This window comes from Hydrogenophaga taeniospiralis CCUG 15921, assembly GCF_001592305.1.
Lineage (GTDB): Bacteria > Pseudomonadota > Gammaproteobacteria > Burkholderiales > Burkholderiaceae_C > Hydrogenophaga > Hydrogenophaga taeniospiralis.
On sequence record NZ_BCWR01000018.1, the window covers coordinates 1 to 110,943 of the forward strand.

The following is a 110,943-nucleotide window of genomic DNA, read 5'->3' on the forward strand; positions in this document are numbered from 1 at the left end:
TAGGCGATTCGATCCAACCCCCTGCACCCACAGCCCGAATGGCTTCTGAAAAACGTGTCGTTTTCCGCTCCAGCTGGCTCCCCTGGGCGCTGCTGGCGCCCCAGGTGATCGTCATTCTGGTGTTCTTCTTCTGGCCGGCAGCGCAGGCGCTGCTGCAATCGTTCCAGCAGTCCGATGCCTTCGGCATCTCGACCGAATGGGTGGGGCTGCAGAACTTCGAGAACCTGCTCAAGGACGACACCTACCTGGCCTCGTTCCAGACCACCGCGGTGTTCTCGGTGCTGGTGGCGGGGCTGGGCATCGGCATCTCCCTGGTGCTGGCCGTGTTCGCCGACCGTGTGGTCAAGGCCACGTTGATCTACCGCACGCTGCTGATCTGGCCCTACGCGGTGGCCCCGGCGGTCGCCGGCGTGTTGTGGCTGTTCATGCTCGCGCCCTCCATTGGCGTCGTGTCCCACGCACTGCGCGCCCTCGGCATCGAGTGGAACAGCCTGCTCAACAGCAACCATGCCATGACCCTGATCGTGCTGGCCTCGGTCTGGAAGCAGATTTCCTACAACTTCCTGTTTTTCCTGGCCGGCCTGCAGAGCATTCCAAAGTCGCTGATCGAGGCCGCGGCCATCGACGGTGCGCACCCCTGGCGACGCTTCTGGACCATCCAGTTCCCACTGCTCTCGCCCACCACCTTCTTCCTGTTCGTGATCAACGTGGTCTACGCCTTCTTCGACACCTTCGCCATCGTGGACGCGGCCACCCAGGGCGGACCGGGCAAGGACACCGCGATCTTGGTCTACAAGGTCTACTACGACGGTTTCAAGGCGCTGGACCTCGGCGGTTCGGCAGCCCAGTCGGTGGTGTTGATGGTGATCGTCATTGCGCTCACGGTGGTGCAGTTCCGCTTCGTCGAAAAGAAGGTTCAATACTGATGATCGAACGCCGCCCCGGCCTGACCCTGCTGTCCCACGCCGTGTTGATCCTCGGCGTGCTGGTGGTCGGCTTCCCGCTTTACCTGACCTTCGTGGCCTCCACCCAGACCGCCGAAGCCATCGTGCAGGCGCCGATGTCGCTGCTGCCGGGCAACCAACTGATCGAGAACTACACCGCCGCCTTGCAGGGCACCGGCATGGGCGCGGCGTCGAACGCCCCGGTGGGCCGGATGATGATGGTCAGCCTGATCACCGCGTTGGTGATCGCTGTCGGCAAGATCGCGATTTCGTTGCTCTCGGCCTTTGCCATCGTCTACTTCCGCTTCCCGTTCCGCATGCTGTTCTTCTGGGCGATCTTCGTCACCCTGATGCTGCCGGTGGAAGTGCGCATCGGGCCGACCTACGCGGTGGTGGCCAGCCTGGGGCTGCTCAACACCTACGCCGGCCTCACCGTGCCGCTGATCGCCTCGGCCACCGCCACCTTCCTGTTCCGCCAGTTCTTCCTGACCGTGCCCGACGAGCTGGTGGAGGCCGCGCGCATGGACGGTGCGGGCCCGATGCGCTTCTTCAAGGACGTGCTGCTGCCGCTGTCCACCACCTCGATCGCCGCGTTGTTCGTGATCCAGTTCATCTACGGCTGGAACCAGTACCTCTGGCCGCTGCTGGTGACGACCGAGGAGAGCATGTACCCGGTGGTGATCGGTATCAAACGCATGATCAGCGGCGGCGACGCGGCCACCGACTGGAACATCGTGATGGCCACCGCCGTGCTGGCCATGATCCCGCCCGCCCTGGTCGTCATGCTGATGCAGCGCTGGTTCGTCAAGGGCCTGGTCGATACCGAGAAATAAGCCCCCCCCGCTTCAACGAACAACAACAGAGATCTCCATGGCTTCCATTTCCCTGCGCAACGTCGTCAAGCGCTACCGCACCGGCAAGACCGAGCTGCAAGTCATCCACGGCGTGAACGCCGAGATCGCCGACCGCGAGTTCATCGTCATCGTCGGGCCCTCGGGCTGCGGCAAGTCCACGCTGCTGCGCATGGTGGCCGGCCTGGAAGACATCAGCGGCGGCGACATCTGCATTGGCGAGCGCGTGGTCAACACGCTGGAGCCGGCCGAGCGCGACATCGCCATGGTGTTCCAGAACTACGCGCTCTACCCGCACATGACGGTGTTCGACAACATGGCCTATGGCCTGAAGATCAAGAAGCTGCCCATCGCCGAGATCAAACAGCGCGTGGACAAGGCCGCCGGCATCCTGGAGCTGGGCCATCTGCTGACGCGCAAGCCGCGCGAGCTCTCGGGTGGGCAGCGCCAGCGCGTGGCCATGGGCCGCGCCATCGTGCGCCAGCCCCAGGTCTTCCTGTTCGACGAACCGCTGTCCAACCTCGACGCCAAGCTGCGCGCCCAGACCCGGCTGGAGATCCAGAAACTGCACCGCGAACTCGGCATCACCTCGCTCTTCGTCACGCACGACCAGGTCGAAGCCATGACGCTGGCGCAACGCATGATCGTGATGAACGCCGGCAGGATGGAACAGTTTGGCACCCCCGAAGAGGTCTACACCCGCCCGGCCACCACCTTCGTGGCCAGCTTCATCGGGTCCCCGCCCATGAACCTGCTCCAGCACGCGCCGGGCGGGCGCCCGGGCAGCCTGCTCGGTATCCGCCCCGAACACATCGACATCGGCGACAGCGGCTGGGCGCTCCAGGTGGAAACGGTGGAACTGCTGGGGGCCGAGCGCCTGGTGCACGCGCGCCTGGGCGACGAGATACTCATCATCCGCACCCACGAAGACCAGGGTGCGCCGGCCATCGGCAGCACCATCCACGCCCGGCCGCGCGAAGACCGCATGCACTGGTTCGACGCGCAGACCGGCCAGCGACAATCCGAGGCATGACGACGCCCCACACACCGCCTCCCGACGAGAGCCGCCCGCCGGCACAGTCGCCCTGGCCCTACCCACGCTGGATCGCCCACCGTGGCGCGGGCAAACACGCCCCCGAAAACACGCTCGCCGCGTTTCGCCTCGGTGCCTCCCACGGCTACCGCATGTTCGAATGCGACGCCAAGCTCAGCGCCGACGGCGTGGTGTTCCTGCTGCACGACGACACGCTGGACCGCACCACCAACGGCCACGGAATCGGTGGCGAGTTGCACTGGGCCACCCTCAGCCAGCTCGATGCCGGCGGCTGGCATTCGCGCCAGTTCGCGGGCGAGCCACTGGCGACACTCGAAGCGGTGGCGCGCTATTGCCAGGCCAACCACGCCTTGCTGAACATTGAGATCAAGCCCACCACCGGCCTGGAGTTCGAGACCGGCCGCGCGGTGGCCCTGACGGCGGCGCGGCTCTGGGGCTGGCCAGCGGATGGCGCCACCGCTGCGCTACCGCCCGGCGCCGTGCCACCGCTGCTCACCTCGTTCCAGCCCGAGTCGCTCAAGGCGGCCCTGGAGGCCACGCCGGCGTTGCCACGAGGCCTGTTGCTGGAAACGCTGTGGAGCGGGTGGCTGGAGGCCGCGCTCGCGCTGCGCTGCGAAGCCATCGTCTGCGACCAGGATCTGTGGGACACCACCAGCGTGGCGCAGGCGCGCCGCGAGGGCCTGCGCACCCTGGCCTACACGGTCAACGACGAATCTTCGGTTCAGCGCCTGCTGGCGCTGGGCATCGACGGCATCATCACCGACCGGATCGATCTGTTTTCACCCGCGGCCTGAGCCGTCGGACGGCCGCTGGCTCAGCGACGGCGCAGCCACCAGGCCATGGAGCCCTGCGCCAGCACCAGCGCGGTGTAGGTGGCCATCTTGCCGTCGCGACCGAAGTACAGCAGCCCGGCCAGCAGCACCAGCGCGCCCGCCCCCATCAGCATCCACAGGCCCGCCTTGGCACCCCTGCCCGAAGCGCGCGCACCTCGCCGGAGCGTCAAAACCCAGAGCATCACGGCCACGGCGATGGCCGGCGCCAGCAGGCCGGCAATGTGCCCCAGCAGAGCGAAAAATGTCATGGAATGTCCGATGGGCCGTCAATAAGGGAGCAATTTTATAATCGGACCATGTCTGTCTGGACGCTCGGCATCAACCACCACACGGCTCCGCTCGATTTGCGGGGCCGCTTTGCGTTCGCCCTCGACCAGATCCAGCCCGCGCTGCACGGCTACCGCCAAAGCCTGGCGCGCCAACCCGAAGCCACCCTGCTCTCCACCTGCAACCGCACCGAGCTCTACGGCGCGGGCGATCAGGCCGCGGTGGAGCCCACCCTGGAGTGGTTGGCCCACACCGGCGGCGTGAGCACCGAGGTGCTGCGCGACCACGCCTACGTGCTGCGTGAAGACCAGGCGGCGCGCCACGCGTTTCGCGTGGCCAGCGGACTCGACAGCATGGTGCTGGGCGAGCCCCAGATCCTCGGCCAGATGAAAGACGCGGTGCGCGCCGCCAACGACGCCGGCGCCCTGGGCACCACGCTGCACCAGCTGTTCCAGCGCTCGTTCGCGGTCGCCAAGCAGGTGCGCACCTCCACCGAGATCGGTGCGCATTCCATCAGCATGACCGCCGCCGCCGTGCGGCTGGCCTCCCAGCTGTTCGAAGACATCAAGGACATCCGTGTGCTGTTTGTCGGCGCCGGCGAAATGATCGAACTGGCGGCCACCCACTTCGCCGCCAAGACCCCGCGCAGCATGTCCATCGCCAACCGCACGCTGGAGCGCGGTGAGAAACTCGCCGGCCGCTTCGGTGCCGAGGTGATGCGCCTGGCCGAGGTGCCCGAGCGCCTGCACGAGTTCGACGCCGTCATCAGCTGCACCGCCAGCACCCTGCCCATCATCGGTCTGGGCGCTGTCGAGCGGGCGCTCAAGAAACGCAAGCACCGCCCCATGTTCATGGTCGACCTGGCCGTGCCGCGCGACATCGAAATCGAGGTCAAGGCCCTGGACGACGTCTACCTCTACACGGTGGACGACCTCGCCGCCGTGGTGCAGACCGGCAAGGACAACCGCCAGGCGGCCGTGGCCCAGGCCGAGGCCATCATCGACGCGGGCGTGTTGAGTTTCATGCACTGGATGGAGCAGCGCGACCCCGCCGGTGGCATGGTGCCCCTGATCCAGCAGATCCACGCCCAGGCCGATCAATGGCGCAGCGCCGAAATGGCGCGCGCGCGCAAACTCCTGGCCCGGGGCGAGCCGGTTGAAGCCGTGCTCGAAGCCCTCTCGCGGGGTCTGACACAGAAGATGCTGCACGGCACCCTGGCCGAACTGCGTTCGGGGGACGCCCACACGCGCGCGGCCACCGCGCAGACCGTCTCGCGCCTGTTCCTGCGCGAGGAAGCGCCCAAACCCACCCGGGATTCCTAGGGCCGCTGGCCCGCCTGCCGCGGTCGCGCCCCTGCCAGCCGCTGCCCCCCCTTCCGCTGTCCGCGCCGGCAGCCCGCCCCGTTCCCCCCGCTCTCCTTATCGCATGAAACCCTTTGTCCGCGACACCCTGATGCGACAGCGCGCCCGGCTGCACGAGCTCGACGCGCTGCTGGCCGCACCCGACGTGGTGGACAACATGGAGCGCTTTCGCGCCCTGAGCCGTGAACACGCCGAGGTGGGCGCCATCGTGGCGGTGTTCAACCGCTACCTGCAGCGCGAGGCCGATCGCGCTGCGGCCGAAGACCTGCTGCGCGACCCCGAGATGGTCGAGATGGCCGAGGATGAAATCGCCAGCGCCCGGACCGAACTGGAGCAACTCGACGCCGAACTGCAGCAGTTGCTGGTGCCCAAGGACCCGGACGACGAACGCAACGCCTTTGTCGAAATCCGCGCAGGCACCGGTGGCGACGAGTCGGCCCTATTCGCGAGCGATCTGGCGCGCCTGTACACGCGCTACGCCGACACCCAGGGCTGGAAGACCGAGATCGTGAGCGAATCTCCGAGCGAACTGGGGGGCTACAAGGAAGTGGTGCTGCGCATCGCCGGGCACGGTGTCTACGGGCAACTGCGCTTCGAATCGGGTGGCCACCGCGTGCAGCGCGTGCCGGTGACCGAGACCCAGGGCCGCATCCACACCAGCGCCGCCACCGTGGCCGTGATGCCCGAACCCGACGAGACCGAGGCCATCAAACTCAACCCCAGTGAGCTGCGCATCGACACCTACCGTGCCAGCGGCGCGGGTGGACAGCACATCAACAAGACCGACTCGGCCGTGCGCGTGACCCACCTGCCCACCGGCATCACCGCCGAATGCCAGGACGGTCGCAGCCAGCACAGCAACAAGGCCAAGGCCCTGCAGGTGCTGACCGCGCGCCTGCAGGAAAAGGACCGCAGCGAACGCGCCGCCAAAGAGGCCGCCACGCGCAAGGGGCTGGTGGGCACGGGGGATCGCAGCGACCGCATCCGCACCTACAACTTCCCACAGGGCCGCCTCACGGACCACCGCATCAACCTCACGCTCTACAAGCTGCTGCAGGTGATGGAAGGCGACCTGGGCGATGTGATCCACGCCCTGCAGGTCGCGCGCGGCACCGAGCTGTTGGCCGAATTAGAGCAGCGCAACAGCCTGTGAACACCCCGTTGAACCTACGGTTGGCCCTGACGCAAGCCCAGCAGCGGGGCCTGGACCGGCTGGACACCCAGATGTTGCTGCTGCTGGCGCTGGGCCGCGACATGAACGACCGCGCCTGGCTGCTGGCACACGACACCGACCCCCTGCCCGCCGATGCGGCCGACCGCTGCGCCGACCTGGTGCGCCGCCGCCTGGCCGGCGAGCCGGTCGCCTACCTGGCGGGCACCAAGGCATTTTTTGGTCTCGACCTGCAGGTGGACCCGCGCGTGCTCGTGCCCCGGCCCGACACCGAAACCCTGGTGCAGTGGGCGCTGGATGTGCTGGCGCCACCCCCCGCCCAGGCCCGCTTCCTAGACCTGGGCACCGGCAGCGGCGCCATCGCGCTGGCGGTGAAGGCACAGCGGCCCGACGTGGCCGTGACCGCCACCGACGCCAGTGCTGATGCCCTGTCCGTGGCCCAGGCCAATGCCGAACGCCTGGAGTTGGCGGTGGATTTTCACCTGGGTTCCTGGCTGGACGCCGTACCTGGGCAACGCTTCGACGTGATCGCGAGCAACCCGCCGTATATCGCCGAAGGTGACCCGCACCTGCGCGCCCTGGAACACGAGCCGATCAACGCCCTGACCGCCGGCGCCGACGGGCTCGACGACCTGCGCACCATCATCGCGTGCGCGCACCACGCCCTGCACCCCGGCGGCTGGCTGCTGCTGGAACACGGCCACGACCAGGCCTCTGCCGTGCGGGGCCTGCTGAGCCAGCACGGTTTTGAAGCGGTGGGCAGCCGCACCGACCTTGCGGGCATTGAGCGCTGCAGCGGCGCGCGCTGGCCACAGCAGCGATAATCGACGCTGTTTCCGGGTCGCTGCGACCCGTCCAGATCAGGAGTTTTTGCCATGAGCGACGCCCAGACCCGTATCGACCAACTGGTCAAGTCCAACGACATCGTGCTGTTCATGAAGGGCAACGCGAGCTTCCCCATGTGCGGCTTTTCCGGCCGTGCGATCCAGATCCTCAAGGCCTGCGGTGTCGACCCCAAAACGGTGAAAACCGTCAACGTGCTGGAAGACGATGGCATCCGCCAGGGCATCAAGGAATACAGCAACTGGCCCACCATCCCGCAGCTGTACGTCAAGGGTGAGTTCATCGGTGGCTCCGACATCATGATGGAGATGTACGAGTCGGGCGAACTGCAGCAAACCATCAACGGCCAGGCCTGAAGCCTCCCGTACCCCACCCAAGCCGCCTGCGGGCGGCTTTGTCTTTTCCGGTACGCGGGTCCCTTGCTGGTGCGTCTTTTCGCACACCCCTCTGCCATTGCGTGCAACTGAGGGCGTTTTGTCGGGCTTTTCGGCATTGAGATCGGGCACGTCTTGTGCTTGAATGAAAACGTCGCTGAACCCCCACAAGGAGAATCGCATGAGCTCTCGCAGCCTGGTCGCTTCACCCTCCCTCGGACTGCCCATCGCCCGGATGCGCAGCGTGTTCAGCGCCGACGATGTCGAACGCAAGCTGACCCAGTTGCAGGCCAGCGGCAGCGAGCGCGAATACGAAACCCTGCGCAACACCTACCAACGCATGCTGGAGCGCGGCCCACAGCGCTTCGCCGTCAAACCCTCGGGCGTGCCCGACATGGCTCCGCTGTACGACCTGCTGCCCAATTTTGGTGAGGTGCTGGACGATGTGAAGCGTCACGTGGCGCTCAGCCAGGACAGCCACGACAGCCTGGAGGTGACCCCGATCCTGCTGCTCGGGCCGCCCGGCGTGGGCAAGACCCATTTCGCCAAACAGATCGCCGACCTGCTGGGCACCAGCATGAGCCTGGTCCCGATGAGTTCGATGACGGCTGGCTGGCTGCTTTCGGGCTCCTCGTCGCAGTGGAAGGGCGCCAAACCCGGCAAGGTGTTTGAAGCGCTGGTGGATGGCCAGTACGCCAACCCGGTGATCGTGGTCGACGAGATCGACAAGGCCAGCGCCGACGCGCAGTACGACCCACTGGGTGCGCTCTACAGCCTGTTGGAGCACGACACGGCGCAGAACTTCGTGGACGAGTTCGCCGAAGTGCCGATCGACGCCAGCCAGGTGATCTGGATCACCACCGCCAACGACGAACGCGCGATTCCCGAGCCCATCCTCAATCGCATGAACGTGTTCGAGATTGCAACGCCCTCACCCGAGGCGGCCCGCCGGATCGCCCACCACCTGTACCAGTCGATCCGGGGCGAACACGATTGGGGTCAGCGCTTCGACCCCGAACCCGCCGACGATGTGCTGGACGCGCTGGCGACCCTGGCGCCGCGCGAAATGCGCCGCGCGCTCGTCACGGCGTTCGGCAACGCGCGGCTGGACAACCGCTACCGCGTGGAGGCGGACGACCTGCCGAAGACCGTTGGCGGCAAGGCGCGCATCGGGTTCCTGCAATAACTGGGCGTTAAGCGTCGGGGTGAACCCAGTTGCGGGCCGCAGCGTAGACCGCATTGGGGTATTCGGGCCGCCCCCGACTGCCGTTGTACCGGCCCAGAGCCATGTAGGTGTTGCCGCGCTCGCGGTCCAGATAGTGGCGCAGGATCACGCAGCCAAAGCGCAAGTTGGTCTGCATGTTGAACAGGCGTGAGGCATCGCCATCGCCGATCAGCCGCGCCCAGAACGGCATGATCTGCATGTAGCCACGCGCGCCCACACGCGAAATGGCGAACTTGCGGAACGCGCTCTCAACCTGGATCAGGCCGAGCACCAGGGTGGTGTCCAGTCCGGCACGGCGCGTTTCGTACCAGACGGTCTGCAGGAACTCGATGCGGGTCTGAAAATCGGGTTTTCGCTTCTTCAAGCGCTCACTCATCACGCCGAGCCAGCGAAGGTGGGCCAGGCGCTTTTCAATGTCGGAAAACTCGGGCACCGGCGGCGCACTGCTGGCGATGGCGGCGCTGAGCACCGAACGCACGGAATCGGCCAGGGGTTCTTCGGCCTGGCGACCTGCCCATGCGCTGCCCGGCCCCGCCAACAGGCCCAGGCTACCCAGCCCCAGCGCGCCGGCGCTGGTCAACCAGTCGCGGCGGCGCAAGGCATCGGGGTCGAACCTGTTCACCGGACGGCCCTCCCCACGGTCATGCGCCGATCCGGCCCTTCAGGAACCCCAGGATCTCGGCCACAGCCACCTTGGTCGCCGCGGCGTCGCGGCGGTGCTGGTACTCGACCTGAGCTTCCTTGATGCCACGGTCGCCAATCGTCACGCGGTGCGGCACCCCAATGAGCTCCCAGTCGGCAAACATGGCCCCCGGGCGCTCGCCCCGGTCGTCCAACAGCACGTCCACGCCGGCGGCCACCAATTGCTCATGCAGTTGCTCGGCAGCCGCTTTCACCTCGGGGCTGCGGTCCATGCCGATGGGGCAGATCACCACCGTGAACGGCGCAATCGCGTCGGGCCAGATGATGCCGCGCTCGTCGTGGTTCTGTTCAATGGCGGCGGCCGGCAAGCGGGTGATGCCGATGCCGTAACAGCCCATCTCGAAGTGTGCGGGTTTGCCGTCTTCGCCCAGGAAGGTGGCGTTCATGGCCTGGCTGTATTTGGTGCCGAGGTAGAACACATGGCCCACCTCGATGCCGCGTTCAATCGCCAACGCACCCTGGCCGTCGGGTGAGGCATCGCCTTCCACCACATTGCGCAGGTCGGCCACCTGATCGGGTTCGGGCAGGTCGCGACCCCAGTTCACGCCGGTCATGTGGAAATCGGGCTCATTGGCGCCGCAGATCCAGTCGGCCATTACCACCACCTCGCGGTCCACCACCAGCTTCACCGGCAGCTTCAGACCGATGGGCCCAAGGTAACCCGGCTTGCAGCCGAAGTGGGCTTCGATCTCGGACACCGTGGCAAAGCGGAAACCGGCGTTCAACCCGGGTACCTTGCTCACCTTGACTTCGTTCATGTCGTGGTCGCCACGCAGCAGCAGCAACCACACCTGGCTCTTCACGATCTCGCCCGATTCATTGAGCGTGTCGGTCGCCAGCACCAGCGACTTCACGGTCGTGGCCAGCGGCACGCCCAACAGCTCGGCCACGTCGGCACAGGTGCTCTTGCCCGGCGTGGATGTCTTGGCCATGGCGTTGGCCGCCGCCGGGCGCGGGCCCGCAGGCGCCAGCGCTTCGGCTTTTTCCATGTTGGCCGCGTAGTCGCTGCCCGGGCAGTAGACGATGGCGTCTTCCCCGGTGGCCGCAATCACCTGAAACTCTTCGCTCAGGTCGCCACCGATGGCACCGCTATCGGCCGCCACCGCGCGGTAGCGCAAGCCAAAGCGGTCAAAAATGCGGCGGTAGGCTGCGGCCATGACTTGGTAGCTCACCTTGGCGGCAGCTTCGTCGCGGTCGAAGCTGTAGGCGTCCTTCATGATGAACTCGCGCCCTCGCATCAAGCCAAAACGCGGCCGACGCTCGTCGCGGAACTTGGTCTGGATCTGGTAGAAATTCTTCGGCAATTGCTTGTAGCTGCGCAGCTCCTGGCGAGCGATGTCGGTCACCACCTCTTCGCTGGTGGGCTGCACCACGAAGTCGCGGTCGTGCCGGTCCTTGATGCGCAGCAGCTCGGGCCCCATCTTTTCGAATCGCCCGGTTTCCTGCCAGAGCTCGGCCGGCTGTACCACCGGCATGGTCAGCTCCACCGCACCGGCGCGGTTCATTTCCTCGCGCACGATGGCTTCCACCTTATGGATCACCCGCAGGCCCATGGGCATGTAGCTGTAGATGCCGGCGCCCAGCTTCTTGATCATGCCGGCGCGCGTCATGAGCTGGTGGCTGACCACCTCGGCATCGGCCGGGGCTTCCTTGAGGGTGGAGATGAAGAACTGGGAGGCTTTCATGGAAACGGCTGCCTGAGGCAGGAAGGGTCGTGTCAAAAATGGGAATCGGCTGAACGTCCGGTCGATGCCAAGCTGCGCCCCGGCATCGGGATTTACCCCTCCCTGCGCGTCAACAGGTGGGCAATCACTTCGCAAGCCGCAGAGGGCGATGCATAATCCAGACAGTTCAAAAAATTGGGGTTGATTATGCTTGACAGAGAAGGCTTCAGGCCCAATGTCGGCATCATTCTGCTCAACCAGAGAAACCAGGTGTTTTGGGGCAAGCGGATCCGCTCGCACTCCTGGCAGTTTCCGCAAGGTGGCATCGACCGGGGCGAAACGCCCGAACAGGCGATGTACCGCGAGCTGCATGAGGAAGTGGGGCTCCAGCCCGAACACGTGTGCATTGTTGCCCGGACACGGGACTGGTTGCGCTACGAGGTGCCGGACCGTTTCATTCGCCGCGACGCGCGCGGTCACTACAAGGGTCAGAAGCAGATCTGGTACCTGCTGCGTCTGGTGGCACAGGACTGGCATCTGAACCTTCGCGCCACCAGCCATCCCGAGTTTGACGCCTGGCGCTGGCACGACTACTGGGTGCCGCTGGACGTCGTGGTGGAGTTCAAGCGGGGCGTGTATGAAATGGCACTGACCGAACTGGCCCGCTACCTGCCCAGAAATGACAACCGCAATCGCTATTTGCGGGGTGGCGTGCGTCACCACCATACCGAAGAGGCGTCCGCGTCGATGCCGTTCCCTGGCGTACCCGCCGGGCTGGAGCTGCCCCCTGGCGCATGCTTCGACCCCGACCCACAGACCGACATGCGCCCACAGGGCGTTCCACTCAAATGAATCCGCTACAAAAGCGAGCGCGCCCTGGCGCGCTGGGTCTTGCTTGCGCCTGTTGCATGGCGCTGGCTATCTCAGGTGGCCCGGCCATGGCACAAGACCGGGACGCAGTTGCCCCGCCGGCCTTGGCGGTCAAGCCGCCATCGTTCGACACACAGCACCTGCAGACTTTTGAGGTTTCACCCAGCTCTGCCCTGGTCTACGGCATAGACCCCGCCACCCTCGCAGTGGACGGTCAGGGTGTGGTGCGGTATGTGTTGGTGGCGCGCAGTGCGAGCGGCGCGCTCAACGTCTTGTATGAGGGCATCCGGTGCCAAACCGCCGAGTTGATCACCTACGCACGCTGGGACAACCGCTCGGCCTGGAACATTGACGAAGCCGCCGAGTGGCGCCCCCTGTCTTCCTCCGGCTCAACCCGTCATGCCATGCGCCTGGCGCGAACCGCGGTTTGTGACGGCCCCACCCCCAACGGCGACGCAACCAACATGCTGCGAACGTTGAAGCGCGGCGGTATGGTGGAACGCTGAGACGCCGCGGAGCGAGATCAGCCGCGCGCAAGCACCAGGTTGTCCCGGTGGATCATCTCCGGTTCGGCGACATAGCCGAGCAAGCGCTCGAAATCGCTGGACGACTTGCGGCACAGGAGCCGGGCCTCTGAACTGGCGTAGTTCGCCAGCCCGCGGGCGATCTCCAACCCGGCCGGATCACGCACAGCGATCACATCCCCGCGTGAAAATTCCCCCTCCACGGCGGTCATGCCGATCGGCAGCAGGCTCTTGCCTTCCCCCACGATTTTGCCCGCTGCCCCCGCGTCAACCATGACAGCGCCGCGCAGTTGCAGGTGGTCGGCCATCCAGCGCTTTCGCGCCTGGTTCTTCGGTGTCTGGGCCAGCAGGCAGGTGCCGATGGCCTCACCTTCGCACAGACGCTGCAGGACCTGGGGCTCACGGCCCCAGGCAATGACGGTGGAAGCGCCCGAACCGGCCGCCCGTTTGGCGGCCAGTATCTTGGTGATCATGCCGCCCTTGCCAATGCCCGAACCCGCGCCGCCGGCCATGGCCTCAAGCTGGGCATCCCCCGCACGCGCAACGTGCACGAACGTCGCGCTCGGATCACGACGCGGATCGGCCGTGTACAGCCCGCGCTGATCGGTCAGAATCACCAACACGTCGGCCTCCACCAGATTGGCCACCAGTGCGCCCAGCGTGTCGTTGTCACCGAACTTGATTTCGTCGTTGACGACCGTGTCGTTTTCGTTGATCACCGGGACCACACCCAACTGCAACAGCGTGAGCAGGGTCGAGCGGGCATTGAGGTAGCGCTCGCGGTCGGCCAGGTCGGCATGGGTGAGCAGAACCTGAGCGCTGCCCACGCCGCAGCCACGCAACTTGGTTTCGTACATCTGAACCAGACCCATCTGGCCCACGGCTGCGGCTGCCTGCAGCTCGTTGATCTCCTTGGGCCGCGCGGTCCAGCCCAGGCGCTTCATGCCCTCGGCCACCGCGCCGCTGCTGACCATGATCAGCTCGCGCCCCTGCTGGACCAGCGAGGCGAGTTGTTCGCACCAGTGCCCGATCGCCTCTTCGTCCAGACCCCTGCCCTCGTTGGTCACCAGGCTCGACCCGACCTTGACCACAATGCGGCGCGCGGTTCTCAGCACACTGGCCTGATCCACCACGCCATTCGGATTCGTCACCACATCGCCCATGGAATTGTTCGTCTTATGCGGATTGTTTCTGGCCAGAGCCATCAGACGCCACGCGGATCGTCCACGAAACGTGGGTCCACATCCACCGGCTGCTGATGCGACTGGAACTCCTTGGACAGATACTCATAAACCGACTGCACCAGCCGCTCACAGCCTTCGCGCGTCAGGGCAGAGATTTCGAACACCGGCCCCTTGTACTTCAGCCGCTTGACGATGTCCTTGACACGGGCTTCACGCTCCTCGGCGCTCACCATGTCGAGCTTGTTGAGCACCAGCCAGCGCGGTTTGTCGTACAGCTTCTGATCAAACTTCTTGAGCTCCGCCACGATGGCCTTGGCTTGCACCACGGGGTCCACGCCTTCGTCGAACGGCGCCACATCGAGCATGTGCAACAGCAGCCGGGTGCGCTGCAAATGACGCAGGAACTGGTGCCCCAACCCCGCGCCCTCCGACGCACCTTCGATCAAACCCGGCACATCGGCCACCACAAAACTTTTTTCCGGCGCCACCCGCACCACACCGAGATTCGGATACAGCGTGGTGAACGGATAGTCGGCAATTTTCGGCCGGGCATTGGATATGGCGGCGATCAGCGTGGACTTGCCCGCGTTGGGCATCCCCAACAAGCCGACATCGGCCAACACCTTGAGCTCCAGCTTGAGCGTGCGCTTTTCCCCGGCCCACCCTGGCGTTTTCTGACGCGGCGCACGGTTGGTCGAGCTTTTGTAATGCATGTTGCCGAAGCCGCCATCACCCCCCTTGGCGATGGTGATCTGCTCGCCCGGCTGCAGCAACTCGTGCAGCACTTCGCCGGTCTCGGCATCCGCAATGATGGTCCCTACCGGCATCTTCAACACGATGTCGTCGCCCTTGACACCGAACATGTCCGAACCCTTACCGTGCTCGCCACGGTGGGCCTCGAAACGCCGCGTGTAGCGGAAATCCACCAAAGTGTTCAGGCTGGCATCCGCCACAGCGTATACGTGACCGCCACGGCCGCCGTCTCCACCATCTGGGCCACCAAACTCTTTGTATTTCTCATGCCTGAACGAGGCGCAGCCATTGCCGCCATCGCCCGCTGCGACTTCGATCGTGGCTTCGTCTACAAATTTCATGACACGTATTCTCGGAAAAAACCAACACAAAAGGCCCGCATAGGCGGGCCTTTTGTAATCAAGACATCACCAGTGCCACGGTTGCTGCTCCGATTCAAAGAATCCGGCAGCGGCACAGCGCCCCGTCTCAGACGGGTGTGATGCTCACCACGTGGCGGTTCAACTCGCCTTTGACGGCGAAGGTGACATGCCCGTCAGCCGTGGCAAACAGGGTGTGGTCCTTGCCCAGACCCACATTCACGCCAGGGTGGAACTTGGTGCCCCGTTGGCGAACGATGATCGAGCCTGCGCTGACCAGCTCACCACCAAACGCTTTCACGCCGAGCATCTTGGGCTTCGAATCGCGCCCGTTTCGCGTAGAGCCGCCGCCTTTTTTCTGTGCCATGTTGACTTACTCCTCAGGCTGCGATCGACGAAATCTGCAGTTCGGTGAAATTCTGACGGTGACCTTGACGCTTCTGGTAGTGCTTGCGACGGCGCATCTTGAAGATGCTGACCTTGTCGTGCCTGCCATGTGCCAACACCGTGACCGTGACCGTTGCGCCGGAAACCAAGGGAGTGCCAACCTTGATCTCGGTGCCGTTGCCGACAGCCAGAACCTGGTCAAACACGATCTCTTGGCCCACATCCGCAGCAATCTGTTCTACTTTAATTTTTTCGCCAGCAGCAACACGATACTGTTTGCCGCCGGTTTTTATGACCGCGTACATATGAACCTCTTGTAAAAAATCCACGCATGGATACCCAGCGGACCAAATTCCACTGAACCATCTATTTTAGCACGGCCTGGAGTCAGCATCAAGTCACAGAGCCCATCGTGCACTCCAAGAGCAAGCGAGCTGACTCATGGAGCCCGCCCGCACCGGCTTTCTATAATCGCGGCCTGCACCCCAGACACCCTCCTCAGATCGCCCGCATCTTGACCTCAACCTCACTCCCCACATCCACCCCTCTGGATCTGATCCATCTGGACATGCAACGGGTTGATCAGGTGATCAGCGAACGGCTGACCACCGAGGTTCCGCTGGTCCGCGAAGTGGCCCAATACATCATCTCGGCGGGTGGCAAACGCCTGCGCCCCGCCTTGCTTTTGCTTGTCAGTGGAGCCCTGGGCAGCCAAAACCCCCATCGCCACGCCCTGGCCGCAGTGGTGGAGTTCATTCACACCGCCACCCTGCTGCACGATGATGTGGTCGACGAGTCGACCTTGCGTCGGGGCAGGGAAACGGCCAACGAACGGTTCGGGAATGCCGCCAGTGTGCTGGTGGGCGATTTTCTGTACTCGCGAGCCTTTCAAATGATGGTGGATGTCAATGACATGCGGGTCATGCAGGTACTGTCCGATGCCACCAATGTGATCGCGGAGGGCGAGGTGCTGCAACTCATGAACATGCACGACACCACACTGGATGAGGCAGCCTACCTGCGCGTGATTCGCTCCAAAACAGCCAAGCTGTTTGAGGCAAGCGCTCGGCTGGCTCCGATACTGGCAGGGGCCAACCCACAGATCGAAGCCCTCTGCGCCACCTACGGCCAGGCATTGGGGACAGCCTTCCAAGTGATCGACGACGTACTGGACTACGAAGGCAGCGCTGGTGAACTGGGCAAAAACCTGGGGGATGACCTGCGCGAAGGCAAGGTCACCCTGCCGATCATCTGTGCGCTGCGAACCGCCTCTGATACCGAGCAAAGCCTGATTCGCCAGGCTATTCAGCATGGGGACCTCACCCATCTGGACGACATCCTCTCCATCATCGTACAAACCGGGGCCCTCACATCGGCCCGCAACAGCGCCATGACCGAAGCACAAAGGGCCATTGACGCGGTCCGTCAGCTTCCCTCCAATGCCTACACCACAGCTTTGCTACAATTGGCGGCTGGACTGCTGGAGCGACGCTCCTAAAGAGTCTTTGGTGACCATCGCGGTCACCTAATGATTGGCCGCCAAGGCCCATCGGGGTGTAGCTTAGCCTGGTAGAGCGCTACGTTCGGGACGTAGAGGCCGGAGGTTCGAATCCTCTCACCCCGACCAGATTCCCATCACTTTGCAAACCCAAAGACTCGGTGTGCCCCAGTCTGGCACGAGGTTCTCCCGTTTCGCTACCTCCATACAACGCCAAACGCGCGCGGAGGCGCATTTTCGACACAAATCGCCTGAATAGTGGCGGCCAAGTCATTGATTTACGTTAGATTACGGGTTTATGGCATCTGTCGATACAGTGATCCAAGAGACCCCTTCCATGGCCTTGCCCGGCCTTGGCCGAGCACTGGTGTCTGCGGGAAAGTTGGGGCAAAAAACTGCAGAGGATCTGTACAAAAAGGCGCAAAGCAGTCGCAGCAGTTTCATCGCTGAGCTGATCGGTTCAGGCTCAGTTTCTGCGGCAGACTTGGCGCACACCATGTCCACAGCCTTCGCCGCTCCGCTGTTGGATCTGGATGCCATCGACGTTGGACGGCTGCCCAAAGGTCTGCTGGACTCGCGAATCTGCGCAGACTATCGCATCGTTGTCCTGAGCAAGCGCAACAACCGCCTGATGGTGGCCACGGCCGACCCCGCCGACCAGCAAGCCGCAGAAAAGATCAAGTTCGCGACCCAAATGGGTGTGGACTGGGTGATCGCGGAATACGACAAGCTCAGCAAGCTGGTGGAAGCCCAGACCACCACCGCCAACGAGGCGATGGACAACATCATCGGAGGCAGTGATTTCGAGTTCGACGACATGGCCACTGACCCTGTCGTGGCCGATGCAACCGACAAGGCTGCGGAGGTCGATGACGCGCCGGTCGTCAAGTTTCTGCACAAAATGTTGCTCGACGCGTTCAACATGCGAGCCTCCGATCTGCACTTCGAACCCTACGAACACACCTACCGGGTGCGTTTTCGCGTCGATGGCGAGTTGCGAGAGATTGCCTCTCCTCCGATTGCGATCAAGGACAAGCTGGCCTCCCGCATCAAGGTGATTTCCCGCATGGATATCTCCGAAAAGCGGGTGCCCCAGGATGGCCGCATGAAGCTCAAGGTAGGGCCAGACCGGGTGATCGACTTCCGGGTCAGCACGTTGCCAACGCTGTTCGGCGAGAAGATCGTGATCCGCATCCTGGACCCGAGCAGTGCCAAGGTCGGCATCGACGCCCTGGGTTATGAACCTGAAGAAAAGGAGCGGTTGATGAACGCCATCAGCCGCCCCTATGGCATGGTGCTCGTGACCGGGCCCACGGGCTCGGGCAAAACTGTGTCGCTCTACACCTGTCTGAATATTCTCAACAAGCCCGGCATCAATATCTCGACAGCTGAGGATCCATCCGAAATCAACCTGCCGGGCGTCAATCAGGTCAACGTCAACGAAAAAGCCGGGCTGACCTTCGCGGCGGCCCTCAAGGCCTTTCTGCGCCAGGATCCAGACGTGATCATGGTGGGTGAAATTCGCGATCTGGAGACCGCAGACATCTCCATCAAGGCCGCACAGACCGGCCACATGGTGCTCTCGACCCTTCACACCAACGATGCACCGACCACGCTCACGCGGATGATGAACATGGGTATCCCTACGTTCAACATCGCTTCCAGCGTGATCCTGATCACCGCACAGCGTCTCGCACGCAGGCTGTGCGCCACTTGCAAGGCACCGTTGGACGTTCCTCGCAAAGCGTTGGTCGATGCCGGGTTCAAAAGCGAAGAACTGGATGGCACTTGGACACCCTATAAGCCAGTGGGTTGTTCGGCATGCAACAACGGCTACAAGGGGCGCGTCGGTATCTACCAGGTCATGCCCATTTCGGAGGAGATCCAGCGCATCATTTTGCGTGGCGGCAGCGCGCTGGACATTGCCAAGCAGGCCAGTGTTGAAGGCGTGCGCACTCTGCGCGAATCGGGACTTCTCAAAGTCAGACAAGGCCTGACGTCGCTGGAAGAAGTTCTGAGCGTCACCAACGAATGAGCCCGCGCTAGACACAGGAACCCGAGAACACCATGGCAACTGCTGCATCCAAAAGCATCAAGGACTTCGTCTTCGAATGGGAAGGCAAGGACCGCAACGGCAAGTCGGTTAGAGGCGAAACCCGGGCAGCCGGTGAAAACCAAGTGCTGGCTGCGTTGCGCCGGCAAGGCATCGTGCCAGGCAAGGTGAAGAAGAGACGCATGTCGTCGGGCAAGAGAATCAAGCCCAAGGACATTGCCATTTTCACCCGTCAGCTGGCGACCATGATGAAGGCCGGCGTCCCGCTGCTGCAGGCCTTTGACATCGTTGGCCGTGGCAATCCCAACCCCAGCGTGACCAAGCTGCTCAACGACATTCGCAGCGATGTCGAAACCGGCACATCGCTCAGCGCGGCGTTCCGCAAGAACCCGCTGTACTTCGACAGCCTCTATTGCAACCTGGTGGAAGCGGGTGAAGCGGCCGGTATTCTGGAAGAGTTGCTCGACCGTCTTGCCGTCTACATGGAGAAGACCGAGGCCATCAAGTCCAAAATCAAGTCGGCGCTGATGTACCCCATCTCGGTGATCATCGTGGCCTTTGTCGTGGTGGCGGTGATCATGATTTTCGTGATTCCCTCGTTCAAGCAAGTGTTCACTTCTTTCGGCGCCGATCTGCCCGGTCCCACCTTGTTCGTCATCGCCATGAGCGAGTTTTTCACCGAATACTGGTGGCTGATCTTCGGTGGCCTCGGCGGCGGCTTCTATTTCTTCATGCAGGCGTGGCGCCGCAATGAAAAGGTCCAGATGTTCATGGACCGCCTCATGCTGAGGATGCCGATCTTTGGCGCATTGGTGGAAAAAGCGGTCATTGCACGCTGGACCCGCACGCTCGCGACGATGTTCGCTGCAGGGGTGCCCCTGGTCGAAGCACTGGACTCGGTGGGCGGCGCCTCCGGCAATTCGGTCTATGCCCAGGCGACCGAGAAGATCCAACAGGAAGTCTCCACCGGCACCAGTCTGACCAACGCCATGACCAATGCCAACCTCTTCCCATCCATGGTGCTGCAGATGTGTGCCATCGGGGAAGAGTCCGGCTCCATTGACCATATGTTGGGCAAAGCTGCCGACTTTTACGAAGCCGAAGTGGACGATATGGTGGCCGGTCTGTCCAGCCTGATGGAACCCATCATCATCGTGATTCTGGGCACCATCATTGGCGGCATCGTGGTTTCCATGTACCTGCCCATCTTCAAGCTGGGCCAGGTGGTTTGATGCCGGATGCGGGTGTTCTGGACGCGGCGCTACTGGGTGTGCTGGGTTTGCTGGTGGGCAGTTTTCTGAATGTGGTCATCCACCGTCTGCCCAAGATGATGGAGCTGCGTTGGGCGGCCGAATGCGCGGAGCTGCATCCACCTGTGGACCCGGGGCAGCAAGCCCAGAGCGCAGAACCCGCGCCGTTCAACTTGGTCGTTCCCCGGTCTCGTTGCCCGCACTGCGGGCACTCAATCCGCTGGTTTGAAAACATCCCGGTGCTCAGCTATCTGGTACTGCGAGGCAAATGCCGCAGTTGCGCGGCCCCCATCAGCCTCCGGTATCCGCTGGTGGAACTGGTTGGAGCGGCGCTGTTTGCCTGGTGTGGATGGAACTGGGGCTTGACCGCAGAGGCGCTGGCCTGGTGCGGCTTTTCAGCCGCCGTCCTAGCGCTGGCCTGTATCGACTGGGACACCACACTGCTGCCCGACGACATCACGCTTCCACTGCTTTGGGCGGGCCTCTGCGCAGCTGGCCTGCGTTTGACCGACACAGCACTGCCCGACGCCCTCTGGGGGACGGTCGCCGGTTACCTCTCGCTGTGGCTGGTGTATTGGGCCTTCAAGCTGGTGACCGGCAAGGAAGGCATGGGCTATGGCGACTTCAAACTATTCGCAGCCTTTGGCGCGTGGTTTGGCTGGCAAGCGCTCATTCCGGTCATCCTCATGGCATCTGTTGTTGGTGCCATTGTCGGCATAGCGATCAAGCTCTTGGGACAGCTGCGCGAAGGCGGTTATGTACCCTTCGGTCCGTTCCTGGCAGTAGCTGGCTTGACCTCGATGATTTTCGGCCCCACGGCCATCGTGTCCATCATCGGCCTTTGATCCTGCCATGACCGCGCGCACCATCCTGCGCCTGGGACTCACCGGAGGCATCGGCAGCGGCAAGAGTACGGTGGCCCACTTGCTGCAGCAGCGGGGGGCCACCGTGATAGACGCCGATGCCATTTCCCGCGCCTGCACGCTCGAAGGCGGTGCGGCCATCCCGGCCATCACACAAGCTTTCGGACCTGAGTTCATCACCCCGGGCGGAGCGCTGGATCGTCCGCACATGCGCGATCATGTGTTCAACCACCCCGAAGCCAGACAGGTCCTTGAGGCCATCGTCCACCCCTTGGTGCGCGCTGAAATCCAACGACAAGCCGCTGCGTCCGGCTCACCATGCCTGGTGTTCGATGTGCCCTTGCTGGTTGAGTCGCCAGAGTGGCGCCACCAGCTCGACCGCGTGCTGGTGGTGGACTGTTCGGAGGAAACGCAGATCCGCCGCGTGACCGAGCGCAACGGTTGGAACCGCGGCACCATAGAAGCCGTGTTGCGCAGCCAGTCTCCGCGCGCACGAAGACTGGTCGCCGCCGACACGGTGATCTTCAACGACGGTTACCAGATCGAACCCTTGCAGCGCCTGGTGGGTCTGCTCGCCGATGAGTTCGGGCTATGATGAAAGCCCTGTCCGATGCCAGACTCTGCGAAGCTCCGCCGCTGTGATCCTGTACGAATACCCTCTCAACGAACGCATACGAACCTACCTGCGGCTGGAGCAGCTGTTCCGTCGTCTGGCCGAGTTGGTACCACGCAGCCACGCGCTGGATCATCACTACGCCATCCAGACCATTTTCGAGATCATGGACGTCGCCTCACGCGCCGACATGAAGTCCGATGTGCTCAAAGACATCGACCGGCAGAAACAGCAGCTCAACAGCTACCGGGGCAACCCGGCGATTGCCGAGCAGGTGCTGGACGGTGTCATTGCCCAGCTGGATGACTGTTTCACCCAGCTCAACCAACTCGTGGGCAAAACAGGCCAGTCCCTGACCGAGAACGATTGGCTCATGAGCATCCGTAGTCGCATCGGCATACCCGGGGGCACCTGTGAATTCGACTTGCCTGCCTATTTCGACTGGCAGCACCACAGCACAGAACAGCGCCAGGCCGATCTGCAGCGCTGGGCCGAACCGCTGGCGCCGTTGGCAGAGTCCATTGTGCTGCTGCTGAAGATGCTCAGGGACTCTGGATCACCGCAGAAGGTGGTGGCACCGGCCGGCCAATTCCAGCAGAACCTGCCGCAAGGTCGTAGTTTCCAGTTGCTGCGTTTGCGCATCGATCCCTCACAAGGTCTGATACCCGAGATCAGCGGCAATCGGCTGTTGCTCTCCGTGCGACTGATGCGCAAGGGCGACGACGACCGACTGCACCTGGCGCAGGAAGATGCCACTTTCGAACTGACGCTCTGCGCTTGAGGTGGTCCATGGTAAACACCGCCAACGAAGCCCCAAGCCATATCGTGCGTTGCCCCGGCTGCGGAGGACCCAGCGTGTATGGGCCCAACAACCGGTTCCGCCCCTTCTGCGACGAACGCTGCAAGAACATGGACTTGGGTGCTTGGGCCAGCGAACGCTTCAAACTGCCCGAGCAGTTACCCAACAGGGATCCGGATTTCGAGCAGAGCTGAACAATTTTTGCGAAACAGCGCTCAGGCAGCCTGTTCCGCGGCCAGCCATTCCAGCACGGGCACCGTTCCGGCCAACACCGGACGACAGCAAACCGGCAGACGCTCCCAGCTGAACTGCTGTCCCTCACGCATGTGCAGGGCGCCGGTCCAGTCGAACACTTTGCAGAAATGCAACCGCACCAAGGCATGGGGGTAGTCCACAAGCGCCTCCCTCCAGGCATGTACAGCGCCTATCGTCACCCCGATTTCTTCCTGCAGTTCGCGCCGCAAGGCCTGCTCCACGTCTTCACCGGCTTCGAGCTTTCCTCCTGGAAACTCCCAATAGCCTGCATAGACCTTACCTTCGGGCCGGGACGTCAGCAGAAACCGGCTGGCGGAGTCGATCAAAATCCCCACAGCCACATCCACCACCGGCCGGTCACCCGAATCGCCGCGCTGGCGGTCGGCATCGACCACCAGAACCCTATCGTTCATCGGGATCCGCCTTGAAACGGCTCTCTGGCATGGAAGCAACGGTGGTCCAAGGAGCAGGAAAACGGGGACGTTTCACATCAGCCCCGGGTGGCATGCGTACCTGCGTAGTCGCGCGCGAACTGGTAGGCCACACGGCCACTGCGCGAGCCCCGCTCCAACGCCCACACCAGGGCCTGCGAACGGGCCGCCTCGATTTCGCCGGCCGAGACGCCGAAAGACGACAACCACTGGGCCACGATGGACAGGTACTCGTCCTGACTGAATGGATAAAAACTCACCCAAAGACCGAAGCGCTCGGACAGGGAAATTTTCTCCTCCACCACTTCCCCGGGGTGCACCTCGCCATCGGAGGTATGGGTGTAGCTGAGGTTTTCTTTCATGTATTCCGGTAGCAGATGGCGTCGGTTGCTGGTAGCGTAAATCAGCACGTTCGGACCTGCGGCCGCCACCGAACCATCCAGGATGGATTTCAGTGCCTTGTAGCCCGGCTCACCTTCTTCAAAACTCAGGTCGTCGCAGAACACGATGAAGCGCTCGGGGCGCTCAGCCACCACGTTCACGATGTCGGGCAGATCCACCAGATCTGCCTTGTCCACCTCGATCAATCGCAGCCCTTGTGCAGAAAACTCGTGAAGGCAAGCCTTGACCAGGGATGACTTGCCGGTGCCTCGGGCTCCGGTGAGCAGCACGTTGTTGGCTGGCAGCCCCTGTACAAATTGATGGGTGTTGCGCTGGATCTTGTCCTTCTGACCATCAATCTCCTGCAGATCGGTCAGGCGCATCGCACCCACATGGCGCACCGGCTCCAGCACACCATGACCGCTGCTTCGTTTGCGGTAGCGAAACGCCACCGAAGCCGACCAGTCGGGTGCCCCCAACGGTTGCGGCAACACGGATTCGATGCGGGAGATCAGTTGCTCGGCCCGCTCCAGCAAACGCTCGAAGTTCTCATTCATCTCGGGCGCTTCAACACAACACAGCCACGAGAACAGCAGCCTTTGGCGTGCACGCGGCGTGCAGAAAAATGGAGAATCTCATGAACGGTAATCCGCGTTGATCGTCACGTAGTCGTGGCTGAAATCACAGGTCCACACCGTCTCGGCGGCGGTTCCACGCCCCAAGCCGATGCGCACCAGGATCTCGGCTTCCTTCATCACGCGTTGGCCGTCTTCCTCGCGGTAGGCCAGATGGCGGCCACCAGCGGCCACCACATGCACATCACCCAGATGCAGTTCGATCTTGGTTGCATCCAGGTCTGCTATGCCAGCGTAGCCCACAGCGGCGAGGATGCGCCCCAGATTCGGATCGCTGGCGAAGAACGCCGTCTTCACCAGGGGCGAATGTGCCACTGCGTAGGCCACCTGCAGACATTCCGCCGCCGTGCCGCCGCCTTCGACCTGCACGGTGATGAACTTGGTGGCCCCCTCGCCATCGCGGACGATGGCATGGGCCAGATGTTGCGCCACCGGGGTGAGTACCGCCAACAGCGCCTGTCCATCCGGGCTGTCCAGATCGGTCACGGCGGCGTTGCCCGCCTGACCCGTGGCCACGATCACAAACGAATCGTTGGTGGAGGTGTCGCCATCCACCGTCACGCGGTTGAACGACACATCGGCCAGACGGCGCGCCAGCGCGTTCATAAGCCCGGGATCTACACAGGCATCCGTGGCCACGAAACCGAGCATGGTGGCCATGTTGGGCCGGATCATGCCGGCTCCCTTGGCGATGCCGGTCACGCTGACCATGCGCCCACCCACTGTGGCCTGACGACTGATCGCTTTAGGCAAGGTGTCGGTGGTCATGATGCCTTCCGCAGCCGACAGCCACTGCTCACCGCCCGTCACCACAGGTTGCGCCGCGCTTTCGAGCGCAGCGGGCAGACCGGACAGCAGGCGCTCAAGCGGTAGCGGCTCCATGATCACACCCGTTGAAAACGGCAGCACCTGCTCATGCTGCAAACCCAGCGCCAACGCAAGCGCGGAACAGGTCTGACGGGCATGGGCGAGCCCGGGCTCGCCGGTTCCGGCGTTGGCGTTCCCGGTGTTGACGACCATGACACGGATCGGGCTGCCGGACCCCAAATGCTCGCGGCACACCTGCACCGGCGCTGCAGCGTAACGATTCTGTGTGAACACCGCGCCCACGGCACTGCCCTCATCGAGCAGGAAGACCGTCAAGTCCTTGCGATTGGCCTTGCGGATACCGGCTTGCGCAACACCAATGCGCACACCGGGAATGGCCAGCAGATCAGCGGCTCGGGGTGGGTTGAGAAGAACAGGCATGAGACTCCTTGAATGGATCCGACCACCCTGCGGCGGCCAGCGGTCGCCGCAGGAAGGGTTCAGTCCAGCTTGCCGTGGCAGTGTTTGTACTTCTTTCCGCTTCCACAGGGGCAGGCTTCGTTGCGACCGACCCGGGGAACCGTGGTCACCTCGGTATCCGAATCGGTGATGGTCTGAGCCTCGCCCGTTTCGGTGGGTGCGGTATAGGTCACATTGGTGATCCGCTCGGCACGATCTTCCAGTTGTTCTGCGACTTCCGACATCTGCTCGGCCGACTGCACGCGCACATTCATCAGAATCCGGCTGACGTCGTTCTTGACACTGTCGAGCAACTGACCGAAAAGCACAAAGGCTTCGCGCTTGTACTCCTGTTTGGGTTGTTTCTGCGCGTAGCCGCGCAGATGAATCCCTTGGCGCAGATAGTCGAGCGCCGACAGATGCTCGCGCCATTGGCTGTCGATGGTCTGCAACAGCACCACGCGCTCGAACTGGGTGAAGTTCTCTTCGCCCACGGTCTGCACCTTGCCGTCAAACACCGCCTTGGCCGCAGCCAGCACGCGCTCGACGATTTCTTCCACGTCGATCGCCTCGGCGTCCGACACCCAGGACGTCACCGGCGCATCCACCGACCACTCTTCGCGCAACACCCGCTCCAGCGCGGGCAAGTCCCACTGTTCTTCAACGCTGCCCTCGGGCACGTACTGATGCACAAGGTCGGTGAAGCAGCCGTCGCGCAAGGAATCGATCTGGGCGCGCAGGCTCTGCGCATCCAGGATGTCGTTGCGCTGCTGGTAGATCACTTTGCGCTGATCATTGGAGACGTCATCGTATTCGAGCAACTGTTTGCGGATGTCGAAGTTACGCGCTTCGACCTTGCGTTGCGCGCTTTCGATACTGCGCGTGACAATGCCCGCCTCGATGGCTTCCCCTTCAGGCATCTTCAGCCGATCCATGATGGCGCGCACGCGGTCGCCCGCGAAGATCCGCATCAACGAGTCGTCCAGGCTCAGATAGAAGCGAGACGAGCCCGGGTCGCCCTGGCGACCGGAGCGGCCGCGCAACTGGTTGTCGATGCGACGCGATTCGTGGCGTTCGGTGGCGATGATGCGCAAACCACCCAGGGCCTTGACCTTCTCATGGTCCAGCTGCCACTGCTGGCGCAGGGTTTCGAGACGGGCAGCCTTGGCTGCGGCGTCCAGCGACTCGTCGACCTCAATAGCGGCGCTCATCTTCTCCAGGTTACCGCCGAGCACGATGTCGGTCCCGCGACCGGCCATGTTGGTCGCGATGGTGATGGCACCAGGACGGCCGGCCTGCACGATGATGTCGGCCTCGCGGGCGTGCTGCTTGGCGTTGAGCACCTCGTGAGGCAGCTTCTCTTTCGTCAGCAGATCCGCAATGATTTCCGAGTTCTCGATCGACGAGGTGCCCACCAGCACCGGTTGGCCTCGCTCATGGCATTCGCGGATGTCTTCGATCGCAGCCACGTACTTCTCGTTGGTGGTCTTGTACACGCGGTCCAGCTGGTCCTCGCGTTTGCTTGGCCGGTTCGGTGGAATCACCACGGTTTCCAGACCGTAGATTTCCTGGAACTCGTAGGCCTCGGTATCGGCCGTACCGGTCATGCCGGAGAGCTTGCCGTACAGGCGGAAATAGTTCTGGAACGTGATCGATGCCAGCGTCTGGTTCTCCGGCTGGATCGCCACCCCTTCCTTGGCCTCCACGGCCTGGTGCAAGCCATCGCTCCAGCGCCGCCCGGACATCAGGCGGCCGGTGAACTCGTCGACGATGACAATCTCGCCGTTCTGGTTCACATAGTGCTGGTCGCGGTGGTAGAGATGGTGCGCCTTGAGCGACGTCACCAGGTGGTGCAGCAGCGCGATGTTGGCCGGGTCGTACAGCGAGGCGCCCTCGGGCAGCAGACCGGCCTGGCTCAACAGGCGTTCGGCATTTTCATGCCCCTGCTCGGTCATGTGGATGGAATGCGCTTTCTCATCCAGCGTGAAGTCGCCAGGCTTGATGACGCCTTCGCCCGTGCGGGGATCGGCTTCGCCTTCTTGTCGCACCAGATGGGGAACCAACTGCTTGATCGCCAAGTACACCTCGGTCTGGTCCTCGGCCTGACCGCTGATGATCAGCGGCGTGCGGGCCTCGTCGATCAGGATCGAGTCCACCTCGTCAACGATGGCGTAGTTCAGACCTCGCTGCACACGGTCGGCGGACTCATAGACCATGTTGTCGCGCAGGTAGTCAAAACCGTATTCGTTGTTGGTGCCGTAGGTGATGTCGGCCCGGTAGGCGGCCTGCTTCTCTTCGCGCGGTGCTTGCGGCAGGTTGATGCCCACGGTGAGGCCGAGAAAGTTGTACAGCCGCCCCATCCACTGCGCGTCACGACTCGCCAGGTAGTCGTTGACCGTCACGACGTGCACACCCTTGCCGGTGAGCGCGTTCAGATACACGGGCAGCGTGGCGGTCAGCGTCTTGCCCTCGCCGGTGCGCATTTCGGCCACTTTGCCATGGTGCAGCGCCAGTCCGCCTACAAGCTGCACGTCGAAGTGGCGCATCTTCATGACGCGCTTGCTGGCCTCGCGAACCACCGCAAATGCCTCGGGCAGAATGGCCTCAAGGGCCTCGCCGTCGGTGATACGGCGCTTGAACACATCGGTCTGCGCCTTCAGCTCGTCATCGCTGAGTTTCTCAAACTGGGGTTCAAGGCCGTTGATGCGCTCCACCGTCTTGCGGTAGGTCTTGAGCAAGCGGTCGTTGCGGCTACCAAATATTTTGGTGAGGAAGTTTGTGGCCATACGTGCAGGCCTGTACCGGACACGCGACAAGCGCGCGCCGGCCGGGCTAAATGAAATCGGTGGGCTCTCTGGCCAACGGATCGAAACAAAACGCCAGGAAGGTCCCCGTGATCTGCTGACGAACGCTGTGCTTTCAAGAGCAAAGTGCTGATTTTACCCGGCGCTCAGGGCCGGGTCAGCGCAGGCGGGCCTTGCTGACCTGCAGGCTGGCCGTCGCCATGGTCTCGCCAGCGGCGAGGAACCGCTGGGGGTCCTGGGGCACCCCGGACACCCAGACCTCAAAGTGCAAATGGGGCCCGGTTGAACGACCGGTTGAACCCACCTCGGCAATCTTTTGTCCTCGTTTGACAATATCCCCCTTCCGCACGTGCACCTTGGATGCATGGGCATATCGGGTGATCAGATTGTTACCGTGATCGACTTCGACCATGTTGCCGTACGCTGGGTGAACCTCTTGCACCACGACAACGCCACCGGCCGCCGCCAGGATCGGCGTTCCAGTGTCGGCCGGGAAGTCCAGCCCAGTGTGCAAGGCCGACCGCCCATTGATGGGATCGATGCGAAAACCAAACGGCGAACCCACACGTCCACCGGCCACCGGTTGTTCGGTCGGCACCATGGTCCGCTGGATTTTCTGATCAAAGAGCCGCGACTCCACCACCGTCAACCAGTCAACGCGCGAACCACTGGCCATATCCAGCTGGTCCATGGCTTGCGCCAACTCCTCCAACGTCAGGTCGCGCCCTGAAATCAGCGCCCCGCCTGCACCTTGGTGGACTCGGAACTCCTGCGGGTTGAGTCCGGCCAGGCCCGCCACCCGCTCGCCCAGGGATTCGATTTGCAGCATGCGCGCCTGCATCTCCCCGAGTTTGCGCGCCATGGCGTCGAGGTTCTCGCGCATGTAGACCTCTTTCGAGTCCACCTCGCCCTGTGTGACCAAGCGGGCCACCGATCCAAAACCTGGCCACCCCTGACGCACACCTTCAAGAAACACCCAGTGATAGGCAGCCACGGCCCCCAACATCAGCAACATCGACGCCACCACACCCGCCGCCAGCAGCTTCAGACTGCTCAGGTGCAGAGCCCGACTCTTGGCCAACCAGGCATCCGTGATAATGATGTGCACAATTCAACCTTTCGTGATGGCACCGGCTTCAAACCCGAAGCCCCAAGATCGCATGAGCACCGCCCCACGACTTCACACCATGCTCAGCCTGGAGCAGGCTGTCGGAGCAGCCCCCTCGCTCGCTGCATTGCAGGAACGCATACGCGCGTCCCGGCAATGCATGGAACAGGTGCAGCACCTGATCCCGACAAATCTTCGTCGGCACATCAAGGCGGGCCCCATACAGGACACCGAATGGTGCCTCTTGGTGGGCAGTGCAGCCGCATCGACCAAGCTCCGCCAGTTGCTGCCCAGCCTGCAACAAGCCCTGACCCAAAATGGGGCGCAGGTTAACTCAATTCGCATCAAAGTCCAAATCCCGGAACAATGAAGTCGGATTTGCGCTCCGCCACCCCGTGGGGCCAACGGTGGTGCCGCTTGTCTGACTCGAACAGACGACCTATCGCTTACAAGGCGATTGCTCTACCAACTGAGCTAAAGCGGCCCTGAAACAGGGACTCGGATTTTACTTGACGCGCTTGAGCTGGGGTCGCCCACCTCCACGCGATGGACCATCAGGCGGTGAATTGAGGGGATCGACCGCCTCCGTGGGAGCACCCTCGTTTGGTACGGCACGCAGCGTCCCGCGGTCTGGAGGGTCCTGGGAACGGGCTGGATCTGGTGCGCCAGCAGGCGCCTTCGGCGCTTCGCTCTGCTGTTCGGCAGGGGTGGCGACCGGAGACGGCGGGGGAAAGGCCATGCCTTGTCCGTTCTCGCGCGCATAGATCGCCACCACATGACTCACCGGCACCACGATCTCTCGGGCGATGCCACCAAACCGCGCTTTGAATTCGATGAAATCGTTGCCCAGCCGCAAGGAGCTGGTGGCGTCAAAGCTCACATTGAGCACGATTTCCCCATGCTGGACGAATTCCATCGGCACCTGTACCGAAGCATCCACCTGCACGGCGATATAGGGGGAAAACCCGTGATCAACACACCACTCATGCAGCGCACGGATCAAGTATGGACGGGTGGAGGGAGCCTCCTGCTCGATGGAACTCATCTGAATCCCCGCCGGCACCCCATCGCCTCACCCGGTTTGAAGTACCACACGCTCACTTGCGCATCACTTTTTCAGATGGCGTCAGCGCCTCGATATAGGCGGGACGCGAGAAGATGCGTTCGGCGTACTTGAGCAATGGTGCCGCATTCTTGCTCAGTTCGATGCCGTAAAAATCCAGGCGCCACAACAGCGGCGCTATGGCGACGTCCAGCATGGAGAAGTTGTCTCCCAGCATGAACTTGTTCTTGAGGAACACCGGAGCCAGTTGGGTCAGACGGTCGCGGATGTGAGCGCGGGCTTTTTCCAGCGCCTTCTCGTTGCCCTTGGTGCTACGCGATTCCAGCATCGAAACATGCGTGAACAACTCCTTCTCGAAGTTCAGCAGGAACAGGCGCACGCGAGCGCGGTCCACCGGGTCGCCCGGCATGAGTTGGGGATGCGGGAAGCGCTCGTCAATGTACTCGTTGATGATGTTCGATTCGTACAGGATCAAGTCGCGCTCGACCAGGATTGGCACCTGTCCATACGGATTCATGACACCGATGTCTTCGGGCTTGTTGTACAGATCCACGTCCCGGATTTCAAAGTCCATGCCCTTCTCGAACAGAACGAAACGGCAGCGGTGGGAATAGGGGCAGGTGGTGCCCGAGTACAAGACCATCATGAGGGAGTCTCCTTAAAGCAAAAAACAGTGGATTGCAAAAACACCATGCCGGTGCCGCAATCCACTGTGGGACGGACGGAGTACGCCATCAACGCGGCGCACCTCAACCCGAATCGGATTATTTGACGTCTTTCCAGTAAGACGCGTTCAGGCGCCAAGCGACCAGCGTAAAGACTGCAAGGAACAGCAGAACCCACACGCCGATGCGCACGCGGCTGTTTTGAGCCGGCTCGCTCATCCACTGAAGATAGGCCACCAGATCACCGACATTCTGGTCGTATTCAGCGGCGCTGAGCGTACCTGGTTTGACTTGGTCCCAGCCTTTGAGCAACTCCACTTCGTGTCCGTGGCTGTCCACCTTTTCGTAGACGGGTTTGCGCTCACCCTGCAACTGCCACAACGGGTTGGGCATCCCGATGTTCGGGAACACCAAGTTGTTCCAGCCGGTGGGCTTGGTCTCGTCGCGGTAGTAGCTGCGCAGCAACGTGTAGATATAGTCGGCCCCGGTTCCGGCACTGCTGGAACGCGAGCGCGCGATCACTGTCAAGTCGGGAGGGTTGGCGCCAAACCAGGCTTTCGCCTGCCGCGGATCGATCGCCGACTTCATCGTGTCACCAATCTTGTCGGTGGCAAAAGTCAGGTTTTCCGCAATCTGCTTGTCGTTCAACCCGATGTCCCGCAAGCGGTTGTAGCGCATGAAGGCCGCCGAATGGCAGCTCAGACAGTAGTTGACAAACAGCTTGGCGCCGTTTTGAAGGGCTGCCATGTCGTTGGTGCGATTGGGCGCCTTGTCCAGCGGGAAACCACCACCAGCGGCCAGAACCGAACCCGACAGGCCCAGGGCCAGCGCAAAGCCCATAAGGATTTTTTTCATTTGCTTGACTCTCCGGAATGGCTCGTGTGGGCTCAATGGGGGTGGAAGGTGACGCGGCTGGGCACCGGCTTGAATTCGCCCAGGCGACTCCACCAGGGCATCAGCAGGAAAAAGCCGAAGTAAAACAGCGTGCCCACTTGCGAAACACGTTCACCAACAGGCGAAGGCGGCTGCACCCCTAGATAGCCCAGGATCAGGAAGTTGATCACGAACACCAGGTAGAGCCACTTGTTCCAGCTCGGGCGGTAGCGAATCGACTTGACGGGGCTGTTGTCCAGCCAGGGCAGGAAGAACAGGATCACGACGGCGCCACCCATGGCGACCACGCCCCAGAACTTGGCATCGATGGCCATCATCAGGGCCACCAGCACCACAGCCCCCCCCACCACCGCACCCTTCATGACCATGTTGAGCCGTGCTTTGATCACACCCAGCAGAGCGCCCAGCAACACGCAGGCGATCAAGGCGTACATCATCTCGCTGGTGATGGCGCGCAGCATGGAATAGAAAGGCGTGAAGTACCAGACCGGCGCAATGTGCAGTGGCGTGACCAGCGGGTCGGCCGGGATGAAGTTGTTGTACTCAAGGAAGTAGCCACCGAACTCGGGCGCGAAGAACACGATGGCAGAGAACACCATCAGGAACAGCGACACACCGAAGATGTCGTGCACGCTGTAATACGGGTGGAACGGAATGCCGTCCAACGGAATGCCCTTGTCGTCCTTGGTTGCCTTGATCTCGACGCCGTCAGGGTTGTTGGAGCCCACTTCATGCAGCGCAATGATGTGCGCCACCACGAGGCCAAGCAGGACCAGCGGCACGGCGATCACGTGGAAGCTGAAGAACCGGTTGAGGGTGGCGTCGCCCACCACGAAATCGCCACGGATCAACAAGGCCAGATCGGGGCCAACAAAGGGAATGGCCGAGAACAGGTTGACGATCACTTGGGCGCCCCAGTAAGACATCTGGCCCCACGGCAGCAGATAGCCCATGAAAGCTTCGGCCATCAACACCAGGAAGATGGCACAACCGAAGACCCAGACCAGTTCACGCGGCTTGCGGTACGAGCCGTAGATCAGGCCACGGTACATGTGGAGATACACCACCACGAAGAAGGCAGATGCCCCGGTGGAATGCATGTAGCGAATCAACCAACCCCAAGGCACATCGCGCATGATGTACTCGACCGAAGCAAAAGCCGTGGTCGCATCGGGCTTGTAATGCATCACGAGGAAGATGCCGGTCACGATCTGAATCACCAGCACCAGCAGTGCCAGCGAACCGAAGATGTACCACCAGTTGAAGTTCTTCGGCGCGTAGTACTCGGCCATGTGCTCATTGAAGAGCTTGGAGAGCGGGAACCTGTTGTCAACCCAGTTCAGGGCCTTTTGGCCCAGGGGAGCGTCGGGGGAGATTTCTTTGAATTCAGCCATGGAATGCCTCTGTGGTCAGTAGACTGCGTGCACTGCGCGGTGCAGCGGGTCAGGCTTTTTTCTCTTCACCGACCAGCAGGGTGGTGTCGGACAGGTAGTAGTGCGGAGGAACTTCAAGGTTGTCCGGCGCCGGCTTGTTCTTGAAGACACGCCCGGCCACGTCGAACGTGGAGCCGTGGCAAGCGCAGAGGAAGCCGCCCTGCCAGTCATCGGGCAGCGAAGGCTGAGGACCGGGCGTGAACTTGTCACCAGGGGAACAGCCCAGATGGGTGCATATACCCACGGCAACCAGCACTTCAGGCTTGATGGAGCGATGGCGGTTTTTTGCGTATTCGGGCGTGGGGTAGGTCTTGCGATCCGAGTTCGGATCCGCCAACTGATCTTCCTGCTTTTCCAGCGCCGCCAACTGCTCGGGGGTACGCCGCATGATCCACACCGGCTTGCCGCGCCACTCAACCACCCGCTTCTCGCCAGGCTGCAGTGTGGAAATATCCACCTCGATCGCGGCGCCGGCGGCCTTGGCCCGCTCGGATGGTTGAAAACTGCTCACGAAAGGAACTGCGACCGCAGCTGCACCCACGCCACCCATGGCGCAGGATGTGATCAGCCAGGTTCGGCGGCTGCTATCGACGGTCGCATCGACGGTTGCTTCACTCATGGGGATCTTTCAATCAGTTTCGAGGGGACACTAGGGACAACCCGGCATTGTACTGGAGCTCATCAGGCCCACTTTGGCCTGACATCGTGGTTGACTGGGCATTTTCACAAGCGATGCTGTGTCCGCATTTGACTTTCGCCAGCCGGCCGAAATACTTTGCTTGCGTGCATGAGAATCGCTGCTGGCAGCGGAGATGCAAGTCTTTGCACCTCAAGCCAGCTTCAAGAGAACCAACCCAATCCGATCTGGAGGTCCCGCATGGGCATGATGCAAGAGTTCAGAGAGTTTGCCGTCAAAGGCAACGTGATCGACCTGGCGGTCGGTGTGATCATCGGCGGCGCCTTCGGAAAGATTGTGGGATCACTGGTCGATGACGTGATCATGCCCGTCGTGGGATCGATCGTCGGCAGCCTCGATTTTTCCAACCTGTATCTACCTCTCGGCAAAATCCCCGAGGGCACAGCCCCCACACTGGCAGCCATGAAGGCCGCAGGCGTCCCCACGCTGGCCTATGGCAGCTTTATCAGCGTTGCGATCAACTTCCTCATCCTGGCGTTCATCATTTTCATCATGGTCAAACAGATCAATCGCCTGAAGAGGGCCGAGGTGTCGGCACCAGCGGCCCCCGCGGCGCCGTCCGAAGATGTGTTGCTGCTGCGTGAGATCCGCGACAGCCTGAAGAAGTAGCCTCTCGCGCCACATCGTTTCCTGCGGATCGGGCGGCCCACGAAAGGCGGACTGAACGCGGTGTTCAGTTCTGCGTGGCCAACAGCGCAGCGTCGATGGCGGCCAGCAGACTCGCTGCGCTGGCACGGCCCGTGCCGGCCAGATCGAACGCCGTGCCGTGATCGGGACTGGTGCGCACGAAAGGCAGCCCCAGCGTGGTGTTCACGCCATGTTCCAGGCCCAGCAGCTTGACGGGGATCAGGCCCTGGTCGTGGTACATCGCCAGCACCACATCGAATGCGCCCTGGCGTGCGCGCATGAAAACCGTGTCGGGCGCATGTGGACCACTCGCATCGATGCCCTCTTCCCGCGCCTGGCGCACCGCTGGCTCGATCACCTCGATTTCCTCAAGGCCAAACAGACCGCCCTCCCCGGCATGCGGGTTCAGTCCCGCGACGGCGATGCGCGGATGGGGCCAGCCCACCGAACCGAAATGGCGGTGAGTGATTCGAAGCGTCTGCAAGACCTGATCCAGCGTCACGGCCTGCAACGCCTGCCGCAACGACACGTGGATGCTGACCAGGACCGTGCGCAAGCCCGGACAACTCAACATCATGCGGACAGGAAGCTCCTTCACATCCAGCCCGTGGTGCTCTGCCGCCAAAGCCTGCAGCATCTCGGTGTGCCCGGGATGCGTCACGCCGGCCGCGGCCAGCGCCTCCTTGTGAATCGGTGCTGTCACCAGAGCGCGGGCCCGACCATCCAAAGCTGCCTGCGCGCCATAGCGAATGCAATCGGCCGCTGCCCGCCCGGCGGCAGCACTGACATGCCCGAGTGGTACCGGTTGTGGCAGTTCGCAGGCCTGCACCACGGCCAGGCAACCCGGCGGCACCTGGCCAAAGTCAGACACCTCGGCAAGTTGCGCCAGCATCAGACCATCCGCAGCCAATCCCGAATCCGCTTGCACCACCCGAGCGGCACGCCGGAGCGTCGCAACATCCCCCGCCACCACCACCCGTCGCAGCAACTCCGGGCGCTCGTGAAAGGCCTTGACGACGATTTCCGGACCGATGCCCGCGGGATCTCCCATGGTCAGAATCACCGGCGACTCGGTGGTGGCCGATCCGTCAATGGTGGGCGATGCTGGGACTGTTCTCATCGGATCGTTCAGGCAGGATTGTCAATGTCAATGAACTCATGCACCAAGCCCAGTTGGGCTGCCACGTGGGCACCCACTGCCGGCGCCCCATAGCGCTCGGAAGCGTGGTGTCCGCAGGCAATGTAGGCCACGCCGCATTCGCGGGCATAGTGCGCCTGGGGTTCGGATATCTCACCAGTGATGAACACGTCGGCGCCGGCCGCGATGGCCGCCTCGAAGTAGCCCTGTGCACCGCCCGTACACAAGGCCACGTGTTCGATGGGTCGGTCAGGTTCGGCCACCAGCGTCACTGGCCGGCCGAGCACTTTGCCGATGTGGGTTGCCAAGGTGCTCGCCGAGGGTGCGGACCACCTTCCGATGAAGCCCAACGACTGCTCGCCGAAACGACCACGCTCCCCATCGTACAAGCCGATCCCCAGTTGCCGGGCCAGTTGCGCGTTGTTGCCCAACTCCGCATGACCGTCCAGAGGCAGGTGATAGGCATACAGATTGATCTCGTTGGCCAGCAGGCGCGACAGACGCTGCTTCATCCAGCCCGTAACCCGCCCATCCTGCCCGCGCCAGAACAAGCCATGATGCACGAGGATGGCATCGGCTCCGGAACCCACGGCCGCATCGATCAGCGCCCGGCTGGCCGTCACGCCGGTGACCAGCTTTCGAATATGAGCACGCCCCTCCACCTGCAGTCCATTGGGACCGTAGTCGCGAAACAGCGTCGGTTGCAGCAGGGCGTCCAAGGCACCGAGCAACATCTCTCGCGAGACGGCGGGTGCTTGCGGGAAGTTTTTTGTAGAGTCAGGGGGCACGGAAGGGCTCATGGGGCAAAGGAACAGGCATCGGGGTGCGAACCAGATCGGACCCGCAAGCCCGGGGTACGGCTGGCAAGCAACCTATTCTGACACCCGCCCTATCTTGCCACCTCCAGGAACCGCGCACTACCGGCGGTGGCCTCCGCCGGCGTCTGGAGTTCCGCGCTCCCTCAGTGCTGAGCGCGTTCGCCTTCGTCCATCTTGCGCATGAAAAACCGGTAAAACCAGATCGCCATACAAATCATGAAGACAATGCCGGCAATGCTGAACAAACCGTAATCGGTTGAGAACAAGTCCACCAAGGCTTTCATCGCTCACTCCGTTTCTTCGTTTAGAGGCGCTCATTGCACTGCGGTTACATGGCCGGTGCATTGACCTGCGTCAATTCACTTGAACTCCGCAAACCCACAGGCATATGCGGGACAATGGCGGAGAATCTTCCGCAGAGCGCCCGACCTCCCGGGTGCGCAAGTGCACTCTACTTCTACCCGACATGAAACGACTCTGGCTGGTTTTTGCCCAATCCGTGACCGTGCTGCTGGCCGCCTATTTCGTGATCGCCACGCTCAAGCCCGACTGGCTGGACCGGCGCCCGATCACCGCTTCGGTGGTGCCCGTGCTGGAGTCCTCCACCCCTGCCGTGGCCAACGAAAACATCGCAACGAATGGGTTCAGAGCGGCCGCGCGCGCGGCTTCGCCAGCGGTGGTCAGCATCAACACCAGCAAAGCGCCTGAAAACAACCCGCAGGCTGCCGACCCCTGGTTCCGTTTTTTCTTTGGTGACCAGAATCCGTCACAACCCCAGGCAGGGCTGGGCTCAGGGGTGATCGTCAGCCCTGCCGGCTACATCCTGACCAACAACCACGTGATCGAGGAAGCCGATGAGATCGAGGTGATTCTCAACGATGGTCGCAAGAGCGCTGCGCAGGTGATCGGCACCGATCCAGAAACCGATCTGGCCATTCTCAAGGTGGACCTGAAAGACCTGCCCGTCATCACGCTGGGCAATTCGGACGCTTTGTTCATTGGCGATCAGGTGCTGGCCATCGGCAACCCCTTTGGCGTAGGCCAGACAGTCACCAGCGGCATCGTCAGCGCGCTGGGACGTACTCAGTTGGGCATCAACACCTTCGAGAACTTCATCCAGACCGACGCAGCCATCAACCCTGGCAATTCGGGTGGGGCGCTGGTGGACGTGAATGGCCATCTGATGGGCATCAACACCGCGATTTACTCGCGGTCGGGGGGCTCCATGGGCATCGGGTTCGCAATCCCCACCTCCACCGCGCGCAGCGTGCTGGACGCCATCGTGAAGGATGGTCAGGTCACTCGCGGCTGGATCGGTGTGGAACCCCAGGACCTCACTCCCGAACTGGCCGAAAGCTTTGGCATCGAGTCGGGCGTTGGCGTCATCATCACCGGCGTGCTGCAAAACGGCCCGGCCGCCCAAGCTGGCATTCGCCCGGGCGATGTGATCACCAGTGTGGCCGGGCGCAGTGTCGCAAATGTGGCCCAGCTGCTGTCCGCCGTGGCCGCCTTGACACCGGGACAAGCCGCGACACTGGACGTCGTGCGCAAAGACGGCAAGATTCGGATCGACGTGACACCGGGCAGGCGGACGCAACAACCCAGGCTGCAGGAGCAGCGCTGAAGTTCATTCGCGCAGCACGAGCGGCCACTCACGCATCGCGTGCGTCCGCTTATTTGGCGGCGTCTTCGGCGGCTTGTTCAGGAGCGGCCGTGCTTTTGATGAACCACTGCGCGCCCCATATACCCAGCTCGTAAAGCAGACACATGGGGACGGCCAAGGCGAGTTGAGAAATCACATCGGGGGGGGTGACCACGGCCGCGATGATGAAGGCCACGACGATGAAATAGCCCCGGAACTCCTTGAGCTGCTTCACCGAGACCATGTTCATCTTGACCAGCAACACCACCACGATCGGCACCTGGAACGCCAGACCAAACGCCAGGTAAAGCGAAAGAATCGCTTCCACGTACGAGGCAATGTCGGGTGTCGCGGCCACGCTGGCTGGCGTGAACTGCTGGATGAAGCCGAACATCTTGTCGAGCACGAAGAACTGCACGAACGCTATGCCGACATAGGCCAGCAAGCTGCCCAGAACGATCAGCGGCACGGCAAAGCGTTTCTCATGGCTGTACAGACCGGGTGCCACAAATGCCCAGACCTGGTACATCCACCATGGCAGCGACAACAGCAGGGCGGCCATCGCCAACACCTTGATGGGCACGAAAAACGGGGAGAAAACGCCCACCGCGATCAGCTTGGCATCAGGCGGCATGTGCGCCCGGATGGGCACCGCGATCAGATCGATCAGGCCGCTGGGGCCTGGCCAGATGGCCAGCAAGGCCATGCAAATACCCAGACCCACAATGCCGTAGAGCAGGCGATCTCGCAACTCCATGAGATGCTGGACAAACGGCTGCTCGGTACCGGCGAGTTCGTCGGTGGAATCTTTGGGATCGGACATCAGCGGGGGACGGAGGAGGAGCGGGGCCGGAAACGGGCCACGCGGGCCGCACCGGACTGGGTGCGGGTGCGCACGCCAGTGCGTGCTTTGAACCATTGGGGCGTGGCGTTCTGCTTGATGCGCCAGTTCTTTTTCGGATGTTTGTAAACCGGGTACAGCGATGAGCCAATGGAACCCATGGCCTCGCTGCTGTCCGAGCCGTAGGTGGCGCCGTCCAGCCCGGCGGTGGCTTCGGACCAGGATTTTTCGAAGTCGCTGGCCCCGCTCTGCACCGACGTTTCAACGTCGCGGGCAGCGCTCTCCACCGAATCCTTCATCTTCTTGAGCTCTTCGAGCTCCATGGACCGGCTGACCTCGGCCTTCACGTCGGACACGTAACGCTGCGCCTTGCCCAGCAAGGCCCCCACGGTGCGCGCCACGCGCGGCAGCTTTTCCGGACCGATGACGATCAACGCCACCGCCCCGATGAGAGCGAGTTTGGAAATGCCCAGATCAATCATGTATCAGCCATCCTGCGGGCAAGGTCGGGCATTGGGATCAAGCCCTGTGTTCGCCGGGCAGTGCGCACGTGCTACGCCGGCAGGCTCAAAGTTCAGCTCTTCTGCTTGGCTTCAACGTCGATGGTGTTTTTGTCGGTGCGGGTGTCCTGAGTCACCTGACCGGCAGGCGTCGAGGTGGCATCTGCCGCACTTTGACCACCTTCCTTCATGCCATCCTTGAAACCCTTGACGGCGCCGCCCAGATCCGAACCGATGTTTTTAAGCTTTTTGGTGCCGAACACCATCACAACGATCAGCAGCACGATCAACCAGTGCCAAATCGAGAAAGAACCCATGATTTTCTCCAAACATATATAAGTAGTGCGCGTGACGCTGTAGATGGGATTCTAAGCCCCGCCAAGAGTTCAGCAGCCCGCCCAAAGGGGAACCTCGGGTCTGCTGTAGAAGGTCTGTACCCCGATCAACCGCGCAACCAGGGACGTGGTCCACCCATCACATGCAGGTGCAGGTGGTGTACCTCCTGCCCCCCTTCTGCGCCGGTGTTGCAGACCAGGCGAAACCCACCGTCCGGGTACGGGTTACAGCCCTGCTCGGCAGCCAGTTTCGGCGCCAGCACCATCATGCGCCCCATCAGGCGTTCGTGCTCGGGTGTGAGCTGCGCCAGCGACGGGATGTGTTGCCTGGGCACCATGAGAAAGTGCACGGGAGCCCAGGGATGGATGTCGTGAAAGACGTAGATATCTTCGTCCTCATAGACTTTTTTTGACGGAATCTGTCCGGCGATGATCTTGCAGAAGATGCAGTTGGGGTCGTGTGCGCTCATGGTTCGGGAATCTGATCAGTCGGGCATGGGTTGATTGGCATTCATGCGCACCATGCCCTTGACAATGCGGTAGAGGAACCAGATGGAGATCACCACCCAGGCGATCATTCCGGGTAGCAACAGCAAAAACCACAGCGGGAGGGTGACAACGTAAAGAACGCCTGCCCAGATCACGGTGCGGATGCGCCAGCGGAAATGACTGACTTGCCATGTGCCCTCCGCGTCGCCTTGCTTCACCAGATCAATCACCAGCGCCACCAGCAGCAGGCCGGCGCCTACCTGGGCGCCGGGTACCACCGCCGCCACGGCCACGATCAGATGCAAGATGTAACTGAGCCAGCCCACGCTTTTGAGCGATTGTGCTTTCTCGCTGTCCACGGCTTCCATATCGACGATATCGCTCATGACGCACCTCCAGGGTTTGAGGATTCCGACTCGCGCACGACCGCCTTGCGCAGTGCCTTCTCTTCCAGCCCGCTCAGGCCTTCGCGACGCACCAACTCACTCACCACGTCGGCAGGCGTCTTTCCGTAGTGCGCCAGCGCGATCATGCAGTGAAACCAGAGATCGGCCACCTCGTTGACCAGCTTCTGGCCGTCGCCCCCATGGTCCACATCTTTGGCGGCCATGACGGTTTCGGTGGCTTCCTCTCCAATCTTCTTCAGGAAGGCGTCCGGCCCCTTGTGCAGCAACCGGGCCACATAGCTTTTCTCCGGGTCGCCACCGTTCACGGGTTTGCGGCTTTCTATCACGGCGGCCAGGCGCGCCAGGGCATCGATGGAAGACATGCGGGTGTTCTATTTGTAGATGGATTCAGGGTCTTTCAGCACCGGATCCACCGCGTGCCACTGTCCATTTTCGTGGCGCTGGAAGAAACAGCTGTGACGACCGGTATGGCAGGCAATGCCGGGCTCGTGGCCAAGCTGGGTGACCTTGAGCAGCACCACGTCGTTGTCGCAATCCAGCCGGATATCGTGCACCGTCTGTACATGGCCGGACTCTTCGCCCTTAAACCAAAGCCTGTTGCGCGAGCGGCTGAAATAGACCGCACGGCCGAGTTCGGCGGTCTTCTGCAGGGCCTCGCGATTCATCCAGGCAAACATCAACACATCACCGCTTGCGGCTTCCTGCGCGATCACCGGGACCAGGCCTTGGGCGTCCCATTTCACTTCATCCAACCAGTTCATGGCGGGAATCTACCATGTGCGACTCCTTACAGAGTCCGTGGCTGAATGGCGGTAGGATGGTTTTGCCCTCAGCCCCACTCCGGGGCCGGGCTCACCCGAGAGACAACGCCATGAAAATTCGAACAATCCTCCTGATCCTGTTCATCCTGCTGATTGCCGGGTTCGTGGCCCTCAACTTCGAGCAGATACTGCAACCCTCCACACTCAACTTCGGATTCTCCGAGGTGCAGGCGCCCATGGGGCTGGTGCTGCTAGGCATGCTGGCTCTGGTGCTGGTGGTCTTCCTGCTCGCGCTGGTCTACTACCAGACCGTGCACCTGATGGAGGTACGCCGCATCACGCGCGAGGTGGCCGAGCAGCGCCGCCTGGCCGATCAGGCCGAAGCGTCCCGGTTCACCGAGCTGCGCCAGTACCTGCAAACGGAGATGCAGGCCACGGCCGCGCGCGAACGGGATCTGTCGGACAAGATGCACCAGAAAATCGAGCAGCTACAGACCATTCTGACCCGGGTGATCGAACAGTCCGGCAACGGCCTGGAGGCCAGCATTGGTGAACTGGAAGACCGGCTGGAGCGGCAACTGCCGAACCGGCAGCCCCCGAACTGAACCTACGCCGATCGGGTCAGAGCCGGACCGGAATGCCCCGCTCGGCCATGCGCGCCTTGGCCTGTGCCACGGTGTACTCGCCGTAGTGAAAGATGCTGGCCGCCAGCACCGCATCCGCCCTGCCCTGTTGCACGCCATCGGCCAGGTGGTCCAGGTTGCCCACACCACCCGATGCAATCACGGGCACGTCCACGGCATCGGCCACGGCACGGGTCAGCGCCAGGTCAAACCCGGCCTTGGTGCCGTCGCGGTCCATGCTGGTGAGCAGGATTTCACCGGCACCGAAGTCGGCCATCTGCTTCGCCCATGCCACAGCGTCCAGACCGGTGTTCTTGCGGCCCCCGTGGCTGTAGACGTCCCAGCCCTCGCCACGTGCGGCCAGGTCGTCGCCGTGGCGGCGCTTGGCGTCGATGGCCACCACGATGCACTGGGCGCCGTATTTGTCGGACGCATCACGGATCACCTGCGGATTGGCAATGGCAGCGGAATTGAAACTGGTCTTGTCCGCGCCTGCGTTGAGCAGGCGACGCACGTCTTCCACGGTGCGAACCCCGCCACCCACCGTGAGCGGAATGAACACCTGCGAGGCCACCGCCTCGATGATGTGCAGGATCAGGTCGCGCCCATCGCTGGTGGCGGTGATGTCCAGAAACGTGAGCTCGTCCGCACCCTGCTCGTTGTACCGTGCGGCGATCTCCACCGGGTCGCCCGCGTCGCGCAGTTCGACGAAGTTGACCCCCTTGACCACGCGGCCACCGGTCACGTCGAGACAGGGAATGATGCGTTTGGCGAGCATGGGCTTCTCGTTCAGCCGTTCAGGTCGTCGGCCAGCTTTTGCGCGGCCTCGAAGTCCAGATCGCCGCTGTAGATCGAGCGGCCGCAGATCACGCCCTCGATGCCCTCGTCTTCCACATCGCACAAGGCGCGGATGTCGTCCAGATTGGACAGGCCACCGGAAGCAATGACCGGTACCGACAAGGCCTGCGCGAGCCTGACCGTGGCGTCGATGTTGATGCCGCTGAGCATGCCGTCGCGACCGATATCGGTGTAGATGATGCCTTCGACGCCGTAGTCCTCGAACTTCTTGCCCAGATCGACCACCTCGTGGCCGGTGAGCTTGCTCCAGCCGTCGGTGGCCACCTTGCCGTCCTTGGCGTCCAGGCCCACGATGATGTGGCCACCGAACGCGGTGCAGGCGTCCTGCAGGAAACCGGGGTTCTTGACCGCCGCCGTGCCGATGATCACGTAGCGCAGACCGGCGTCCAGGTAGCGCTCAATGGTGTCGAGATCGCGAATCCCGCCACCGAGCTGCACGTCCACCTCGGACCCCACCTCCTTGAGGATGGCTCGGATGGCCTGCTCGTTCTTGGGTTTGCCGGCAAACGCCCCGTTCAGGTCCACCAGGTGCACACGGCGTGCCCCCTTGTCGACCCAGGCACGCGCCATGGCGGCCGGGTCTTCGCCAAACACCGTGGATTGGTCCATGTCGCCCTGTTTGAGGCGAACACACTGGCCGTCTTTCAGATCAATGGCAGGAATCAGCAACATGATGGTCTAGGTGAAGGGCGGATGGACTTAAGGGTTCCAGTGAAGGAAGTTGCGGTAGAGCGCGAGCCCCTGGTCGGCACTCTTTTCAGGATGAAACTGGGTCGCAAAAATATTGTCACGTGCGATGGCTGCCGCGAAGCGCCCCCCGTAGTCGGCTTCGCCCACACAGTGTTGAACGTGGGCAGGACGGGCGTAGTAACTGTGCACGAAATAAAAATAGGCGCCCTCGTCGATGCCGGCCCACAGGGGATGCGCCGACCCGTGGCCGAGCTCGTGGAACACCTGGTTCCAGCCCATTTGCGGCACCTTGAAACGGCTCCCATCGGCCTGCAGACGCCCCTCCAGGCGAAACCGCACCACCTCGCCAGGAATCAGGCCCAGGCCATTGGTGGGACCTTCTTCGCTGCGATCCAGCAGCATCTGCATGCCCACGCAGACGCCGAACAAAGGTTTGTGGACGGCCGCATGCAACACAGCGTCCATCAGGCCGGAGGCGGCGAGTTCGCGCATGCAGTCGCCCATGTGGCCCTGCCCGGGCAGGATCACGCGTTCGGCGTCCAGCACCACCTTGGGATCGGACGTGACGCTCACGTCCACCCCACTGGCGGCGGCCACGTGGGCCACGGCCTGCGAGACGGAACGCAGGTTCCCACTGCCGTAGTCGACCACGGCGACAGTCTTGCGGTTCATCGGACAGGAATGCTCAGAGCGAGCCTTTGGTCGAGGGGATCACATCGCCCATGCGCGGATCGCGCTCGAGCGCCATGCGCAGCGCGCGGGCAAATGCCTTGAACACGGTCTCTGCCTGGTGGTGGGCATTCTCGCCCTTCAGGTTGTCGATGTGCAGCGTGACCCCCGCATGATTTACAAAACCCTGGAAAAACTCGAACGCCAATTGGGTGTCGAAGGCGCCCACCATGCCACTCTTGAACGGCACGTGCATGTGCAGGCCGGGGCGACCCGAAAAATCGACCACCACACGCGACAAGGCCTCGTCCAGCGGCACGTAAGCGTGCCCGTAGCGGCGGATGCCCTTCTTGTCGCCCACGGCCTTGGCGAACGCCTGGCCGAGCGTGATGCCCACGTCTTCCACCGTGTGATGGCCATCGATGTGCAGGTCGCCCTTGGCCTGGATATCGAGGTCGATCAGGCCGTGACGCGCGATCTGGTCGAGCATGTGGTCGAAGAAACCGATGCCGGTGGACAGGTTGGCCGTTCCCGTGCCGTCAAGATTGACGCGAACGGTGATCTGCGTTTCCGCGGTGTTGCGCTGGACGTCGGCCACGCGGTCGGCGGAAGCGGGGGAAACGGAGGACATGACGGTCATAAAACTTGTGGCAGGGCGCCGATCAATTGCGCATTCTCCTCGGGGGTTCCGACGGTCAGGCGCAGACAGTTGGTCAGCGATGGGTGCATTTTAGAAACATTCTTGACCAGAACGCCGCGTGCCTTCAGGCCATCGAAGCTGCGTTGTGCATCAGGCACACGCGCCAGCACCATGTTGGCGTCACTCGGGAAGGGCGTGACGCCCGGCATCCGGGCCAGCGCCTCAATCAGCACGGACCGCTGCTCACGGATGTGCGCCGCCTGCTGCGCGAACACCCCGGCGTGCTCCAGCGCAAACAGCGCGCATTCGGCGTTGAGCACGCTCACGTTGTAGGGCGGACGCAGCTTGTCCACCTCGTGCACCAGCGCCTGCGGGCCCAGCATGTAGCCCAGGCGCACGCCGGCCAGGCCAAATTTGGACAGTGTGCGCATGAGCAGCACGTTGGCGTTGGCCGCCGGGTTGGCCCGAATCTCGTCCAGCCAGGTCTTGCTGGAAAACGGCTGGTAGGCCTCGTCCATCACCACCAGCCCGCCAAACGTGGCCGCTTCGGCGATCAGGCGACGGATCACGGCGGCGTCCCACAGATTGGCGGTGGGGTTGTTCGGGTAGGCGATGTAGGTGATGGCGGGCCGGTGCGCGCGCATCGCGGCCAGCATGGCGGCTTCGTCCAGCTCAAAGCCGGCCGTGAGCGGCACACCGTGGAAAGCCAGCCCCTGCAGCTGCGCGCTCATGGCGTACATGACAAAACCGGGCAACGGCGCGAGGATGGACGCGCCGGGCACGTCGCAGGCCATGGCCAGCAAGGAGATCAGCTCGTCCGAGCCGTTGCCCAGCATCAGGCCATGGCCTTCGGGCAAGTCCACGTAGCTGGCCAGCGCCTGCTTGAGATCGTCGATGCGTGCACCTGGGTAGCGGTTGATCGCCACCGCGCCCAGGCGCTCTCCCAGCTTTGCCTGCAGCTCGGGCGAGAGAGAAAACGGATTTTCCATCGCATCGAGCTTGACCATGCCGGCCGAGTCCTGGATGGCGTAGGCGTGCATGGACTGGATGTCCTGCCGGATGAAGCGCAGCGGGTTCGGGGTGTTCATGTCGGTCATCGGGCACCCCGCATCGGGGGGACGTTGGTCAGGCGCAATTCAGCGGCGCGGGCATGCGCCTGCAGGCCTTCGCCGTAGGCCAGTTCGGCGGCGATGATGCCCAGCGTCTGGGCGCCCGCGGCGCTGACTTCGATCAGGCTGCTGCGCTTCTGGAAGTCGTACACGCCCAGCGGCGACGAGAAGCGCGCGGTGCCGCTGGTGGGCAGCACGTGGTTGGGGCCGGCGCAGTAGTCGCCCAGGCTCTCGCTGGTGTAGGCGCCCAGGAAGATGGCGCCCGCGTGTTTGAGCAGCGGCTCCCAGCGGTGTGGCTCGCTGCTCGACACCTCCAGGTGCTCGGGCGCGATGCGGTTGCTGATGGCGCAGGCCTCTTCCATGTCGCGCGTCAGGATCAGCGCACCGCGGTCGTTCAGGCTCTTGGCGATGATGGCCGCGCGCGGCATGGTGGGCAGCAGGCGATCGATGGCGGCCTGCACGGCGTCGATGTAGGCGGCGTCGGGGCAGAGCAGGATGCTCTGCGCCAGTTCGTCGTGCTCGGCCTGGCTGAACAGGTCCATCGCCACCCAGTCGGCCGGCGTGCTGCCGTCGGCCAGCACGAGAATCTCGCTCGGGCCGGCGATCATGTCGATGCCCACGGTGCCGAACACGCGCTTTTTGGCGCTGGCCACGTAGGCGTTGCCGGGGCCGGTGATCTTGTCGACCTTGGGCACGGTGGCGGTGCCGTAGGCCAGGGCCGCCACGGCCTGCGCGCCACCGATGGTGAAGGCACGCGTGACGCCGGCCACGTAGGCGGCGGCGAGCACCAGCGGGTTCTTCTCGCCCTTCGGGGTGGGCACGACCATGATGATTTCCGCCACACCCGCCACGTGCGCCGGGATGGCGTTCATCAACACACTGGACGGATAGGCCGCTTTGCCACCGGGCACGTAGATGCCCACCCGGTCCAGTGGCGTGACCTTCTGGCCCAGCAGCGTGCCGTCTTCGTCGCGGTAGCTCCAGCTTTCGCCACTGGCGCGTTTCTGCGCCTCGTGGTAGCTGCGCACACGGCGCGCGGCGGACTCCAGCGCGTCACGCTGCGCGGCTGGCAGACCATCGAACGCTGCCTTCAGCTCGGCCTGCGTGAGCTCCAGCGCCGGCACGCCATCGGCATTCAGGCCATCAAAACGCGCTGTGTATTCCAGCACCGCCGCATCGCCGCGCTGCTGCACGTCGGCCAGGATGTCGGCCACGCGCTGCTCGATCGCGCTGTCGGTCTCGGCCGACCAATGCAAGCGCGCGGCGAACCGCGCCTCGAAATCGGACGATTGGGTGGACAGGCGGACGGGCGCGGCGGTGAGGCTCATGACGGTACGGCGTTTTTTTCGATGGCGTTGGAGAAGGCGTCGAGGATGGGGCGGATGGCCGCCTGCTTGAGTTTGAGCGCGGCCTGGTTGACGACCAGGCGCGAACTGATGTCCATGATGCGCTCGACCTCGACCAGGTTGTTGGCCTGGAGCGTCTTGCCCGTGGACACCAGATCGACGATGGCATCGGCCAAGCCCGTCAGGGGCGCCAGCTCCATGCTGCCGTACAGCTTGATCAGGTCCACGTGCACGCCCTTGCTGGCGAAAAACTCGCGCGCGATCGTGGTGTATTTCGTGGCCACTTTCAACCGCGAGCCCTGGCGCACAGCCGAGGCGTAGTCAAAGTCCGACGGCACGGCCACGCTCATGCGGCACTGCGCGATCTTCAGGTCCAACGGCTGGTACAGGCCCTGGCCGCCGTGTTCGATCAGCGTGTCCCGGCCGGTCACGCCGAGGTCGGCGCCACCGTACTCCACGTAAGTCGGCACATCGGTGGCGCGCACCAGCACCACACGCACACCGGGCTGGTTGGTCGCGAGGATGAGCTTGCGCGAGGTTTCCGGGTCTTCCAGCACCTCGATGCCCGCGGCCGCAAGCAGCGGCAGGGTTTCATCGAAGATGCGGCCTTTGGACAGGGCGAGTGTGATCATTTGATTCGTTCTATATCGGCGCCAATGCCGCGCAGTTTGGCTTCCATCTGGTCGTAGCCGCGGTCCAGGTGGTAGATGCGGTCAACGATGGTTTCGCCCTCGGCCACCAGACCGGCGATCACCAGACTGGCCGAAGCGCGCAGGTCGGTCGCCATCACCGTGGCACCCGACAGGCGATCAATGCCCTCGATCACCGCCACCTTGCCATCGGTCTGGATGTGAGCCCCCAGGCGAACCAGCTCGTTGACGTGCATGAACCGGTTTTCAAAAATGGTTTCCGTCACCGTGCTGGTGCCCTGGGCAATGCAGTTGAGCGCCATGAACTGGGCCTGCATGTCGGTCGGGAAACCCGGGTATTCGGTGGTGCGAAAGCTTTGCGCCTTGAGCCGGCCGGACGCCCGCACGCGGATGAAGTCGCCATCGCTGTCCCGGCCCCCCTCGATAACGGCACCCGCTTCGCGCAGCTTCTCGATCACCGCATCCAGATGATCGGCGCGGCCGTGGCGCAGCAACACGTCTCCCCCCGTGGCCGCCACCGCGCACAGGAAGGTACCCGCTTCGATGCGGTCGGCCACCACTTGGTGGTCGCAGCCGTGCAGGCGCTCCACGCCCTGGATGCGGATACGGCTGGTGCCATGCCCCTCGATCTGCGCACCCATGGCGATCAGCATCTCGGCCAGATCACCAATCTCCGGCTCCTGGGCGGCGTTTTCCAGCACAGTCTCGCCCTCGGCCAGCGTGGCGGCCATGAGGAAGTTCTCGGTTCCGGTCACCGTCACCATGTCGGTGGTGATGCGGGCGCCGCGCAGCCGGCTGCGGCCGGCGCCCAGCTTGGCCACCATGTAGCCGTGCTCCACCTCGATGTCGGCTCCCATGGCCTGCATGCCCTTGATGTGCTGGTCCACCGGTCGCGAGCCGATGGCGCAGCCACCCGGCAATGACACGCGGGCATGGCCGAAGCGTGCCAGCAAGGGCCCGAGCACCAGCACCGATGCACGCATGGTCTTGACCAGCTCGTAGGGCGCCTCGGGCTGGATGGGGTCGGAAGCCTGCAGGGTCATGCCACCGCGCTCGCCGTGGGTCTCGGTCCGCACACCCATGTTGTCCAGCAGAAGACGCATGGTGGCCACGTCGCGCAGGCGCGGCACATTGAACAGCGTCACCGGATCGGCCGTCAGCAGGGTGGCGCAAAGCTCCGGCAAGGCCGCGTTCTTGGCACCGGAGATGTTCACTTCTCCGTGCAGCGCACGGCCGCCGGTGATTCGCAGTTTGTCCATGGAACAGTTGTCTTTCAGTTGTCAACGACGGACAGCGCCGCCGAAAGCGCACGAGGCGCACGCACCAAGGTCACCACAGAGCCAGCTCCACCAGGCCGCAAGTGATCCCGGCACAGGGGGATCATTTTCCAGCCCACTCGGCGGGCGTGTAGGTTTTCATCGACAGCGCATGCACTTCATCGCTCTGGATGCGCGCACCCAAGGTGGCGTACACCCGCTTGTGGCGCGCAATGGCCCGCATGCCCTCGAACTCGGGCGACACGATGACCGCAGCCCAGTGGCGGCCGTCCCCCGTGACTTCGATGTGTTCACAGGGCAGACCTGCGGCGATGAGTTGTTGCAGTTGATCAGCGGTCATGACGGGGTCAGAAAAAAAGGACGTCGTTGGGCCACGGCGAGCAGGCAACGGGGCGGGCCATGCTAATGCCGGATTTTGTAGCCAATGCGCAGCAGGTGCAGCGCCACCGCGCTGACCACGACCAGCGCGCCCCCCACCAGGGCCAGACTCAGCCAGGGCGAGACGTCGCTGACACCAAAAAAACCGTACCGGAATCCGTCGATCATGTAGAAAAACGGGTTGAGATGGCTCACGCGCTGCCAGAAGTCGGGCAGGGAATGGATGGAGTAGAACACGCCCGACAGAAAAGTCATGGGCATGATGATGAAGTTCTGGAACGCGGCCATCTGGTCGAATTTTTCGGCCCACAGCCCGGCAATCAGGCCCAGCGCACCCAGCAGGGCGGCTCCCAGCAAGGCAAAGGCCAGGATCCACAGCGGCGCCACGAAGGGCGGCTGGGCGAACCACCAGGTCACCAGCATCACCCCGACCCCCACGGCCAGCCCGCGCACCACGGACGACCCCACATAGGCCACGAACCATGCGCGGTGCGACAGGGGCGTGAGCAACAGGAACACGAGGTTGCCCATGATCTTGCTCTGGATCAGCGACGAGGAGCTGTTGGCGAACGCGTTCTGCAACACGCTCATCATGACCAGGCCCGGCAGCAGAAACGCCGTGTAGCTCACCGTCTCGTAGACCTGCACACGGCCTTCGAGCACGTGGCCAAAGATCATCATGTACAGAATGGCCGTGATGACCGGCGCCGCCACCGTCTGGAAACCCACCTTCCAGAAGCGCAGGATTTCCTTGTAGAAAAGGGTCTGCCACCCGGTCATGCCCGGGCTCCCTGCGCATGGGCGGCGTTTTCCATGACATCGATGAACACATCCTCGAGATCGGCCTTGCGGATCTCGATGTCCTGCGCCAACACCCCCGACTCGCGCGCCCGCGCCAGGATGCGCTCAACCTCCAGGGCATCGTGCGCCGGCAACTGCACCACGCGCCCGGTAACGCGGGCCACAGCGGCCAGATCGTCGGGCAGCGTCTGGTCGGTCTTGAAGCGCAGCACGTTGGACGAGGCCCGGCGCAACAACTCCGAGGTGGACTCCAGCGCCACCACCTGCCCTTGCCGGAGCATGGCGATGCGGCCACACAGGGCCTCGGCTTCTTCCAGATAGTGTGTGGTCAACAACACAGTGCAGCCCTGGCGCTTGTTGAGATCGGAGACAAACTGCCACAGGGTCTGGCGCAGCTCCACATCGACACCGGCGGTGGGCTCGTCGAGCACGATCACCGGAGGCTTGTGCACCAGCGCCTGCGCCACCAGCACACGGCGCTTCATGCCACCTGAGAGCTGACGCATATTGGCCCCGGCCTTGTCGGCCAGACCCAGGCCTTCGAGCAGCTCATCGATCCAGGCTTCGTTGTGGCGCACGCCGAAGTAGCCCGACTGGAACCTCAGCGCCTCACGTACATTGAAGAACGGGTCAAACACCAGCTCCTGCGGCACCACGCCCAGTTGGCGGCGGGCGGCCTGGTAGTCGGTCTGCACGTTTTTCCCGTGCACCAGCACACGACCGGCACTGGCACGGGTGAGGCCCGCCAGCACACTGATCAGAGTCGTTTTCCCCGCGCCATTCGGCCCCAGCAGACCAAAAAACTCGCCCGGCTCGATGTCGAACGACACCCCCTTGAGCGCGTGCAATTCACCGCGTGCCGATAGATAGACTTTGGAAACGTTCTGAAAGGAAACTGCGGGCATTGCGGCTACGGGATCGCTGGGATCACCGACCGCGCGCAGGACATCTGATGACGGCGGGTGAACGGACTATTTTAAGCGCCGCCCTGTCCGCCACCAGGCTGAGGGGAGATGTGCGGACCCCGACCGTGACTGCCGCAGACGGCCGAGGTCGCCCAGGTCAGGCCTGCAACAGCTCGGCCACCCCGTAGAGCGTCACCAGATCACGCAGCCTCTGCGGCCAGTGCTGGATCTGCAGCGTCTTGCCTTGCGCCAAGAGGCTGCGCCGCAGTTCCAGCAACACCGCCACGGCCGAGGAGTCGAAGGCCTGCAACGCGCTCGCATCGACCAAGGCGGTGGTGCCGGGCTGCGCAGCCACTTCGCGTTCGAGCTGCCCCAGCGCCACCACCGCATCATCCAGGGTCAGACGCTGCGGCAAACTGGCCACCGGTGCGGAACTGCTGTCGTTCATCGTCTCAGCCCGCCTTGGTTCCGGCCTTGTTGCGCTGCACCAGCGTGGCGATCAGTCCGTCAATGCCCTTGGCGTTGATTTCCTGCGCGAACTGGGTCCGGTAGGTCTCCACCAGCCACACACCGAGCACGTTGAGGTCATAGATTTTCCAGCCGTCGGCCGTCTTCTCCAGGCGGTAGTCGAGCTGGATCGGCTCGCCCCGGCCCCGCACTTCCGAGCGCACCACCACTTCCGTGTCCTCGGGCTTGGCGCGCAAAGGACGGAAGCTCAGCGTTTGGTCCTTGACCTCACCCAGGGCACCGGAATAGGTGCGCACGAGCAGGGTCTTGAACTCGTCCTGCAGCTGCTTTTGCTGCTCGGGCGTGGCCTGCCGCCAGTGGCGACCCACGGCGGAAGCGGTCATGCGCGAGAAGTTCACGCTGGGCATGATCTTGCTGTCGACCAGGGCGACGATGCGGTTGACATCGCCTTTCTGGATCGCCGGATCGGCCTTCACAGCGGCCATCACATCGCCTGAAATGCGTTTGACCAGTGCGTCAGGAGCCTCGTCGGCGGCAAAGGCCAGGGGGCTGGCAACCAGCGCCACGGCGGCGAGCAGGTGGGAAAGGCATTCGCGTCGTTGAATCATTTGGGTTTCCTTTCGGTACGGGCTTGCACACCGGTGTGCAGTGACCCGCTAGAACAGGACTCTACGGTACCGGCTCCCGGCGTATGTGTCCTGTGTGTAATTGTTTCGTGTCGAAATGCTGTCAGTCGGCCGTTTCGCCGCCGGACCCATTCTTCAGACCAATGCCCTTGTCGATCAGGTCCTCGACCTGGCTCTCGCGCCGCTGCAGATAGACGTCCCGCGTGAAGCTGTACTTGTCCAGCGCGGCGCCATCCAGCATGGTGCTGGCCCGAAGCAGGTTGGCCCGGGTCTCGATCGCACGCAATCCATACAGCGTGTTACGCAATGGCACGTCGGAAATGCCCATCACCAGATCACCACGGGACTCTATGCTGAACCCGGCCGCGTCCCGGAGCGAGGACGGCCCGAACACGGGCAGCACCAGATAAGGACCGGAAGGAACACCCCAACGTCCCAAGGTCTGCCCAAAATCGAGCCGCGTGCGTTCGATGCCCATCTCGGACGCGATGTCGAGCACACCGGCCAAGCCAAAGAAGGTGTTCACATTGAAGCGCAGGAAGTTCTCCGATGCCTCGCGCGGGCGCAACTGCAGTGCCGCGTTGACGAACGACCAGGCATCACGCAAGTTTTCGAAGAAGTTGCTCACCCCCGTACGCACCAGATCGGGGGTCACGTCCCGGTACACCGTCGCAACCGGCTTGAGCACCGCCCCGTCAACCGCGTCGTTGAACTCCGTCACCTTGCGGTTGAAGGGCTCCCAGGGGTCACGCGGATTGCCCCCGTCCCGGGTGGCGCAGCCCCCCAGGGCCAGCAGCAGCATGGCCACAGCCACGCAGCGCGAGCTGCGGCCCAGATGATCGTTGGATGTGTTGTTCATGTTCCTGCTCCCGTGCATAGGCATGGCCGCCATCACCATGTACTGCGAGCAGCGGCATGGTCACGCGCGCCGGACTTGCTCACTGCGCCTTCTTTTCGCCGCCGTCGGCCGCCTTGTCGAACAGAAACTGACCGATCAGGTTTTCAATCACCAACGCCGACTGCGTCTGCGTGATCACGTCGCCCGCCGCCAGGTTCTTGGTGTCACCGCCCGGCTCGATGCCGATGTACTGGTCACCCAACAAACCAGAAGTGAGGATCTTGGCCGACGAATCCTTGGGAAACACCACGCTCTGCTTGATCTCCAGCGTGGCCACACCCTGGTAGGTCTGGGTATCGAGGACGACACTGGTCACCCGGCCAACATTCACGCCTGCCGAGCGCACCGGAGCGCGCGCCTTCAGACCGCCAATGTTGTCAAACCGTGCTTGCACCACGTAGGTGGCCCCACCGTTGGAAAAGCTGGCCAGGTTGGCCGCCTTCAGGGCCAGGAACAGCAGGCCCAGCGCGCCGAGCACGACAAACAGGCCAACAAAGATTTCAGTGCTTCTTTTGTTCATACGTAAGCTGCTCAATGATCAGGGGGTCGAGAACATCAGGGCGGTGAGGATGAAGTCCATCGCCAGCACACCCAGGGAGGCGGTCACCACGGTACGGGTGGTTGCGTAGGCCACACCCTCTGGCGTGGCCTCGGTTTCATAGCCCTGGTACAGCGCCACCGCCGTGCAGATGACGCCAAACACCGCGCTCTTGACCACACCGTTGCCCACGTCGCGCCAGACGTCAACGCCGTTTTGCTGGATCGACCAGAAATTGCCGGCGTCAATGCCGATCAAACCCACCGCGACGACCCAGGCGCCCAGGATACCGATGGCGGAAAACAACGCGGCCAACAACGGCATCGCGATGACACCGGCAATGAAGCGCGGCGCCAGCACCCGCTTGCGCGGATCGATCGCCATCAGCTCCATGGCAGCGATCTGCTCGCCCGCCTTCATGAGACCGATTTCCGCGGTGAGCGAGGTGCCTGCCCGGCCCGCGAACAGCAGCGCCGTGACCACGGGGCCCAATTCGCGCACCAGCGACAGGTTGACCACCAGCCCCAGGGACTCGGCCGCCCCGAAATTGGTGAGGGTGTTGTAGAGCTGCAGCGCCAGCACGAAACCCACCGCCAGACCCGAGGCCAGGATGATCACCAGCGAGCGGTTGCCGATGGCGTGGATCTGTGTCACGACCAGACCAAAGCGGGCCAGTCCGGCCGGCACCGCCCTGAGCAGTTCGATGAAAAACACGGCGCCATGTCCCCAGGCCGCGAACACATCCAGGGCGCGACGGCCCAGTTGCTGCAAGGCGTTCATCGCGAAGCCTCCAGGCCGAAATCGACCGCCACCGGTGGCGCCGGGTAATGGAACTTGACCGGCCCGTCGGGCTCTCCGCGCACGAACTGCCGCACCTCGGGTTCGGTGCTGGCCATCAGTTCAGCGGGCGTGCCCTGGGCCACGATGCGCCCGCCGGTGGCCAAGAGCACCACCCAGTCGCTGATGGCCATGCACTGGGGCACGTCGTGCGAAATAAGCAGCGTGGTGGTCCCGGTGACGTCGGTCAAGGTGCGGATCAGCTTGGCGGTGACACCCATGGACACCAGGTCCAGCCCGGCGAAGGGCTCGTCGTACATGATGAGTTCCGGGTCCAGCGCGATGGCACGGGCCAGCGCAATGCGCCGCGCCATGCCACCCGACACCTCGCTGATGCGCAGACCCGCCGCGCCCCGCAGGCCCACCGCATGGAGCTTCATCAGCACGATGTCGCGGATCAGGGCCTCGGGCAGATCGGTCATCTCGCGCAGTGGGAAGGCCACGTTGTCGAACACCGAAAGGTCGGTGAACAGGGCCCCGAACTGGAACAGCATGCCCAGGCGACGGCGCAAGCGGAACAGCTGGGTCTTGTTCCCGGCATCCACGACTTCACCATCAAACACCACGCGCCCGCTGTTGGGGGCGTGCACGCCGCCGATCAGACGCAGCAAGGTGGTTTTGCCACAGCCGGAGCCCCCCAGCACCGCCGTGACCTTGCCGCGCGCGAATTGCAATGAGACGTCGTTCAATATGGTTCGGCGGCTGTCGTAGCCGAACGTCACATGATCAATTTCAATGAAGGGGGATTCGCTCATGGGACCCAAGAAAAATGAGCGCGCATTGTCGCACGCCGGCCCATCTCCCTCTTATCCCATCACTTACACCAAGATTGCTCAACGTGGTAGATCGGAAAACCCCATGAGGAATTCGTCGACCGAGCGTGCGGCTTGCCGACCTTCGCGGATCGCCCACACCACCAGGCTCTGCCCACGGCGCATGTCGCCAGCGGCAAACACCTTGGACACGTTGGTGGCATAGCCACCGGTGAAATCGGTCGTGGCCTTGGCGTTGCCGCGTGCGTCCTTGTCCACGCCAAAGGCGTCGAGCACGGTGGCGACCGGGTTCACGAAACCCATGGCCAGCAGCACCAGATCGGCCTTGTATTCCTTCTCGGTGCCGGGAATCTCGACCAGCTTGCCGTCCTTCATTTCGACGTGCACGGTGGTCAGACCGGTGACCTTGCCTTTTTCGCCCTTGAAGGCTTTGGTGGAAATGGCGAACTCGCGGGTACAACCCTCTTCGTGGCTGGAGCTGGTGCGCAGCTTGAGCGGCCAGTAAGGCCACACCAGCGGCTTGTTCTCCTGCTCGGGGGGCTGGGGCATCACCTCGAACTGGGTCACGCTGACGGCGCCGTGGCGGTTGCTGGTGCCCACGCAATCGCTGCCGGTGTCGCCACCGCCGATCACGATCACGTGCTTGCCATCCGCGCGCAACTGGCCCTTGAGCTTGTCGCCCGCGTTGACCTTGTTCTGCTGCGGCAGAAACTCCATGGCGAAGTGGATGCCGTCAAGATCGCGGCCGGGCACAGGCAGGTCGCGGCTCTGCTCGGAGCCACCGGTCAGCAGCACGGCGTCAAAGTCCTTCTGCAGCTGTTCGGCCGAGACGGTTTCCTTGGCCCAGTTGGTGACTTTGCTGTCCTTGGGCAACGCTCCGACCAGCACGCCGGTGCGGAACACCACGCCTTCGGCCTTCATCTGCTCGACGCGACGGTCGATGTGGCTCTTCTCCATCTTGAAGTCGGGAATGCCGTAGCGCAGCAGGCCCCCGATGCGGTCGTTCTTCTCGAACAGGGTCACGTCGTGGCCCGCGCGCGCCAGTTGCTGGGCCGCGGCCATGCCGGCCGGGCCGGAGCCGACCACAGCCACCTTCTTGCCGGTCTTGATCCTGGCCGGCTGCGGCTGCACCCAGCCTTCGGTCCAGGCGCGGTCGATGATGGCGTGCTCGATAGACTTGATGCCCACCGCATCGTCGTTCACGTTGAGCGTGCAGGCGGCCTCGCACGGCGCAGGGCAGATGCGGCCGGTGAACTCGGGGAAGTTGTTGGTGCTGTGCAGCACGGCAATGGCGTTCTTCCAGTCGCCCTGGTACACCAAGTCGTTGAAGTCCGGAATGATGTTGTTGACCGGGCAGCCGCTGTTGCAGAACGGCGTGCCGCAGTCCATGCAGCGCGCCGCCTGCACCTTGGATTGCCCCTCATCGAGGCCAACCACGAATTCCTTGTAGTGCTTCAGACGCTCGGGAACGGGCTTGTAGCCCTCTTCCAGACGCTCGTATTCCATGAAGCCGGTGACTTTTCCCATGATGTTGGTCCTTCGTATCCGTGTGTCTGGGCTTACTTGGCGGCGACCGTGGCCTGCTTCGCCGCGCCCTGGGCCTTGGTGGTGACGGCAGCGGCCGTCTTGCGGGCGGCGATCTCGCCCAGCGCACGCTTGTATTCGTTCGGGAAGACCTTCACGAACTTGCCGCGCGACTCGACCCAGCTGTCCAGCAGTTCGCGCGCACGCTTGCTGCCGGTCCAGCGGTTGTGCTCCTCCAGCAGCTTTTTCAATTGCGCTTCGTCAGCCAGCCCGCGATGCCAGATGGCCTTGTCCATCGTGACTTCCTGCTCGGCCGTGCTCAGCACCTTTTCCAGGCTGACCATGGCGGGGTTGCAGCGTTTGGCGAACTGACCGTCTTCGTCGTAGACATAGGCGACACCGCCGCTCATGCCGGCGGCGAAGTTGCGGCCGGTCTTGCCCAGCACCACCACGGTGCCGCCGGTCATGTATTCACAACCGTGGTCGCCCGTGCCTTCCACCACCGCGGTGGCGCCGGAGAGGCGCACCGCGAAGCGCTCGCCGGCCACGCCGCTGAAAAAGGCCTCGCCGGTGGTGGCGCCATACATCACGGTGTTGCCCACAATGATGTTGCGCGCCGCTTCGCCGCGGAAGTCAATGCTGGGACGCACCACCACGCGGCCGCCCGAGAGGCCTTTGCCGGTGTAGTCGTTGGCGTCCCCGATCAGGTACAGCGTGATGCCGCGAGTGAGGAAGGCGCCAAAGGACTGGCCACCCGTGCCTTCGAGCTGGATGCGGATGGTGTCGTCCGGCAGACCTTCGGGGTGCACCTGGGTCACCGCGCCCGAGAGCATCGCGCCCACGGAGCGGTTCACGTTGCGCGCCACCTCGATGAACTGCACGCGCTCACCCTTGTCGATGGCAGGACGCGACTTCGCGATCAGGATGTTGTCGAGCGACTTCTCCAGACCATGCTCCTGGTTCTGCGTGTGCAGGCGCGGCACGTCGGCGGGAGCCGCCGGCATGGCCAGCAGGCGACCGAAGTCCAGGCCCTTGGCTTTCCAATGCTCGATGCCCTGCTTCATGTCCAGCAGGTCAGCGCGGCCGATCAGCTCGTCGAACTTGCGGATGCCCAACTGCGCCATGATCTGGCGCGCTTCTTCGGCGATGAAGAAGAAGTAGTTGACGACATGCTCGGGCTTGCCGGTGAATTTCTTGCGCAGCACCGGGTCTTGCGTGGCCACCCCCACCGGGCAGGTGTTCAGGTGGCACTTGCGCATCATGATGCAGCCCTCCACCACCAGCGGCGCGGTGGCGAAACCGAACTCGTCGGCGCCCAGCAGACCGCCGATGACCACGTCGCGGCCGGTCTTCATCTGGCCGTCGGCCTGGACGCGGATGCGGCTGCGCAGGCGGTTGAGCACCAGGGTCTGCTGGGTTTCGGCCAGGCCGATTTCCCAGGGCGAACCGGCGTGTTTGATGGACGACCAGGGCGAGGCGCCCGTGCCGCCGTCGTGACCGGCGATCACCACGTGGTCGGCCTTGCACTTGGCCACGCCCGCGGCGATGGTGCCGACGCCGATTTCCGACACCAGCTTGACGCTGATGGAGCTGTGCGGCGCCACGTTCTTCAGGTCGTGGATCAGTTGGGCCAGGTCTTCGATGGAGTAGATGTCGTGGTGCGGCGGCGGACTGATGAGGCCCACGCCCGGCACGCTGTGGCGCAGCTTGCCGATGTAGTCCGACACCTTGCCGCCGGGCAGCTGGCCACCTTCGCCGGGCTTGGCGCCCTGGGCCATCTTGATCTGAATCTGGTCGGCGCTGTTGAGGTATTCGGCGGTCACACCGAAGCGGCCCGAGGCGACCTGCTTGATGCGCGAGCGCATCGAGTCGCCCTCTTGCAGCACGTAGTCCACCTCGAAGGTGTCCTTGCCCAGCAGGTCGGACATGGTCTGGCCCTGCTTGATCGGGATGCCCTTGAGTTCGTTGCGGTAGCGCAGCGCGTCTTCGCCGCCTTCGCCGGTGTTGCTCTTGCCGCCGATGCGGTTCATGGCCACGGCCAGCGTGGCGTGGGCCTCGGTGGAGATCGAGCCCAGCGACATGGCGCCGGTGGCGAAGCGCTTGACGATCTCCTTGGCGGGCTCCACCTCGTCGATCGGGATCGCCTTGCTGGGGTCGATCTTGAATTCGAACAGGCCGCGCAGCGTCATGTGGCGACGGTTCTGGTCGTTGATGATCTGGGCGTATTCCTTGTAGGTGTTCCAGTTGTTGGAGCGCGTGCTGTGCTGCAGCTTGGCGATGGCGTCGGGCGTCCACATGTGCTCTTCACCACGCGTGCGCCAGGCATATTCGCCGCCGGTGTCCAGCATGGTGGCCAGCACCGGGTTGTTGCCAAAAGCGGCCTTGTGCATGCGCAGGGCTTCTTCGGCGATTTCGAACACGCCGATGCCCTGCACCCGGCTGGCGGTGCCGGTGAAGTACTTGTCGACCGTGTCGCTGGACAGGCCGATGGCTTCGAACAGCTGGGCGCCGCAGTAGGACATGTAGGTGGACACGCCCATCTTGGACATGATCTTGGACAGTCCTTTGCCGATCGCCTTGACGTAGTTGGTGATCGCCTTGTCGGCACTCAGGTCGCCCGGCAGGTCCTTGCTGATGGCCGCCAGGGTCTCCATGGCCAGGTAGGGGTGCACGGCTTCGGCGCCGTAACCGGCGAGCACGGCGAAATGGTGCACTTCACGCGCCGTGCCGGTTTCGACCACCAGACCGGCCGAGGTACGCAGACCCTCGCGCACCAGATGCTGGTGGATGGCGGACAGCGCCAGCAGCGCGGGAATGGCCACCTGGGTGGCGCTGATGCCGCGGTCGCTGACGATCAGGATGTTCTTGCCGCCCTTGATCGCGTCCACCGCCTCGGCGCACAGCGAAGCCAGCTTGGCCTCGACCCCGGCACGCCCCCAGAACACCGGGTAGGTGATGTCCAGCGTATGGCTGTGGAACTTGCCCTGCGTCACGACATGGATGTCGCGCAGCTTGGCCATGTCGGCGAAGTCCAGCACGGGCTGGCTCACCTCCAGGCGCATGGGCGGGTTGACGTGGTTGATGTCCAGCAGGTTGGGCTTGGGGCCGATGAAGGACACCAGCGACATCACGATGGCTTCGCGGATCGGGTCGATCGGCGGGTTCGTCACCTGGGCGAACAGCTGCTTGAAGTAGTTGTAGAGCGGCTTGTCCTTGTCGGACAGCACGGCCAGCGGGCTGTCGTTGCCCATGGAGCCGATGCCCTCCTCGCCATTGGTGGCCATGGGGCTCATCAGGAATTTGATGTCTTCTTGCGTGTAGCCAAAAGCCTGCTGGCGGTCCAGCAGTTCGGGCGTCACGGATTCCATGCCTGCGGTCTGCGGCTCGGTCGCGTCGATGCGCTGCTCTTGCGCCGCCTCACCCGCCACGGGGCTGTCCACATCGTCCAGGCGGATGCGCAGGTTGTCGATCCACTGCTTGTAGGGCTTGTTGTTGGCGAGGTTGGCCTTGAGCTCCTCGTCGTCGATCATGCGACCCTGTTCCAGGTCGATCAGGAACATCTTGCCGGGCTGCAGGCGCCACTTGCGCACGATCTTGTTTTCCGGCACCGGCAGCACGCCGGACTCGGAACCCATGATCACGAAGTCGTCGTCGGTGATGCAGTAGCGCGAGGGACGCAGGCCGTTGCGGTCCAGCGTGGCGCCGATCTGGCGGCCGTCGGTGAACACGATGGAGGCCGGGCCATCCCAGGGCTCCATCATGGCGGCGTGGTATTCGTAGAAGGCCTTGCGGCGCTCGTCCATGGTGGTGTGCTGCTCCCACGGCTCAGGGATCATCATCATCACCGCCTGGGCCAGCGGGTAGCCGGCCATGGTGAGCAGTTCCAGGCAGTTGTCGAAAGTGGCGGTGTCCGACTGGTTCGCAAAGCTGATCGGGTACAGCTTCTGCAAGTCGGCCCCCAGCACCGGCGAGGACATCACGCCTTCGCGCGCCTTCATCCAGTTGTAGTTGCCCTTGACGGTGTTGATCTCACCGTTGTGCGCCACATAGCGGTAGGGATGGGCCAACGGCCACTCGGGGAAGGTGTTGGTGGAAAAGCGCTGGTGCACCAGACCCAGGGCCGAGACGCAACGCGCGTCCTGCAGGTCCTTGTAATAGGTGCCCACCTGATCGGCCAGCAACAAGCCCTTGTAGATCACGGTGCGGCTGCTCATGCTCACCACGTAATACTCTTTGCTGTGCTTGAGCTTGAGCGACTGGATGTGAGCGCTGGCTGTCTTGCGGATCACATACAGCTTGCGCTCCAGCGCGTCCTGCACGATCACGTCGTTGCCACGCCCGATGAACACCTGGCGCAGGATGGGCTCCTTTTCGCGCACGGTCGGCGACATCGGCATGTCCCTGTTCACCGGCACGTCGCGCCAGCCCAGCAGGACCTGGCCTTCGTTGGCGATGGCACGCTCCATCTCCTGCTCGCAGGCCAGCCGCGATGCATGTTCCTTGGGCATGAAGATCATGCCGACGCCGTATTCGCCCGGTGCCGGCAGGGTCACGCCCTGAGCGGCCATTTCTTCGCGGTACAGGGCATCGGGCAGCTGGATCAGGATACCGGCACCGTCGCCCATGAGCTTGTCGGCCCCCACCGCGCCCCGATGGTCCAGGTTTTCCAGGATTTTCAGACCCTGCTGCACGATGGCATGGCTTTTTTCGCCCTTGATATGGGCCACAAAGCCGACACCGCAGGCGTCGTGTTCGTGGGCCGGGTCGTACAGACCCTGTTGCTGGAGTTGCTGCTGCTCGGCTGCCGTGGTCATGGCGCTTCCTTTTCGATTCAAGGGCGTGACAAAAATACGCGGGATGCGAAGCATAGTGCATTGCAACAACGATGCCAAGCATTTTAATTAGGGTCAGATTCCAATAATGTCATCATGAACAACATGTCTGAGTAATTAGGGACATATCAAAATCGGGCGAAATGGCGCTGATCGGAAGGACGAGCACCCTCACCCTTCGCCAAGCGGCGATTTCAAGCTCGGTCGTCCGGACTTGGCCTTGCTGACCCGTCGATCGGTCAGTTTTTGCAGCTCTTGCACAAACGCCGGCTCCCCGAGCGCCCAACCATGCAAGGTCGCACCCACGATGGCCTCCTGCTGCTGCGTCGTCAACCCCGAACGCACCATGTCGGCGTACGCAACCTCCCGGGCAAATGGTGTGTTGCCCAGGCTCCAGTACAAAGGATGCGGCGTGATGCCGCGATCGTGGGACTGACCGATGTAGTGGCGGTGGCTGGACCAGGCGTAGGCGGCAGGCTCAGCCACCAGGCCCGCTCGCACCGGATTCAGATCCAGATAGGCCATGCAGGCCAGCAAGTACCGCTCAGTCTGCACCAGGGTGGACTTGTACCGCCCTTCCCACAGCGTGCCGGTGCGCGCGTGCTGGGCATTGAAGTAGCGCACATAGCGCCGACCGATCGCCTGCATCATCAGCGGCACGCCGCCCGGCGTCTCTGGCGTGAGCAGCAGGTGGAAATGGTTGTCCATCAGCACCCAGGCGTGCAGCGCCACCTGGTGCTTGCGGGCGTTTTCCCAGATCAGGTCCAGCAGCATCTGCCGGTCCGCATCGGTCAACACGATGGGCTGGCGGTTGTTGCCACGCTGGATGACGTGGTGCGGATAGCCCGGCAGGGTCAGGCGGGGAAGACGGGCCATGTTGAACGGAGCCGGCAGTGAATCTGGCCCCGATTATGGGACCCCGTCCCGCGGTTCGTCACAGGAACAGGCTGGGCTCTCCCACGATGAGCTTGGCCAGCTCGTCCAGCACCGCCGTGGTCCATTGATCGGCGGCGTAGCGGGTCGTCGCGATCTCCAGCCCGCTGACGCAGGCCAGCCGCACGTCCAACACCGCGTTGTCGTGGTCCGCCGTGATCAACACGCTGGCCCGGGAGGCGAGCTCGTGTTCAAACACAATGAGCTGTATCCGGTGGGTGTCCGGGTGGCGCTGCTCGCGCCGTTCGTGGGGCACATGGCCCGCGCGCAGGCGGCGTTCGACCCGCTCCAGGTCGGGCGGAAAGTTCACCGCCACGCTGCCTTTGGCCGCACCGCCCTCGCGCGGCTCCAGGCGCCAACCCAAGGCCAGGTAGTCAAACACCTCTTTGTCGCGCAGGAGCTTCTTGCGGGCGTCGAAGCGAAAGTCGGTCTGCTTCATGGCCGGCCAGGGTGTCTTGCCATCCAGGCTCAGCTGCGCCGCGGCCGGCTCGATCACATTGAGTTGGCGCGGCAGTTCTGTGAGGTAATGCCAGGCGGTCTTGCAGGCGGCCTCGGTGGCGGCAACGTTGGCCTCAAGGTGCTGGAGGTCTACCTCCTGCTGCGACTGCAGCGATTTCGCCTGCTGTTTGAGCTGATTGAGAAAGCTCATGCGTGATTCCCTGTGAGCATGAGAGCCGGTCCTTGTGTTGAGCGGTATGGATGAGGACAGGCGGACAGCGGGAAAGTTTAGCCGCTCGAACGCCCACTCGGGGACTACAGGGTCACCGCAGATGGGCGTCGCTCCCAGGCGCGCTGCAGTTGGTACGCCAGCACGACGCCCAGCAACGAACAAGCCCCGGTGACCACCCAGGTCCATTGCCACCCTCCGGCCTGCATCGCCAGCCAGGCCACCACCGGAGGCCCCAGAAACTGCCCCAGCGAAGAGAACTGCTGCATCCAGCCCACGGTGGTGGACACCGTGTCTTTGCCAGGGGCCAGCACCACCGCCAGCCCAAAGAGGGTGCCTGGGATCAGGCCACCCACCCCCGAGAACAACAAGACGGCCAGGTATTGCCAGACCGGATGCCCCACCGCGCCGAACGCCACGACAGCGCCCAACGCCATGGCGAAGTAGCCGAGCGACAACACCACGCCGGGCCGGGTGCCGCGCGACATCCAGCGGCCGGCTCCGATGTTGCCCAGCATGTTGATCCCCGCCGCCAGTGCCGTGAGCAGCCCCACCGTGTGGCCGCTGTAGCCCGCCTGGCTGTAGATGGTGGGCAGAAACCCCACCACCGCCAGCCATTGCCCGGAATAGAGAAAAAACGCCAACGCCACCATCCAGGGGCCGGACGCGCCCAAGGTCTGACGCAACCTGGGCCACCAGGCGGCGGGTCTGCGGGGCTGTACTCCGTCGCCCACCCCTATGGAAACAACACCATCGGCGGGCACTCGCAGCGCCAGCAACGCTGCCGCCATGAGCGTGAGCACCGCCAGCCCCAGCCAGACCCAGCGCCACCCCAGCACCGACAACAGCGGCGCACCCAGCAACAGCGCCAGCGCCGTACCCAGCGGCATGTAGGCACCCCACCACCCGAGCGCGCGCGACAGTGTGTGCGGGTGGTGCACGTGTTGGCGCAGCAGACCGGGCGCAGGCAGGACCGCCAGCAAGAACCCCAGCCCCTCCAAGACCCGCGTGCCCAACAGCACCGACACATCTGGCGCCCATGCGCCCAGGGCGCTGCCCAGCGCAAGCAACAGCAAGCCGGCGAGCATCACCCGCCGGGGCCCCAGGCGATCGGCGCTCAGCCCGACGATCAACCCGAGCGTCATGCCCGCGAGCTGCACCAGGGACAGCAGGAATCCCGCTTGCACCAGACCCAGCCCCAGCGCGTCGCGCAGCGCCGGAATGGCCACCGGCAGCTTGCCCACGTGCAGCGCGCTGCACACCCCCACACCCACCACCACGGCCGCCAACTGTGCGGAGGTACGTGACGAGCGGGCGTCGGAAGTGGCTACCGCTGGCATCAGGCGATCAAGGGAAGAGCGATGCACCACTCAGGCGTTCGTGCTCGCGAATGGCGAAACGGTCCGTCATGCCGGCGATGTAGTCGGCCACGGCCCGCGCCAGATGCTCACTTCGTGCATGGGCATCGGGCAACTCGGTGGGCTGTTGCATGTAGAAGGCAAACAGCTCGGTCACCACACGCCGCGCCCGATCGGTGGTCTCCATGACCTGAGGATGGCGGTACAAGTTGCGCAACAAGAAGCCCTTGAGCACCTGCGAACGGGCGCCCATGTCGACCGAGAACGCCACCAACGGTCCACGAGCACGCACGGCATCCACGCTGTCCACGCCGGACACCTCGATACGCTCCCGCGTGGTGTCGATCACGTCGTAGACCTGATCGCTCAGCATGAGGCGGATCGATTCGAACAACAGACGCCGCCCACCCAACTGCGGGTGGGCCGACAAGGCCTGTCGGTGGTATTGCTCGAACAAGGGCACTTCGTCCAGTTGCTCCAGGGTGAGAAGCCCCGAGCGCACACCATCGTCGATATCGTGCGCGTTGTAGGCGATCTCATCGGCCAGGTTGCAGAGCTGCGCCTCCAGCGAGGGCGAACCACCTTGCAGAAAGCGCTGTGCCACACCACTCGCATCCTGCGCGTGCAAGCGTTGTGCGTTTGCGCGCGAGCAGTGTTTGAGGATGCCCTCGCGGGTCTCGAACGTCAGATTCAATCCGTCGAAGGCCGGGTAGCGCTCTTCCAGCTTGTCCACGACACGCAGACTCTGCAGGTTGTGCTCGAAGCCCCAGCCCCCATCCGAACCGGCATCCACGGTCGTCCCGACCGGCGTCAGCGCCTTCATGCAGGTGTGCAGGGCATCCTGACCGGCATGACCAAATGGCGTGTGCCCCAGATCGTGCGCGAGCGCAATCGCCTCGACCAGATCTTCGTTCAGACGCAGCGACCGTGCAATGCTGCGTCCGAGTTGCGCGACCTCCAACGAATGGGTCAGACGTGTGCGAAACAGATCGCCTTCGTGGTTCAGAAAGACCTGGGTCTTGTAGACCAGACGGCGAAACGCGGTGCTGTGGATGATGCGGTCTCGGTCGCGCTGAAAAGCCGTGCGCGTGGGGGCCTCGGGCTCGGGAAACCGCCGGCCACGGCTGCGCTCCGGATGGCTGGCATACGCGGCCAGTCCCATGGAGCCCCCAACCTCGATCAACGCCGCGCCCCTCGCCAGTACCGCGCAAGCCCGCCCATCCAACCGGAACAGAACCCGGTGCGGATGCTCATGCGTGGCAGCTCGTTTCAATCACCTCGGCCACGACGTGGTCGGGCGCACCTCGCACCAGGGCGTTCCCGGACCCGTCGATGAGAACGAACTTGATTTCACCGGCCTCGGACTTCTTGTCCACCCGCATCAAAGCCAGGTAACGGCCAGCGTTGTCAGCCCCGTCCAGCACCGGCGCCACCACCGGCAAGCCCACGCGTTCTATCAAGCGCGTCAGTCGCACCACGAAACCGTCCTCCACCAGTCCCAGGCGCTGCGAAAGCCGGGCCGCCATCACCATGCCACAGCCCACCGCCTCACCATGCAGCCACCGCCCATAGCCCATGCCCGCCTCGATGGCATGCCCAAAGGTGTGTCCAAAGTTGAGAATGGCCCTCAGGCCCGATTCGCGCTCGTCCTGCCCCACCACATGCGCCTTGATCTCGCAACTGCGCCGCACCGCGTAAGCCATCGTTGCAGGGTCCCGGGCCAGCAGTTCGGCCACATGCGCCTCCATCCACTCCAGGAACGCCATATCAGCGATCGGCCCGTATTTGATGACCTCGGCCAAACCGGCGCTGAGTTCACGCGGCGGCAGGGTATTGAGCGTGTCCAGATCGCAGATGACCCGTTGGGGCTGGTAGAAAGCCCCGATCATGTTCTTGCCCAGCGGATGGTTGATGGCGGTCTTGCCCCCCACCGACGAATCCACCTGCGCCAACAGCGTGGTGGGCACCTGCACGAATGGCACACCCCGCATATAGCTCGCTGCCGCGAACCCGGTCATGTCGCCGACCACACCGCCACCCAGTGCAAACAGCACGGTCTTGCGATCACATCCGTGGCGCAACAGGGCATCGAAAATGAGATTGAGCGACTCCCAGGTCTTGAAGGCCTCACCATCGGGCAGGGTCACCACGTGGATGGTGTCAAAGTGGGAAGCTAGCGCAGTCTGCAAGCGCAGCAGATAAAGCGGCGCCACCGTCTCATTCGTCACGATGACTGCGCTGGCTGCTGTCGGCAAGCCCGCATAGCTTGAGGATGCGTCCAGCAGCCCTGGGCCAATCACGATGCTGTAGCTGCGATCACCCAGATGAATCTGGACCTGCTCGCTGGGAGATGAGAGTGTCTGGTGCTGCATAGCCCATGAGTTTAGAGCCTGCTCAGCCGCAAGACCTAGCCTGAGGCAATATCGAGGCAAACCAGACGAAACAGGAGACAAGGCACACGGCCACGGGCTCCCGTTTGGCCCAGAAGCCCATCACCCGTTGTCAGCCTCGCTACCAGCGGGTTGCGATCCACCGGATATGCCAGCCATATCCAGCTGCATCATGATCATGTTGACCAGTGTCGAAACCGAGGGTCGCCCCGTTTCAACCACGTAGTGTGCCGTTTCCCTATACAAAGGATCACGCACAGTGTACAGATCTCGCAAGCGCTGCAGCGGATCCGCAACCTGCAGCAATGGACGGTTTCGATCGTGCCGAAGGCGGCGATAGACTTCTTCGGGGGTCGAGCGCAAGTACACGACATGCCCCCTTTCTCGCAGATGCAACCGGTTCATCGACCTCAAAACCGAGCCACCACCAGTGGATAGCACGCAGGCAGAACCTTGGGTCAACTCATCCAACACCGCCTCTTCCACATCTCGAAAGCGATTCTCGCCCTCTCGCTCGAAAAACTCACGGATCGAGCAACCCAAGCGCTGCTCGATCACATGGTCAGAATCAAAAAAGGGGAGCGCCAGACGGCGGGCAAGCTGCCGGCCTACGGTCGATTTACCAGACCCTGGCAAACCGACCAAGGAGATCAGCACGTCAGCCTGCACAACGGAAACGACTTAACCACACCCAGAAAACCTTATGATCGATCAAATTAAATGGACACCACAGAATAGTCAATTCAAAATTGATCGATATTAATCAATGAAAATTGATTACTCTTCCGCCGCAGCTTCCTCTTCAACAGTGACCTCAACAACGGTTGACCTAGAGTGGTAATCAAGCACCAGTACCCCAACCCCATCCATACAGCCTCCCAATGTCGTGATCTTGAACACAGGGTCCTTCCCCGTGACTTCTGTTCGATCCAACCCTATCGAGTCAGGCGAAGGATTATGAATCCTAAATGGAGGAGTCCCTCCAATGATGGTTACCAAGGTTTCACCACCAGCCCCACCCCCAACCTTACACGAAGAGTTTCCTGCTGGTGTACTCCATTTAATCTCCGAGGGATTCGTGGAGAATTCACCGGTATCGCCAGCGACATCCCCACCTCCCCCGCAAGAGGCCAGCACACCAGCAACCAAGAGCACCCCAGACACTTTCAACCAGTTCATACCGTATATCCTTTGCTTCGCCCGTACAACGCAATTACCGAGTCACACCACGATCAGAAATGGTCCGCGGCGTGATGAAGATCAACAACTCCGACTTGTTCGCCGTTTTGCTCTTGTTCTTGAACAAATTTCCCATGAACGGAATATCTCCCAGCAGCGGCACCTTGGTCACGTCATCAATTTCGATCTGCTCAAATATGCCACCGATTACCACGGTCCCGCCATTTTCAATCAGCACCTGAGTTTGCACATGTTTGGTATTGATCGCGATGCCTGCGGTCGTGGTTTCACCTCGGCTATCTTTATTGATATCAACATCCAAAATGATGCTCCCTTCCGGAGTGATCTGTGGCGTGACTTCAAGCTTAAGATTTGCCTTGCGAAAGGCAATCGCCGTAGCACCACTTGAAGTGGCTGTCTGATATGGATATTCTGTGCCTTGCTCGATCAATGCTTTGACCTGATCTGCAGTAACCACCCGCGGGCTTGACACAATTTTTCCTCGTCCATCAGCCTCAAGTGCCGATATCTCAAGGTTCAGGAACCGATTGGCAGCGGAGCTAAAAAGAGACAGGGCAAATGCGGCCGGCTGAAAACCACCAGCGCCAGTGGACGGCAGATTCACAAAGCTGGTGTTGAGGGTATTGAGCACGTTTTCAGACTCGACCGTCGTGCTAGACACGGCGTTATAGCTGCCGCCTATTGCAACCCGATTTGCACCACCAACACTGTACCCCGGCTCGCCACCTCTGACACCTCGCAAATCACTCCCCCCAAGTCGAACCCCCAAAGATCGCCCGAAACGATCATCCGCCTCAACAATTCGCGCCTCAATAAGCACCTGCCGGACGGGTATGTCAAGCTTAGCGATGAGCTGCTGAACTTGCTCCAGTTTGGAAGGAATATCGGTCACAAAAAGCTGGTTCGTTCTGGGTTCAGCGATCACGCTACCCCGAGTGGAAAGCATTCTTGCGCTGCCCTCGCCGGCAGCACCCGTGCTTGCCGCCGCCAATTGCGCTGCGATATCGCTCGCCTTGGCATAGTTCATCTGGAAGCCCTGTGTCCTCAAAGTTTCCAGACTCTCTATCGACACTTTGGATTCAAGCTCTTGCTTTTCGCGCGCAGCAATCTCGTCTTTCGGGGCGATCCAGAGTACGTTGCCAGACTTCCGCATGCCAAGACCTTTGGCCTGGAGAATGATGTCCAGCGCTTGATCCCAAGGGACGTCCTTCAGACGCAACGTCACAGCACCCGTCACCGAGTCTGAAGTCACCACGTTGAAATTGGTGAAGTCAGCGATCACCTGCAACAATGAGCGCACTTCGATATTCTGAAAGTTGAGGGACAGCTTCTCGCCGTTGTACCCAGGGCCTTGGGTAAGCTTAGAGGGATCAACTTTCTGCTCTCGAACCTCCAGCACGAACTGGTTGTCGCTCTGGTAGGCCGAGTGCTCCCAGTTCCCCCTAGGGGTGACTACCATGCGGACACGATCACCACTTTGACTGGAAGTCACGGTTTGCACTGGGGTACCAAAATCGGTCACATCCAACTTGCGGCGCAACCCTTCAGGCAATGAAGTCTTCAGGAACTCGACCACCAAGTCCTGTCCCTGCTGCCGAATATCTACACCGACCTGATTGTTCGCGAGATCTACAACAATTCGACCAGAATTGCCGACGCCACGGCGGAAGTCAATATCCTTCAGGGGGGCCACATCGCGATTCTGGTTTTCCGCAAACACCACCTGTGCACTCGTTGGGGCAGGAACCCCAGATTGCGATTTTTCAAGCAAAACTACCAGAGATCGCCCGTCTACCTTGGCGTGGTAGGCGGATGGGTTTTTCAAGTTAATAACGACTCGGGTCCGATCGCCAACCTGAACAACATTGGCCGAACGGACATTGCCGTGATTGAGTTCAATGACATTCCGTCCAATTCCATTTATCACACCCGGAAAATCAAGTGCAATGCGCGCGGGGGACTGTATCGCAAAACCTGCAGGAACACCGGACAGAGGCTCCGCGGTATCAATCCGCAAGACCTCGACCCCACCCTGAACACTTGCAGTCAGGGATTGAATCGCATTCTGCGCGTGCGCAAAAAAAGAAGAGGACGCCAAGCAGATAGAAGCAATTATTTTGACCATTTTCATATCAACCACCTTCCGGTCTGTTGCATTTTTAGACTCAATCATTTACTTACATCCTCTTGTAACTGCAACGCCGAAGTACGCTCAATCCATTCACCAGCAGCATCTTGAACAATTTCACGCAGCACAACTTCTGCCTCGTTAATGCGAAGCACTCGACCGTAATTCTGTCCAAGATAGCTACCGACCTTCACCTGATAAAGCAGGCTATCGACCTTGACCAATGCAACCAGCTGCCCCTGTCGCGTGAGGCTTCCGACCATCGACATGGTGTCCAAGGGAAAGGACTCAAGTGGCTGTTTCCGCCGGTTCAGCTCTGCCTCAATCAACGCAGAGCTACCCGGCGAAGGCCCCTGACTTCCTCGCAATACACTGACAAGCTTTTCAACATCGAATGGATCAGTCTGGTTTTCACCAGAGTAATTTTGAGGAATAAATTTCCCCGGCTCAGGAATGGGTTTGACCTGTGGTCGGATGGAGTTTCGCTCACTTTGCATCCATTGTTGCAATTCTTCCTGCTCAGGAGCACCACACCCTGACAACATCGACAGAAGCGACAGAAGCGACAGCAGCATCAAACCAAATGAAAATCTATGTTTCACTGGGCAGCTCCTTTTTTCTTTGCTGCCGCCTGCTGCTGCATGGTGATCTCTTCCTGATCAAGATAACGGAATGTCTTGGCAGTACCATCCATGACCAACACACCAGCCCGATCTTTTACCGGCTCTAAGGACAAATTATTCAAAGTAACAATGCGCGATAGGTTGGCGATATCTGCCGCAAAAAGCCCTACATCGTGATAGCGCCCAGTCACGCGAACTGTAATCGGCAACTCCGCATAGTATTCCTTGACAATCACTTGACCCGGACGGAACAACTCAAATTGCAGGCTTCGCCCCAGTCCCGCCTGGTTTATATCCGACAATAGAGCGTCCATCTCAGCCTTGCTTGGCAGCTGCTTTTCAAGTTGACTTACGTATTGCTGGACCTGCTCAAGCTGCTTCTTCAGTGCGTCGAGATTGACCGCCTGAACCAGCTTCTTCCGGTAGTCCTCGCGCAGTTGTTCTTCGCGAGCCTTCTCTGCGAGCAACTCCTCATCTATCGATTTAAGCCAAGCAAACCACATGCCGGCGATGACAGCCGCACACACCACCACAAACAGTAGACCACGGGGCAGCAGGGGCCATTGAGACGGATCATTCGGATCAAGTCCCTTGAACTGCCCCTGAATTTTTTCTTGGACCGTTTTCAGATCCAGATTCACTTTGGGTGTTTTAGCCATTGTCTTGTATACCCAGTTCAAACCTTACCCGGAGCCACGCCAGTGTTTTTTTCACCACCAGCAGCAGCTGGTCGTTTGAGCGCAACCCGAATCGTGAACTTTGAGACTCGCCTTTTATCACGATTGGATAGCTCCACAGTGGCAGCAACGATTTCAACCAGATCCGGCTTTTCAAGCCACGAGCTGTTGTTTGCAAGATTGCGCAATAAATCAGAAACCCGCTCTTGGGATTGAGCAATCCCGGTCAATAGAACGCTCTGATTTTCCTGCTTCATGCTGGAGAGGTAAATACCATCAGGCAACTGGGTCACCAGCTCATCCAACAAATGCACCGGCAGATTACGATCTCCCTGAAGATCTTCCACCGCCGTCTGTCTTGCACGCAAAGAAGCGATTTGCGCCTGCAGACTGGCAATATCCTTGATCTCTTCATCCAGCTTTGCAATTTCACCCTGCAGAAAGGTGTTTCGGCCTTGCTGAACGGCGATCTGCCCCTGGTACCAAGTAAATACAGCGCCGCATATCACACCGCCAAGCAAGGCCGACAGACCCAGTTGGGAAAAAAACTGCTCTTTTTGTCTCTTGCGGCTGGCCTCGCGATGAGGCAATAGATTGATCAGAATCATTGATAGAACCTCCGGAGGGCCAGACCGGTCGATGTCAGGTAGGAGGGTGCCTCTCTGCTGATTTTTCGAGCCTGGATGCTGGAGGCCATTTCCATGCCATCAAAAGGATTGATCACCATGCAGGCAAAGGAGGTCTGATGGGTGACCGCCTCCGTCAGGCCCGGAAGTGCAGCACTTCCTCCGGCCAACAGGATGTGATCCACCTTGTTATACGGCGTGCTGGTGAAGAAGAATTGCAAGGCGCGCCCGATCTCCTGCGCCATGCTTTCAATGAAGGGCTCAAGCACCGTTGCCCGGTAGTCCTCCGGCAGATCGCCTGAACGCTTCTTTGCTTCGGCCTCATCGGAGGAGAAGCCGTATTGCCGGACGATCAATTGCGTGAGCTGTGCACCCCCAAAGGCTTGATCGCGCTCGTAGAGCACATCATCGTTGCGCATGACTTGCATGCTGGTGGTCAACGCACCCACCTCAAACAGAGCCACCAAGGAGTCCACGCCCTGGTTGGGCAAGGTCTCAATCACCCGGCCCGCCGCCATGCGCGAAGCATATGACTCCACGTCCATCACCACCGGCTTCAGACCCACCGCTTCGGCGAGCCCCTGTCGATCGGACACTTTTTCCTTCCGCGAGGCGGCAATCAGCACCTCAACATCACCCACAGAGGTGGCGCTGGGCCCGATGACACAGAAGTCAAGACTCACTTCATCCAGCGAGAAGGGAATGTATTGGTTGGCTTCCGACTCCACCTGCGCCTCAAGCTCTTTGTCGGACAATCCGCCTGGAAGGATGATCTTCTTGGTGATCACCGCCGACGCAGGCAATGCCAGGGCAACGTTTTTGGTCTTGCTGCCACTCTTGCGAACCACACGCCGCACCGCCTCGACCACTTCATCGAACTTCTCGATGTTGCCGTCGGTGATCCAGCCCCGCTCCAGAGGCTCCATGGCACAGCGTTCCAGCACCAAGTCTCCCGAGCGGGTACGGGCAAGCTCAACCAGCTTGACACTCGACGAACTGACGTCTATGCCCAGCAACGGTGCCGGTTCCCGGCTGAATAACGAACCCAATGAGATCAAGGAGACCCCCATAAATGGCAGCGCTGCAGGGCGCCAGACTTAAGAATTCACTTGAATGCTAGCAGCAAGCCCCTTGTGCAGCAAAGATTTTTTGTCTTTGAGACAAAAGGAAACGTTGTCAAAAGCATACGCAAAAACCCCCTCTGACCTCCTGCAACATCGGTCGTGCGGCCAGAAATGCACAACAACTCACAATATGACGCACCACAAGGGCGTCCTCGCAACAGCCCGATTTTTATAATCTGACGTCCTCCCCTTGGCCAGCCACATGCCGCTAGACGAAAACCCTGCACCGCGACCCCGTCCTCCCACCCCGCTGCCCGGGCGCGGCATTCTGATCTGGCTGGGCCGGTTGTTGGTCAGACTGGTGGCTGCGTCTGCGGCCGGCGTGATGGCGTTCCTGATGGTGGTGGGTATCGCGCTGGCGGTGGCCTATCCCAATCTTCCGGATGTCGCGGACCTGGCCGACTACCGCCCCAAACTGCCGCTGCGCGTGCTGACGGCGGACGGGCAGCTGATCGGAGAGTTCGGCGAGGAGCGGCGCAATCTGTTGACCATCAACGAAATTCCCGAGGTGGTGAAGAACGCCGTCCTGGCGATCGAAGACGCGCGTTTTTTCGAGCATCACGGCGTGGACTACCGGGGCATGCTGCGCGCGGCACTGGCCAACCTGGGCGAAGCCAAAAGCCAGGGCGCGTCCACCATCACCATGCAGGTGGCGCGCAATGTGTTCCTCTCTGCGGAAAAGAGCTACACGCGCAAGATCTATGAGGTGCTGCTGACGTTCAAACTGGAGCACCAGTTGTCCAAGGAGCAGATCCTTGAGATCTATATGAACCAGATCTTCCTGGGGCAGCGCGCCTATGGCTTTTCGACGGCGGCCCAGACCTACTTTGGCAAGCCACTGAAGGACGTGAGTATCGCCGAGGCAGCCATGCTGGCAGGGCTGCCCAAGGCCCCGTCGGCATACAACCCAGTCACGAACCCGAAGCGTGCGCGCGCCCGCCAGCTGTACATCATCGAGCGCATGAAAGAAAACGGCTTCATCACCCTCGCTGAGGCCGAACAGGCCAAAGCCGAGGAACTCAAGCTGCGATCAATGGGGAGTGTCCGGAGTGAGGTGCACGCCGACTACGTGGCGGAGATGGTGCGGCAGGCGATGGTTTCGCAGTACGGGGATGAGGCCTACACCCGCGGACTGATTGTCACCACCAGTCTGCGTGCGGCCGAACAGGAAGCCGCTTACCGCGCGTTGCGCCAGGGTGTGCTGGACTATGAACGCCGCCAGATCTACCGCGGCCCCGAGCTTTTCATCGATCTGCCGGGCGAAAAGGCGGCGCGCGACGATGCCATCGACGAAGCGCTCAACGAACGCCCGGACAACGACGATCTGATGTCGGCCGTGGTCCTGAGCGCGACCCCGCGCAAGGTGGTGGCAGTGCGTCAGGACGGAGAACCGTTCGAGATCACTGGTGAAGGCTTGAAGCCCGCGCAGTCCGGCCTGTCCGACAAGGCCGGTCCCAACATCAAAATCCGTCCGGGAGCCGTGATCCGTGTGATCAAGACCGGCTCAGACGCCTGGCGCATCACCCAGTTGCCCGAAGTGGAGTCGGCATTCGTGGCACTGGACCCCCGTAACGGGAGGGTGCGGTCGCTGGTGGGTGGGTTCGATTTCCAGAAAAGCAAGTTCAACCACGTGACGCAGGCCTGGCGCCAGCCCGGCTCCAGTTTCAAGCCTTTCATCTACTCCGCCGCGCTGGAAAAAGGCGTCTCGCCCATGACGGTGGTGAATGATGCCCCGTTGTTCTACACGGCGGGACAAACCGGCGGCAAACCCTGGGAGCCTAAAAACTACGACGGCCAGTTTGAGGGACCGATGTCGGTGCGGCGCGCACTGGCCAAGTCCAAGAACATGGTGTCCATCCGTGTGCTGCAACTGGTAGGCACGCAGAGTGCGCAGGCCTGGGTCACACGGTTTGGCTTCGACGCCGACAAGCACCCGCCCTACCTCACCATGGCGCTGGGTGCGGGCGCGGTCACACCGATGCAGATGGCCACCGGCTACGCCGTGTTTGCCAACGGTGGCTACCGGATCGCGCCCACGCTGATCACCAGCGTGGTCGAACAAAAGGGCAAGGTGCTGTTTGAAGCGCCCGAACCCGCCCCGAGTGAATCGCATCGCGCCATTGACGCACGCAACGCCTATCTGATGAGCAGCCTGCTGCAGGAAATCACCCGCACCGGCACCGCAGCCAGAGCCCAGGCCACGCTCAAGCGCCCCGATCTCTACGGAAAGACCGGCACCACCAACGACTCCGTGGACGCGTGGTTTGTCGGCTACCAACCCACCGTGGTCGCGGCAGCCTGGGTCGGCTACGACAATCCGCGCAATCTGGGCAGCCGTGAAACGGGGGGGGGCCTCAGCCTGCCGATCTGGATCAAGTACATGTCGGAAGCGCTCAAAGGGGTGCCGGTCGCGGAATACACCCCGCCTCCGGGTCTGATCAATGTCGGTGGCGAATGGTATTACGAAGAATATGGCCCCGGGCGCGGGGTGCATGGGCTGGGTCTGCAGGACCCTTGGCCCGGAGCGGTCACAGGCAATGGTGACGCCGAACCGGCGACCGGTGATGACACTGCGGCCAAGCCTCAGTCAGAAGACCGTCGCAGCATCCTGGATCTCTTCAGGAACTGAAGGTCAGCGACTGTCCCGACTGCTCACTGGCGTAGCGGGAAAGGTGGGCGAAGAATTCGCCCTGCCCCTTGGTATCCATCCAGGCCTGGCCATCGTACCGGTAGTGGAACCCACCTGCGCGGGCTGCCATCCACACCTCCTGCAGAGGCTTTTGCAGGTTCACGATGATCTGGCTGTGGTTCGCAAACGTGATGGTGATCATGCCGCCCACCCGCTGGTTGTCGATGTCGGCATCGGTCAGCTCGTTGATGCGGTCACAGGCCAGCTCAATGGCCACCAACAAGGCTTCCGCTCGATCCAGATACTCGGTGTCGGTCATTACAATGCAATCACTATGAAGATATCCCGAATTCTAGGTGCCATTCCTGCCCACACGCGCATCGTGGGCGGCGCGCTCCTGATTGCGCTGAGCCTGTTGAGCGCGGGCTGCGGTCAAAAGGGCCCTCTGTATCTGCCTAGCCCCACAGCAGCCAAGCGCCCCACGCCGGTGAAGCCGGTGCTGCCCGTGGAAAAAAGCCCGGCCGTGATCAGCCCGAGCCCGGCAGAGGTCGTGCCTGAGGAAGCCGTGCCTGAAGAGAGCACCCCGGCGGAGACCAGCACAGAGCCCGCCACCGAAACCACGCGCTGATTCCCCGTTGGTCGCTGATGGGTAGCGCAGAGCGCTGCCAAGCGGATGGCCGGAGACCTGTTCCGGTTGGACCCGAAAGTCCGGTTGCCGCCTGGCTGCACCACGAACAGCACGGGCGCCACCACTCCACTCTCTTTCAGTGGCGTGCGCGCAGTCTGAAGCGCCGCCACAACCGCCAGGCCAGCAGCGCTCCAAGCAGGGAGGCGTATACAGCCACGTCGGCAAAATCGTTCTTGCCGCTGCGCATCCAGAAAAAATGCAGCACCGCCAGCACCGCTACCATGTACACCCCACGGTGCAAGGCCTGCCAGCGCCGGGCGCCCAGGATCCGGATGGCCCGGTTGAACGATGTGGCGGCCAGCGCCACCAGCAGCACCCACGACACCATGCCGACCAGGATGAACGGACGCTTGACCACATCCGCCACGATCTCGACCCCTTCGAACCCCATGTCGAACCAGGCGTAGGCCAACAGGTGCAGGCACACGTAGAAAAAAACAAACAGGCCGATCATGCGCCGCAGACGGGCCAGCGCCGACCAGCCGGTGAGTTCGCGCAAGGGTGTGACGGCCAGTACCAGCACCAGAAAGCGCAAACTCCAGTCGCCCAATGACCGGATCAGCGCCTCCGCCGGGTTGGCCCCGAGGTGGTTGTTCAGTGCGGCCCAGAACAACCAGACGGCTGGCAGGCAACCCAGCACAAACAACGTCGGCTTGACCGTGCCATGCGAAAGCCAGCGATTCGCGCGAGAAGGCATAGCGCGCACGGCGGCGGTCGAGTTGGAAGGCAGTGACTGGGAAACCGTTACGCCGCGCATGGGGATCGAGAGCTGGGTGAGAGGTCGATGTGGCGGTCAGAACCAGCGGCGCAGGTCCATGCCTGCGTACAGCTGACCCACCTGGGGTTCGTATCCGTTGAACATCAGCGTCTTGCGGCGCTTGGCCAGCAGCCCGCCTTCGTCCCCGATGCGGCGTTCGGTGGCCTGGCTCCAGCGCGGGTGCGAGACCTCGGGATTCACGTTGGAATAGAACCCGTATTCCTGGGGTGCGGCACGGTTCCAGGCGGTGCCGGGTTGTTGTTCGGTGAACCGGATCTTCACGAGCGACTTGCCGCTCTTGAACCCGTATTTCCAGGGCACCACCAGTCGCAGCGGCGCACCGTTCTGCGGGGGCAGCACCTCGCCGTACATGCCGAACGCCAGCAGGGTCAGCGGGTGCTGCGCCTCGTCCAGACGCAAGCCCTCCACATAGGGCCAGTCCAGCACATGGGAGCGCAGGCCCGGCATCTGTTTCGGGTCGGCCAGGGTGACGAACTCCACGTACTTCGCACTGCCTTGCGGCTGGACCTGGCGGATGAGCGCGGAGAGTGAATAGCCGACCCACGGAATCACCATGGACCAACCCTCGACGCAGCGCAAACGGTAGATGCGCTCCTCCATCGGGGCCAGCTTGAGCAGACTGTCGATGTCGTAGTTGCCTGGCTTGTTGACCAGCCCCTCGACCGCCACGGTCCAGGGCCGAGGCTTCAGGGTTTTGGCGTACGCCGCGGGGTCGGTCTTGTCGGTGCCGAATTCGTAGTAGTTGTTGTAGCCCGACGCGTGTTCGTAAGCGGACACGGTCTCGACCGTCGTCGCACCCGGCACGGTCGAGCGGACTCCGCTCAGGGCAGCCAGACGACCCGGTCGCGCCGGCGCACCCGATTGGGCAAACGCATCGCGCGCCGCCCAGCTGGCGATGGCCGGACCAGCCACGCCCAGCGCGAGCCGTTGCAGCCAGACTCGGCGCCCCAGGTAAGCAGACGGCGAGGTGATGTCACTGGGAACCGGGTGCTGGAACCCGTTGTCGGTGCGGCGGATGATCATGAATGGCTCCTGGGTTTCCCGTAGGTCGTGGGAACCGGGCCATTCTTACAAAGTTCCATGCATCGCCATGGCAATGGCTGGGTCAGCGCACGGCACACAGCGGGCCGCGCGCCGGCATGCCACTCAGAGTTCGCCGTAGCTGTGCAGGCCCGACAGGAACATGTTCACCCCGAGGAACGCAAAGGTCGTGACCACCAGACCCACCAGTGCCCACCACGCCGCCACGGTGCCACGCAACCCCTTCATCAGGCGCATGTGCAGCCAGGCTGCGTAGTTCAACCAGACGATCAGCGCCCAGGTTTCCTTCGGGTCCCAGCTCCAGTAGCCGCCCCAGGCCTCGGCCGCCCACAGCGCACCCAGCACCGTGGCGATGGTGAAGAAGGCGAAACCAACCGCGATGGCCTTGTACATCGCGTCGTCCAGCACCTCAAAGCTGGGCAGACGCGCGGCAATGCGATGGCGCCCGTACATGATGGTCGCCACGATCAGCGCGGAAATGCCGAAGTAGACAAACCAGTAGCTGCCCCCCTTTTCGGCCGCCGACTGGCGAAACACGATCGGCTCGAAACACAGCACCACACCCAGCAGCCACAACGGAGCGAGCTTGTACCAGCGCGATTCGCTGGCACTCTGTTTGATCAGGAAAGCGAACGCCAGCATCGCGGCAATTGCGAAGGTGCCATACCCGATGAAGTTGGCGGGCACGTGCAGCTTCATCCACCAGCTCTGCAGCGCGGGCACCAGGGGCTGGATTTCATGCGCTTCGCGGATCACCGTGTACCAGAGCAGGAAACCCACCGCCGCGCTGACCACCAGCATGACGAACGCGCCCATTGAGCGGGTCTTGTAGTGGTCTTCGTAGTACAGGTAGAAAGCCGCGGTCATCCAGCAGAACAGCACGAACACTTCGTAGAGGTTGCTGACCGGGATGTGACCGATGTCCGGCCCGATCTGGTGGCTCTCGTACCAACGCACCATGGTGCCGACCAGCGCCAGCGTGACCGCGACCCAGGCCAGGCGTGAACCCAGCAGCTCGAAGGTCTGGCCACCCCGGCTGAACATGCCGACCCAATAAAACACCGTGCTCATGAAGAACAGCATGCTCATCCAGAGGATGGCCGACTGGCTGGAGATGAAGTACTTGAGCATGAACACCTGGTCCGCCCGGGTCAGATCGGCCGTGCCGGCCGGGGTCTGGTACAGCCAGATCGCCAGCAGTGCAAGCGCGCCCACCGCCACCGCCAGGACGCGCAACGGTCGCCAGAACCAGCCCAGCCAGATCATCGAAGGCACGGCCCCGATCAGGATGCCCTTCTCGTACCCGTCCATGGCCGCGTTGTACTGGGTGAACGCAACCAGGCCACCGGCCACCATCAGCACGGCGAACAGCCAGTCCCACACGTTGCGGCGGGCGAAGTAGCCGGGCTCCATGCCCGAGCCATCGGAGCCCTTCTTCAGTTCAATGGTCTGTGTGACGGTGGCGGAGGTGGTGTTCATGGCGAAACCTTCAGCAGTTGGCTTTTCAAGACGTTGAACTCACGGTCGGCTTCCATGGTCCTGCGGTTGGACGACAAGGCCATGCTGGCCTGCGACGACCGCTCCCCGGTGGGCGAAAGCCACACCCACACCCGGCGCTCACGCACATACAGCATGGCAAAAACACCCAGGATCAGCAAGAGGCAACCCAGGTAGACGATGTTCTGGCCCGGCGCGCGTGCCACCTGGAACACACTGGCCTGCACATGCTTGAAGTCCTTGAGCTGGAAGGTCATGGGCGCGGGGTAGAAGAAGGCGTCGCTCAGGCTCATCACGGCGGCCGCCATGAATTGCTGGGTGGTGTCGCCGCGTTCCAGCGGTGGCAGGCCGGCGCGCTCGCGGCTGAGCTGCATCAGTTCGAACAAGGTACCGTTGAGGATGCGCACCAGCACGTCGCTCGCACGCTCACGCTCGGCCTCGGGCACATTGCTCTCCAGGAAGGCCGACACCGCCTGCAGCCCGCCACGAACCGGGGTCTGCGCCCCGCCAGCGTCCACCGGCGCCAGCTGGACCTTCTCGGCGCCGGCGAACAGGCCGATGGCCCGCGAGGCGGACACCTGCAGCGCCTCGGCCAGTTCCGGCCGGTTTCCCTCGACGGCCGACAGGGCGTAGCGGCGCACCGCCAGTTCGCGCATGGCCGGATCGGCCAAGGCCGTGCGCAGGCGCACGAAGCCGTCCATGCTGTCTTGCGCATCGGCCGGGATGCGCAGGTAGCGCACCGGCTCGGACGGGGTTTCGCGCACGCCCAGCAGGAACATGCGCACGCCGTCGATTTCCACAGGCAGCATGTAGTTGTTGTATTCCACCGCCTGCCCGGCGGCATCGCGCAGCTTGTAGGTGACGCTCGGCCCGACGTTGCGCAGCGTTTTTTCGGTGCTGGTCTTGTGCCCCGAACCCAGGCGGCTTTCGATCGAACTGCGCAGATCGACCTTGCGCACGTCCACGTCCGACCCGCCGTTGACGTTGGCGAAGTTCTCCACGTTGATGACACGCAGCCCGGTGTATTCCAGCGTGAGCTTGTCGTCGCCATTGGTCAGCGCGCTCGTTCCCCCGATCACACCCGTCACCTCGAACGGCTTGACCTGCCCGTTGAGCGGGACGGCCTGCAGCGTCACTCGCGAGCCACCGTCGTCAAAGCTGGACTGGTAGATGTTGATGCCGCGGTGGCTGGCCGGGTGGTTCACCTCGACGCGCGCCGGCTTTTGCTCGCCAGTTTCGTGATCATGGATCACGATGTCGCTGGCAAACAGCTTGGGCATGCCGGTGTCGTAGTACTCGATGATGAATTTCTTGAGCTCGACGGAAAACGGCAGGTCCTGCAGCAGCACCCCGCTGGGCTGGGCCAGGATGGCCGTGCCCGCCGTGGTGCCCTCGGTCACCAGCAGGTTGCCGCGGAAGGTGGGGTTGCTGGCGGACAGCCGGTGCTGAGCCGGCACATCGGCAATCAGGCCGCCGCCGGTGAACGGCGTCTTGCCGTTGAACCACATCTGGGCCCTCACGATCAGGTCGCCGTCGAGCAGCCCTCCCACGCAGACCAGCACGATGGCGCTGTGCGCCGCCAGATAACCGATCTTGTTGGCCACGCCCTTCTTGGCCGCCACCATCCAGCCCACACCGGCCGGGGTTTCACGCGATTGCAGTTTGACTTTCCAGCCCGAGCCGAGCAGTTGCTGCCCGATGCGGTTGGCCGCCAGCTCCGGCGACTCGTCCAACGCGGCTTCCGTCCGGTTGGGAAACGCCTTGAGGCTCTGCTCCCGGATGTTCTCCTTGAAAGCCTTGAAGTCGATGAAGATCTTGGGCGTGTTGCGCACGATGCACAGACTGGTGCTGGTCACCAGGAACGCCAGAATCAGCAGGAACCACCAGGCGCTGTACACCGAGAACAGACCGGCGCTGGCAAACACATCGGCCCAGAACGGACCAAACTGGTTGATGTAGTTGTTCAGCGGCTCGTGCTGCTTGACCAGTGTGCCGATCACCGACGCGATGCAGATCACCGTCAGCAGCGAGATGGCAAAGCGCATGGAAGACAGCAACTCCACCAGTTCGCTGGTGACGCGGGAGCCGGTGCGGATCTGCAGGCCTTGGGTGGAGACGGTCATGAAGGGCTCAAAAGGAACGGTCCAACAAAAAAGGCGGTCCTGGTGGAACCAGAACGCGCCCTGATGTGATGTGATTTCTGGCTGGCCGTTCAATGCAAAAAGAGAATCTCACGCATTGTGCCGCCAAATATTAATGATTGCTTATATCCCCGACTTCGGCGGGGGCTTGCTTCAGCGCAAGCCGGCGATGTAGTCGGACACCGCCTGTATTTCGCGGTCGTTCAACTTGGCCGCCACGCCGGTCATCTGGGCGTTGTTGTTGCGCGTGCCATCGCGGAAAGCCTTGAGCTGGGTGGCGGTGTATTCCGCGTGCTGGCCCGACAGACGGGGGTACTGGGAGGGGATGCCGGCACCGTTGGGGCTGTGGCAACCGGCGCAGGCAGCGATCTGGCGGTCGGCGACGCCGCCGCGGTAAATGCGCTCGCCCAGACGGACCAGATCCTTGTCCTGGGCAAAACCGGTCTTGGCTTTCTGCTCGGTCAGCCAGTAAGCGATGTTGCGCATGTCATCATCGGACAGGCTGCCCGCGAAACCTTTCATGATCGCGTTGTCCCGTTTGCCGGACTTGAACTCACTGAGCTGCTTGACCAAGTACTCCGGATGCTGCTGGGCCAGGCTGGGGTTGACCGGGGTGGTCGAGTTGCCGTCGGCAGCATGGCAAGCCACACACACCTGGCCGAACAAGGCCGCACCTTTGGCCAGATCGGGCTTGGCCGACTGGGCATGGGCGCTGAACGACAAGGCTGCGGCGGCAGCGGCACAAAGAAGTGAAACGGGCAATTTCATGACTGGGCGGACGTCGGGGGCGACGGGTTCGGGTTGAAGAAATTCTCAATGTGTCTGGACTTAGCCAATCGATTTTACAATGCCCCACCGGGAAAACCCCCAAATGACCCATCACCACACTCCAGCCCCCCCCAAAGCCCGGCCAACCCCGGGCGCACCGGCGCCTCAAACCGCCGCCCCTCACGCTGGAACACCCGCCGCCCCGGGTCAGGCCGATGCCAAGATCGCGCACGGCTGGCTGCACACCGCCCGCTTTCTCACCACCGCGCCCCAGCTGGAACACCTGCCCGAGCTGGCCATGCCGGAGATCGCATTCGTCGGCCGTTCCAACGCCGGCAAGTCGACCTGCATCAACACGCTGACGCAACAAAAGCGGCTGGCGTTTGCGTCCAAAACCCCGGGGCGCACCCAGAGCATCAACCTGTTCGCGCTCGGCAAGCAGGGCGCCACCGACGCCGTGCTGGCCGATCTGCCCGGATACGGATACGCCGCGGTGCCGCGCGAGGCCAAGTTGCGCTGGCAACGCGTCATGGGCAACTACCTCCTGACACGGGCCAACCTCAAGGGTGTGGTCTTGTTGATCGATCCGCGCCTGGGGCTGACCGAACTCGACGAGATCCTGCTCGAAGTGATCCGTCCGCGGGTTGAGGAAGGTCTGAAGTTCCTGGTGCTGCTGACCAAGTCCGACAAGCTCAGCCGCTCGGAGGCGGCCAAAGCGCTTTCGATCGCGCGGCTGCAAAGCGGTGGCGGCGAAGCGAAACTGTTCTCCGCCTTGAAGAAGCAGGGACTGGACGAAGTGGCTCTGCTGCTGTGGCAATGGGCCCACGAACCCGCGAGCGCTGCGGCCCCACCCGCCAGCGCCGACATGGAAGACGAGCCGCCTGCGCTGGATTGATTCCCGCTCGCGAAAGCGGGCGCCCTCCCCCGCTCAGTCGCCGTTGTAGAGCGAAGCTTCGCCCGGCGGGCGTGTCTTGAAGCGCTTGTGCACCCAGTAGTACTGCTCGGGCATGGTGGCGATCATGGCTTCGAGCTTCTGGTTCATCGTGGCCGTGTCGGCCACCGCATCCTCACCCGGGTAGTCGCTCCAGGCGGGCAAGACCTCCACGTCGTAACCCTCGCGCGTCATGCGGCTGATCACCGGGACCACCCTCGCATGGCCCAGGCGGGCGATGCGCGGCAGGGTCGGCACGGTCGCAGTGGGCACGCCAAAGAAGGGCACGAACACGGATTCCTGCGGCCCCATGTCCATGTCGGGCAGCAGGTACAACGCACCGCCGCCGCGCACGAGATGGATCACAGGGCGCAGCCCCTGGTGCTTCTCCACCAGCTTCACGTCACCAAAACGCAGCCGCCCGGCGCGAATCCACTGGTCCACCGCTTCATTGAGCTGCCCGGCGTAGATGCTGATGAGCGGACGCTTGACGTTCAGCGACACCGCCATGCCCCCGGCGTCCAGCCCCACGAAATGCGGCGCGAGAATCACCGTGGGCTGCTCCACCTGCAGCTCGTGGGTGGCACCGGTCAAGCGCAACCGGGCGCGCACGATGGCCTCGTCCGCCTCCCAGAGCCAGCTGCGGTCCAGCCAGGCCTGGGCAAAGTGCACGAAATGCTGGCGCACGGCCCGGCGCCGCTGGGCCTCGCTGTCCTGCGGAAAACACAGGGCCCAGTTGGTGCTCGCGATGCGCCGCCGACGCGCGGCCACCAAGTGCAGCACCTGCCCCACCAGCCAGCCCAGCCCCCGCACCCAAGCCAGCGGCAGACGCGCCAGCAGGCGCATGAATCCCAGGCCCAGGCGGTCGCTCCAGCGCTGGGGCGCCGCCGGTGGCGGGGTGGTTGCGGTGGTGTTCGACATGGGCAACGAGGTCACTTGAAAAAGGTTTACCGCGAAGGGGTGGTCGTGCCGGGGCCGGCGTCCGCGCCGGCCTGGCCATGGGGCGGCTTGTACCGGGCATACGACCACAGGTACTGCGGCGGGCATTCTCGCACCAGCGTCTCCATGGCCTGGTTGATCTGCCGGGCCGCTTCGTGCGCGTCGGTGGACAGCGTGTCGCCGATCGCGGGGCCCAGCGGGCGCACCCGAACCAGGTAGCCCCGACCCCAGCTCAGCCGCTCACCCCAGATCAGCACCACCCGGGCCCCGCCCGAGTGGGCCAGGCGCGCCGGCAGTGTCATGGTGTAGGCGTCGCGGCCAAAAAATGGCGCCCAGATTCCCTGCCCGGCCGGCGGCACCTGATCGGGCAGCAGGCCCACCGCCTGCCCGGCCTTGAGCGCCTTGATGAGCTGTTTGACGCCGGCCAACGTGGTCGGCGCGGTACTCAGCCCCGGGCGATTGCGCGCGTTGGCCACCAGCTCGCGCAACCAGGGCTGCCGGGCCGGACGAAACAACACCGTGACCGGCTGTTTCTGCCCGAAGCGCTGGGCATAGGCCTGCGCGGTGATCTCGAAACAGCCCAGATGCGGCGTGAGAAACAACACCCCCGCGCCATGCGCCTGCGCGGCTTCGATGTGGGCCGCGCCTTCCCAGCCCACGCGCACCGGACGCCCCAGCCACAACCGGGGCAGTTCCGCCACCAGCTTGCCGGCCTCGCCCACCGAGGACCAGGCCACCGCACGCGAAAAGCCGGCCTGCTTCACATTGGCCAACAGCTGGCGGCGATAGCTGCCCGAGAGCAGGAAACTGAGCCAGCCCAGCAGCCAGCCCAGCGCATGCAGCACCGGCAGGGGCATCCAGGACAGGAATCGGAAAACCAGTTGTACGAAAACAGTCACGAAGTGCTCGGATGAACGGGAGTGGTCGGCGACGGGGTATTCTTTTGGGTGGCGCGTCGCCATCGGCGAACAAGGTCTTCAGCATCGACGGCGGCGCTTGATTTAAACTACGTCCATCGCCGAGTTATTGAACTAATTGCGGGGCGATTCACAAATTCCGCTAAAGCGTTCGCCGAACTCTGACAGACCGGCAACGCCGATCAACCTAACTGGAGTTTATATGGCGAACGACTTCCTCTTCACTTCCGAATCCGTCTCTGAAGGTCACCCCGACAAGGTGGCCGACCAGATCTCCGACGCCATCCTCGACGCGATCTTCAAACAAGACCCGCGTTCCCGCGTGGCCGCCGAGACGCTCACCAACACCGGCCTCGTGGTGCTGGCGGGTGAGATCACCACCAACGCGCACGTCGACTACATCCAGGTGGCGCGCGACACCATCAAGCGCATCGGCTACGACAACACCGAGTACGGCATCGACTACAAGGGCTGCGCCGTGCTGGTGGCCTATGACAAGCAGAGCAACGACATCGCCCAGGGCGTCGACCACGCGAGCGACGACCACCTGAACATCGGCGCCGGCGACCAGGGCCTGATGTTCGGCTACGCCTGCGACGAGACGCCCGAGCTGATGCCTGCGCCCATCTATTACGCGCACCGCCTGGTCGAGCGCCAGGCCCAGTTGCGCAAAGACGGCCGCCTGCCCTTCCTGCGCCCCGACGCCAAGAGCCAGGTGACCATGCGTTATGTGGACGGCAAGCCGCACAGCATCGACACTGTGGTGCTGTCCACCCAGCACAGTCCCGACCAGAGCGAGACCTCGACCAAGATGAAAGCCTCGTTCACCGAGGCCATCATCGAAGAGATCATCAAGCCGGTGCTGCCGAAAGAGTGGTTGAAGGAAACCCGCTACCTGATCAACCCGACCGGCCGCTTCGTCATCGGCGGCCCGCAGGGCGACTGCGGCCTGACCGGCCGCAAGATCATCGTCGACACCTATGGCGGCGCCTGCCCGCACGGCGGCGGCGCCTTCAGCGGCAAGGATCCGAGCAAGGTCGACCGCTCGGCCGCTTATGCCGCACGCTACGTGGCCAAGAACATCGTGGCCGCCGGCATCGCCCGCCAGTGCCAGATCCAGGTGGCCTATGCCATCGGCGTGGCCAAGCCGATGAACGTGACGGTCTACACCGAAGGCACAGGTGTGATCCCGGACGAAGCCATCGCCGCGCTGGTCAACGACCACTTCGACCTGCGTCCCAAGGGCATCATCCAGATGCTGGACCTGCTGCGCCCGATCTACGAAAAAACCGCCGCCTACGGCCATTTCGGCCGCGAAGAGCCCGAATTCAGCTGGGAAAAAACGGACAAGGCACAAGTGCTGCGGGAAGCCGCGGGCCTCAAGTAAGGCCTGCGGACCAGGGTAGGTGTGGCCCGCCACTGACACCGCTTTTCACACAAAGCCCCTGTGCATGCGCCAGGGGCTTTGTTTTTCCTGCGGTACGGTTTCAAATGGGGCACTGGATTCAGCCCGACCTGAATTTTTGCCTCGCCCGTCCGATAAGACTTGGACAGACCTTTTTCACGCTGCGCACCGCAACGATCTGGAGCCTTCCATGCACCCCAACGACAGCCCGGAACGAACCGACGCCCCGCCAACCGACCTTGAAACGCTGGTGACCCAGCGCACCCACGAACTCCAGAAAGCCCTTGATCGCGCGCAGGCGCTGTACGACCACGCGCCCTGTGGCTACCTGTCGCTCGACGCGCAACTGCGCCTGGTCAACATCAACCAGACGCTTCTGAGCTGGCTGGGCTACCGCCGTGAGGAGGTTCAAGAGGGGCTGGACATCTTCCAGTTGATCGACCCGACCTGGCGCACCGCGATCCAGGGACGGCTGATGACCCTGTTGCAACAAGGACAGACCGAACCGCTGGAAATCGAGGTGCTGCACAAGGATGGCCGCCGCTTCCATGCCTTGTTCTCCTCCACCGCGGTGTACGACGAACAGGGCACGTTCCTGCACAGCAACACCACCCTGGTCGACATCAGCGATCGCAAGGCCGCTGAACAACGCGTTGCCGCCCACGACGGTTTCCTGCAGACCATCACCGACCGCATCCCGGCCCGCCTGGCCTACTACGACAAGGATCTGATCTGCCGCTTTTCGAACAGCGCCCATGCCAGCCGCTACGGCAAGCTCGCCGGCGAGATGGTGGGCTCGCACCTGACGCAGGTGGTGCGCCCCGACCTGCTGCCCGAGATTCTGCCGCGCGTGGCCGAGGCGCTCAGTGGCCATGAGCAAAGCTTCGAGGCCGAGCGCGAGGCCGCCGACGGCACGCGCAGCTTCTACGAAATCCACTACATCCCGGACATCCAGAACGGCAGCGTGGAAGGCATCTTCATCGAACTGCACGACATCAGCGAGCGCCGCCGCACCGAAGAGTTCGTGCTCGAAGCCAACCGTGATCTGGAGGAGCGCGTGCGCGAACGCAGCGCCGAGCTGTTCCAGAGCGAGCAGCGCTACCGGCTCATGGTCGACGCGATCCAGGACTACTGCATCTATTTCGTGGACGAAGAAGGGGCCGTGACCGAATGGACTGAAAGCGCGCAGCGCATGCACGGCCACCGCCGCTCGCAGATGCTGGGCCAGTCCTACATGACGTTGCTGGCGCCCGAGAACGCGGGAGAGGACGAGGTCGATCCCGGCCAGGTACTGCGTCTGGCCAAGACCCATGGCCAGTGGGAAACGCGGGGCTGGCGCCTGCGCGAGGACGGTTCGCGTTTCTGGGCCCACACCGTGCTGACGGCGCTGCGCAACGAAGCCGGCGAACTGCAGGGCCTGTCCAGCATCACGCGCGACATGACCGCGGCCAAGAGCCTGGAGGACGTGATGAACGACCTCAACCGCGAACTGGAAAAACGTGTGGCCGAACGCACCCAGCAATTGGTGGCTGCCAACAAGGACCTGGACGTGTTCTCGCACATGGTGTCGCACGACCTGCGCGCGCCACTGCGCCACATCGCCAGCTTCGTGAGCCTGCTGCAGGAGCAACTGGGGGATTCCGGCGACAAGCTGGTGACCCAGTACCTGAACTCCACCGCCAAGGCCAGCAAACGCATGAGCCACATGATCGAGGGCCTGCTCGAATACGCCCGCCTGGGCCGGGTGGCCATCGAGTCGCAACCCGTGCCGCTGACCCCTCTGCTGCACGGCATCGTGGCCCACCTGAAGCAGGAGAACCCGGACCGCGCGATCGAATGGGTGATCGAGGACGATCTGCCCGTGGTGCGTGGCGACGCCATGCTGCTGGCCCAAGCCTGGAGCAACCTGCTGGGCAACTCGGTCAAGTACACCCGGCCGCGCGAAACGGCGCGCATCGAAGTGGGCTGGAAAGTCAACCCGGTGGGCGGGCGGACTTTCTACGTGCATGACAACGGCGTGGGCTTCGACCTGGAAAAAGCGCACAACCTGTTCGTGATGTTCCAGCGTCAGCACCACTCCATGGACTTCGAAGGCACCGGCATCGGGTTGGCCCTGTCGCAACGCATCATCGAGCGCCACGGCGGCCGCATCTGGGCCGAAACAGCGCCCGGCGAAGGCTGCACCTTTTTCTTCACCCTGCCTTTCGAAGGTCTGGAGCCCGAGCTCGATTTCCCGAAATCGTCGCTCGCCGAACTGAGCGCCTGAGCGATGTGCATCTGTGCGGGCGGGCACGCCGGATAATCGCGGCGTGAACCCCAGCCCTCCCGCCAGCGCAACCACCACCGTTCCCTCCCCACTCTTTGCCCTGCACGGCCGGGTGGCCCTGGTCACCGGCGCGAGCCGGGGCCTGGGTCTGGCCATGGCCTGTGCGCTGGCCGCGCACGGCGCCACCGTCTGGCTCAACGGGCGCGATGCCGCCAGCCTGGCACAGGCCGTGGCCCAGGCGCAGGCGGCCGGCCAGGCCACGGGAGGCGGCGCGCACGCCCTGCCCTTCGACGTGACCGACGAGGCCGCCGCCAGCGCTGCCGTGGCCCAGGTGCTGGCGCGCAGCGGGCGGCTGGACGTGCTGCTCAACAACGTGGGCCAGCGCCGGCGCGAGCCGCTGGACCGGCTGCCAACCCAGGCCCTGCGCGAGCTGCTCGAAACCAATCTGGTCTGCGCCTGGCACCTGTGCCGCGAGGCCGCGCGCCCGATGCGCGCACAGGGCTTCGGACGCATCATCAACGTCACCTCGATCGCCGGGCCGATCGCCCGCGCGGGCGACGCCGCCTACACCACCACCAAGGGCGCGCTGGAGGCGATGACGCGTGCGCTGGCGGCCGAACTCGGCCCGCAGGGCATCAACGTCAACGCCATCGCCCCGGGCTATTTCGCCACCGAGACCAACGCGGCCATGGTGGAAGACGCCCAGACCCTGGCCTGGCTGCGCCAGCGCAGCGCGCTGGGCCGCTGGGGCGAGCCGGCCGAGATCGCCGGGGCCGCGGTGTTCCTGGCCAGCCCCGCGGCCAGCTATGTCACCGGCCAGGTGCTGGTGGTCGACGGCGGTTATCTGGCGCATTTCTGAGCGACAGCGCGGCGTTTGGTGGCCCGGGGCCCGCCGCTGGCGCGTGCCCGGGCGATACGCCCGGACCGCGGTCCGGGCGCCCTACAACCGGGCCGGCACGCTCTGCGGCAGATGCAGCACGACCCGGCGCGGGTCCACCGCCATCCGGTCCAGCGCCTGGTTCAGGCGCTCCAGCAGCCGCATTTCGTCGACCGGCTCGTCGGCCGTCTTGGCCGTTTCGGACAAGGTGGCCGAGACCAGGCGAAAGCGCAGCGGCAGCTCGACCGGCAGCGCGGGCACCCGCTCCAGCCCCTTGGCCACGATGTGCTGGGCCAGCAGCTTGAGCTCTTCGGGCCGCAACGGCCCTTCGACCAGCACCGCAAAGCGCGTGTCGGCGATGCGGGACACGGTGTCCACCTCGCGCACCACGGCCGACAGGCGCGAAGCGGCCACCACCAGCGCGCGGTCACCGGCCTCGCGGCCCTCGCGGGCCACGATCTCGCCGTGGTTGGACAGCTCCACCAGCACCAGGCCACAGGGGTGGCCATAGCGGCGGACGCGGCGCAGGGCGTCGCGCAGGCGCAGGTGGAGAACGGGCGCGATGGTCAGGCCGGTCAGGGGGTCGGTGCTGTCGATGGCGCGCAGGCGGGCCCGGTTTTCATTGAAGTCCTTGGCCCGGCGGTGCAGGATGTACAGCAGCAGCGGAATCTCGATCGCCGAGCCGATCAGCACCGCATACTGCGCGGCCCAGCTGTCGGGCAGGATGCCCGCGCTGCGCAGCGCGGGAAAGGGGTAGCCCAGGTGCACCGGCAGGAAGCCCAGCGCCATCCAGCCGGCGTAGGTTTCGCCCAGGCGCCAAGTCCAGATGCACAGGGAAAAACTCAGCAGCACAGAGAGCAGGCCGTAGAGGTTGAGCACCAGGAAGGCCGCGGGGCTCATCTGCGCCACGTAGAGCACGGCGTACAGCAGGCCAAACACCGACCAGCCCAGCACGAAGCGGTCCACCCCGCGGTGGTACCGCGACACCGCGCAGACCTCGCGCACGAACCAGATGCCCGAGGCCGTTAGCCAGAGCATGAACACGGCCGGCGCCACGTCGTTCCACCAGGCCGAGTGGCGCCAGAAGAACAGGCCACCGATACCCGTGAACGCGGCCTGGAAACCGAGCATGCAGGCCACGTAGCAGCAGTAGGCGATGAACACGCGGTCGGCGTAGAGCCGCGCGTGTACCCAGCCCAGGAAGAACACCAGCAGGCCAAAACCGAGGTAGCCGCCGATCATGAGGAAGGTCCAGTACCGCTTTTCCTGCAGGCTGTTTTCGGTCAGCAGCTGCAGGCGCGGGCTGGTGGGCGCGGGCGCGTTCACCACCCGCAGCCAGACCGGGCCGGTGGCCTGGGGATCGAGGGCGAACACGGGGGTCTGGTCCGGGTGGTCCCACTGCGCCACCGGCAGGTGGTCACCGGAGCGCTGTTCTCGCCAGGCGCCGTTGGGCGCGCGGCTGTACAGGGTCGCCTCGTTGGTGAAGGCCGCCGCGCTCAGCATCAGGTACCAGCGCTGGCTGGCATCCAGCCGGGGCGGGTCCAGGCGCATCCACAGGGCGGTGCCGTCGAGCTGAAAGACGCGGAATGTCTCCATGGGCTGAAAGCTGTTGGGCGGCAGCGACACCACATCATCGATGCCCTTGGTGCCCGACTCGTCCACCCAGAAATGCGTCTGCAGGGTGACGTCGCCTTCGCCCTCGGTGGCCCAGGCATGGGCGGGCCACAGGGCGAGCCCCAGGCCCAGCAGCAGAACCACCACCGCCAGCACCCGGCTCACGACAGCCGCGCAGCGATGCACCGGGTGGGAGGGGATGGGGAGTCGATCCATGGATGGCATCGTAAATGTTTGTAACCCACGCGGAGGAAATTCTTCATGAAGCAACGGCGTCGACCTCGACCTCCGGAGCAGGCCGCCGTGCCTTGCCCTCACCCTGCACAGGCAGCCAGTGCCCGGTGGTCGTCCAGCGGTCCTCCAGGCGGTTCAGCCAGCCCGAGGCGCCGGGGTCTTCGCTCCAGGCCGCCACGGTGTCGGTCAGGGGGTTGAGCAACTGGTCGGGCAAGCCGAGCGGGCGGGTCTGGTCGAGCAGGAAGCGGGTCAGCAGGTGGTAGCCCACGATGCGGGTGAACATCCGGGACAGCGAGAAACCCGGCGAGAACAGCCGCACCACGGTATCGATCAGGCGCACCAGCAACCGGCCCGCCCCGAACAGCAGCCGGGTGGGCCAGGACACGCGCTCGTCCACGCCAATCGCGCGCGCGGTGTCCGGCCCGATCAGCCAGCGCGTCAGCGGCACCGGGATGCCCCGGACCACCGGCAGGCGGATCGTGCGTTCCATGGTGTGCATGAGCGCACGGCCCAGGGCCGGCCGCGCGTCCGGGCTCACCGTCTGCCCACGCGCCTGCGCCTGGATGCGCTCGAACAGCGCTTCGGCTTCTTCCATGGTGTCGGCCATGAGTTCGCGCCGCACACCCAGCACATGCCCCATCACGTTCCAGGCGTGCAGATAGGCCTCTTCGTCCGCGCGCGGCAGGCCCAGGCCCAGCGTGCGCATGCCCTTGAGAAAGCTGTAGCTGAAGGTCAGCAAGGTATAGGCCAGTTCGATCTGGTTGCAGGGCAGTCCCTGGCGGTCCACGTCCCAGCCGTGCGACATCAGGGCCGCGTGCATGCCGGTGGGCGCGCCGGCCTGCAGCCGCGGTGCCACCTGGCCGCGCACCGTCTGCGGCTCACCGCGCAGGATCAGGTGGCGGATGGTGGCGTGGATGAGCCGCACTTTGAGCACCTGGGCCACGCCGGCGCCGCTGGCGTCCATCAGCCCGCCCTTCATCATCACCGGGAACACCATGGCCGCGGTCTGGCGGATGCGGTGCTCGGTGTGCTGCTCCAGCTGGCCCGCGATGTGCAGCACCTCGGCCAGATTGGGCAGCACGTAACACTCGGGCAGGCTGGAGCAGAACAGCAGCGTGCACGACAGCGGGCCCTGTTCCATGAAGATGGCCTCGGCGCGCTCGACCTTGGCCGCGTCGGCCCAGGCGGGCAACGCGCGCCCCTCGTTCACATAGGCGCGCAACGCGGCCACCACCGCCGGATCGGCCGCCGCTGTGGCATCGCCCTGCCCCCAGGCGGCCAGGGCACCGTTGCTGGTCCAGCCCGCCATGAGCCGGGTGGCGGCGGCGAGCCGGTCCGTGGCCGGGCCGGTGGCCCCGTCGGCGTCGGACCACGGCCCGATGAGCGCCGCCACGGTCTGGTCCGCCAGCGGGTCGGCCTGCAGCCCCATCGGCGCCAGCGGCACGCTGTGGGCGGGCTGCGCCTGGGGTGCCCCAGCGTGGGCCGGGGCCCAGTGCCGCCAGGCCACCCACGCGATCAGGGTGGGCATGCCCATGGCAAAAAAGGCGATGGCGCGGATTTCGATCGGATGGCCGAACAGCATCTGGAACACCAGACCACTGGCGTACAGCCCGATCGGCACCACGGCCGCGAGCCGGGTGTGGCGCTCGATGGCCGGCACACGGCGCGGCGCGGCCAGCGCCTGGAACGCAGCCACGATCACAAAAGACACCAGCATCCAGCCCACGAAACCCTGCAGCGTTTCGCCGAACCAGCCCCCGTCGGTCTTCTCCATGATCCAGGCCTTGAGCACGTACACGAAGTACGGGTCGGCTCCCAGATCGAAGCTGGTCACGATCATCGCGGCCAGCCAGGCGGTGAGCGCACCGCTCTTCCGCGTGGGCGCCGCGTGCACCGGCGTGCGCCACAGAATGAGGCTGGCCAGCACATAGCCCACCAGGCACAGGGCCAGCCACATCAGCGGGATCGCCAGCGGCACATCGCCCAGCCGGGGGCCCAGCACGTCGGTGTAGGTGTAGCGGCCGAAGAACCAGCCGCGCGACGAACCCATCTGCTCGGCGAACCAGCCCAGGCCCAGCGCCAGCACGGCCAGCACCCAGGCACTGCGGCGGCCCAGCAGCACGGCGGCAGACCACAGCGCGGCCCAGAACATGGCCACCGAGACGGCCACCAGGGCGAGCGTGAGCGGCGGGTACGCCAGCGCGGTGGCGAGGAGGAGGCCCGCAGACAGCAGGCTGGGCAGCAGGATTTGTTGCAAGCGCGAACGCAGAAGGGCCACGGGAGCCTCCCAGAACATCGGTCACAGCCCCCTGCGTTGATGGGCAACGGTCGCCGGGAACATGTGCCCGCGTCCGCCGCAACCGACCCTGCGCCGGTCATCGGCCCGCGTCGATGTCGACAGTCGGGCCAGTGACCCCGCGGCGCGGGAATCGACGCTTATTCTAGATAACCGTCGTCTCAGGGTATTCCCCAGGCGCCACCCTTGCCCCATCAGAACCGAAGCTGCGGAGCGGTTCCGTCGCCGAACACCTCCAGCGCCGGGCCATGCAACGAACGCAGCAGGTCCACCGGATCGACCGCCTCGGCCACCGCGAGCGCGCCGCTGCGCCGGTACGAGGGCGCCAGCAGACGCTGGGCAACCTCGGTCACGATGGGCGCCGTCACGGCATAGATGTCCTGCCCCCGCACGCCGACCGTGCGGGTCATGCCGCCTTGCACGAGGCGCACCACCAGCTCGAAACGCTGCGCCGAGCGCCCGCTGTCGTCGGCCGCCTTGGGTGGGGGTGTCGAGGCATCGCGGATGTCGGCCAGCGCCGAACGGTTGAGCAGCGAGCGGATATCGCCGACCTTCAGGTGGTGCGCCAGCGTGATGATTTCGCTGAACGGCAGCTCGACCATGGCTTGCCGACCCAGCGGCGCTGAGAACATCCAGTCCGGCACCTCGGGCGAGGGCAGCAGCGGCGCCAGGCGCCCACCCTTCACGACCACCCGCGGCACCTGGTTGCGCTCGCCGGTCTTGCGCGTCCCTTCGGTGGGCCACCAGCGATCGAGCGCGATGGCCACCGTGATCTCGTCGATCTCGCCTTCCGACGCCAGCGCGCTGGCCAACAGATCGGCGAGCCCCCCGTAAAAGGCCGCCGCCGGGATCACCACCCGGCCAGCTTCACGCGCCGGTGCGTCGAGCTCGGCGAAACTGGCCTGCGCGCTGGGCTGCTCGGCTGTCACGTCGATGTAGTGGCAGCCGGCGCGCAGCGCTGCCTGTGCCACGGGCGCTGCGGTGTCGAGAAACGGCCCCGCGCAGTTGATGACCACCGCGCAGCCAGCGAAGGCCTGTTCGAGGCTGACCGGATCGTCGAACTCGGCCACGCGCCGGGGAACGGCCGGGGGCAGGGTGTCGTCGAGCCGGGCGGCGCTGCGGCCGACGGCCACCACCGGCAGCCCGCGGCGTTGCACTTCCCGGACGACGAACTGACCGGTGTGGCCCGTGGCACCCACCACGGCGATGCTCTTGCTTGTGGAATTCATGGAAGCTCCTTTGGTTGGACACAGACTTTGAATAGATACAGACCTGTCTGTTCTTCGTAGATTACAGACAGGTCTGTATCATGTCAAGCATGCGCAATCAAACTGCTCCCCGCTCACCGCAAGATCCTTCACCCACTGGCCGCTCCGGCCCGGCGTCGAAACACCCGGCGACGACCCGGGCCGCGAACGCCGCAGCGGCTGAACCGGCGCCCGACGTCCGGGAGCGCATCCTGGACACCGCCTCCCGGCTGTTCTACGAGCGCGGCGTGCGCGCGGTCGGTGTCGATCTGGTCGTGCTGGAGGCGGCGGTGGCCAAGACCAGCCTGTACCGCTACTTCCCCACCAAGGACGATCTCATCGTCGCCTTCCTGGAGCGGGAAGATCTTGATTTCTGGGCAACCTGGGACGGTGTGGCCGCGCAGTTCCCCGACGACCCCGCCGGAGAGCTGGACGCCCACATGCGCTGGATCGGCGAACGCCTGGCCCGATCGAACTACCGCGGCTGCCCCCAGATCAACGTGGCCGCCGAGTTCGCCGAGCAGGACCACCCCGCCCGCCAGGTCTCGCAGCGACACATGCAGGCGCTGCGGGGCCGCCTGCAAGACATCGCCCGGCGGCTGAACGTCCCCCAACCCGAGCAACTCGCCGCACAGCTCGCCGTGCTGGTAAACGGCGCCTTTGTCAGCTCGGGCCTGCTCGGCGCCGACGAAGCCACCGCTGTGTTGCGCTCGGCACTGAAGGCCTTGCTGGACGGGGCAAGGGCTGGCGCCTGAGCGTCACCGGTCAGGCAGCAACCGCCCGCTGGCGGGCCGAGCTCTCGGACGGGCGACGGTTGGGCGGTCGGGCGCCTGGCCCGCGTCGAAGGCCAGCGCATCGAGGGCCGCGCGCAGGCCATCGGCATCGACGAGGGCCGACTCGATGTGCGAATGCGCCTGCTTCCACAGCGGGTAGGCGCGCGCCAGCAGCGCGTGGCCCTCGGGTGTCAGCGCCAGGCGTTGCTTGCGCCGGTCGGCGGTGTCAGGCGTCACGCTGACGAGGCCGCGGCGCGCGAGCGGCTTCAGCATCGCGGTCAGCGAGGTGCGGTCCGTCGCGAGCAGCGGTACCACCTCGCCCAGCGTCGGTGGCTCGGGGCGGTTCAGCGCGGCGAGCAGCGAAAACTGCCAGTTGGTCAGCGCGAGTGGGCGGAAGACCGCATCGAAGCGGCGCGCCAGCACACGTGCTGCGCGCTGGGCATGCAGGCACAGGCAGGCATCGCGCACCTCGATCGTCTTTGAGTGAGGCAGGTTCTTCGTGATTGACATGGGTATCATTTTATGTTGATATCAACCCTAATTCCATCCGATTTGGAGGTCCCCGTGACCGAAGTCTCCTCGCCGCCCGTTCACGCCGACAGCACGCCGGACGGGCGCCTGCTGGTCGGCAAGGTCGCCGTCGTCTACGGCGGGGGCGGCGCCATCGGCGGCGCCGTTGCACGCGCCTTCGCGCGGCACGGTGCGCGGCTGTTCCTCGCCGGGCGCACGCTGCGCAAGCTGGCGAGAGTGGCCGGCGACATCGAAGCGGCCGGTGGATGCGCTGCCTGTGCGGAAATCGACGTGTTCGACGCGGCAGCGATGGCGGCGCACGCGAGTGCCGTCGCGGCGGAATCCGGCGGCATCGACATTGCCATGAACGCGACCGGTTTCCACCACGTGCAGGGCAAGCCCTTCGCGGAGCTGTCGGTCGACGAGTTCATGGAGCCGATCGACGCCTATCTGCGTTCGCTGTTCAATACAGCGAAAGCGGTGGCGCCACGCATGGGGCAACGCGGCGGCGTGATCCTGAGCCTGTCGACACCGGGTTCGCGCCTCGTCTGGCCGGGCTTCCTCGGCTACGGCGTGACCTGCGCCGCGAAGGAGGCGTTCACGAAGAAGCTCGCGGCCGAGCTGGCGCCGCAGGGCATCCGCGTCGTCTGCCTGATGCCCAACGCGATCGCCGACGCGCTCGCGCACGGCTCGCACGTGCGCGAGGTCTTCACGCCGTTGGCCGAGCGCGCGGGCACGACGGTCGAGGCGATGCTGGCCGCGCCGCCGGAGACCGCCTTGCTGAGGCGGCTGCCCACGCTCGCCGAGGTCGCCGGTGCGGCGGTCTTCGCCGCATCAGACCTGGCGGGGGCCATGACCGGCGCGGTCATGAACCTCAGCGGCGGGCTCGTCGTCGACTGACGTCGTCGGCGCCACGCCCCGACAAGTCACACCTCGATCCCGGCCATCAGCGTGTCGATCAGCCGCTGGGCCACGTTGGCTGTCAGAGGCAAGTGCCCGGCCAGAAGCCGATAGAACAGGGGCCCGTAGATCATGTCAAGAACCACCTCGACATCGGGCAGCTGTCGCAACTGACCCGCCGCGACACCTTTGGCGAGCAAAGCGCGGCCAACCTCTCTGCTGCTCAGGATGATCTGATTTCGAAAGGCCTTTGCCAGCTCGCTTTCGGGGTCGGCGGAAGCCATCGTCAACGTGATTTGCCTTCCACGTGCGCTGTCGAAGGTCGCGATCACGGACGCCAGATGGGCCGTCAGCGCCTTGCGGGTCGAGTTCACCGGTGGCGCGTCGAACGCGTCGCGGGGCGCCGCCAGAAAGGCGGCCATCGCCAACTCATGGGAATTGGCCCAGGTGCGGTAGATGGTCGGCTTACCGACGCCCGATTCGATGGAGACCCGATCGATGGTCAGCCGCCCCAACCCCTCTTCGGCCAGGATCCGATGCGCTGTTTCCAGGACGCTTTGGCGCGCCGCCACGCTGGGAGGGCGGCCCCGTTTGCGTTGGATAGGGCTGGGGTCTTGCATAATTACGTTCCGTATAGTAATGTAATCATACACCCGCCCAAGGAGGCTCCACCATGCCGCTCCAGCCCCAGCAACTCTGCCGTACCTGATCGTCAAGGGGGCGCAGCAGGCGATTGACTTCTACGTCCGAGCCTTCGGCGCAACGCTCGACTTTTCGTTGATCGACCCCGGCGACAGTCGGATCGGTCATGCTGAACTGCGCTTCGGCGCCACACGGGTCTTTGTCGCGGACGAGTATCCAGACTTCGGTGCCGTGGGCCCCGAGCGTCTCGGTGGATCGCCGATCAAACTGCACCTGGACGTCGACGATGTCGACGCTTTCGTTGCTCAGGCCGTGCGCGAAGGTGCGGTGATCCTGCGACCGGTTCACACCGAGTTCCACGGCCATCGCACCGCCCTGGTCTCGGATCCCTTTGGCTACAGCTGGTTCGCCGCCAGCCGTATCGAAGAGGTCTCGCCCGAGGAAGTGCAACGCCGCTGGGCGGCGATGATGGTCACGCCTGAGAAGGCCAGTTGAAGGAGCCCGACATGCAAACGAACGATATGGCGTTCTTCGAGGCCCTGGAGGCCCAATTCAACCGGGCCATGGTCTCCAACGACGTCGATCAGATTGCGCAGTGCATCACCGAAGACTGGGTTCTCGTTACGCCCGAGGTCGGCCCCGTCAGCCGCGAAGCGATGCTCGATGCGATCAGACAGGGCAGGTTGTCGCACGACACCATGACGAAGTCGCTCGCTCGCGTCGCGGTGTACGGCGACATGGCCATCGTCACCGGGCGCGGACGGAACACCGGCCAGTTCCAGGGGCAAGCGATCTCGGCCGACGAGTGGATCACGGACGTCTACAAGCGATTCGACAGCGGCTGGAAATGTGTGCTCACGCACCTGACACCGGCGGCGGCTTGAGTCATCCCCAGCCCTGCGACACGCTGCTGGTTACCAGCTCAGGTCGCTTGGCAGCAGCGAGCAAGGGGAAAAAAGACCCCCCCACCTTGAAAACCGGGGTCCCCGCCCTTATCATTAGCACTCGCTGGAGTTGAGTGCTAACACTTTTCAACACTTCGCTCCAAGTCGATCAGCGGCACCCGCCGGCCCCTGGTGGCCGGCATCGCCCGTCTGAACCTCCCCTTTTCCGTTCTATTTCAGGAGATGCAATGAACCTTCGTCCTCTCGCCGATCGCGTGATCGTCAAACGTATCGACAGCGAAACCAAGACCGCTTCCGGCATCGTCATCCCCGACGCAGCTGCTGAAAAACCCGACCAGGGCGAAATCCTGGCCGTCGGTCCCGGCAAGAAAAACGACAAAGGCGAACTGTCCGCCATGAACGTCAAGGTCGGCGACCGCGTTCTGTTCGGCAAGTACAGCGGCCAGACCGTCAAGGTCGATGGCAACGAACTGCTCGTCATGAAAGAAGACGACCTGTTCGCCGTCGTCGAGAAGTAATCCTTCTCTCATCCATCCCCATTTACTGAATCCGGAGAAATCAACATGGCAGCAAAAGACGTCATTTTCGGCGGCGAAGCCCGCGCACGCATGGTTGAAGGCGTGAACATCCTGGCCAACGCGGTCAAGGTCACCCTGGGCCCCAAAGGCCGCAACGTGGTGCTCGAGCGCTCGTTCGGCGCCCCCACCGTGACCAAGGACGGTGTGTCCGTGGCCAAGGAAATCGAACTCAAGGACAAGCTCCAGAACATGGGCGCCCAGATGGTCAAGGAAGTCGCTTCCAAGACGTCTGACAACGCTGGCGACGGCACCACCACCGCCACCGTGCTGGCCCAGGCCATCGTGCGCGAAGGCATGAAGTACGTGGCCGCCGGCATGAACCCGATGGACCTCAAGCGCGGCATCGACAAGGCTGTGGAAGCCCTGATCGCCGAGCTGAAGAAGGCCTCCAAGGCCACCACGACCAGCAAGGAAATCGCCCAGGTCGGCTCCATCTCCGCCAACAGCGACTCCAGCATTGGCGACATCATCGCCAGCGCCATGGACAAAGTGGGCAAAGAAGGCGTGATCACCGTGGAAGACGGCAAGTCGCTGCAGAACGAACTCGACGTCGTCGAGGGCATGCAGTTCGACCGCGGCTACCTGTCGCCCTACTTCATCAACAACCCTGAAAAGCAGGCTGCCCTGCTGGACAACCCCTTCGTGCTGCTGTTCGACAAGAAGATCAGCAACATCCGTGACCTGCTGCCCACGCTGGAGCAAGTCGCCAAGGCCGGCCGTCCGCTGCTGATCATTGCCGAAGACGTCGAAGGCGAAGCCCTGGCGACGCTGGTGGTCAACACCATCCGTGGCATCCTGAAGGTGGTGGCTGTGAAGGCCCCTGGCTTCGGCGACCGCCGCAAGGCCATGCTGGAAGACATCGCCATCCTGACCGGCGGCAAAGTGATCGCCGAAGAAGTCGGCATGACGCTGGAAAAAGTGACCCTGGCCGACCTCGGTTCCGCCAAGCGCATCGAAGTGGGCAAGGAAAACACCACCATCATCGACGGCGCCGGCGCTGCCGCTGACATCGAAGCCCGCGTGAAACAAGTGCGCGTGCAGATCGAAGAAGCCACCAGCGACTACGACCGCGAGAAGCTGCAAGAGCGCGTGGCCAAGCTGGCCGGCGGTGTGGCCGTGATCAAGGTCGGCGCTGCCACCGAAGTCGAAATGAAGGAAAAGAAAGCCCGCGTGGAAGACGCCCTGCACGCCACGCGCGCTGCGGTGGAAGAAGGCATCGTGGCCGGTGGTGGCGTGGCTCTGCTGCGCGCCCGTCAGGCCGCTGGCGAGATCAAGGGCGACAACGCCGATCAGGACGCCGGTATCAAGCTGGTGCTCAAAGCCATCGAAGCGCCCCTGCGCGAGATCGTGGCCAACGCCGGTGGCGAACCGTCGGTGGTGGTCAACGCCGTGCTGGCCGGCAAGGGCAACCACGGCTTCAACGCCGCCAACGACACCTATGGCGACATGATCGAAATGGGCATCCTGGACCCGACCAAGGTGACCCGCACCGCGCTGCAGAACGCCGCTTCGGTCTCCGCTCTGATGCTGACGACCGAGTGCATGGTGGCCGAGTCCCCGAAGGATGACGCACCTGCCGGCGGCATGGGTGGCGGCATGGGTGGCATGGGCGACATGGGCGGCATGGGCATGTAAGCTCTCTTTGCCTGAGGGCGCATGGCGGCGTTGCAGCCGCTTGCCGTGGCGATGCCACTGTCAGCGCGTCTGCGCCTTGCCCTGCACCCTCATGCTGCGTCGGATTGCATCACTGCACTTTGACGAACTCCCAAGAAAAAACCTCGCGAAGCGATTCGCGGGGTTTTTTGCTTTTCGGCGGGACCGCAGGGAATCGTCGCACGGCCCGCCGATCACCTTTCTGGCCAAAATGTGCGCCATGACACCATCGGCACACCGCGCCTGGACGCACGCCCCCGCCGACCTGGAACTGCCCCAGGTCCACACCGCCCTGCCCGGCCCGCGCAGCCTCGCCCTGTTTGACCGCCACGACACACAGACCACCGGCAGCAATGCCGACCACAAGGTCTATCCCCTGGCCCAGGCAGCACGGCGCGGGCATCTGATCGTGGATGCCGACGGCAACACCTTTGCCGATCACCTCTCCGCCTGGGGCGCGTCCCCGTTCGGACCGACGCCCCCTTCGGTCAAGGCAGCGATGGACCGGGCCTGGTCCTGCCACGGCATGCAGATCAGCGGATGGATGCCCAACACCGCCGCTTTCGACCTGGTGGACAAACTCGTCCACATCGCGCCAGGACGTCTGACCCGCGTTGAATACTCCGTCTCCGGTACCCTGGCGGTCGAAGGCGCCGTCAAGTTCATGCGCGAAGCGCGCGGTCGTCCGCTGATCCTGACCTTCGGCGGCCAGTACCACGGCGAATCGACCTACATGAGCGCTGGCGCATCCAGCGACCTGTCCAACGTGTCATCGGGTCGCACGCAGTATGTGGCTGGCCTCGTCATGGCGCCCTACCCCAACCGCTTCCGCTCGCCCTTCCGCAAGGGGCCGGGCCCCTTCGACGACACCGAGGTGCTGGACTACCTGGACTACCTGCTGGTGCAGCAGATCCACCCCGATCAGGTGGCCGGCGTGTTGATCGAACCGGTCCTCGGCGAAGGCGGCATCCATGCGCCGTCGCAGGCCTTCTGGGACCGCCTGGGTGCGATGTGCCGGCGCTGGGGCTGGCTCCTGTGCCTGGACGAGGTGCAGACCTGCATGGGACGCACGGGTCAGATGTTCGCGATGCAGCGCTGGCAGGGCATTGACCCCGACCTGCTGCTGCTGGGCAAGGCCTTTGCAGCCGGCGGTCAGCCGATCGCGGCCATCCTGGGCACGGATGCGGTGATGCAGAACACGCAATTGCACCTGGGCAGCACCTATGGCTTCGCGCCGGCCGCCTGCGCGGGAGCGCTGGCAGGCATCGAGCTGATCGAGGCTGGCGGCGTGCTGGAGAACGCACGCCGACTGGAGGCCGTGTTCCTGGAGGAAATGCGCCCGCTGACTGGGCGCTTCCAGCAGGTCGGCGATGTGCGTGCCGTGGGTGCCATGGCGGCCATCGAGTTCGTGCAGGACAAGCGGGGCCACGCGCCCGCACCGGCATTCCAGTTCGCGGTGCACCAGGCCGCCTTGCGCCGGGGCGTGCTGGGTATCTCACAGCGCGGCAAGTGGCATCTGCGCCTGCAGCCGGCGCTGACCATGCCGGAGGCCGTGTTCCGGGACAGCTGTCGCCGCCTGCAGGAGGCCATCGCGGAGGTGGCCAGCCACCCTCCGGCCGAGGAGGCGTCGATACAGATGGCCGCAGCGCTGGCCAGCCGGTAGACCCACGCACCCATGCACCCAACAGACGTTCCTGCCCCCGATGCGGCCAGCACCACCCTGCTCACGGTGAGTGCGCACAACCAGGCCTGGGGGCAAGGCCAGGTTGAACGTGTGTTGGCCCTGTACCACCCCGACATGGTCTTCCACGACCACGCGGCCGGCGCCAGCTACCGGGGCCGCGAACTGCATGACCATGTGCGCTCGGTCATCCAGCGGTCTTCGCTGAACACGCTGGTGTACCTGGACCGGCCCCATGTGGACGGCGACACCGTGGTCCTGCGCTACCGCGAAACCGTGCGCGCAGCCGACGGCGACGAGTGGCTGAGTTTCTCCGCCTGTGACTGCGTGCGCGTACGCGACGGACGGATCGTGGAGATCCACGAATACGCGATCCTGCAGCAGGCATCCCCACACCGCGAGACGACCCCAGGCAGGTCCGAGGCCACCCGGATCGGGCTGTCACCGCGCGCCATGGGGTTTCTGCTCAGGGACCTGCAAACCTATTTCGACAAGGAAAAGGCGTTCCTCCAGCCGGGCCTGAGCCTGCAGCAGATCGCCGCAGACACCGGGTACACACGCAATCAGATTTCCTACGCGCTCAACCACGCGCTGGGTCAGACCTTCTACCGCTTTCTCGGTCGGGCCCGCGTCCGGTATGCGCTGAACCATCCCGATCGCTTTCGACCCCTGTCGATCACCGGCCTGGCTCAGGCCCTGGGTTTTCGTTCGGTGACCGGTCTCTATCGCAGTTTCCACGACGTCACCGGCCTCACGCCCAAGCAATGGCAGGACGGCGTCCCGATCCCGAACGAAAAGAACTGATCCCCGCACACACCTTCAGGCGATGGGCTCCCAGCGCCCGCTGCGCTCGGAGTGCCAGAGGGCATCGATCACGCGTGCCTGTGCCAACGCGTCGCCCAGACCGCTGGCTGTTTCGCAGCCCGCACCCTCGCGCACGCGGCGGGAGAAATCCTCCACCTCCAGCCGGTACTGATCGGCCGCAGGCAGGGTTTCCACCGTGATGCTGCTGCCGTCCAGCCGCCCACCTTCATCCAGCGCCAGCTTCATTTGACCGCCGCGCGCCGCGTTGAACGGAATGAACAGCTCGATCCGGCCCGTGGTGCCGACCACCTGCACGCGCTGGAACGGCACGCTTTGTGTCGACACCGTGAAGCCCAGCTGCCGCCCGGAGCCGAAATCCAGCAGTGCGCTGGTCAGCCGGTCGGTGCCCAGCACCGGGTCGCGATCCACCAGCGAAACCGCGCGCAGCGGTTCGGCTTCGAACAGGTAGCGCCCGGCCAGCACCGCGTAGCAGCCGATGTCGTACAACGCGCCGCCGCCGATGCCGGGCTGGTTGCGGATGTTGGCCGCGTCATCGTTGAAGTAGGAGAAGAACACCTGCACGGCGCGCGGCGTGCCGATGCGCCCGGCGCGCACCAACTCGCGGGCGCGCAGCCATTGAGGGTGGTGCCGTACCATGAAGGCTTCTTCGATGAGCACCCGCGATGCGGCGTCCTTCGCGCTCTGGGCTTCGGCCGTGCTGAGGGCGAACGGCTTCTCGCACAGCACGTGTTTGCCGGCCGCCGCGGCCGCCAGCGTCATAGGGACGTGCAGGTGGTTGGGCAGCGGGTTGTAGACCGCCTCGATGGCAGGGTCGGCCAGCAGCGCTTCGTAACTCCCATACGCCTGCGGTATACCGGCCGACCGCGCGGCGGCCTGCGCCGCGGGCAAGGACCGCGAAGCGATGGCACGCAGCTCGACCAGCGGGCTGGACAACATCGCCGGGATCACGTGCTCCAGCCCGATCTTCGAGGTGCTCAACACGCCCCACACAACGGGTTTCATGACATCCTCACTGTGACGTTCTTGAATCTCAGTTCACCGCGCTGCGCAGGACCAGCCACACATGAAGCGGTCCAACTCAAGGGCACCGCCGGGCCGGCTTTGCCGGACGGCCAGTGCCGCCCCCTTTGAGGGGGTGGCGCGAAGCGACGCGGGGCTGCTTCATTTATATATAGCTGTTCAGCAGGTTCTCCAGCCGTTCCTGGCGGCCCGACACCGGCGGGGTGTCGGTGTTGCGGGCCACCACGTGGGCGGCCACGGCGTCCAGGCCCATCTTGCCGCTCAGGATGTCCTGGCCGAAGGGCGTGGCCCAGCCGGCGTAGCGTTGCTCCACCAGTTGGCCGAGCTGGTCGTCCTGCAACATCTTTTCGGCGATCAGCAGGGCGCGGGCCGACACGTCCATGCCGCCAATGTGGCCGTGGAACATGTCCTCGGGGTCGATGGACTGGCGGCGCACCTTGGAGTCAAAGTTCAGGCCGCCGGTGGTGAAGCCGCCGCCCTTGAGGATGAGGTAGAGCGCCAGCGCGGTCTCGGGGATGTTGTTGGGGAACTGGTCGGTGTCCCAGCCGCACTGCATGTCGCCGCGGTTCATGTCGATGGAGCCGAAGATGCCCAGATCCAGCGCGGTGGCGATCTCGTGCTCGAAGCTGTGGCCCGAGAGCGTGGCGTGGTTGGCCTCGATGTTGACCTTGATCTCCTTGTCCAGGCCGTAGCGGCACAGGAAGCCGTAGACCGTGGCGGTGTCGAAGTCGTACTGGTGCTTGGAAGGCTCGCGCGGCTTGGGTTCGATCAGGATCGTGCCCTTGAAGCCGATCTTGTGTTTGTAGTCCACCACCATGTTCAGGAAGCGGCCCATCTGGTCGAGCTCCTGGCCCATGCGGGTGTTGAGCAGGGTCTCATAACCTTCGCGGCCACCCCACAACACGTAGTTTTCACCGCCGAGCTTGAGCGTGGCGTCCATCGCTTCCTTGACCTGCAGGGCAGCCAGGGCAAAGATTTCCGGGTTGGGGTTGGTGGCCGCGCCCGACATGAAGCGGCGGTGGCTGAACAGGTTGGCCGTGCCCCACAACAGCTTCATGCCGGTGGCGGCCTGCTTGGCGGCCAGCACGTCCACCATCTCGCGCAGGTGGTTCACGCTTTCGCGCGGGGTGGCGCCTTCGGGGGCCACGTCGCGGTCGTGGAAGCAGTAGTAGGGCGCGCCCAGCTTGGCGAAGAACTCGAACGCCACGTCGGCCTTGGCCTTGGCCGCCGCCATGGGGTCGGCCATGTGCTGCCAGGGGCGCTGGAAGCTGTCGCCGCCGAACGGGTCGGAGCCGTTCCAGCAGAAGCTGTGCCAGTAGCACACGGCAAAGCGCAGGTGTTCTTCCATGCGCTTGCCCAGCACCAGGCGGTCTTTGTCGTACCACTTGAAAGCCAAGGGGTTGCGGGATTGGCTGCCTTCGTAGGCGATGGGGGCGATGTCGGCGAAATAGGAGCTCATGGCGTTCTCGGTGGACAAGGGAGGGGTGTGGGGAGGCATCACGCAGTTCGGTACAGGGAACGGAACTGCGCGTAACGGGGTTCGAGCAAGGCCTGCTCGGCGGCATCGGGGTGGTAGCTGGCTTCGATGGCGGGGCTCTGGCACACGGTGCTCTGGGGCGCTCCGGTGGCCAGCCAGCCCAGGCGTGCAGCCCCCAAGGCACCGCCCACGGCGGAACTGCCATGGGTCACGACCTCGGTGTTCAGCGCGCTGGCCAGCTGCTGCGCCCAGAAGGCGCTGCGGGCGCCGCCGCCCACCAGGGACAGGCGGTTGACGCGGCTGCCCGCGGCGTTGAGCGCGGCCAGGCCGTCTTTCAGGCCAAAGCTCACGCCTTCGATGACGGCGTAGCCCAGGCGGGCGGCGTCGGTGTCAAAGCTCAGTTGGTGAAAGCTGCCCCGCACATGGGCGTCGTTGTGCGGGGTGCGCTCGCCGCCCAGGTAGGGCAAGAACAGGGGCGCGGCGGCACGCTCGGCCAGCGAGAGTTCGGCGGCCCGGCCGGCCACCGCACCGGCGTTCGGCGCGCCCAGCAGGTCGGTCACCCATTGCAACGAACTCGCGGCCGAGAGCATCACGCTCATCTGGTGCCAGCGGTCGGGCACGGCGTGGCAGAACGCGTGGGTGGCGCTGGCGGCGTTGGGCTGGTAGCTGGGCGTGACGACGAACAGCACGCCGCTGGTACCCAGCGAGAGAAAGCCCTGGCCCGCCTCCACCGCGCCCATGCCCACGGCGCTGGCCGCGTTGTCGCCACCGCCACCGGCCACGACAATGCCCGCCGGCAGGCCCAGGGCCTGCGCCACCTCGGGTCTCAGGAATCCGCCGGGTGCACTGCCTTCCACCAGGCGCGGCATGTGGGCCTCGGTGAGGCCGGTGAGCGCCAGCAAATCGCTGGACCAGGTGCGCTGCCGCACGTCCAGCCACAGGGTGCCGCTGGCGTCGGACAGGTCGGTCACGTACTCGCCGGTGAGCATCAGCCGCACATAGTCCTTGGGCAACAGCACCTTGGCCACGCGCTGAAAGATGTCGGGTTCGTGCCGGGCCACCCAGCGCAGCTTGGGCGCGGTGAAGCCGGGCATGGCCAGGGTGCCGGCCAGATCGGGCAGGCCGGGCAGCTCGGCCATCATCTCGGCGCACTCGGCGGCGCAGCGGGTGTCGTTCCACAGAATGGCAGGGCGCAGCACCTGGTCCTGAGCGTCCAGCAGCACGGCGCCGTGCATCTGGCCCGACAGGCCGATGCCCTGCGCCGCCGCATAGGCCTTCGGATGGTCAGCGCGCAACTGCGCCAGCGCGGCCTGCGTGGCGGCCCACCAGTGATGTGGGTCTTGTTCGCTGTGGCCCGGTTGCGGGCGCGACACGGTAAGGGCGGCGCCGGCCGACCCCAGCACGGTGTGGTCGGGGGCCAGGAGCAGCACCTTGACTTCGGAGGTGCCGACATCGATACCGATGAACATAGATGGGGTTACGCGGTAGGGGTTGAAGGAGTTACAGGGGCGCCGGTGGCGCGCGAGACCGCTCCAGCCGCCGGCGCGTGCATGGGCCGCAGGTCGTGGTACAGCACCAGCGCGGCCGCGCCCACGGCCGAGGCCAGCAGCCCGTAGCGCGCGGCGCGCACCGGGGGCGCAGGCACGCCGGCACTGGTGGCGTAGCCCTGCAAGGTGGCCCGTGCCACCTGCACGATGCCGGGATAACGTTCGCACGAGAGGCCACCCACCACCAGTGCGCTGGGGTTGAAGGTGGTCCACAGGTTTTGCAGCACCACGCCCAGGGTCTGCCCACCCTGCGCGGGGTCGGCCAGCCGGGCCAGAGCGCGGGCGCCAATGAAGGTTTCGGCGCAGCCCCGGCGACCGCAGGAGCACAGCAACCCATCGATCTGCAGGATGCTGTGGCCGATTTCGCCGGCCATGCCCTGCACGCCGGTGAACAGGCGGTCGTTGAGCACAATGCCCGCGCCCACCCCGGCACTGCAGGTCACGAAGATCAGCGAGTCCTGCGCATCGCCCTCGGAAAACTCGTACTCGCTCAGGGCCGCCGTGTCGGCCTCGTTCTGCACATGCACGGCCACCGGGGGCACGCCCGCCTGGTCCAGCGCCTGGGTGATCAGGGGCACGAAATCCACGTTGCGCCAACCCAGGTTGGGCGCAAAGCGCAGCATGCCGCTGGCCTCGTCAAAAGCGCCGGGCAAGCCCACCCCCACGCCCTGGAGCTGCACGCCCTGCCCGGCGAGCTGTGCCTGGGTCTGCGCTACCAGGCCGGCGGCCTGGCGGCACACCACCTCGGGCTCGCTGCCGGCCAGCGGCTCTTCCCGCGCGCACAGCACCTCGCCGATAAGCGACACCCCGACCACGCGCAAGGCCTCCACCGCCACTTCCACGCCGATCATGCCGCGGCGGCTGCCATCGATGCGCAGTGGGGTGGACGGGCGCCCCAGCCCCTGGGCGGCGGGCACGTCGCCCTCGGTCACCCAGCCCTCGTCGATCAGCTCGCGCACCAGCAGGCTCACCGTGGACTTGGTCAGCCCGCTCTCCTGCGCCAGCTGGGCGCGGGAGCGCCCGCTCTGGCGGCGCAGCAGGCGCAGCAGCACGCTGCGGTTGATGCGCTTGACGAGTTGTTGGTCACCGGTGGTTTTCATGGTGTTGAAGCGGCGCAGCACTCACAGGCTGTGGGTCTGCGTTTTTCCTTCGGGTTGTTTGCCCGCGATGATCATGCCCAGGACCTCGTCCTCGGTGACGTCGGCGGTGCGGTAGCTGCCCACCAGTTTGCCGTTTTTCATCACGGCCAGACGATCGCTCAGGCCAAACACGTCGGGCATGTCGTGGGTGATCAGGAAGATGCCCACGCCCTCGGCCTTGAGCTGGCGCACCAGGTTGCCCACCATCGCTGTTTCTTCCGGCCCGAGTGCCGCGGTGGGCTCGTCCATGATCAGGATGCGCGCGTTGAAGTAGATGGCGCGCGAGATCGCCACCACCTGGCGCTGCCCGCCCGAGAGGCGGCGCACCGGCGTGCGCACGTTCTTGAAGTTCTTGTTCAGGCGGTGGAACACCTTGCGGGCGTCCGCGTCCATGCGGTGGTCGTCCAGCGTGTTCCAGCGCGTGAGCAGCTCGCGGCCGAGAAACAGGTTGGCCACGGCGTCGAGGTTGTCGGCCAGCGCCAGGGTCTGGTAGATCGACTCGATACCACAGCGTTGCGCGTCCACCGGGGTGCGGATGTGGGCCTTCTCGCCGTTGATCAGCACCTCGCCGCTGTCGATCGGGTAGGCCCCGGCCAGCATCTTCATCAGGGTCGACTTGCCCGCCCCGTTGTGGCCGAGCAGGGCCACCACTTCGCCGGGGTAGAGGTTGATGCTCACGTTGTCGACCGCCTGCACGCCGCCAAAGGCTTTGCCGATCTGGCGCATCTCCACCAGCGGGGTGGTGGTGTTCTTCAGGGCGCTCATGCGGCGTCTCCCGTCACACGTCGGTAAATCACGTCAAACACCACCGCAACGATCAGCACCTGGCCGATGATCACGTAGCGCACGCCGATGGACACGTCGAGCAGCAGCATGCCGCTGTCGATGCTCTGCATGATGAGCGCGCCCAGCACCGAGCCCAGAATGGAACCGCTGCCGCCCGCCAGCGCGGTGCCACCGATCACGGCCGCGGCAATCACGAACAGCTCCATGCTGGTGCCCAGCGAATTGGTGCCCGCGTTGAGCCGGGCGATCGACACGATGGCGGCGATGGTGATCAGCACCCCCAGCAGCGCGAACAGCATCAGCGTGACCCGACGCACCGGAATGCCCACCAGCGCGGCGGCCTCGGGGTTGCCGCCCATGGCGAAGATGTAGCGGCCAAAGCGGGTGCGCCGCACGATGAAAGACAGCACCACGGCCACCGCACCCCAGATCAACACCG

Annotated in this window: 111 protein-coding genes, 2 tRNA genes and 1 pseudogene (1 of these 114 only partly in view); 37 read left to right on the forward strand and 77 right to left on the reverse strand. The window is 63.7% G+C overall.

The genetic code is table 11. The features are described 5' to 3' along the window. Nucleotides 1-38: 38 nt before the first annotated feature. From ugpA to ugpQ, 4 genes are read left to right on the forward strand one after another with little or no spacing between them, the layout of a single operon-like run. Nucleotides 39-926: a sn-glycerol-3-phosphate ABC transporter permease UgpA gene (gene ugpA, locus HTA01S_RS19160; protein ID WP_068174358.1), complete on the forward strand. Its 888-nt coding sequence runs from the start codon at nt 39-41 to the stop codon at nt 924-926. Continuing rightward, on the forward strand, nt 926-1,777 hold the full coding sequence (gene ugpE, locus HTA01S_RS19165; RefSeq protein WP_068174359.1) for a sn-glycerol-3-phosphate ABC transporter permease UgpE: 852 nt from the start codon (nt 926-928) through the stop codon (nt 1,775-1,777). The genes ugpA and ugpE overlap by 1 nt, the downstream gene beginning before the upstream one ends. A 37-nt stretch (nt 1,778-1,814) precedes the next feature. Beyond that, entirely contained in the window at nt 1,815-2,828 is a 1,014-nt protein-coding gene (gene ugpC / locus HTA01S_RS19170; protein WP_068174360.1) for a sn-glycerol-3-phosphate ABC transporter ATP-binding protein UgpC, read from the forward strand. Continuing rightward, nucleotides 2,825-3,643 carry a glycerophosphodiester phosphodiesterase gene (gene ugpQ / locus HTA01S_RS19175; RefSeq protein WP_068174361.1) on the forward strand — a complete coding sequence of 273 codons (819 nt, stop codon included), beginning with the start codon at nt 2,825-2,827 and terminating at the stop codon, nt 3,641-3,643. The genes ugpC and ugpQ overlap by 4 nt, the downstream gene beginning before the upstream one ends. A gap of 20 nt (nt 3,644-3,663) precedes the next feature. On the opposite strand, the gene HTA01S_RS19180 is transcribed toward ugpQ, so the two are convergent. Next, nucleotides 3,664-3,930, reverse strand: coding sequence for a hypothetical protein (locus HTA01S_RS19180; protein WP_068174362.1), 267 nt, complete (start codon nt 3,928-3,930; stop codon nt 3,664-3,666). Nucleotides 3,931-3,978: 48 nt separating this feature from the next. On the opposite strand from HTA01S_RS19180, the gene hemA reads away from it, so the two are divergent. The 5 genes from hemA (at nt 3,979) to HTA01S_RS19205 (ending at nt 8,884) form a co-directional block, all read left to right on the forward strand. Next, nucleotides 3,979-5,271 carry a glutamyl-tRNA reductase gene (gene hemA, locus HTA01S_RS19185; protein WP_068174363.1) on the forward strand — a complete coding sequence of 431 codons (1,293 nt, stop codon included), beginning with the start codon at nt 3,979-3,981 and terminating at the stop codon, nt 5,269-5,271. A 103-nt stretch (nt 5,272-5,374) separates the two neighbouring features. Then, a complete protein-coding gene (gene prfA / locus HTA01S_RS26060) occupies nt 5,375-6,463 on the forward strand; it encodes a peptide chain release factor 1 (RefSeq protein WP_068174364.1) in 1,089 nt (362 codons plus the stop codon). Nucleotides 6,464-6,483: 20 nt separating this feature from the next. Then, nucleotides 6,484-7,305, forward strand: coding sequence for a peptide chain release factor N(5)-glutamine methyltransferase (gene prmC, locus HTA01S_RS19195; RefSeq protein ID WP_281199644.1), 822 nt, complete (start codon nt 6,484-6,486; stop codon nt 7,303-7,305). 51 nt (nt 7,306-7,356) lie between these two features. Beyond that, nucleotides 7,357-7,680, forward strand: coding sequence for a Grx4 family monothiol glutaredoxin (gene grxD, locus HTA01S_RS19200; RefSeq protein ID WP_068174366.1), 324 nt, complete (start codon nt 7,357-7,359; stop codon nt 7,678-7,680). 199 nt (nt 7,681-7,879) lie between these two features. Continuing rightward, nucleotides 7,880-8,884, forward strand: a complete 1,005-nt coding sequence (locus tag HTA01S_RS19205; protein WP_068174575.1) for an AAA family ATPase — start codon at nt 7,880-7,882, stop codon at nt 8,882-8,884. 7 nt (nt 8,885-8,891) lie between these two features. Here the strand turns inward: HTA01S_RS19205 and HTA01S_RS19210 are convergent, their stop codons facing one another. Both HTA01S_RS19210 and HTA01S_RS19215 read right to left on the reverse strand, forming a co-directional pair. Next, nucleotides 8,892-9,503: a lytic transglycosylase domain-containing protein gene (locus HTA01S_RS19210; protein WP_245638155.1), complete on the reverse strand. Its 612-nt coding sequence runs from the start codon at nt 9,501-9,503 to the stop codon at nt 8,892-8,894. A 61-nt stretch (nt 9,504-9,564) separates the two neighbouring features. Further along, entirely contained in the window at nt 9,565-11,310 is a 1,746-nt protein-coding gene (locus HTA01S_RS19215) for a proline--tRNA ligase (protein WP_068174367.1), read from the reverse strand. A gap of 186 nt (nt 11,311-11,496) precedes the next feature. On the opposite strand from HTA01S_RS19215, the gene HTA01S_RS19220 reads away from it, so the two are divergent. Together HTA01S_RS19220 and HTA01S_RS19225 are read left to right on the forward strand one after the other, a co-directional pair. Further along, nucleotides 11,497-12,141, forward strand: a complete 645-nt coding sequence (locus HTA01S_RS19220) for an RNA pyrophosphohydrolase (protein ID WP_068174368.1) — start codon at nt 11,497-11,499, stop codon at nt 12,139-12,141. 56 nt (nt 12,142-12,197) lie between these two features. Further along, nucleotides 12,198-12,665, forward strand: a complete 468-nt coding sequence (locus tag HTA01S_RS19225) for a CNP1-like family protein (protein WP_169804795.1) — start codon at nt 12,198-12,200, stop codon at nt 12,663-12,665. Nucleotides 12,666-12,682: 17 nt separating this feature from the next. Here the strand turns inward: HTA01S_RS19225 and proB are convergent, their stop codons facing one another. The 4 genes from proB to rplU form a co-directional block, all read right to left on the reverse strand. Beyond that, entirely contained in the window at nt 12,683-13,846 is a 1,164-nt protein-coding gene (gene proB, locus HTA01S_RS19230) for a glutamate 5-kinase (protein WP_407656123.1), read from the reverse strand. 41 nt (nt 13,847-13,887) lie between these two features. Continuing rightward, nucleotides 13,888-14,961 (reverse strand): Obg family GTPase CgtA, encoded by a 1,074-nt coding sequence (gene cgtA, locus HTA01S_RS19235; RefSeq protein WP_068174370.1) that lies wholly within the window; start codon nt 14,959-14,961, stop codon nt 13,888-13,890. Between the two features lie 127 nt (nt 14,962-15,088). Then, nucleotides 15,089-15,346, reverse strand: coding sequence for a 50S ribosomal protein L27 (gene rpmA, locus HTA01S_RS19240; RefSeq protein ID WP_068174371.1), 258 nt, complete (start codon nt 15,344-15,346; stop codon nt 15,089-15,091). 13 nt (nt 15,347-15,359) lie between these two features. Then, on the reverse strand, nt 15,360-15,671 hold the full coding sequence (gene rplU / locus HTA01S_RS19245) for a 50S ribosomal protein L21 (protein WP_068174372.1): 312 nt from the start codon (nt 15,669-15,671) through the stop codon (nt 15,360-15,362). A gap of 263 nt (nt 15,672-15,934) precedes the next feature. On the opposite strand from rplU, the gene HTA01S_RS19250 reads away from it, so the two are divergent. The 8 genes from HTA01S_RS19250 to HTA01S_RS19285 all read left to right on the forward strand — a co-directional run bounded on the left by HTA01S_RS19250 (nt 15,935) and on the right by HTA01S_RS19285 (nt 22,636). Further along, nucleotides 15,935-16,864 carry a polyprenyl synthetase family protein gene (locus tag HTA01S_RS19250; RefSeq protein WP_068174373.1) on the forward strand — a complete coding sequence of 310 codons (930 nt, stop codon included), beginning with the start codon at nt 15,935-15,937 and terminating at the stop codon, nt 16,862-16,864. A 52-nt stretch (nt 16,865-16,916) separates the two neighbouring features. Next, nucleotides 16,917-16,993, forward strand: a tRNA-Pro gene (locus HTA01S_RS19255). Nucleotides 16,994-17,162: 169 nt separating this feature from the next. Continuing rightward, nucleotides 17,163-18,899 (forward strand): type IV-A pilus assembly ATPase PilB, encoded by a 1,737-nt coding sequence (pilB, locus tag HTA01S_RS19260; RefSeq protein WP_068174374.1) that lies wholly within the window; start codon nt 17,163-17,165, stop codon nt 18,897-18,899. Between the two features lie 32 nt (nt 18,900-18,931). After that, nucleotides 18,932-20,149, forward strand: a complete 1,218-nt coding sequence (locus tag HTA01S_RS19265) for a type II secretion system F family protein (RefSeq protein ID WP_068174375.1) — start codon at nt 18,932-18,934, stop codon at nt 20,147-20,149. Next, on the forward strand, nt 20,149-21,012 hold the full coding sequence (locus HTA01S_RS19270; protein ID WP_068174376.1) for a prepilin peptidase: 864 nt from the start codon (nt 20,149-20,151) through the stop codon (nt 21,010-21,012). The genes HTA01S_RS19265 and HTA01S_RS19270 overlap by 1 nt, the downstream gene beginning before the upstream one ends. 7 nt (nt 21,013-21,019) lie before the next feature. Continuing rightward, the gene (gene coaE / locus HTA01S_RS19275; RefSeq protein WP_068174377.1) at nt 21,020-21,625 is read left to right on the forward strand and encodes a dephospho-CoA kinase; all 606 of its coding nucleotides are present in this window, start codon (nt 21,020-21,022) and stop codon (nt 21,623-21,625) included. 43 nt (nt 21,626-21,668) lie between these two features. Next, the gene (gene zapD, locus HTA01S_RS19280; RefSeq protein ID WP_068174378.1) at nt 21,669-22,424 is read left to right on the forward strand and encodes a cell division protein ZapD; all 756 of its coding nucleotides are present in this window, start codon (nt 21,669-21,671) and stop codon (nt 22,422-22,424) included. A gap of 8 nt (nt 22,425-22,432) precedes the next feature. Continuing rightward, entirely contained in the window at nt 22,433-22,636 is a 204-nt protein-coding gene (locus tag HTA01S_RS19285; RefSeq protein ID WP_068174379.1) for a DNA gyrase inhibitor YacG, read from the forward strand. A 21-nt stretch (nt 22,637-22,657) separates the two neighbouring features. Here the strand turns inward: HTA01S_RS19285 and HTA01S_RS19290 are convergent, their stop codons facing one another. The 5 genes from HTA01S_RS19290 to HTA01S_RS19310 form a co-directional block, all read right to left on the reverse strand. Continuing rightward, the gene (locus HTA01S_RS19290) at nt 22,658-23,110 is read right to left on the reverse strand and encodes an NUDIX domain-containing protein (protein WP_068174380.1); all 453 of its coding nucleotides are present in this window, start codon (nt 23,108-23,110) and stop codon (nt 22,658-22,660) included. Between the two features lie 77 nt (nt 23,111-23,187). Continuing rightward, nucleotides 23,188-24,066, reverse strand: a complete 879-nt coding sequence (locus tag HTA01S_RS19295; RefSeq protein WP_068174381.1) for an ATP-binding protein — start codon at nt 24,064-24,066, stop codon at nt 23,188-23,190. A 78-nt stretch (nt 24,067-24,144) separates the two neighbouring features. Continuing rightward, on the reverse strand, nt 24,145-25,392 hold the full coding sequence (argJ, locus tag HTA01S_RS19300) for a bifunctional glutamate N-acetyltransferase/amino-acid acetyltransferase ArgJ (RefSeq protein ID WP_068174382.1): 1,248 nt from the start codon (nt 25,390-25,392) through the stop codon (nt 24,145-24,147). A gap of 59 nt (nt 25,393-25,451) precedes the next feature. Next, a complete protein-coding gene (gene secA, locus HTA01S_RS19305) occupies nt 25,452-28,196 on the reverse strand; it encodes a preprotein translocase subunit SecA (RefSeq protein ID WP_068174383.1) in 2,745 nt (914 codons plus the stop codon). A 175-nt stretch (nt 28,197-28,371) separates the two neighbouring features. Then, on the reverse strand, nt 28,372-29,322 hold the full coding sequence (locus tag HTA01S_RS19310) for a M23 family metallopeptidase (protein WP_068174384.1): 951 nt from the start codon (nt 29,320-29,322) through the stop codon (nt 28,372-28,374). A 52-nt stretch (nt 29,323-29,374) separates the two neighbouring features. Between HTA01S_RS19310 and HTA01S_RS19315 the strand changes: the two genes are divergently transcribed. Beyond that, the gene (locus HTA01S_RS19315; RefSeq protein ID WP_068174385.1) at nt 29,375-29,692 is read left to right on the forward strand and encodes a DciA family protein; all 318 of its coding nucleotides are present in this window, start codon (nt 29,375-29,377) and stop codon (nt 29,690-29,692) included. A 38-nt stretch (nt 29,693-29,730) separates the two neighbouring features. Here HTA01S_RS19315 and HTA01S_RS19320 read toward each other — a convergent pair. From HTA01S_RS19320 to petA, 6 genes are all read right to left on the reverse strand, one after another. Next, nucleotides 29,731-29,806, reverse strand: a tRNA-Thr gene (locus HTA01S_RS19320). A 21-nt stretch (nt 29,807-29,827) separates the two neighbouring features. Further along, complete coding sequence (locus tag HTA01S_RS19325) at nt 29,828-30,367, reverse strand: ClpXP protease specificity-enhancing factor (RefSeq protein WP_068174386.1); 540 nt, start codon at nt 30,365-30,367, stop codon at nt 29,828-29,830. Between the two features lie 52 nt (nt 30,368-30,419). Further along, nucleotides 30,420-31,031, reverse strand: coding sequence for a glutathione S-transferase N-terminal domain-containing protein (locus HTA01S_RS19330; protein ID WP_068174387.1), 612 nt, complete (start codon nt 31,029-31,031; stop codon nt 30,420-30,422). Between the two features lie 118 nt (nt 31,032-31,149). Then, nucleotides 31,150-31,905, reverse strand: coding sequence for a cytochrome c1 (locus HTA01S_RS19335; RefSeq protein WP_068174388.1), 756 nt, complete (start codon nt 31,903-31,905; stop codon nt 31,150-31,152). A 32-nt stretch (nt 31,906-31,937) separates the two neighbouring features. Continuing rightward, a complete protein-coding gene (locus HTA01S_RS19340) occupies nt 31,938-33,338 on the reverse strand; it encodes a cytochrome b (protein ID WP_068174389.1) in 1,401 nt (466 codons plus the stop codon). A 49-nt stretch (nt 33,339-33,387) separates the two neighbouring features. Further along, nucleotides 33,388-33,996: a ubiquinol-cytochrome c reductase iron-sulfur subunit gene (petA, locus tag HTA01S_RS19345; RefSeq protein ID WP_068174390.1), complete on the reverse strand. Its 609-nt coding sequence runs from the start codon at nt 33,994-33,996 to the stop codon at nt 33,388-33,390. Nucleotides 33,997-34,254: 258 nt separating this feature from the next. Between petA and mscL the strand changes: the two genes are divergently transcribed. After that, on the forward strand, nt 34,255-34,683 hold the full coding sequence (gene mscL, locus HTA01S_RS19350) for a large conductance mechanosensitive channel protein MscL (protein WP_068174391.1): 429 nt from the start codon (nt 34,255-34,257) through the stop codon (nt 34,681-34,683). Nucleotides 34,684-34,747: 64 nt separating this feature from the next. Here mscL and pdxA read toward each other — a convergent pair whose 3' ends face one another. The 3 genes from pdxA to HTA01S_RS24850 form a co-directional block, all read right to left on the reverse strand. Continuing rightward, complete coding sequence (gene pdxA, locus HTA01S_RS19355; protein WP_068174392.1) at nt 34,748-35,821, reverse strand: 4-hydroxythreonine-4-phosphate dehydrogenase PdxA; 1,074 nt, start codon at nt 35,819-35,821, stop codon at nt 34,748-34,750. 8 nt (nt 35,822-35,829) lie between these two features. Beyond that, nucleotides 35,830-36,639: a Nif3-like dinuclear metal center hexameric protein gene (locus HTA01S_RS19360; RefSeq protein WP_084236305.1), complete on the reverse strand. Its 810-nt coding sequence runs from the start codon at nt 36,637-36,639 to the stop codon at nt 35,830-35,832. A 161-nt stretch (nt 36,640-36,800) separates the two neighbouring features. After that, a complete protein-coding gene (locus HTA01S_RS24850; RefSeq protein WP_084236307.1) occupies nt 36,801-36,941 on the reverse strand; it encodes a DUF3149 domain-containing protein in 141 nt (46 codons plus the stop codon). Nucleotides 36,942-37,123: 182 nt separating this feature from the next. Here HTA01S_RS24850 and HTA01S_RS19365 point away from each other — a divergent pair, with 182 nt between their 5' ends. Beyond that, complete coding sequence (locus tag HTA01S_RS19365; protein ID WP_068174394.1) at nt 37,124-38,281, forward strand: Do family serine endopeptidase; 1,158 nt, start codon at nt 37,124-37,126, stop codon at nt 38,279-38,281. A 49-nt stretch (nt 38,282-38,330) separates the two neighbouring features. Here the strand turns inward: HTA01S_RS19365 and tatC are convergent, their stop codons facing one another. The 7 genes from tatC to hisI form a co-directional block, all read right to left on the reverse strand. Further along, on the reverse strand, nt 38,331-39,122 hold the full coding sequence (tatC, locus tag HTA01S_RS19370) for a twin-arginine translocase subunit TatC (protein WP_068174395.1): 792 nt from the start codon (nt 39,120-39,122) through the stop codon (nt 38,331-38,333). Further along, a complete protein-coding gene (tatB, locus tag HTA01S_RS19375) occupies nt 39,122-39,622 on the reverse strand; it encodes a Sec-independent protein translocase protein TatB (protein ID WP_068174396.1) in 501 nt (166 codons plus the stop codon). Before tatB ends, tatC begins: the two co-directional genes overlap by 1 nt. A gap of 92 nt (nt 39,623-39,714) precedes the next feature. Then, a complete protein-coding gene (gene tatA / locus HTA01S_RS19380; RefSeq protein ID WP_068174397.1) occupies nt 39,715-39,957 on the reverse strand; it encodes a Sec-independent protein translocase subunit TatA in 243 nt (80 codons plus the stop codon). A gap of 125 nt (nt 39,958-40,082) precedes the next feature. Then, entirely contained in the window at nt 40,083-40,445 is a 363-nt protein-coding gene (locus tag HTA01S_RS19385) for a histidine triad nucleotide-binding protein (protein WP_068174398.1), read from the reverse strand. A gap of 15 nt (nt 40,446-40,460) precedes the next feature. Continuing rightward, nucleotides 40,461-40,850: a DUF4870 family protein gene (locus tag HTA01S_RS19390; RefSeq protein WP_068174399.1), complete on the reverse strand. Its 390-nt coding sequence runs from the start codon at nt 40,848-40,850 to the stop codon at nt 40,461-40,463. After that, nucleotides 40,847-41,233, reverse strand: a complete 387-nt coding sequence (locus tag HTA01S_RS19395; protein WP_068174400.1) for a phosphoribosyl-ATP diphosphatase — start codon at nt 41,231-41,233, stop codon at nt 40,847-40,849. Before HTA01S_RS19395 ends, HTA01S_RS19390 begins: the two co-directional genes overlap by 4 nt. A 9-nt stretch (nt 41,234-41,242) precedes the next feature. Beyond that, a complete protein-coding gene (gene hisI, locus HTA01S_RS19400) occupies nt 41,243-41,641 on the reverse strand; it encodes a phosphoribosyl-AMP cyclohydrolase (RefSeq protein ID WP_174545210.1) in 399 nt (132 codons plus the stop codon). A 101-nt stretch (nt 41,642-41,742) separates the two neighbouring features. On the opposite strand from hisI, the gene HTA01S_RS19405 reads away from it, so the two are divergent. Beyond that, nucleotides 41,743-42,237, forward strand: coding sequence for a lipopolysaccharide assembly protein LapA domain-containing protein (locus tag HTA01S_RS19405; protein WP_068174402.1), 495 nt, complete (start codon nt 41,743-41,745; stop codon nt 42,235-42,237). Nucleotides 42,238-42,253: 16 nt separating this feature from the next. Here the strand turns inward: HTA01S_RS19405 and hisF are convergent, their stop codons facing one another. The 30 genes from hisF to HTA01S_RS19545 all read right to left on the reverse strand — a co-directional run bounded on the left by hisF (nt 42,254) and on the right by HTA01S_RS19545 (nt 73,734). Beyond that, a complete protein-coding gene (gene hisF / locus HTA01S_RS19410) occupies nt 42,254-43,033 on the reverse strand; it encodes an imidazole glycerol phosphate synthase subunit HisF (protein ID WP_068174403.1) in 780 nt (259 codons plus the stop codon). Nucleotides 43,034-43,044: 11 nt separating this feature from the next. Continuing rightward, entirely contained in the window at nt 43,045-43,785 is a 741-nt protein-coding gene (gene hisA / locus HTA01S_RS19415; RefSeq protein ID WP_068174404.1) for a 1-(5-phosphoribosyl)-5-[(5-phosphoribosylamino)methylideneamino]imidazole-4-carboxamide isomerase, read from the reverse strand. A gap of 27 nt (nt 43,786-43,812) precedes the next feature. Next, entirely contained in the window at nt 43,813-44,475 is a 663-nt protein-coding gene (gene hisH, locus HTA01S_RS19420) for an imidazole glycerol phosphate synthase subunit HisH (RefSeq protein WP_068174405.1), read from the reverse strand. A 13-nt stretch (nt 44,476-44,488) separates the two neighbouring features. Further along, the gene (gene hisB, locus HTA01S_RS19425) at nt 44,489-45,103 is read right to left on the reverse strand and encodes an imidazoleglycerol-phosphate dehydratase HisB (RefSeq protein ID WP_157572191.1); all 615 of its coding nucleotides are present in this window, start codon (nt 45,101-45,103) and stop codon (nt 44,489-44,491) included. Between the two features lie 5 nt (nt 45,104-45,108). Next, entirely contained in the window at nt 45,109-46,200 is a 1,092-nt protein-coding gene (hisC, locus tag HTA01S_RS19430; RefSeq protein ID WP_407656124.1) for a histidinol-phosphate transaminase, read from the reverse strand. 5 nt (nt 46,201-46,205) lie between these two features. Continuing rightward, on the reverse strand, nt 46,206-47,549 hold the full coding sequence (gene hisD / locus HTA01S_RS19435) for a histidinol dehydrogenase (protein ID WP_068174408.1): 1,344 nt from the start codon (nt 47,547-47,549) through the stop codon (nt 46,206-46,208). Then, nucleotides 47,546-48,199: an ATP phosphoribosyltransferase gene (gene hisG / locus HTA01S_RS19440; RefSeq protein WP_068174409.1), complete on the reverse strand. Its 654-nt coding sequence runs from the start codon at nt 48,197-48,199 to the stop codon at nt 47,546-47,548. The genes hisD and hisG overlap by 4 nt, the downstream gene beginning before the upstream one ends. Beyond that, the gene (gene murA, locus HTA01S_RS19445) at nt 48,196-49,476 is read right to left on the reverse strand and encodes a UDP-N-acetylglucosamine 1-carboxyvinyltransferase (RefSeq protein ID WP_068174410.1); all 1,281 of its coding nucleotides are present in this window, start codon (nt 49,474-49,476) and stop codon (nt 48,196-48,198) included. The genes hisG and murA overlap by 4 nt, the downstream gene beginning before the upstream one ends. A gap of 121 nt (nt 49,477-49,597) precedes the next feature. Continuing rightward, nucleotides 49,598-49,834, reverse strand: a complete 237-nt coding sequence (locus HTA01S_RS19450) for a BolA family protein (RefSeq protein ID WP_068174411.1) — start codon at nt 49,832-49,834, stop codon at nt 49,598-49,600. Between the two features lie 62 nt (nt 49,835-49,896). Beyond that, entirely contained in the window at nt 49,897-50,652 is a 756-nt protein-coding gene (locus HTA01S_RS19455; protein ID WP_068174412.1) for an ABC transporter permease, read from the reverse strand. Next, on the reverse strand, nt 50,649-51,578 hold the full coding sequence (locus HTA01S_RS19460) for an ABC transporter ATP-binding protein (protein WP_068174413.1): 930 nt from the start codon (nt 51,576-51,578) through the stop codon (nt 50,649-50,651). Before HTA01S_RS19460 ends, HTA01S_RS19455 begins: the two co-directional genes overlap by 4 nt. A 157-nt stretch (nt 51,579-51,735) precedes the next feature. Further along, a complete protein-coding gene (locus HTA01S_RS19465; RefSeq protein ID WP_068174414.1) occupies nt 51,736-52,026 on the reverse strand; it encodes an STAS domain-containing protein in 291 nt (96 codons plus the stop codon). A gap of 4 nt (nt 52,027-52,030) precedes the next feature. Next, the gene (locus tag HTA01S_RS19470; protein WP_068174415.1) at nt 52,031-52,654 is read right to left on the reverse strand and encodes an MlaC/ttg2D family ABC transporter substrate-binding protein; all 624 of its coding nucleotides are present in this window, start codon (nt 52,652-52,654) and stop codon (nt 52,031-52,033) included. Nucleotides 52,655-52,775: 121 nt separating this feature from the next. Next, entirely contained in the window at nt 52,776-53,531 is a 756-nt protein-coding gene (locus tag HTA01S_RS19475; RefSeq protein ID WP_068174416.1) for an MlaA family lipoprotein, read from the reverse strand. A 79-nt stretch (nt 53,532-53,610) separates the two neighbouring features. Continuing rightward, complete coding sequence (gene mlaD / locus HTA01S_RS19480) at nt 53,611-54,090, reverse strand: outer membrane lipid asymmetry maintenance protein MlaD (protein WP_068174417.1); 480 nt, start codon at nt 54,088-54,090, stop codon at nt 53,611-53,613. An 18-nt stretch (nt 54,091-54,108) separates the two neighbouring features. Beyond that, nucleotides 54,109-54,888 carry a lipid asymmetry maintenance ABC transporter permease subunit MlaE gene (gene mlaE, locus HTA01S_RS19485; protein WP_068174418.1) on the reverse strand — a complete coding sequence of 260 codons (780 nt, stop codon included), beginning with the start codon at nt 54,886-54,888 and terminating at the stop codon, nt 54,109-54,111. Then, entirely contained in the window at nt 54,885-55,700 is an 816-nt protein-coding gene (locus tag HTA01S_RS19490; protein ID WP_068174419.1) for an ABC transporter ATP-binding protein, read from the reverse strand. The genes mlaE and HTA01S_RS19490 overlap by 4 nt, the downstream gene beginning before the upstream one ends. A gap of 78 nt (nt 55,701-55,778) precedes the next feature. Continuing rightward, entirely contained in the window at nt 55,779-57,245 is a 1,467-nt protein-coding gene (locus HTA01S_RS19495) for a glutamate synthase subunit beta (RefSeq protein WP_068174420.1), read from the reverse strand. A 32-nt stretch (nt 57,246-57,277) separates the two neighbouring features. After that, nucleotides 57,278-62,056, reverse strand: coding sequence for a glutamate synthase-related protein (locus HTA01S_RS19500; RefSeq protein ID WP_068174421.1), 4,779 nt, complete (start codon nt 62,054-62,056; stop codon nt 57,278-57,280). Nucleotides 62,057-62,245: 189 nt separating this feature from the next. Further along, a complete protein-coding gene (locus HTA01S_RS19505; protein WP_068174422.1) occupies nt 62,246-62,950 on the reverse strand; it encodes a transposase in 705 nt (234 codons plus the stop codon). Nucleotides 62,951-63,008: 58 nt separating this feature from the next. Then, the gene (locus HTA01S_RS19510) at nt 63,009-63,656 is read right to left on the reverse strand and encodes a hypothetical protein (RefSeq protein WP_068174423.1); all 648 of its coding nucleotides are present in this window, start codon (nt 63,654-63,656) and stop codon (nt 63,009-63,011) included. A gap of 104 nt (nt 63,657-63,760) precedes the next feature. Further along, a complete protein-coding gene (locus HTA01S_RS19515) occupies nt 63,761-65,014 on the reverse strand; it encodes an MFS transporter (protein ID WP_068174424.1) in 1,254 nt (417 codons plus the stop codon). Nucleotides 65,015-65,021: 7 nt separating this feature from the next. Then, nucleotides 65,022-66,194: a deoxyguanosinetriphosphate triphosphohydrolase gene (locus HTA01S_RS19520; RefSeq protein WP_068174425.1), complete on the reverse strand. Its 1,173-nt coding sequence runs from the start codon at nt 66,192-66,194 to the stop codon at nt 65,022-65,024. Between the two features lie 88 nt (nt 66,195-66,282). Next, nucleotides 66,283-67,404, reverse strand: a complete 1,122-nt coding sequence (aroB, locus tag HTA01S_RS19525; RefSeq protein ID WP_068174426.1) for a 3-dehydroquinate synthase — start codon at nt 67,402-67,404, stop codon at nt 66,283-66,285. Between the two features lie 120 nt (nt 67,405-67,524). Next, entirely contained in the window at nt 67,525-68,079 is a 555-nt protein-coding gene (locus tag HTA01S_RS24855; protein ID WP_084236354.1) for a shikimate kinase, read from the reverse strand. A 556-nt stretch (nt 68,080-68,635) separates the two neighbouring features. Next, entirely contained in the window at nt 68,636-70,753 is a 2,118-nt protein-coding gene (gene pilQ / locus HTA01S_RS19530) for a type IV pilus secretin PilQ (RefSeq protein ID WP_068174427.1), read from the reverse strand. Between the two features lie 38 nt (nt 70,754-70,791). After that, complete coding sequence (locus HTA01S_RS24860) at nt 70,792-71,295, reverse strand: pilus assembly protein PilP (RefSeq protein ID WP_407656125.1); 504 nt, start codon at nt 71,293-71,295, stop codon at nt 70,792-70,794. A gap of 53 nt (nt 71,296-71,348) precedes the next feature. Then, a complete protein-coding gene (locus tag HTA01S_RS19535; protein ID WP_068174428.1) occupies nt 71,349-72,032 on the reverse strand; it encodes a type IV pilus inner membrane component PilO in 684 nt (227 codons plus the stop codon). Between the two features lie 17 nt (nt 72,033-72,049). Then, nucleotides 72,050-72,658 carry a PilN domain-containing protein gene (locus HTA01S_RS24865; RefSeq protein ID WP_084236313.1) on the reverse strand — a complete coding sequence of 203 codons (609 nt, stop codon included), beginning with the start codon at nt 72,656-72,658 and terminating at the stop codon, nt 72,050-72,052. Further along, entirely contained in the window at nt 72,655-73,734 is a 1,080-nt protein-coding gene (locus HTA01S_RS19545; RefSeq protein WP_068174582.1) for a pilus assembly protein PilM, read from the reverse strand. The genes HTA01S_RS24865 and HTA01S_RS19545 overlap by 4 nt, the downstream gene beginning before the upstream one ends. Before the next feature lie 268 nt (nt 73,735-74,002). Here HTA01S_RS19545 and HTA01S_RS19550 point away from each other — a divergent pair, with 268 nt between their 5' ends. Continuing rightward, nucleotides 74,003-76,429 carry a penicillin-binding protein 1A gene (locus tag HTA01S_RS19550; protein ID WP_084236315.1) on the forward strand — a complete coding sequence of 809 codons (2,427 nt, stop codon included), beginning with the start codon at nt 74,003-74,005 and terminating at the stop codon, nt 76,427-76,429. Here HTA01S_RS19550 and cyaY read toward each other — a convergent pair. Next, nucleotides 76,419-76,748 (reverse strand): iron donor protein CyaY, encoded by a 330-nt coding sequence (gene cyaY / locus HTA01S_RS19555; RefSeq protein ID WP_068174430.1) that lies wholly within the window; start codon nt 76,746-76,748, stop codon nt 76,419-76,421. The two genes, HTA01S_RS19550 and cyaY, sit on opposite strands and share 11 nt — an antisense overlap. A gap of 15 nt (nt 76,749-76,763) precedes the next feature. Between cyaY and lptM the strand changes: the two genes are divergently transcribed. Further along, a complete protein-coding gene (gene lptM / locus HTA01S_RS19560) occupies nt 76,764-77,057 on the forward strand; it encodes an LPS translocon maturation chaperone LptM (protein WP_068174431.1) in 294 nt (97 codons plus the stop codon). 136 nt (nt 77,058-77,193) lie between these two features. Here the strand turns inward: lptM and HTA01S_RS19565 are convergent, their stop codons facing one another. The 5 genes from HTA01S_RS19565 to HTA01S_RS19585 all read right to left on the reverse strand — a co-directional run bounded on the left by HTA01S_RS19565 (nt 77,194) and on the right by HTA01S_RS19585 (nt 83,342). Continuing rightward, nucleotides 77,194-77,814, reverse strand: a complete 621-nt coding sequence (locus tag HTA01S_RS19565; RefSeq protein ID WP_068174432.1) for a protein-methionine-sulfoxide reductase heme-binding subunit MsrQ — start codon at nt 77,812-77,814, stop codon at nt 77,194-77,196. 96 nt (nt 77,815-77,910) lie between these two features. Continuing rightward, nucleotides 77,911-78,918 (reverse strand): protein-methionine-sulfoxide reductase catalytic subunit MsrP, encoded by a 1,008-nt coding sequence (msrP, locus tag HTA01S_RS19570; protein ID WP_068174433.1) that lies wholly within the window; start codon nt 78,916-78,918, stop codon nt 77,911-77,913. A 123-nt stretch (nt 78,919-79,041) separates the two neighbouring features. Then, nucleotides 79,042-80,415, reverse strand: coding sequence for a c-type cytochrome biogenesis protein CcsB (gene ccsB, locus HTA01S_RS19575; protein WP_068174434.1), 1,374 nt, complete (start codon nt 80,413-80,415; stop codon nt 79,042-79,044). Beyond that, nucleotides 80,412-82,556 (reverse strand): cytochrome c biogenesis protein ResB, encoded by a 2,145-nt coding sequence (locus HTA01S_RS19580; RefSeq protein WP_068174435.1) that lies wholly within the window; start codon nt 82,554-82,556, stop codon nt 80,412-80,414. Before HTA01S_RS19580 ends, ccsB begins: the two co-directional genes overlap by 4 nt. Before the next feature lie 171 nt (nt 82,557-82,727). Continuing rightward, the gene (locus HTA01S_RS19585; protein ID WP_068174436.1) at nt 82,728-83,342 is read right to left on the reverse strand and encodes a c-type cytochrome; all 615 of its coding nucleotides are present in this window, start codon (nt 83,340-83,342) and stop codon (nt 82,728-82,730) included. Nucleotides 83,343-83,445: 103 nt separating this feature from the next. Here HTA01S_RS19585 and yihA point away from each other — a divergent pair, with 103 nt between their 5' ends. Next, nucleotides 83,446-84,237: a ribosome biogenesis GTP-binding protein YihA/YsxC gene (yihA, locus tag HTA01S_RS19590; RefSeq protein WP_068174437.1), complete on the forward strand. Its 792-nt coding sequence runs from the start codon at nt 83,446-83,448 to the stop codon at nt 84,235-84,237. Between the two features lie 33 nt (nt 84,238-84,270). On the opposite strand, the gene HTA01S_RS19595 is transcribed toward yihA, so the two are convergent. Both HTA01S_RS19595 and HTA01S_RS19600 read right to left on the reverse strand, forming a co-directional pair. Then, nucleotides 84,271-85,194, reverse strand: a complete 924-nt coding sequence (locus HTA01S_RS19595) for an LpxL/LpxP family acyltransferase (protein ID WP_068174438.1) — start codon at nt 85,192-85,194, stop codon at nt 84,271-84,273. Nucleotides 85,195-85,220: 26 nt separating this feature from the next. Continuing rightward, nucleotides 85,221-86,174 carry a lysophospholipid acyltransferase family protein gene (locus tag HTA01S_RS19600; RefSeq protein WP_084236317.1) on the reverse strand — a complete coding sequence of 318 codons (954 nt, stop codon included), beginning with the start codon at nt 86,172-86,174 and terminating at the stop codon, nt 85,221-85,223. 157 nt (nt 86,175-86,331) lie between these two features. Here HTA01S_RS19600 and metK point away from each other — a divergent pair, with 157 nt between their 5' ends. The 3 genes from metK (at nt 86,332) to HTA01S_RS19615 (ending at nt 90,659) form a co-directional block, all read left to right on the forward strand. Further along, the gene (gene metK / locus HTA01S_RS19605; RefSeq protein ID WP_068174440.1) at nt 86,332-87,516 is read left to right on the forward strand and encodes a methionine adenosyltransferase; all 1,185 of its coding nucleotides are present in this window, start codon (nt 86,332-86,334) and stop codon (nt 87,514-87,516) included. Between the two features lie 208 nt (nt 87,517-87,724). Then, a complete protein-coding gene (locus tag HTA01S_RS19610; RefSeq protein WP_068174441.1) occupies nt 87,725-89,800 on the forward strand; it encodes a PAS domain-containing sensor histidine kinase in 2,076 nt (691 codons plus the stop codon). A 43-nt stretch (nt 89,801-89,843) separates the two neighbouring features. Then, complete coding sequence (locus tag HTA01S_RS19615; RefSeq protein WP_068174442.1) at nt 89,844-90,659, forward strand: SDR family oxidoreductase; 816 nt, start codon at nt 89,844-89,846, stop codon at nt 90,657-90,659. A gap of 81 nt (nt 90,660-90,740) precedes the next feature. Here HTA01S_RS19615 and HTA01S_RS19620 read toward each other — a convergent pair whose 3' ends face one another. From HTA01S_RS19620 to HTA01S_RS19635, 3 genes are all read right to left on the reverse strand, one after another. Continuing rightward, a complete protein-coding gene (locus HTA01S_RS19620; RefSeq protein WP_169804796.1) occupies nt 90,741-92,507 on the reverse strand; it encodes a sensor domain-containing diguanylate cyclase in 1,767 nt (588 codons plus the stop codon). Nucleotides 92,508-92,550: 43 nt separating this feature from the next. Continuing rightward, nucleotides 92,551-94,803 carry a carotenoid biosynthesis protein gene (locus HTA01S_RS26065; protein WP_245638149.1) on the reverse strand — a complete coding sequence of 751 codons (2,253 nt, stop codon included), beginning with the start codon at nt 94,801-94,803 and terminating at the stop codon, nt 92,551-92,553. 212 nt (nt 94,804-95,015) lie between these two features. Next, entirely contained in the window at nt 95,016-96,050 is a 1,035-nt protein-coding gene (locus HTA01S_RS19635) for a saccharopine dehydrogenase NADP-binding domain-containing protein (RefSeq protein WP_068174444.1), read from the reverse strand. 89 nt (nt 96,051-96,139) lie between these two features. Here HTA01S_RS19635 and HTA01S_RS19640 point away from each other — a divergent pair, with 89 nt between their 5' ends. Continuing rightward, entirely contained in the window at nt 96,140-96,823 is a 684-nt protein-coding gene (locus HTA01S_RS19640; protein ID WP_084236324.1) for a TetR/AcrR family transcriptional regulator, read from the forward strand. A 3-nt stretch (nt 96,824-96,826) separates the two neighbouring features. Here HTA01S_RS19640 and HTA01S_RS19645 read toward each other — a convergent pair whose 3' ends face one another. Next, nucleotides 96,827-97,351 carry a MarR family winged helix-turn-helix transcriptional regulator gene (locus HTA01S_RS19645; RefSeq protein ID WP_084236326.1) on the reverse strand — a complete coding sequence of 175 codons (525 nt, stop codon included), beginning with the start codon at nt 97,349-97,351 and terminating at the stop codon, nt 96,827-96,829. Nucleotides 97,352-97,405: 54 nt separating this feature from the next. Between HTA01S_RS19645 and HTA01S_RS19650 the strand changes: the two genes are divergently transcribed. Then, nucleotides 97,406-98,251, forward strand: a complete 846-nt coding sequence (locus HTA01S_RS19650) for an SDR family NAD(P)-dependent oxidoreductase (protein ID WP_245638150.1) — start codon at nt 97,406-97,408, stop codon at nt 98,249-98,251. 26 nt (nt 98,252-98,277) lie between these two features. Here the strand turns inward: HTA01S_RS19650 and HTA01S_RS19655 are convergent, their stop codons facing one another. After that, nucleotides 98,278-98,871 carry a TetR-like C-terminal domain-containing protein gene (locus tag HTA01S_RS19655; RefSeq protein ID WP_084236330.1) on the reverse strand — a complete coding sequence of 198 codons (594 nt, stop codon included), beginning with the start codon at nt 98,869-98,871 and terminating at the stop codon, nt 98,278-98,280. Between the two features lie 58 nt (nt 98,872-98,929). Between HTA01S_RS19655 and HTA01S_RS19660 the strand changes: the two are divergent. The 6 genes and pseudogenes from HTA01S_RS19660 to HTA01S_RS19685 all read left to right on the forward strand — a co-directional run. Further along, nucleotides 98,930-99,388, forward strand: a pseudogene (locus HTA01S_RS19660) (VOC family protein); the annotation flags it as partial. Nucleotides 99,389-99,399: 11 nt separating this feature from the next. After that, nucleotides 99,400-99,777 (forward strand): nuclear transport factor 2 family protein, encoded by a 378-nt coding sequence (locus HTA01S_RS19665; protein ID WP_218017373.1) that lies wholly within the window; start codon nt 99,400-99,402, stop codon nt 99,775-99,777. A 248-nt stretch (nt 99,778-100,025) separates the two neighbouring features. Beyond that, the gene (locus HTA01S_RS19670) at nt 100,026-100,316 is read left to right on the forward strand and encodes a co-chaperone GroES (protein WP_068174446.1); all 291 of its coding nucleotides are present in this window, start codon (nt 100,026-100,028) and stop codon (nt 100,314-100,316) included. A gap of 45 nt (nt 100,317-100,361) precedes the next feature. After that, nucleotides 100,362-102,011 (forward strand): chaperonin GroEL, encoded by a 1,650-nt coding sequence (gene groL, locus HTA01S_RS19675; protein WP_068174447.1) that lies wholly within the window; start codon nt 100,362-100,364, stop codon nt 102,009-102,011. 238 nt (nt 102,012-102,249) lie between these two features. Next, nucleotides 102,250-103,692 (forward strand): aminotransferase class III-fold pyridoxal phosphate-dependent enzyme, encoded by a 1,443-nt coding sequence (locus HTA01S_RS19680; protein ID WP_068174448.1) that lies wholly within the window; start codon nt 102,250-102,252, stop codon nt 103,690-103,692. 12 nt (nt 103,693-103,704) lie between these two features. Continuing rightward, on the forward strand, nt 103,705-104,514 hold the full coding sequence (locus HTA01S_RS19685; RefSeq protein WP_084236334.1) for a nuclear transport factor 2 family protein: 810 nt from the start codon (nt 103,705-103,707) through the stop codon (nt 104,512-104,514). Between the two features lie 15 nt (nt 104,515-104,529). Here the strand turns inward: HTA01S_RS19685 and HTA01S_RS19690 are convergent, their stop codons facing one another. The 6 genes from HTA01S_RS19690 to HTA01S_RS19715 all read right to left on the reverse strand — a co-directional run. Continuing rightward, nucleotides 104,530-105,537 carry a Gfo/Idh/MocA family protein gene (locus HTA01S_RS19690; protein WP_068174450.1) on the reverse strand — a complete coding sequence of 336 codons (1,008 nt, stop codon included), beginning with the start codon at nt 105,535-105,537 and terminating at the stop codon, nt 104,530-104,532. Nucleotides 105,538-105,700: 163 nt separating this feature from the next. Then, nucleotides 105,701-107,014, reverse strand: a complete 1,314-nt coding sequence (gene xylA, locus HTA01S_RS19695; protein WP_068174599.1) for a xylose isomerase — start codon at nt 107,012-107,014, stop codon at nt 105,701-105,703. A gap of 38 nt (nt 107,015-107,052) precedes the next feature. After that, complete coding sequence (xylB, locus tag HTA01S_RS19700) at nt 107,053-108,501, reverse strand: xylulokinase (protein WP_068174451.1); 1,449 nt, start codon at nt 108,499-108,501, stop codon at nt 107,053-107,055. 8 nt (nt 108,502-108,509) lie between these two features. Continuing rightward, nucleotides 108,510-109,679: an ROK family transcriptional regulator gene (locus tag HTA01S_RS19705; RefSeq protein WP_068174600.1), complete on the reverse strand. Its 1,170-nt coding sequence runs from the start codon at nt 109,677-109,679 to the stop codon at nt 108,510-108,512. A gap of 21 nt (nt 109,680-109,700) precedes the next feature. Next, nucleotides 109,701-110,483 (reverse strand): ATP-binding cassette domain-containing protein, encoded by a 783-nt coding sequence (locus HTA01S_RS19710; protein ID WP_068174452.1) that lies wholly within the window; start codon nt 110,481-110,483, stop codon nt 109,701-109,703. Then, nucleotides 110,480-110,943: the final stretch of a sugar ABC transporter permease gene (locus HTA01S_RS19715; RefSeq protein ID WP_068174602.1), read on the reverse strand. The gene runs 673 nt beyond the window's last position; only the last 464 of its 1,137 coding nucleotides appear in the window; the start codon falls outside the window, past its right edge; its stop codon occupies nt 110,480-110,482. Before HTA01S_RS19715 ends, HTA01S_RS19710 begins: the two co-directional genes overlap by 4 nt.

What these genes read in the sequence shown, in the direction of transcription:
- ugpA (WP_068174358.1), top strand. Translation starts at nt 39, where the DNA reads ATGGCTTCTGAAAAACGTGTCGTTTTCCGCTCCAGCTGGCTCCCCTGG.
- ugpE (WP_068174359.1), top strand. Translation starts at nt 926, where the DNA reads ATGATCGAACGCCGCCCCGGCCTGACCCTGCTGTCCCACGCCGTGTTG.
- ugpC (WP_068174360.1), top strand. Translation starts at nt 1,815, where the DNA reads ATGGCTTCCATTTCCCTGCGCAACGTCGTCAAGCGCTACCGCACCGGC.
- ugpQ (WP_068174361.1), top strand. Translation starts at nt 2,825, where the DNA reads ATGACGACGCCCCACACACCGCCTCCCGACGAGAGCCGCCCGCCGGCA.
- HTA01S_RS19180 (WP_068174362.1), bottom strand. Translation starts at nt 3,930, where the DNA reads ATGACATTTTTCGCTCTGCTGGGGCACATTGCCGGCCTGCTGGCGCCG.
- hemA (WP_068174363.1), top strand. Translation starts at nt 3,979, where the DNA reads ATGTCTGTCTGGACGCTCGGCATCAACCACCACACGGCTCCGCTCGAT.
- prfA (WP_068174364.1), top strand. Translation starts at nt 5,375, where the DNA reads ATGAAACCCTTTGTCCGCGACACCCTGATGCGACAGCGCGCCCGGCTG.
- grxD (WP_068174366.1), top strand. Translation starts at nt 7,357, where the DNA reads ATGAGCGACGCCCAGACCCGTATCGACCAACTGGTCAAGTCCAACGAC.
- HTA01S_RS19205 (WP_068174575.1), top strand. Translation starts at nt 7,880, where the DNA reads ATGAGCTCTCGCAGCCTGGTCGCTTCACCCTCCCTCGGACTGCCCATC.
- HTA01S_RS19215 (WP_068174367.1), bottom strand. Translation starts at nt 11,310, where the DNA reads ATGAAAGCCTCCCAGTTCTTCATCTCCACCCTCAAGGAAGCCCCGGCC.
- HTA01S_RS19220 (WP_068174368.1), top strand. Translation starts at nt 11,497, where the DNA reads ATGCTTGACAGAGAAGGCTTCAGGCCCAATGTCGGCATCATTCTGCTC.
- HTA01S_RS19225 (WP_169804795.1), top strand. Translation starts at nt 12,198, where the DNA reads ATGGCGCTGGCTATCTCAGGTGGCCCGGCCATGGCACAAGACCGGGAC.
- proB (WP_407656123.1), bottom strand. Translation starts at nt 13,846, where the DNA reads ATGGGCGATGTGGTGACGAATCCGAATGGCGTGGTGGATCAGGCCAGT.
- cgtA (WP_068174370.1), bottom strand. Translation starts at nt 14,961, where the DNA reads ATGAAATTTGTAGACGAAGCCACGATCGAAGTCGCAGCGGGCGATGGC.
- rpmA (WP_068174371.1), bottom strand. Translation starts at nt 15,346, where the DNA reads ATGGCACAGAAAAAAGGCGGCGGCTCTACGCGAAACGGGCGCGATTCG.
- rplU (WP_068174372.1), bottom strand. Translation starts at nt 15,671, where the DNA reads ATGTACGCGGTCATAAAAACCGGCGGCAAACAGTATCGTGTTGCTGCT.
- HTA01S_RS19250 (WP_068174373.1), top strand. Translation starts at nt 15,935, where the DNA reads ATGCAACGGGTTGATCAGGTGATCAGCGAACGGCTGACCACCGAGGTT.
- pilB (WP_068174374.1), top strand. Translation starts at nt 17,163, where the DNA reads ATGGCATCTGTCGATACAGTGATCCAAGAGACCCCTTCCATGGCCTTG.
- HTA01S_RS19265 (WP_068174375.1), top strand. Translation starts at nt 18,932, where the DNA reads ATGGCAACTGCTGCATCCAAAAGCATCAAGGACTTCGTCTTCGAATGG.
- HTA01S_RS19270 (WP_068174376.1), top strand. Translation starts at nt 20,149, where the DNA reads ATGCCGGATGCGGGTGTTCTGGACGCGGCGCTACTGGGTGTGCTGGGT.
- coaE (WP_068174377.1), top strand. Translation starts at nt 21,020, where the DNA reads ATGACCGCGCGCACCATCCTGCGCCTGGGACTCACCGGAGGCATCGGC.
- HTA01S_RS19285 (WP_068174379.1), top strand. Translation starts at nt 22,433, where the DNA reads ATGGTAAACACCGCCAACGAAGCCCCAAGCCATATCGTGCGTTGCCCC.
- HTA01S_RS19290 (WP_068174380.1), bottom strand. Translation starts at nt 23,110, where the DNA reads ATGAACGATAGGGTTCTGGTGGTCGATGCCGACCGCCAGCGCGGCGAT.
- HTA01S_RS19295 (WP_068174381.1), bottom strand. Translation starts at nt 24,066, where the DNA reads ATGAATGAGAACTTCGAGCGTTTGCTGGAGCGGGCCGAGCAACTGATC.
- argJ (WP_068174382.1), bottom strand. Translation starts at nt 25,392, where the DNA reads ATGCCTGTTCTTCTCAACCCACCCCGAGCCGCTGATCTGCTGGCCATT.
- secA (WP_068174383.1), bottom strand. Translation starts at nt 28,196, where the DNA reads ATGGCCACAAACTTCCTCACCAAAATATTTGGTAGCCGCAACGACCGC.
- HTA01S_RS19315 (WP_068174385.1), top strand. Translation starts at nt 29,375, where the DNA reads ATGAGCACCGCCCCACGACTTCACACCATGCTCAGCCTGGAGCAGGCT.
- HTA01S_RS19325 (WP_068174386.1), bottom strand. Translation starts at nt 30,367, where the DNA reads ATGAGTTCCATCGAGCAGGAGGCTCCCTCCACCCGTCCATACTTGATC.
- HTA01S_RS19330 (WP_068174387.1), bottom strand. Translation starts at nt 31,031, where the DNA reads ATGATGGTCTTGTACTCGGGCACCACCTGCCCCTATTCCCACCGCTGC.
- HTA01S_RS19335 (WP_068174388.1), bottom strand. Translation starts at nt 31,905, where the DNA reads ATGAAAAAAATCCTTATGGGCTTTGCGCTGGCCCTGGGCCTGTCGGGT.
- HTA01S_RS19340 (WP_068174389.1), bottom strand. Translation starts at nt 33,338, where the DNA reads ATGGCTGAATTCAAAGAAATCTCCCCCGACGCTCCCCTGGGCCAAAAG.
- petA (WP_068174390.1), bottom strand. Translation starts at nt 33,996, where the DNA reads ATGAGTGAAGCAACCGTCGATGCGACCGTCGATAGCAGCCGCCGAACC.
- mscL (WP_068174391.1), top strand. Translation starts at nt 34,255, where the DNA reads ATGGGCATGATGCAAGAGTTCAGAGAGTTTGCCGTCAAAGGCAACGTG.
- pdxA (WP_068174392.1), bottom strand. Translation starts at nt 35,821, where the DNA reads ATGAGAACAGTCCCAGCATCGCCCACCATTGACGGATCGGCCACCACC.
- HTA01S_RS19360 (WP_084236305.1), bottom strand. Translation starts at nt 36,639, where the DNA reads ATGAGCCCTTCCGTGCCCCCTGACTCTACAAAAAACTTCCCGCAAGCA.
- HTA01S_RS24850 (WP_084236307.1), bottom strand. Translation starts at nt 36,941, where the DNA reads ATGAAAGCCTTGGTGGACTTGTTCTCAACCGATTACGGTTTGTTCAGC.
- HTA01S_RS19365 (WP_068174394.1), top strand. Translation starts at nt 37,124, where the DNA reads ATGAAACGACTCTGGCTGGTTTTTGCCCAATCCGTGACCGTGCTGCTG.
- tatC (WP_068174395.1), bottom strand. Translation starts at nt 39,122, where the DNA reads ATGTCCGATCCCAAAGATTCCACCGACGAACTCGCCGGTACCGAGCAG.
- tatB (WP_068174396.1), bottom strand. Translation starts at nt 39,622, where the DNA reads ATGATTGATCTGGGCATTTCCAAACTCGCTCTCATCGGGGCGGTGGCG.
- tatA (WP_068174397.1), bottom strand. Translation starts at nt 39,957, where the DNA reads ATGGGTTCTTTCTCGATTTGGCACTGGTTGATCGTGCTGCTGATCGTT.
- HTA01S_RS19385 (WP_068174398.1), bottom strand. Translation starts at nt 40,445, where the DNA reads ATGAGCGCACACGACCCCAACTGCATCTTCTGCAAGATCATCGCCGGA.
- HTA01S_RS19390 (WP_068174399.1), bottom strand. Translation starts at nt 40,850, where the DNA reads ATGAGCGATATCGTCGATATGGAAGCCGTGGACAGCGAGAAAGCACAA.
- HTA01S_RS19395 (WP_068174400.1), bottom strand. Translation starts at nt 41,233, where the DNA reads ATGTCTTCCATCGATGCCCTGGCGCGCCTGGCCGCCGTGATAGAAAGC.
- HTA01S_RS19405 (WP_068174402.1), top strand. Translation starts at nt 41,743, where the DNA reads ATGAAAATTCGAACAATCCTCCTGATCCTGTTCATCCTGCTGATTGCC.
- hisF (WP_068174403.1), bottom strand. Translation starts at nt 43,033, where the DNA reads ATGCTCGCCAAACGCATCATTCCCTGTCTCGACGTGACCGGTGGCCGC.
- hisA (WP_068174404.1), bottom strand. Translation starts at nt 43,785, where the DNA reads ATGTTGCTGATTCCTGCCATTGATCTGAAAGACGGCCAGTGTGTTCGC.
- hisH (WP_068174405.1), bottom strand. Translation starts at nt 44,475, where the DNA reads ATGAACCGCAAGACTGTCGCCGTGGTCGACTACGGCAGTGGGAACCTG.
- hisB (WP_157572191.1), bottom strand. Translation starts at nt 45,103, where the DNA reads ATGTCCTCCGTTTCCCCCGCTTCCGCCGACCGCGTGGCCGACGTCCAG.
- hisC (WP_407656124.1), bottom strand. Translation starts at nt 46,200, where the DNA reads ATGAACACCCCGAACCCGCTGCGCTTCATCCGGCAGGACATCCAGTCC.
- hisD (WP_068174408.1), bottom strand. Translation starts at nt 47,549, where the DNA reads ATGAGCCTCACCGCCGCGCCCGTCCGCCTGTCCACCCAATCGTCCGAT.
- hisG (WP_068174409.1), bottom strand. Translation starts at nt 48,199, where the DNA reads ATGATCACACTCGCCCTGTCCAAAGGCCGCATCTTCGATGAAACCCTG.
- murA (WP_068174410.1), bottom strand. Translation starts at nt 49,476, where the DNA reads ATGGACAAACTGCGAATCACCGGCGGCCGTGCGCTGCACGGAGAAGTG.
- HTA01S_RS19450 (WP_068174411.1), bottom strand. Translation starts at nt 49,834, where the DNA reads ATGACCGCTGATCAACTGCAACAACTCATCGCCGCAGGTCTGCCCTGT.
- HTA01S_RS19455 (WP_068174412.1), bottom strand. Translation starts at nt 50,652, where the DNA reads ATGACCGGGTGGCAGACCCTTTTCTACAAGGAAATCCTGCGCTTCTGG.
- HTA01S_RS19460 (WP_068174413.1), bottom strand. Translation starts at nt 51,578, where the DNA reads ATGCCCGCAGTTTCCTTTCAGAACGTTTCCAAAGTCTATCTATCGGCA.
- HTA01S_RS19465 (WP_068174414.1), bottom strand. Translation starts at nt 52,026, where the DNA reads ATGAACGACAGCAGTTCCGCACCGGTGGCCAGTTTGCCGCAGCGTCTG.
- HTA01S_RS19470 (WP_068174415.1), bottom strand. Translation starts at nt 52,654, where the DNA reads ATGATTCAACGACGCGAATGCCTTTCCCACCTGCTCGCCGCCGTGGCG.
- HTA01S_RS19475 (WP_068174416.1), bottom strand. Translation starts at nt 53,531, where the DNA reads ATGAACAACACATCCAACGATCATCTGGGCCGCAGCTCGCGCTGCGTG.
- mlaD (WP_068174417.1), bottom strand. Translation starts at nt 54,090, where the DNA reads ATGAACAAAAGAAGCACTGAAATCTTTGTTGGCCTGTTTGTCGTGCTC.
- mlaE (WP_068174418.1), bottom strand. Translation starts at nt 54,888, where the DNA reads ATGAACGCCTTGCAGCAACTGGGCCGTCGCGCCCTGGATGTGTTCGCG.
- HTA01S_RS19490 (WP_068174419.1), bottom strand. Translation starts at nt 55,700, where the DNA reads ATGAGCGAATCCCCCTTCATTGAAATTGATCATGTGACGTTCGGCTAC.
- HTA01S_RS19495 (WP_068174420.1), bottom strand. Translation starts at nt 57,245, where the DNA reads ATGGGAAAAGTCACCGGCTTCATGGAATACGAGCGTCTGGAAGAGGGC.
- HTA01S_RS19500 (WP_068174421.1), bottom strand. Translation starts at nt 62,056, where the DNA reads ATGACCACGGCAGCCGAGCAGCAGCAACTCCAGCAACAGGGTCTGTAC.
- HTA01S_RS19505 (WP_068174422.1), bottom strand. Translation starts at nt 62,950, where the DNA reads ATGGCCCGTCTTCCCCGCCTGACCCTGCCGGGCTATCCGCACCACGTC.
- HTA01S_RS19510 (WP_068174423.1), bottom strand. Translation starts at nt 63,656, where the DNA reads ATGAGCTTTCTCAATCAGCTCAAACAGCAGGCGAAATCGCTGCAGTCG.
- HTA01S_RS19515 (WP_068174424.1), bottom strand. Translation starts at nt 65,014, where the DNA reads ATGCCAGCGGTAGCCACTTCCGACGCCCGCTCGTCACGTACCTCCGCA.
- HTA01S_RS19520 (WP_068174425.1), bottom strand. Translation starts at nt 66,194, where the DNA reads ATGGGACTGGCCGCGTATGCCAGCCATCCGGAGCGCAGCCGTGGCCGG.
- aroB (WP_068174426.1), bottom strand. Translation starts at nt 67,404, where the DNA reads ATGCAGCACCAGACACTCTCATCTCCCAGCGAGCAGGTCCAGATTCAT.
- pilQ (WP_068174427.1), bottom strand. Translation starts at nt 70,753, where the DNA reads ATGAAAATGGTCAAAATAATTGCTTCTATCTGCTTGGCGTCCTCTTCT.
- HTA01S_RS24860 (WP_407656125.1), bottom strand. Translation starts at nt 71,295, where the DNA reads ATGTTGTCAGGGTGTGGTGCTCCTGAGCAGGAAGAATTGCAACAATGG.
- HTA01S_RS19535 (WP_068174428.1), bottom strand. Translation starts at nt 72,032, where the DNA reads ATGGCTAAAACACCCAAAGTGAATCTGGATCTGAAAACGGTCCAAGAA.
- HTA01S_RS24865 (WP_084236313.1), bottom strand. Translation starts at nt 72,658, where the DNA reads ATGATTCTGATCAATCTATTGCCTCATCGCGAGGCCAGCCGCAAGAGA.
- HTA01S_RS19550 (WP_084236315.1), top strand. Translation starts at nt 74,003, where the DNA reads ATGCCGCTAGACGAAAACCCTGCACCGCGACCCCGTCCTCCCACCCCG.
- cyaY (WP_068174430.1), bottom strand. Translation starts at nt 76,748, where the DNA reads ATGACCGACACCGAGTATCTGGATCGAGCGGAAGCCTTGTTGGTGGCC.
- lptM (WP_068174431.1), top strand. Translation starts at nt 76,764, where the DNA reads ATGAAGATATCCCGAATTCTAGGTGCCATTCCTGCCCACACGCGCATC.
- HTA01S_RS19565 (WP_068174432.1), bottom strand. Translation starts at nt 77,814, where the DNA reads ATGCCTTCTCGCGCGAATCGCTGGCTTTCGCATGGCACGGTCAAGCCG.
- msrP (WP_068174433.1), bottom strand. Translation starts at nt 78,918, where the DNA reads ATGATCATCCGCCGCACCGACAACGGGTTCCAGCACCCGGTTCCCAGT.
- ccsB (WP_068174434.1), bottom strand. Translation starts at nt 80,415, where the DNA reads ATGAACACCACCTCCGCCACCGTCACACAGACCATTGAACTGAAGAAG.
- HTA01S_RS19580 (WP_068174435.1), bottom strand. Translation starts at nt 82,556, where the DNA reads ATGACCGTCTCCACCCAAGGCCTGCAGATCCGCACCGGCTCCCGCGTC.
- HTA01S_RS19585 (WP_068174436.1), bottom strand. Translation starts at nt 83,342, where the DNA reads ATGAAATTGCCCGTTTCACTTCTTTGTGCCGCTGCCGCCGCAGCCTTG.
- yihA (WP_068174437.1), top strand. Translation starts at nt 83,446, where the DNA reads ATGACCCATCACCACACTCCAGCCCCCCCCAAAGCCCGGCCAACCCCG.
- HTA01S_RS19595 (WP_068174438.1), bottom strand. Translation starts at nt 85,194, where the DNA reads ATGTCGAACACCACCGCAACCACCCCGCCACCGGCGGCGCCCCAGCGC.
- HTA01S_RS19600 (WP_084236317.1), bottom strand. Translation starts at nt 86,174, where the DNA reads ATGGCGACGCGCCACCCAAAAGAATACCCCGTCGCCGACCACTCCCGT.
- metK (WP_068174440.1), top strand. Translation starts at nt 86,332, where the DNA reads ATGGCGAACGACTTCCTCTTCACTTCCGAATCCGTCTCTGAAGGTCAC.
- HTA01S_RS19610 (WP_068174441.1), top strand. Translation starts at nt 87,725, where the DNA reads ATGCACCCCAACGACAGCCCGGAACGAACCGACGCCCCGCCAACCGAC.
- HTA01S_RS19620 (WP_169804796.1), bottom strand. Translation starts at nt 92,507, where the DNA reads ATGGATCGACTCCCCATCCCCTCCCACCCGGTGCATCGCTGCGCGGCT.
- HTA01S_RS19635 (WP_068174444.1), bottom strand. Translation starts at nt 96,050, where the DNA reads ATGAATTCCACAAGCAAGAGCATCGCCGTGGTGGGTGCCACGGGCCAC.
- HTA01S_RS19640 (WP_084236324.1), top strand. Translation starts at nt 96,140, where the DNA reads ATGCGCAATCAAACTGCTCCCCGCTCACCGCAAGATCCTTCACCCACT.
- HTA01S_RS19645 (WP_084236326.1), bottom strand. Translation starts at nt 97,351, where the DNA reads ATGTCAATCACGAAGAACCTGCCTCACTCAAAGACGATCGAGGTGCGC.
- HTA01S_RS19655 (WP_084236330.1), bottom strand. Translation starts at nt 98,871, where the DNA reads ATGCAAGACCCCAGCCCTATCCAACGCAAACGGGGCCGCCCTCCCAGC.
- HTA01S_RS19665 (WP_218017373.1), top strand. Translation starts at nt 99,400, where the DNA reads ATGCAAACGAACGATATGGCGTTCTTCGAGGCCCTGGAGGCCCAATTC.
- HTA01S_RS19670 (WP_068174446.1), top strand. Translation starts at nt 100,026, where the DNA reads ATGAACCTTCGTCCTCTCGCCGATCGCGTGATCGTCAAACGTATCGAC.
- groL (WP_068174447.1), top strand. Translation starts at nt 100,362, where the DNA reads ATGGCAGCAAAAGACGTCATTTTCGGCGGCGAAGCCCGCGCACGCATG.
- HTA01S_RS19680 (WP_068174448.1), top strand. Translation starts at nt 102,250, where the DNA reads ATGACACCATCGGCACACCGCGCCTGGACGCACGCCCCCGCCGACCTG.
- HTA01S_RS19685 (WP_084236334.1), top strand. Translation starts at nt 103,705, where the DNA reads ATGCACCCAACAGACGTTCCTGCCCCCGATGCGGCCAGCACCACCCTG.
- HTA01S_RS19690 (WP_068174450.1), bottom strand. Translation starts at nt 105,537, where the DNA reads ATGAAACCCGTTGTGTGGGGCGTGTTGAGCACCTCGAAGATCGGGCTG.
- xylA (WP_068174599.1), bottom strand. Translation starts at nt 107,014, where the DNA reads ATGAGCTCCTATTTCGCCGACATCGCCCCCATCGCCTACGAAGGCAGC.
- xylB (WP_068174451.1), bottom strand. Translation starts at nt 108,501, where the DNA reads ATGTTCATCGGTATCGATGTCGGCACCTCCGAAGTCAAGGTGCTGCTC.
- HTA01S_RS19705 (WP_068174600.1), bottom strand. Translation starts at nt 109,679, where the DNA reads ATGAAAACCACCGGTGACCAACAACTCGTCAAGCGCATCAACCGCAGC.
- HTA01S_RS19710 (WP_068174452.1), bottom strand. Translation starts at nt 110,483, where the DNA reads ATGAGCGCCCTGAAGAACACCACCACCCCGCTGGTGGAGATGCGCCAG.